Genomic DNA, 115,001 nt, shown 5'->3' with positions numbered 1-115,001 from the left:
CGACCCGGCTGTTCAGCCCGGCCAGTATCGGCGGCGCCTGTACCGTGTTATCAATGAGTATCTCATCGTCGAGGCAGACAAACCGGAACCCGTCGGTATGCAGGAAGGCGTACATTTCTGCCAGCTTTGTCACGCCCCAGTTCTTGCCGAACTGAGTCAGTACCCTGAGCAGGAAAGAGTCCCGCGCATACTGTGCTTTTCTTGCCGGCGTGATCCAGGGGTTATTAAACAGCCAGTCAATGGTGACGGTATCGTTGAGCAGGCCCAGGCGTTCGTCGGCCGGATGTGAGGCATTGTCAGGTTTGACATCGAACGGGATGGCCAGTCCGTCAACACATGTGGTGCACGGTGCTGCTGCCTGTGGTATTTCTGACATAAATCACTTCCTGTGTCCGGTATTGTCCATTAAACGCTGGCGTTGCATGCTCAGAAACGGGATGAGCGCTACGGGTCTTTCAGGGTCGGCACTCTTCAGCACCTGATGTAAGATGCTGTGTAGAGGGTTAGTCTGGTAGAAACGCCCGAATCCCAACGCAAGGTGTAGGTGGAGAAGCAACAGGTAGCGCAACTCAGGCGTCAGATCCGCACTATAAAGTGCAACTTCTTCCACCGGGATTTCACCGTATATCCCGGCATTAACATGCTTCACCTCATTATGTTCCAACGGGAGGCCGGCAAACTGACGAAAATCGCCGGCGTAGCAACGGTAGAGCGGAAGCAGGGATGATGCCGGTATCCCCCGATCCAGAGCCAGTACCTGCCAGCGCTGTAGTACGGACTCAAAGACCAGTCGATCCGGCCAGGACTTTAACAGAGCGATGGTACTGTTATGTAAAGCGGGCAGAATGGCGTCGAGTTTTTGTCTTTCATGTCGACAAAAATGTAGCTGCTGCGTGATATCACTGTCAGCTACACTATCTTCGAGTACCATTTTCAATGTGGCGTATGCCGGATCCTCCAGCCATCTTGTGCCGGATAAAAAGCTACTGATAATAAAGAAACTGAACAGCTCACCAGTGGCGTAACCGCTCTGGTCAGCCTGCAGGCGGGTTGCTGTAATGAATTGTTTCAGGGTTTCTGCGTCGACCATCAACTGGTGTAACATTCTGCTGTAGTGGCGCTGCAGATAATGAAATAACTGCCGGGCAGTTTCTTTCTGCTGGGCGGCTGCGACGGCAGTTAAATCCACGGTTTCCGGTAATCTCATGCTGATTCTCCGAATGCTGTTTCATACATAGCGTCGTACCACCTCAGGCAGCCATCTTCTTCTCCTTTATTCCAGGCATTTTTTTCAAATAGCGGATGGCAATACATGCGCAGTGCTACAGTACGGTGTTGAAACAGTAGCCCATTGATTTTTCCGCCAGCGAACAACTTGCTGATCTGCTGTGGCTGACTGGTAATCGACAGTACATAGAGATACAGCATGGCTGCGTTGCCGATACGTAAAAAATAACGACGATTTTTGTGAGCATCGCTGAATTGGGTGAAATGGCGCAAATGGCGCCACACCAGGTCAAAAGTCAGTCCACTATTAAGGGTGGTAAAAGCGAGATTGTCAGCCTGTTGTATGAACCAGGACTCAAAGGCTGGACTGGCGGCCATATCAATCAAGTACGGGGCATAGCCAGCCAATTCTGGCTGTTTTTCCAGTCGCCACAGTGAGCGGTAAACTGCGCGATGAAATTCAAGCTGTGCCAGCAGCCCATTGTCTGGTGTAGCTTCAGCCAGCATAAACAGATTAACCGGAGGAGGTAAGTTCAGTTCCTGCCATTGTTGATACAGCATCATTCCTGAATGTCCTTTTTCTTCAGTGGGCACTCTTCAATAAAAGGCGAACCCTGTTGAATGGCCGTTTCAATGGCTTCTACCTGATTACCTGCAGGGCTGGTCACGCTGACATTGCCACGTAGATTGATTTGCGGCGCATTGATAGTGATGCCTGACGCATCGAATATGATGCTGCCTGCTGGCCCGCGGATCAGTATTCGGTCAGTACCCTGCAGCAGATAATCTTTGGTGAGCGATTTAAGCTGTGTTTTGGCTTCAATGGACTGAATCCCCTCAATGGTGATGGTCTCATTTTCGCCAATAGCGACAATGTGGCTGGCGGTGATCTCTTCACGTAACTGGCTTAAAACCTTGCGCTCTTCATTACGGCCAATGGTGATAAATACATCCTGTTCAATATGCTCTTTACGATCGCGTCCGATGGTCAGGATTTCGTCCTGAGCGATTTTTTTGTTCCTGTCGCGTCCGACGCTGAACTGCTGATCGTTTCCGATTGCGCGACTCTCATCATGCTCCACCTGTTCAGCTTTATCATTCAACACAATGATGCGTTTATTCCGTTGCGCATGAATATAAATCTCTTCGTGATCTTTTGCGTCTTCAAAGCGAAGTTCATTGAACCCTTCGCCCTTATGGGTTTTTGAGCGCAGGGTCATCTGGGTTTTAGTGCCTGGTAACCTGCCCGGAGGCAGGTTACTGGCGTGATAAGTGCGACCGATAATCACCGGCTGGTCCGGGTCGCCATTGAGAAATTCGACGACCACTTCGTGACCAATACGCGGAATAGCAGACATCCCCCAGCCCTGACCGGCCCACGGATGAGAGACCCGTACCCAGCAGGAACTACTGTCATCCGTTTTACCGGATAAATCCCACAGGAAACGTACCCTGACGCGTCCATATTCATCGCAATAAATCTCCTCGCCGGGAGGACCAGTGACGATGGCAATTTGGGCGCCATCAATCCGTGGTTTTGGCAGTGCCAGTGGTCGCCAGGTCTGGCGGGGAGGAATACAGGTAAACCGACACTCCAGTGTGGTACCTGCTTCAGCATTGTCTTCTTCCAGTACCTGAGGCTGTCTCCCGGAATGTACGGCTCCAGTTACCTGCCAGGCGCCGTTATGAGTTGCCAGCGGGTGGTTATCAAGGATGAAACGTACCCCGGGTTGCAGTGCCGGGCAGTTAGTGGTGCCTTCTCCCAGGTGGGCATCATTGCGCAGCGCCTGAACACGCCATTCGGTAAACTGACTACCCGGCAGATCACTCTTGTAGCGCCCGGGATAATCATAGTGGGAGTAGGCGGCGCTCTGGTGCTCCATGTCACGAGCGTGGTCTTGATATTCAGCAGGCCAGCGGGGATTTTTAAACGTGTAGTCTTTTAGCAGGACATCGGAAGGACGCAGACTCTCCTTTCGACGAAAGGCGGTAACGCACAGAGTATCAGAGGTCGAAATGTCAGGCTGATAGGGTAATGATGGACCTTGATTGAAGATGGCGCAGTCGTCGGCAAAAACCAGAGTGTGTCGACCTTCCTCGTGCTCGACAAACCAGAATATCCCTTCTTCTGCGGTCATGCGCTGGATAAAATCGGCATCGCTTTCCTGGTACTGGACGCAGAACTCGCGGGTTGCTCGGGGATAGCGCAAAGCAAAAACATAATCATTGATGCGATGTTCCTGCAGCAGGGTCTCCAGTATTTCCTGTACATTCTGTTGCTGGAAAATACGCGACTGTCTGCCCAGAGAGGCGCGCCAGAGCGTTGGCCGTATGGTCAGACTATAGCGGGTTCGGCGTTTGCCGGCGTCGCTCAGCTCTACGTCGCTGATAATACCGTTAACGATGCGCTGTATCTGCGTATTGCGCCAGATAGTTAGCGTGGCATTGTTGTCCAGAATGGAAGCAAAGGATACGCCAGGGCTGGCGCAAGTGGCTTGTATATCCAGCCGGAAGGCGGTGGAATAGTGTTCATGCAGAGTGAATCCCGCCACGGCGAATGTGTCTGTGGGAAGCCCGTTAACACTCAGGGTAAACCGTAATCCTGACGCATCCTTGCCTGTATTCAGCATATTCACCAGTCCTTAACGTAGAGTGCGGTTACACAATATTTATTACCGGTATCTGTAATAAATATTGTGTAAAGCAGTATCTGAAAAAACAGTGTAATAGGGGGTGGGGAAATGGTCAATATTGGTAAAATTAGCGCCTTAATTTTTCCAGAGATAAATGTTATAATTTTTGCCGAATTATTATTTTATCCTGTAATAAGGTGCGTTGATTATTTTCTCAGATACTCCCGTTGAGTTTTTTATCTTTTTAGCCAATAACTTTGCCAGGCTCAGTCGCTTATCTGGCATTTCTGAAGACAGGCTTTTCCCGGCAACCGTTCGGGTAAAACGGGGACAGATGACCTATGCACGTGTTGGACTGGTAAGTGCTATGGGGTGATAGCCATGAGGGTGTTCAGGGAGTGAAAATCGGAATAAGTTACCGGAGGATCGTTTCTTGAAGACTCTGTCAGTGTGGTGCCAAAAAGTATGATGACGGGTTGGTATGGCGTATTTTCCAGGATGACAAGACGTGCCTCCGGTAATGGCACGTCTATTTCATACGTTATAGAATGTTTATAATTATGTCATCAAAATCTACAATGGCCCCATATTGTGAAGATAATGAAACCAGAGCATATGCAGTTCCTGGTGGTATTATTGCACAAACAAACGCGCCACCTATTGACCAGTCGCTGATGGTTGAAGCAATATTCTGGCCAATTGAACTAATGTTAACATCAGCTGAATTATAGAAGTGAACCATCATTGCCCCAGAATATGCGGAGCCGGTACTTTCTTTGATAACTCTTCGCCAGCAACTTGCTAAGATATATTTTCCGGGTATTGCTGCTATTTTTTGCGTTAAACTTACTATGCCTTTGTCCTGATACGAAGTCAGTCTAACCCCAAATGAGCCTGTCTTAGCCGCGTTAGCACTAACTATAGCAGTCTGGTCTGGGTTTTCCTGATTATCCAACAGCCAGCCACTGTTGTTACCACTTTCAAAGCCCCCATTATAAAGGCTATTAAATGAATCATGTACGGGTATCTTGTTGCCACCAGAGTTCAACTCAAGGATACAATTATTGCACATAACTGTGCCGCCGCCAGGAGATACATACATTCTCATTGATTCATTATTTTCAATGTTATCAAAGCCGGAACCAAATTTAATGGACTCAAAAACCAGCGTATTGTTTTTGCTCACGGTGAACAGAGATTGCCTGAAAGATGATGGGTTATTTGATGTCAATGTTGTCCCGTTAAGAACCAGCATGCATGTGTGACCCCCAACAACTTCTGCAAATTTATTGCCTGCGGATGAGCCCGGGTTCTCTATGTTTCCACCAAACATCAATAACTTGGCCGATGCGGCGGCATCAATTATAATTTTCGTATTAAGAATACTGCAGCTTATCATATTTATAGTGAAGCTATTACATGAGATGGTTATTGTGGAGCCTCCACCATCGAATAGCTGACAGTGATCAAAAAATATGGATTCGCCTGAGTCAATTAAACCAACGGGAACATGTAAGACATAATCTTTCGCCTGTCTGGAATTAACGTGGTTAAATTTATAACGCCAGGTGCTGTTGCCAAATTTAATGTTTGTTCCGAACCTATCGAATGAACAATGCTGGATTAGACATTGACCATTATATTTATAATTATCATGTCCGGTTAACAGACCAATGTTCTCTGACTCCCGGTTACCGACAAAAGCAAACCCGGAAAGGGAAAATATGGTGTTAAGGTAGGCGCCCTCTGGATACCCCTTCGAAGAAAATACTCTTATCAGAGTTCCAGAGAAAGATGAAGCGTCAACTTTGCACCCTTTGCTCACAAACCCAAATATACCAAGATCCACTTCCATACCGATGGTGCCAGAATATACATAATTTCTGGATGGCACTGTGACTTCACCACCATACTTTTTTGCATAACTTAGTACTGCAAGCCAAACAGGCGCAACATTAAATTTTTCATCATTAGAATTATAACCAAACCAGTCTGAATTTATAAATCCTTGCGTTTCCCTTAGCCATCCTCCGAGAGCATTAACACGAAAAAAAATTCCGCCATCATCCTCTCGGATTGAATCATTTAGCCATGTAAATGTACCTCCGCCACAACCGTATCCCTGCGCATACTCCAGCAATTTCACTAGAGTTAATGACTGTGATGGCTGAGTTTGTTTTAGAGTTTCAATATCCGGACATAATACTATGCACTCAGTATTGGTTGTATTGTTTACTAATGAATGATTAGTCATAAATTTACCTTCTGATATGTTGTGTAACTAAAAATATGTGTTGAAATTTTTATTCAGTAACAATTTATCCGAAAGTTACGGCCTTGTTTTACTGGTGAAAATTCACTCGCTTCCTGAACGCTTTGATGAAGCTTTCCAGTGCTTCGTATAAACCTGCGCCAATAGGTATTTGTATTTCACTTCCAAAACAGCAAGGGGACGCTATGTTCTCCACAGCATCAGGAAAACCGCCGAAAGTGAGTATGTAATATACACTAATACTGTATAAATGTACAGTTATCTGGGTTGTTAAACCCGGTGATTTACAATAAAATGAAATCCAGGTTACTATACCCACCCATAGTATATAGAGGCGCAACCATGCCACATTCACCTGAAGATAAAAAACGCGCATTGACCCGGGTGCGGCGCATCCGCGGTCAGGTAGAAGCTCTGGAAAGGGCGCTGGAAAGTTCGGAGCCTTGTCTGGCTGTCTTGCAGCAGATCGCCGCGATTCGCGGCGCGGCGAACGGCCTGATGGGGGAGATTATCGAAATGCACCTGCAGGATGAACTGGTGGCCGGGGAAACCACTCCCGACCAGCGGGCTGTACGCATGCAGGAAGTCGGCCATCTTATCCGGTCATATCTCAAATAGTCGTTAGTGAAAGAGGAAAGGACAATATGAAATCACGTGCAGCCGTCGCCTTCGGGCCGGGTAAACCACTGGAAATCGTCGAAATCGACGTCGCGCCGCCGCGCAAGGGCGAGGTTCTGGTTAAAATCACCCATACCGGGGTATGTCATACTGATGCTTTTACCCTGTCCGGCGACGATCCGGAAGGGGTTTTCCCCGCCGTTCTCGGCCATGAAGGGGGCGGTATTGTGGTGGAAGTCGGCGAAGGGGTTACCAGCCTGCAGCCCGGCGACCATGTGATTCCGCTGTACACCGCTGAATGCCGCGAGTGTAAATTCTGTAAGTCCGGAAAAACTAACCTGTGTCAGGCGGTGCGCGCCACTCAGGGCAAAGGGCTGATGCCGGACGGCACCACCCGTTTCAGCTATAACGGCGAACCTATTTATCACTATATGGGCACCAGTACCTTCAGTGAATATACCGTAGTGGCGGAGATCTCTCTGGCGAAGGTTAACCCACAGGCGCCGCTCGACAAGGTATGCTTGCTGGGCTGTGGTGTTACTACCGGGATCGGCGCCGTGCATAACACCGCCAAAGTGAAAGCCGGAGATACCGTCGCTGTTTTCGGCCTCGGCGGCATCGGTCTGGCGGTCATTCAGGGGGCAGTTCAGGCGCAGGCCGGGCGTATAATTGCCATCGACACTAATCCGCAGAAATTTGCACTGGCCCGGGAAATGGGCGCCACGGACTGCGTAAACCCGAAAGACTATGATAAGCCGATTCAGGAAGTCATTGTCGAACTGACCGACGGCGGTGTGGATTTCAGTTTTGAGTGCATCGGCAATGTGGATGTGATGCGCGCGGCGCTGGAATGCTGCCACAAAGGCTGGGGCGAGAGCGTAATTATTGGCGTTGCCGGCGCCGGCCAGGAGATTCGCACCCGCCCGTTCCAGTTGGTAACCGGCCGGGTATGGCGCGGTTCAGCGTTTGGCGGCGTAAAAGGGCGCACGCAACTGCCGGGAATGGTGGAAGAGGCGATGGCCGGTAAAATTCAGCTCGATCCGTTTATCACCCATCGCTTACCGCTGGAAAAAATCAACGACGCGTTTGATTTGATGCACGCCGGGAAATCGATTCGTACCGTTATTCACTTCGGCGAACAGTAATTTCTTTTCCCTGTTATAGCAGCGGTATTTACCGCTGCTGAGATTAATGACCCATCTTATTTCGTCGCTGAACTTGCCAATATCACCCGATAATGGATAAGGAAAATCAAGGCATTGATTTTCGGCTGATTATCTGAGAGGAGGAAAAACCACACTTTTCCTGTTTTGTCAGTTGCATTCGCCGCAGTTTTTATACTCTGTCAATTCATTCCACCCGCAACGATCCTGGCTATACTCACAGGCAGTACCGGGCTGTGTCAAATCATCTTGAGATGCGGCTATAATAATGTAACCTATTATTTTAAAAAGGAAATTCCCGTGCTTTTTGTCGGGATTTCCGCCTGGCATGCCTTTTATATATTTCCTGTCTCGCATGATAGAGAGTTCTGCACCATGAGTAATGAGCGACTTACCGACATTGCCTATCGCCACTTTGTTGAAAGCGTTAAAGATTATGCGATTTATATGCTGAATACCGACGGTACGGTAGCCAGCTGGAATGAAGGCGCCAGGCGTGCAAAAGGCTACGCCGGAGAGGAGATAATCGGCCAGTATTTCGGGATATTCTACAGCGACACGGAACAGTATTCCGGCGTCCCGGCCAGAAATCTGGAGATAGCCCTGCGCAATGGCAAATTTGAAGGGGAAGGCTGGCGCTATCGCAAAGATGGCTCCCGCTTCTGGGCCCATGTGATGGTTGATGCCATCAGGGATGAAGACAACAATTTACTGGGATTTGCCAAAATTACCCGCGATATCAGCGAGCAGAAAGAGGCTATCGACCGGATGTCGTGGATGGCGCGCTACGATGCGCTCACCGGATTACCCAATCGGATTGAGTTTTTTACCTTTGTGGAAAAACTCATGACCAGCAGCGACTATCGACGCTTCGCGGTGTGTACCGTCGATCTGGATAAATTTAAAGATATTAACGATCTGGAAGGGCATCTTATTGGCGATCAATTGTTGCAGCGGGTCGCTGGTTCGGTACTGAAAGTGATAAAAAAAGACGAGATTGTCGCCCGATTTGGCGGCGATGAATTTGTGGCGGTAAAACCATTTGACGATGAGAGCGAAGTCGCAGAGTTCAGCGAACGGCTCTGGCAGTGCTTTAACAGTAAACAAACTTTCGCCAGTATTGAAGTGATTGTCACCGCCAGCCTGGGAATCTCTGTTTATCCGCAAGACGGTACCGATATCAATACCCTGTTAGGTAATTCTGATCTGGCGATGTACCGGGCAAAAGCCAATATCGATAATAAGATTTGCTGGTATGAACGTGAAATGGACGACAAAACCCGTCAGCGTAATCTCATGGCGGCCGATATTCGCCGTGGAATCAAAGAAGGGCAATTCTTTATCCACTACCAGGAAAAACGCTCCCTGAAAGATCGCTCCATTACCGGCTATGAAGCGCTGCTGCGCTGGCAGCATCCCCAGCAGGGACTGGTGCCGCCGGACGTCTTCATTCCGATCGCCGAAGAGAGCGGGGCCATCGTACCGCTGGGTTACTGGGTGCTGGAGCAGGTGTGCAGCGAATCGCTGGATAACCACATCAATAAAAAGATCTCGGTTAATATCTCGCCGGTACAGTTGCGCCACCGCAGCTTTATCGAGAAGGTTCGTGAAATTCTTATGCGCACCGCCTATCCGATCAGCATGCTGGAATTTGAGGTGACTGAAACCGCGTTTATTATCAATAAAAAGCTTACTTTCAGTATTCTGCACCATCTCCAGAAGATGGGGATCAGCATCGCGCTGGATGACTTCGGCACCGGTTATTCTTCTCTCAGCACTCTGCGCGATTTTCACTTTGATGTCATCAAACTCGATCGTAGTTTTCTCATCAATGTCGAAAATAACCCGCAGGCGCGATCATTTGTGCGCGCCATTATTTCGCTGGGTAACTCGATTAATACACCGCTGATTGCTGAGGGTGTCGAGACCGACGAACAACTGCGTATTCTGGAGGAAGAGGGCTGTAATGAAATTCAGGGCTTCCTGTTCGGCAAGCCCGTGGATGTTAAACACCTGCAGCGCTAATTTCTTGCATGATCACTCGCTAATTTCGGTAAGCGCAGGGCGAACAATCACCGTTGTCGCCCTGCGCGACGTCAGGCCTTGTTCAGCGCCGGATAATCGGTATAGCCGCTGGCGCCGTCGCTGTAGATGGTGTCGCTGTTGAGTTCGTTATACGGCCCGTTCTGGCGCAGGCGCGCTACCAGATCCGGATTGGCGATATACAGTTTGCCAAAAGCCACCGCATCCGCCTCGCCGGATTCCAGCACCCGGCGGGCGCTTTCCGGCGTCAGCCCCTCATTGGCTATCCATGCGCCGCGGAAATACTGGCGCACCTGCGGCCCGATACGGTTCGGGAAATCAAGCGCCTCACGGGCAAAAATAAACGCCAGCCCGCGCTCATCAAGGGCTTTGACCACGTAGCTGAACATGGCCAGCGGATCGGAATCGTGCATCGAATAGGAGTTGGACATCAGGTTAAGATGCACGCCGATACGGTCGGCGGGCCAGACCTCCAGCAGCGCGTCGACGGTTTCCAGCAGGAAACGGGCGCGATTTTCAATGCTGCCGCCGTAACGATCGCTGCGGATGTTCGAGCCATCGTGGAGAAACTGATCAAACAGATAGCCGTTGGCGGCGTGTACTTCAATGCCGTCGAATCCCGCCTGTTGCGCGTGCTGCGCCGCGCGCCGGAAATCTTCGACAATCGCCGGGATCTCATCGGTTTCCAGAGCGCGCGGTACCTCATACGGGCGTCGCGGGTGGACTGTGGTCACGTGGCCTTCCGGAGCGATGGCGCTGGGGGCTACCGGCTGCTCGCCGTTGAGGAATATCGGGTCTGAGACGCGCCCTACATGCCACAACTGGCTAACAATCTTCCCGCCCGCCTGATGGACAGCGTCCACCACCTCTTTCCAGGCGGCAACCTGCTGCGGGGACCACAGGCCCGGCGTATTCGGATATCCCACCCCCTGAGCCGTCACGGAGGTCGCTTCGGTAAAGATAAGACCGGCGCTGGCGCGCTGCACATAGTACTCCAGGGTCAACGGACCGGGCGCCCGCTGATCGAAGGCGCGCATGCGCGTCAGGGGCGCCATAACAATACGGTTGGCCAGGGAAATTGCGCCTATGGATAACGGATCAAACAATGCTGGCATAGCGGTTCTCCGCAAATATTTTGGACGATGGCGGGCTGAAAACTGCGCAACCCGGGAAATAAGTAAAGACTGATCCTGGTCACAAACGCAAGCTGCCGCTAAGCACTTTTGGTTACAGATTAGCGCGATTAATGCAGACCGGCGTTGTTCAGCCGGGCAGCGCTTTACGTATTGCAGCAATCAGGGTCTGCGCGGCAGGCGATATGGGGGCGTCGACCCGGGTCAGAATGCCGATGGGTTCGCCGACGCCGGGGATTGCTACCGGCAGAGAGACCAGGCTGGCGGAGCGCAAATCTTCTTTTACGGCGCCGGAAGGCACGAACCACACATAGTCATATTCCAGCGTCAGTTGCCGGGACAGCGAAGCGGAAAGCGTCTCCACACAGCAGGGCGGTAGCTGGCAGCCCTGGCTATTGAGCAGCGCTTCGGCATTGTGACGCGGTGTGGTGCCCTTCGGCGATACGACGATCGGCCACTCCATTACCCGGCTTATCGTGACAGCGTCACTTAATAGCGGATGTTCGGGACGAACCACCAGCTTCAGGGATTCGAGAAACAGTAGTTCATAATTAAGTCCGGCCATCAGTTCCGGGTCAGACATACGGCCAATACCCAGATCGAGATCGCCGGATTTTAGCCCGGCCAGCAGCATTGGGTTGCTCATGGCGCCCACCTGGAGCGTCACGTCGGGCTGCTGTTTATGAAACTGACCGATCACCGCCGGAAGTACCCCAAGGGCGGCGGTGGGCAGCGCGCCGATACGCACCACATCGGCGGCTTCGCCATCCTTGCGGATTAGCGACTGCCCGGCGTGATTCAGGGCATCCAGCACTTTAACCGCGTGGGTCAGAAACTGTTCGCCCATCAGCGTGAGCTGCGCGCCCAGCCTTCCGCGTTCAAACAGGCGGGTGCCGGTTAATTGTTCCAGCTCGTTGAGCGTTTTCGATAGCGCTGGCTGGCTGAGGTTGAGGGTTTCCGCCGCTCGTCCCAGCGTCCCTTGTTGAGCGACGGCAACAAACGTATGCAAATGGCGCAAGCGAATGCGCTGACTGAACAGACCATTTTTTTCCATAGCTGATGTTAAAAACAGGTTATGTCCCGATACAAGCTAAGTTATTCAATTTTGATAACTTCATTACAAAATTGACTTAACATTATTATGTGATTTGTAACATCATAATCACATTTCCACCCTGTCTGTCCATACCCTGTTGTCACAGTGAGTACATAGCGCCTGCGGGCACACTATTGCCCGCAGTAGATCACAAAATATAAATTCTTTACCGCAGAGCCCGGCAGCATTACCTACTATTCCAGCAATATTCACTGGAGTTATACAAACATGGCGAACAACATCACCACCGATGAGATCCGCGAGGGGTTTTCGCAGGCTATTTCGACCATGTATCAGGACGAGGAGCCCGTCTTTACCACGCTGCAGGAACTGGTGGACGACGTTAATCTGGCGGTACTGGAAAACGATCAGCATTTGCACCAGCAACTGGTCAATGCCGATGCGCTGGCGCGACTGAAGGTTGAGCGCCACGCCACGGTGTGGGTGAGAAACGGTGATGAACTGGCCACCCTGCGGCGTATTTTCGCTGTGATGGGCATGTCTCCGGTCGGCTACTATGATCTTTGCGCCGGCGGCGAACCGGCCCACGCTACGCTGTTCCGGCCAGTGGAGGCGGCGGCGCTGGCGCACAATCCGCTGCGTGTCTGCGTTTGCCTGGCGTTTCCGGCAGCGATTGGTGATGAAAAGCTGCGCAAAAGAGTCAGCGGACTGTTGCGTCAGCGTGACGCTTTCACCTTACGCTGTCGCCAGTTACTGGATATTTATGATGAGCGCGGCGCGTTCAACGGCGCCCTGGCGGAAGAGTTTATACATGAAGTGCTGACGGTATTTCGCTGGCGGCCACAGGCGACGGCGGATGATACAGCGCTGCGGGCGCTGGCGGACGCCTATCCGCGGCTGGCGGCGGCCGCCTGTTTTCCCGGTTGCTATCTTCAGCGACTGGCGCTGCGTACGCTGGACATCGATCGCCTGCAGGCACAACTGGAGAAGTATGGCCTGTGCCCCCCGACGATCATCGCCGGCGCGCCGCGTCGCGAACAATTGCTGCTATTGCGCCAGGTGAGTTTTGCGGCGCAGTTTGCCGGCAAACTGCGCGATGGCGGCGTGGAGCAGCGCGGCATGGCGCTGACGCCTAAAGGCGCCGCGCTGTATACCACGCTGCTGGCGCAGGTGGCGCACAGTAAAGACAATCTGGCCCACCAGTTGCGCCTGCAGGCAGCGTTCGCGGATTTTCCGGATACCGAGGTATTGCTGCGTCGCCAGGGGCTGGCCTACTTTTGCTATCGCCTGACTCCGCAGGGGGAGAGCCATCGCGCTATGATTCGTCGTGGGGACGATCCGCAGGCGCTGATCGAACGCGGCTGGCTGAGTGCTCAACCGGTCATTTATGAGGATCTGCTGCCGCCTGACGCCAGCGCGGCGACCGATGAGGCACGCGCAGCGTTTGAGCAGGCGCTGGGCTGCCTGGTGCTGGATCCCTATGCGCTCTATCAGCAGGAAGAGGATCGCAGCAAACGGCGTTGCGGTCTGCTGTAAAAACGGTACTCTTCCGGGAAGTCTGTTGTCTGGAGTGTATACATGGAAAACCCCAATACCCCGCTGGTGCATCTGCCCCAGGGGGCACTGCTCGGTCTGGTGGAAGAGGATATGGCGGTCTGGCGCGGCATTCCTTATGCCGAGCCGCCAGTCGGCGAACTACGCTGGCGCGCCCCGCGACCACCGCGCCGCTGGTCCGGGGTAAGAGTCGCCGATCGGTTTTCGCCGGCCAGTTGGCAGAGCCGGGAATATTGCGAAGAGCTGGGGGGCGGCGATCCGGGGGTGTTCTCGGAAGATTGCCTGTATCTGAATATCTGGGCGCCGCGCAACGCGACACAACCGCTGCCGGTGATGGTGTGGATCCACGGCGGCGGCTACACCATTGGCGCTGGCGGTCTGCCGCCCTACGATGGTCGCGCGCTGGCGCAGCGCGGGGTGGTGGTGGTGACGCTGAACTATCGGCTCGGCCATCTGGGTTTTTTTGCCCATCCGGCGCTGGAAGGCGAGGATCCACTTGGCCCGACTCACAATTTTGCTCTGCTGGACCAGATAGCCGCGCTACAGTGGGTGAAAACGCATATCAGCCTGTTTGGCGGCGATCCCCACTGTATCACTGCTTTTGGCGAATCGGCCGGGGCGCGCAGTATTCTGGCGCTGATGGCTTCGCCGCTGGCCGGAAATCTGTTCCATAAAGCGATAGTCCAGAGCGCCTATACGCTGCCGGATGTCAGCCGCCCGTCGGCGCTGGCCAGCGGCGAAGCGCTGGGTCGTCACTTTGGGCTGGAGAATGCCACTGCGCAACAGCTACGCGCCTTGCCCGCTGATAGTTTCTGGTCGCTGGAGCCGCCGCACCGGACCGGGCCGGCGCCAGTCTGCGGTGATCGGGTGCTGCCGCTGCCGATGCTGGATACTTTTCTGGCGGGGCGCCAGCATCCACTGCCGGTGATGATTGGCAGCAACAGCGATGAAGCCAGCGTGATGGAGTATTTTGGCGTCGACCTGGCCCAGCAAATCCAGAAAATGCGCCGCGAACACCGCTTTGGACTGGGGCTGATTAAGCTGCTGTACCCCGGCGCCCGGGACGATATGGCGCTCGGACGCCTGGTGTGTCGCGATATGGCGTTTACCACGATGGGCTTTGTGGTCATGCAGGCGCAGCAGCGAGTGGGGCAGCCCTGCTGGCGCTACTGGTTTGATTATGTGGCGCAGGCGGAATGGCAGACTTACCCACACGGCGCCTGGCATGGCAATGAAGTGCCTTATGTGTTTGACAACCTGACCCGCACTTCGCCGACCTGCAATTATGTAAACGCGCAGGATCTGGCGTTTTCCGCCCAGGTGGCGGATTACTGGGTCTCTTTTGCCCGGCAGGCCGGTGGCGAACAGACGTTACCGGGCGGTCCGCTGGCGTGGCCGGCCTGCGATAAGCGCAGCGACTGGACGCTGCGCCTCGGCGTGGATAAAGCGGCGGGATTTCAACTGGAAAAGCGCTTTATGTGGCTGCGCATGCAACTGTTTAAACGAGTGATGAAGCATCATGTCAGTCTGGATTAACCGGGTTAACCAGCGCGCCGCGCCGCCGCTGGCGCCAGCGGGCGAGGGTGTTATAGCCGCTGACCACCACAATCCCCAGCAGGATCAGGCATGCGCCGCCGGCGAAACCGGGCTGTAGTTGTTCCCCAAGCAGCCAGACGCCGGCCAGTACCCCGAAGACCGGCGTCATAAAGGAGAGCACGCCAAGCTGAGAGGCAAGGTAGCGACGCAGCAGCATAAACCACACCAGATAACTGGCGAAAGCCACCACCAGGCTTTGAAACAGCAGGCTGCTGGTGCCTTTCCAGCCGGGTGCGAAATGGGTCTGTCCGGCCAGTAGCGCATAGAGCATCAACAGGACAAAGCCGGCGGCTAACTGGAAAAATAGCGTATGGGTGGCCGGGGCATTGCCCAGACCGGAACTGCGTACCACCACCGTTGTCGCGCCCCAGGCCATACCGGCCAGTAATCCGAGTAAATCGCCCGCCAGCGTGCTGCCGGTCGCCGCCGCGGCGTCGCTGTCGCCGGAAAGAAACGCCAGCGCGATACCGCCAAACGCCACACCGATGCCCAGCCACTGTATCAGGCTCAGGCGCTCTTCCGGCAGACGCCACTGCAAGCCAATGGCCGCGAACGCCGGCGCGGTATACAGAAAGACCGCCATATGCGAGGCGGAGGTCAGACGTAATCCCTCGGAGACAAACAGAAATTCCAGCGCGAACAGGGTGCCGGCCAGTACCCCGGCCCGCCAGTAATGGCGCGACAGGGCCAGCGGTTGCCGACGCCAGCGCATTACCAGCCAGACGGCGACAGCAGCGATACCGGAGCGCAGCGCGACCTGTAACACCGGGGCGACCTCGCTGGCGGCCCCTTTGATGGCGACCTGTTGAATCCCCCAGATAACGCACAGCAGCGTCATAATGCCGGCCGCTTTACCATCCAGCGCTTTGTGTAATGACATGACCACAACTCATTGAGAAAAAGAATGTTGCTCAGTATGACATTGTCGTAATTGCAGCATATAGTGCAAAACAGACATCCGATCCTCTGTTCCGGAAACCCATGACCACTGCCCATCAGCCGTTGTATCAACTGTTTATTCCGCCTTTTCAGGATGCGCTGCCGGCGCCGTCGTGGTTTCGGGTAGCGCGTATGCCGGCCTGGGCCGCTTACCCGCAGCACGCCCATCCATGGGGCGAATTTGTCTATTCCTGGAGCGGGGCGATGGAGGTGAAGCTACACGGGCGCTTTCTGATGGCGCCGTCCCACCATGGGATCTGGCTGCCGCCCGGTGTTGAGCATCAGGGGATTAATCGCCATGAGTCCTGGCACTGCTCTTTTTACCTGGCGCCGGAGTTATGCGCGGAGATGCCGTCCCATTGTTGTACTCTGGCGCTGAATCCGTTGACCACCGCGCTGCTGGACCATCTGCGCGATCATGTCCACGGCGCCGGCGACACCCCGGAGGCGCAACGGCTGCTGACAGTGCTGTGGGATCAGTTACGGACAGCGCCGCGGACGGATAACTTTCTGCCGTTCAGCGACGATCCGCTGCTGGGGCCGGTTCTGCTGCGCCTGGAAGCGGCTCCCGAGGATGAAAGCACGCTCGGGCAACTGGCGGCGTGGCGCGGCGTTACGGCGCGTACCCTGAACCGCCACTGCCGGCAGCGGCTGGGGATGTCGCTCAGCGTCTGGCGCCAGCGGCTGCGGGTGGTGCGGGCGTTGCAGATGCTGGAAACCGGCCGAACGGTGGAGAGTGTGGCGCTGGAACTGGGTTACAGCAGTTCGTCAGCCTTCATCGCCATGTTCCGGCGTCACACAGGCGTCACCCCGGAGAAAAGCCGCCAGCCGGCGCCATCGCGGCGGCCAGTTTACGCGTTCTCCGCTGGCCGGTGATTAATTGGTGCCGGTGGGTGGAAAGAGATTGGATTCAACGACATTTTTGCATACAGTGAGCGGCTCAACTGACGACATTATTCTGCTACTGCCTGGCCGCTGGCGAGGCGACTGACATCGACACAATAGGACGATTTTTTCGGTATGAACCGCAGACGTTTTATTAAAGCCTCTATGGCTCTTGCCGCAGCCTGCGGCACTCCCACCCTCGCGACATTGTTCTCCCGCACAGCCTGGGCACAGGACGCGGCAATTGCCGATGGTCGTACTACGGCGTTCGATTTTTCCGCCCTGCAGAGTATGGCGCGGGATCTGGCGAAAAAGCCCTGGGGCGGCGCTCCGCGGCCGCTGCCGGACACACTGGCGAAGCTCACCCCGCAGGCGTATAACAGCATTCAATATGATGCCGGTCACTCGCTGTGGAATAATATTGAAAATCGTCAGTTCGATGTACAGTTTTTCCATGTCGGGATGGGATTTCGCCGCCGGGTGCGGATGTTTTCTGTCGATCCGCAAACCCATCAGGCCCGGGAAATTCATTTTCGCCCCGAATTATTCAATTACAACGATGCCGGCGTGGATACCCGGCAACTGGAAGGGCAATCGGACCTCGGTTTCGCCGGATTTAAGGCGTTTAAAGCCCCGGAACTGGCGCGCCGCGATGTGGTCTCGTTCCTCGGCGCCAGCTATTTCCGCGCCGTGGACAATACCTGGCAGTACGGCCTTTCCGCCCGCGGGCTGGCGGTAGATACCTATGCCGACGGTCTGGAAGAGTTCCCGGACTTTACCGCTTTCTGGTTTGAAACCCCGCAGGCCGACGACACCACCTTTGTGGTCTACGCGCTGCTGGACAGCGCCAGCGTGGCGGGAGCCTATAAGTTCGTTATTCATTGCGAAGAGACCCGGGTGGTGATGGATGTCGAGAACCACCTGTTTGCCCGCAAAGATATCCAGCAGCTCGGGGTGGCGCCAATGACCAGTATGTTCAGTTGCGGCACCAACGAGCGGCGGATGTGCGACACCATTCATCCGCAAATCCATGACTCCGACCGGCTGGCGATGTGGCGCGGCAACGGCGAGTGGGTTTGCCGTCCGCTGAATAATCCCCAGCGCTTGCAGTTCAATGCTTTTACCGATAACAACCCGAAAGGTTTTGGTCTGCTGCAGCTCGATCACGATTTCAACAGCTACCAGGATGTGATGGGCTGGTATAACAAACGCCCGAGCCTGTGGGTGGAACCGCGTAACCAGTGGGGCAAAGGGACTATCGGCCTGATGGAGATCCCGACTACCGGCGAGACTCTCGACAATATTGTCTGCTTCTGGCAGCCGGAGAAACCGGTGAAAGCAGGCGATACGCTGAACTTTGCCTACCGCCTGTACTGGAGTTCGCTACCGCCAGTGCAATCGCCGCTGGCCCGGGTATACGCCACCCGCACCGGGATGGGCAGTTTCCCGGAAGGCTGGGCGCCAGGCGAGCACTTCCCGGACAAATGGTCGCGGCGCTTTGCCATTGATTTTGTCGGCGGCGATCTGAAGGCCGCGGCGCCGAAAGGCATTGAGCCGGTGATTACCCTTTCCAGCGGCGAAGCGAAGCAGATTGAAATTCTCTACGTCGAACCTTTCGACGGCTATCGTATTCTGTTTGACTGGTATCCCACCTCGGACGCTACCGAGGCGGTGGAAATGCGTATGTTCCTGCGCTGTCAGGGGGAAGCCATCAGCGAAACCTGGCTATATCAGTATTTCCCGCCGGCGCCGGACCAGCGCCGCTATGTTGACGATCGCCAGATGCGTTAACCACTCAGCGCCTCCCGCGTTTTTGGCGGGAGGCAATGTGCCGTTTCATCCCATCATTCCGCGCCGGATATTATTCAGAATCAAAGCATCGCGCTGTTCTCATCGTTATGGTGAATGTTTGCCTGACCGGGCGGCCGGTACGGCGATGATTTATCCTGCAGACGAAAAGGACGAATATGGCAAACCAACAGGCAACACTTACCCTTGAGGGACAGCATCTGAATCTGGATGTGGTTGACGCGACGCTGGGACGCAAGGGACTGGATCTGCGCCCGCTGGCGCAGGCGGAGCTGACCGGGTTCGATCCCTGTTTCCGCAATACTGCCGGCTGTCAGTCAGCCATCAGCTACATTGATACCCAAAAAAGTATTCTGCTGCATCGTGGATTTCCGGTCGATCAACTGGCCAGCCAGTGTGACTTTCTGGAGGTCAGTTACATCTTACTCAACGGTGACGCGCCTGATGAGCAAGAGTACCAGGAGTACCGCAATGCCATCACCCGGCACACGATGATTCACGAACAGATGGTCAGAATGTGTAGCGGTTTTCGTCGCGATTCCCACCCGATGGCGCTGATGTGCGCGCTGGTGGGGGCGCTGGCCGCGTTCTATCACGATGTGCTGGATGTGGACAACCCGGAACACCGCAAACTGGCGGAGATTCGCCTGCTGTCGAAAATGCCGTCGCTGGCGGCGATGAGTTACAAGTATTCGATTGAGCAGCCGGCTAACTACCCGCGCAATAATCTGTCCTATGCCGGTAATTTCCTGCATATGCTGTTTGCCATCAACGCCGAGCCGTATCAGGTCAATCCGGTACTGGAAAGAGCCATGGACCAGATCCTGATCCTCCATGCCGACCACGGCCAGTGCGCTTCGACCCATACCGTACGGGCCGCTGGTTCTTCCGGCGCCAACCCGTTCGCCTGCATTGCCGCGGGGCTGGCGTCGCTGTGGGGGCCGCAGCACGGCGGCGCTAACGAAACCTGTATGCGTATGCTTGAAGAGATTCAGACGGTGGATCAAATCCCGGCGTTTCTTAACCGTTCACGCGCCAATCCACAGCTGTTCCACCGCCTTGGCTTCGGGAATTCCCGCTACGAACGCTTTGATCCGCGGGCGGCGATTTTGCGCGAAACCTGTCATGCGGTGCTCAATGAACTGGGCTCGAACGATTCGCTCTTCCAGGTGGCGATGGCGCTGGAAGACGCCGCGCTGCACACCCCATACTTTATCGATAATGGCCTGTACCCGAGCGTTGATTTCTATACATCGGTGATCCTCAAGGCGATGGGGCTGCCTTCCACCATGTTTACCGCCGTGACGGCGGTGGGGCGGACGCTCGGCTGGATAGCCCACTGGAATGAGATGCACAGCGAACCGCTGGAGGTTATCCGTCCGCGCCAGATTTATACCGGACGCGGGCCGCGCAACTATGTATCCCGGCGCGACAAAGGCTGAGAGACGTCCGGGCGTGGCATGCGCGGCAGGCGCGTGCTACGCTGAGGCTCTGCTTATCGCTAAGGAACCACCATGCTGGACGTGTCCGACTGGCCGGATGACATCATTACCATCGACAGCACGCTGGCGCTGCATTCGGCCCATGAGCGATTCAGCGCTGAACTGTATGCGCTGGTGCGCAAAAATCAGGCGTGGCTCCAGCAGGCGATGGACTGGCCGCGGTATGTGACCGGCGAGGAGAGCTCCCGCACCACGCTGCGCGCCAATTACCAGTTGCATCACCGGGGTTACACCCGGATGTATTTGATTCTGTTGCAGGGGCGGATTGTCGGCGTTTTCTCCTTTAACCTGATTGAGCCAACCAACAAAGCGGCGTATATCGGCTACTGGCTGGACAGGGATCATCAGGGACAGGGGATCATTTCACGGGCGCTACAGGCCGTTATGGCAACTTTCAGCGCCGCCGGTACGCTGCGGCGCTTTGTGATTCGCTGTATTGTCAGCAACGAAGCCAGTAACCAGGTCGCCCTGCGCAATGGTTTTACCCTTGAGGGGCGCCTGAAAGAGGCGGAATATCTTAACGGACAGTTCCACGATCAAAATATTTACGGGCGGATTGTCGGTTAATAAACGCCGTAGTAGGGGGTGCGGGTGATGTGCTGAACACCGGCGATGGTCTTGTTGCCGAAAATATGTACCCGATCATCCGTAAATCCCTCGATACGCGCGCTGTCGGTTACCTGAACATGATCTTCAATCAGCACATTGCCAGTGATGCGCGCGCTGGCGCCAATCACCACATGATTATCCAGCAGGATCGGCCCTCCGAGCAGGACCGCGTTCTGGCAGACCCGTACCCGGTGTTTCAGCAGGCAATCGCCCTGGATCACCGCGTTATCGCACACTTCGGAACTGTAGCGCAGGGTGGGGATCTGCGCCTCGCCGCGGCCGGCGATGAGCCGGGCATGGCCGTATACCCGGGCGCAGTCGCACACCCAGACATTACTGATGTCATTGCCTTCCAGGATCGCCTGACCATAAATCGCCGCCCGATGCTCAATAAAGGCGTAATTGACAATGGCATTGCCGTAGATCTGGCTCTGATGGGCAACAGTGGACCGGGCTACCGTCGCGTTATCGTAAATCTGCAGTATTTGTCTGTCGTCAGCGGTCATCCCGCGGGCCGCGAGGATCTGGCTGCCGTTAAGAATGCGCGCCGAACCGCCGATACGACACTCGCCGTTGATCAGCGCGTCCCTGACGCTGGCCATGTCGCTGATTTGTGCGCCATGGCTGACGGTGCTGTTTTCCACCCTGGCGTGATGTTCGACTAACGCCCGGTGGCTGATGACGCAGGGACCGGATACCAGCGCGTCCCCCTGAATACGCGCCGCGGCGAAAACCACGCTGTTCTGGTCGCTAATCCAGCAACTGCCCTGCTGGCTGAGGTTATCTTCACTTTCGACCCAACCGCCGGCGCTACCGGCGCGCACCGCGCCAATATTACGCAGTGCGATAATCTGGCGCAGAGTGACATCGTGAGCGACGCCCTGCTCAGTGTAGCGATAGCGACGGGTGGTGTTACTGAGCTGGTATTTCAACATGATCAATCTCCGCTGGCCCTCTGATCAAACGTAGCAGGTTTCCGCTGCGCCGGGAGAGGCTGGTATCCGGGAGATGAATTGTTTAAAATGCATTTAAAATACATTTTATTTTTTCAACAGCGTGGATGGTTGACTGCGCGCCCCTGGACGCTGCGCTACCAACACCGCAATCTGATAAGGAAATGTCATGACGGTCCGTGATGAAAATTATTTTACTGAGAAATATGGCCTGACAAAAACCCATTCAGAAGTGCTGAATGCGGCAACGCTGGTCGCGCCGGGGAAAGCTCTCGATCTTGGCTGCGGCAATGGGCGTAACAGCTTATACCTTGCGGCACGCGGCTTTGAGGTCCAGGCCTGGGATCGTAACCCGATGAGTATTGATAATCTGACCCGTATCGCCCGTGAAGAACAACTGGATAACCTACATACCGCGCAGCTCGATCTGAATACTCTGACCTTTGATGGCGAATATGACTTTATCCTCTCCACGGTGGTGATGATGTTCCTTGAACCCCAGACCATTCCGGGGCTTATCGCCAATATGCAACGCTGCACCCGGCCCGGCGGCTATAACCTGATTGTCGCGGCGATGGATACGGATGATTTCCCCTGTCATGTAGGATTCCCGTTTGCCTTTCAGGCCGGTGAACTGAGCCGTTACTATGCCGGTTGGCAACAGGTCAAATACAATGAAAACCCGGGCGAATTGCATAAAACCGATGAGGCGGGAAACCGCATCCGGCTGCGTTTTGCTACGCTGCTGGCCCGTAAGCCGTAAGCGGCGCAGGTCTGATGGCTGGCGGTGAAGATTTTGTCGGCGTGAAAGCCCGGGCGGATGTCCCGGGCAAAGGCGCCAGCGGCGCGCCAGGGCCGGCAGAAAGAGAGAATTAATAATTTTCCCTGCAAATGTTAAATGATTGAAACATTTTCAAAACAAATCATTGTTTTTGAAATAAGCTTCTGATGCTAACCTGCTGTCATAAAATACCTTTTTGTCCTGCGCGTTGTTAAATTGTTTGCTACAATTTTTCGGATATTTCTATCATTACAGGGATCAACACAATGGGTATTTCCACGGTTATTAAAGTGACTGCGCTGGCGGCGACGCTGGTGCTGGCAGGGTGTTCTTCTTCGGTGACTAAGCCTGAAAAATTTTCCGGCTTCCTGAAAAACTATTCCGGATTACAGGAAACGAAATCCGCGACCGGTAAACCGGTATTGCGCTGGATTGACCCGAATTTTGATATTAAAAATTATGACAGCCTGGTCTATAACCCGGTGGTCTACTATCCGGTTCCCAAACCCAATACTCAGATCGGCCAGGACGCTCTGGATGGTATTCGCAACTACACCAATACTAAGCTGAAGGCCGCTGCCGCGCAGCGTTTGCCGCTGGTCAGCGCCCCGGGGCCGCGCAGTTTGATTTTCCGCGGGGCGATTACCGGCGTGGACAGCAGCAAAGAGGGGTTGCAGTTCTATGAAGTGATCCCGGTCGCCATGGTAGTGGCGGGGACTCAGGCCCTGACCGGGCACCGTTCAATGGATACCAGCCTCTATTTTGAGGGCGAGTTGATTGACGCTACCACCAATAAACCGGTGCTGAAAGTGGTGCGCAAAGGGGAAGGGAAAACCCTGAGCAACGAGAACACGCCGTTGACCCTGAACGATCTTAAACAGGTGGTTGACGATATGGCGACCGACGCCACGATGTTTAACACTGAGCAACGCTGATAAACCCTCATTCCGGCAGTTCAGAGGAGACCAGAAAAGGGCGTTTTTTCTGGTCTCTTTGTTTATACCGCGCGTTTTGCTGCGCTCCCGGTAGTTCGCCGGGGCGGCAGGCGCAGGAACATGATCAGATTCCCCCCCAGAATGAGCGCCAGTCCGGGTATGGCATTCAGATGCCAGATATAACCTTCATACAGGGTGGAGATCGCCAGCGCCACCAGTGGGAACAGCAGCGTACTGTATGCTGCCTGACTGGCGCCGATGCGCCCTACCAGTGAAAAATAGGCTCCGAAGGCAATGACCGAGCCAAATACCGCCAGATAAAATAGCGATCCCAGGTAGCGGACGCTGAATTCCACGATAAAGCTGTCGCCGCGCGCCAGCGCGAATGCGCCCATGATCAGCGCGCCGTAGCCCATCGCCCAGGTATTAGTGGTGAGGGTTTCCAGACCGCGACGCTGATGGTGGGCGCTGATGATATTCCCCAGCGAGAATCCATATGTGCCTAACGCGCTTAATCCGATACCGGCCAATAGCGTCGGGGCCAGTTGCGTGGCCCGCAGATCGTGCCAGAACAGGGTGATCACCCCCGCGATACCCAGCGCCGCCGCCAGCCAGAAACGGGCCAGCGGGCGCTGGCGGAAGAACAGGAAGCTATTGATGGCGTTAAACAGCACCGCCATCGAAAAGATCACCGATTCCAGCCCGCTACTGATCCAGGCCGCCGCAGTGTAAAAACAGTAAAAATTGCCGCTAAAGACGCAGCAGCCCTGTGCCAGGCAGAACAGATGGTCGCGCATGGATAGCGGTCGCAGGCGTTTTAGCGCCGTGGTGATGGCCAGCATCAGCAGGGCGGCGACGGCAAAACGCCAGAAAATAGAAACCGCGATCGCGACGCTACTCTGTTGCTGCAATACAATCGCAATCCAGGTGGTGCCCCAGATAATCACCACCAGGCCATAAAGAAACACGTTCATTGTTCATCCATTCTGTATTGGGTCCAGTGACTGTTGTACGCCTGATGCGGCAATCCGGTTTGCGTGGATTTGTCGGGTACTTGCAAATTCTTGCGCTTTTTTGCCCGGGGTAGTGGTAAGCGGGCGCGGCTCTTTTTAGACTGAGAACCTGAAGCAGGAGATGGGCAGAGCGATGGCGTTTATTTATCGTGCAGTGGAAAATCTGAAAAACCATAATGCGCTGTTGCACGATACTGTGGCGTTGGATAGCGGCGTGCAGCTCGCCGCATGGTCGAATAAGTACGATAAGGTGACTTAGTATTACGACCATCACACCCTCAGTTTGTATGTGGCGGACGGTTATGAGAGCTACCATAAGACCCCCGGCGGTTGGCAAAACGGCGGCGGGCCGGATCGTTTTTGCCTGATGCCGAAAGAGAGCGAGTCGTGCTGGGAGATTCGCGGCGACCTGTCATTTGTCCATTTCTATTGTACCGATGTTCATCTGCGGGAAATCGGCGAGCGCATCTGGGATCGCAGTCCCGCCAGCTTTACCCTGCAGGAGACGACCTTTGGCGATGATGTGCGGATCGCCAGTCTGTATCGCCATTTTTTGCTGGGGTGTGACTGGCAGCAGCAGGCCAACCATCTGGCGCTAAGTAGCGCCTCCACGCTGCTGATGACGCATCTTATTCAGCATTACAGCAATGTTCAGTGGCGCCTCCCGACGGTGAAAGGGGGGCTGGCGCCGGCGGTGACACGCAATATTGTGGCGTGGATCGAAGCCAATCTGGATAAACCGCTGACGCTGGCGGAGATGGCGCGCGAAGCAGCGCTCAGCGAGTTTCACTTCGCGCGTATGTTCCGCCAGTCAATAAATATGGCGCCGCATCAGTACGTGATGCAGCGGCGGATGGCAAAAGCACAGCAGTTGCTGTGCCATAGCGATCTGTCACTCACTGATATTGCGCTGGCCTGCGGCTTTAGTTCGTTAAGCCACTTCAGCAACCGCTTTAAAAGCATCACCGGCATGGCGCCTTCGCGGTTACGCCCGGGGCCGCCGGGAAAGTAGCGCGTAGCATAATCCTCCGGCGATCAGCCCCCAGAAAGCGGCACCGACATTGAGCAGCGTAATACCAGACGCGGTCACCAGGAAGGTGACGATGGCCGCATCGCGCTGATTTTCCTGCGCCAGCGCCTGATGGAGGCTGCCGCTAATGGTGCCCAGCAGAGCGAGACCGGCGAGGGTGTGGATAAACGCCGCTGGCAGCGCCGCCAGCAGGGAAGTCACCGATCCGCCCATCACCCCCGCCAACAGATAAAACACGCCGGCCGCGGCCGCCGCCAGCCAGCGGCGGGTGGGATCCTCATGGGCATCCGGGCTCTGGCAGATAGCCGCGGTAATGGCCGCGATGCAGATGGAGAATACGCCAAACGGCGCCAGCAACAGCGTCAGCAGCCCGGTCGCGATCATTAGCGCCGAAACCGGCGGGTGATAGCCGGCAGCGCTCATGGTCGCCACGCCAGGGGCATTCTGGGAGGCCATAGTGACCAGGAAGAACGGTACACCGATACCCAGCAGTGATGACAGGGCAAACTGTGGCGCGCTGAATTGCGGCCAGACTATGGGTGACTGCCCGACGCCAGGGTGGAAATCGCCAGTGGCCAGACACACCGCCAGCCCGGCGATCAGGGTGGCGACAATCGCATAGCGCGCAAACCACTTTCTGGCGATCAGCCAGGCGCTGAACATGATTATCGTGAGGGTAAAGTGACCCTGTAACCCGTTAAACGCCTCCAGGCCGAAGCGTAACAGAATACCCGCCAGCATCGCCGCCGCCAGTGAATGGGGAATGACGCGCATCAGGCGCGCAAAAATGCCGGTCACGCCGCACAACAATATTAGCGCTGCGGAAAAGATAAAGATGCCGACCGCTTCAGCCAATGAATGGCCCGCCAGACTGGTAGCCAGCAGCGCGGCGCCAGGGGTTGACCAGGCGGTCAGTACCGGCGCTTTATACCACCACGACAGCCCCAGGGAACTGATCCCCATGCCAATTCCCAGCATCGTGAACCAGCCGGCAATTTGCTGGGTAGTTGCGCCTGCCGCCGCCGCGGCCTGCCAGATGATAGCCGCAGAACTGGCATAGCCCACCAGTACGGCAACAAAGCCGGAGGCGATGGTGGGAAAAGGGAGGGAAAAGCGCGACATGAAGACCTCTGTGCGTTATAGCGTACAGGGAATCTAGCATCGTCCGTTATAACGCACAATGTGAATTTATTTTCCGTCGCTCGGGAGGCAATACCCGGGAAGGATATGGGAAGATGAATTCGTTCTCCAGCCGATTGTGTTTCCGGGATGATCCGCAAGCCTGTGTGAGACGTATTAGGGGCGGTAGCGATGGTTTTTTCTTATACCGGAAACACTCTGTTTCTGAAAGATGACAGAATTTCACTGTCTGATACGGGGGCGGCTTATCTGCCGGGATTGGCGAAATAGGAAGATGACCGGTCTTACTGAAGACGAACTGGCGAAAATCCGCCATTAATCACCTTTTTTCTCCACTCCGGGCCTGCCTTAAACCGGCGCTTAGCCATGTAGACTGGCGCAGTACAGGGGGCGATTTCAGAGGGTAGGTGCTAAATTACCCTCTGTGTTTGGCAAAGGGTTTTTTTGGTTAAGGTGCGGAGCTGAAAAACTCGCCGAACTTGACGGCCAGCCAACCAACCGGGGTGGTGGCGCCGCCGACAATATTGGTTATTTCGGACATCCCCTCCGGTACCGGGATGTTGGAATTGACCGCTGCCTGAGTGTATTCCCGTGAAATATCCGTTCCGACGTACAATATACAGGTCACAATCAGGGTGCCGGTAATGAACATCCGGAACATGTTGCGCTTACAGAATGGCGTCACCATTGCCAGCAGAAACATCAGTGAAGCCAGATCGACAAAAGGCAGTACCCGATTGCCGGGTAAGATAATTGACAGCACAATCGCCATCGGAATCAACAGTAGCCCTGTAGCCAGCACTGAAGGTTCACCGATCAGTAGCGCCGTATCCATACCAATATAAAAATCGCGTCCGGGGAATTTAGCCTTTAGCCTGGCTTCTGCAGCATCGCGGACGATTAACAAGCCCTGCACGAGGATCTCAATCATTTTTGGCAGGAGCAGCATAGCGGCTGAGACTTTAATCGCCAGAGAAACGGCGCCTGAAATATCGTAACCGGCGAGGAATGCCAGTAGCAGCCCCAGCACAAAACCCAACGTTAATGGTTCGCCAAAGACGCCGAATTTTTTATTGATGCTTTCCGGGTCGAAATTAATTTTATTGATTAGCGGGATTTTATCAATAATGTAATTACAGACAATGCCGAACGGCACGTAAGTTATACAGGTAAGATGGGGGAAAGAGATCCCCTGCAGATTATAGTTTTTTTGCAGGTAAGGCGCGGTTAAATCCGCGGCCAGTAGAGTCAAAATAAATATCCCGAAGGTGATCCCCACGGACAGCCAGTAATTCCCGGTGCTGGCATACACAACCGATCCCATAATCAGGAATATCCAGTAGTTGAAAATATCGATATTCACGGTTTTGGTTAATTTAAGTAGCAGCATGGCAAGGTTGATGACAATAAATCCGACAACCACCGGCAGCATCAGCGGCGATCCCCAGCCGATGGTTGAGGCGGTAGGCCAGCCGGTATCCACCACAGTCAGGTGCAGGCCGATACGCTCCACCATGGCCTGTGATGCCGGCCCAAGGTTGGTTAAGAGCAAACCAATCACCAGTCCGACCCCTTCAAAACCGATACCGACCAGCATCCCGGCTTTAAATGCTGTGCCAATTTTCACCCTAAAACAAAGTGCGATAATAAAGAATATTACTGGCATCATCACTGATGCCCCCAGACTAATAATGCTGTTGATAATATCCATAATGATTCCTTAAAAGGCGGGCGAATTGGGCACGAGCGACCCCGTACCCAATGGGCCGTATAAAAACCTTTAATAGTGCTTTTTAATATTTAACTGAGTTTCTTCAATAAGATCTCAGAAAATAGTTTTGGTGAATTGCTGAATGCGTCAATAGTACTTCCGGCAATATGCGGCGTAATGGTGACGTTATCCAGCGTATAAAAAGCGCTGTCATCAGGTAACGGTTCGTCATCAAAGGTATCTAATGCCGCCCCCATAATTTCTCCGGTTTTCAGGGCTGCAATCAGATCGCCTTCATTGATCAATCCCGAGCGCGCCGTGTTGACAATAATGGCGCTGTTTTTCATCAGTGCGAAATGGCGCGCATTGATCAGGTTCTCCGTCTCCGGCGTCAGGCGGGCATGCAGCGATACCACATCGGCGCGTTGTACCAGCTCATCCAGTGAATCGACTTTTTCATAGCGATCGTGACCCTCCACGTACTTATCGTAAAAGAGAATTTCGCTGCCAAAGCCGCTGAGAAAACCGGCAACCAGTTGGGCGATGTGTCCCAGACCAATCAGACCCACGACTTTGCCGCCCAGTTCAGGGATCGCCTGATGGTTCGGACTATCCCTGCGCCAGATCTTGTCCCGCAGCGCATCGTGAGAGCGGGCGATATTACGCATTTCCGCCAGGATCATCCCAACGGTAAACTCGGCAACGCTGCGGGCATTGCGCCCTGGCGTATTCATCACCTCAATACCGCGCGCCTTCGCCACCTGCTGATTAACGTTTTCCACACCGCCGCGCAGTACGCCTACATATTTCAATTTCGTCAGTTTATCGAATACCGCGGCGTTAACTGGCGCAAACTGGGTGATGAGGATGTCAACGTCCTCTGCACCAGAGAGGAGGGCGTCGGGTAACGTTACGGCTTCCGCGCCTTCCTGCTCAATCCGCAGATTATCCTCCTGTAATTTTTCAATCGATTCGTGTGACCATTCGCGTACTTCAACCTCGATCCCTTTATCCCTGAGCGCCTTCAGACCTGCATCCATCATTGCGGCATTGATAAAAAGATCGGCAATCGCCAGACATTTCATAGTGATTCTCCATAGATTAACGCATCAACATACCGCCGGTGACATCCAGAGTGGCTCCCGTCATATAGCTGGCTTTGGGAGAAACCATGAAGACTCCGATGTCGGCAATTTCCTGAGGCTGGGCTACCCGGCCCACCGGAATACGGCTGACGTAGTAGTCAGGATTCTGTTCAATGTTTTTACGGATCATCGCGGTATCCATAATCCCGACGGCGATGTTATTCACATTGATGTTCTGCTTTGCCACTTCCCGCGCCAGCGAAATAGAGAAAGCGACCAGGCCCGCTTTGCTGGCGGCATAATGCGCATGTCCGGTGGTGGAACCGTGGAAAGCCGCCTGCGAGGTGATATTTAATATGCTTCCCGCCTGAGCGTGCTGCAGACAATGATTCACAAACAGCTGACTGAGATGAAAGACCGCTTTCAGGTTGACATTCATCACCGTATCCCAGTCCTGCTGGGTGATGTCGGTAACGTAGCCACTCAGCCAGATCCCGGCGTTATTGACCAGAATGTCGGCTTTACCCAATTGCGCGATACAGGTCGCAAACAGATTTTCACGGCTCTGTTCATCGCAAAGATCGGTTTTTACCGCGATGATTTTGACATTCGTGGTGGACTTCACCATATCAACCAGTTGCTGCGGGTTTTCTTCTTCACGCATAAATGTAAAACAGATATTGACCCCTTCCTGCGCCAGCGACAGAACAAACGCTTTGCCCAGTCCGGTGGCGCCGCCGGTTACGATGGCAGTACGGTTTTGCAAATTCAGATCCATTCTTTCCTCACTTAATGTGCGATGTAGTTGCTGCAGCTTTTCCACGGCGACTGCATTTCAGATAACAGGTTTTTATAGAGGCGGTATTTGTCCTGATACACCTTGTGGTTATCCGGATTTGGCGACACCGTGCGTGAGACATGCACCATCTCATTGGAAGCGGCAAAAATGTCGTCAAACCAGCCGATCATGACCGCGGCGGTCATCGCTGTGCCCAGCGTGCCGTGCTCTTTCACGTCAACAATCTCCAGCGTCGACTGGAAGATATCGGCAAATACCTGTAGCCAGACTGGCGAATTAGTCACCCCTCCGGCAATACGGATGGTGCGGCTCAAATTCGGGTTGATGTTGCGCAGGCGCTCAGTGTGATAAAGGTGGCTGAAGGCCACGCCTTCATAAATCGCCCGCAGAAAATGCGCTTTTTTATGGAAACTGTTTACGCCAATAAATCCCGCCGACGCATCGGGGATGGTATTTGAGCCGAAGACGAACGGGAAAAACAGCAGGTGGCTTTCATCAGGCGTGGTAGAGGAGACCAGTATATTGCACAGCTCATACACCGATGAACCTTTTGCGGCGGCGGTGTCCCGATCGCTCTCCATAAAGTTGTTGATGAACCACTCCAGGTTACTGGCAGAGGTCGGACTGGCTTCGGTGATCAGCCACTTACCCTCAATGGGATAGATGGAGGTCATAAACAGATCTTTGTCGATAACCGGATGATCGGTGACGTATTCGTTGATGCTCCAGGTCCCGGTGATGATCGCCAGTTTGTCGAGGCTGTTGATCCCTGAGGCGACGGATGATGCCGAAATATCAAACACCCCGCCAGACACCGGTGTTCCGGCCTGAAGCCCGGTAAGACGCGCCACGTCTTCGCTGATTTTGCCGCAGCAGTCTGTGGAACGCTTAATGGGCGGCAATTTGTCACGCAGATCGGCAAGCCCCCACCAGGCCAGTAGTGGGGCGTCGTAATCGCGATCGCGCACATTGATCAGGTTAGTCCCTGAGATATCAGTCAGCTCAAGGAAGGCCTCTCCGGTCAGGTAAAAGCGGATCAGGTCTTTCACCATAAAAATGTAGCGCGCTTTGGCAAGCGTGGCGGGTTCATTGTCCTTCAGCCAGGCCAGCAGAGCGACAGGCTGTCCGGCCCAGATGGATTGCATAGTTTTCGGCAGAATGTCGGACAGGAACGTCGGCTCGCGATACCACTTCTCGACGTAAGCTTTTGCCCGGCTGTCCGTTGATATAATCCCGTTGCGTACCGGATTGCCTTCTTCATCAACCAGATACAACCCGTTACCATGGCCCGTTACGGCAATCCCTTTAATCTGGCTGGCGTCGATCCCTGACTGATCGATCGCTTTTTTGATCACCTCAATGTTGGCTGCCCACAACTCATTGATGTCGCGCTCGGTGTGGTATTCCCTGGGGGTGAGCATCCGCGTGGATTTAGAGGCGATGGCGATGACTTTACCGTCACGATCGTAGATTGCCGCTTTGGTGACGGTTCCGCCATTGTCGATCCCCATTACGAATTCATCTTTCATTACCGTGGACTCCTTATTTGTCACCATAATCCGGGTTCGCTGGTGGTGATACCTTTGAAACCGGCATGGAATATTTTTTCTACAAGGTATTTCCGCTTAACAAAACCTCCGGCGATGAATATCACATCAAAGCCTTTTAAATTCCGGCTAATCAATTCCAGACACTGGCAGGCATATTCAGCAGGTAAGATTTCTATTGCGTCCGGTGGGTTATGTTTAACAATATCGATTGACTGATCCAGTGAACGGGAATCGATAAGTAATACCCGAAAAATAGTCAACAATCCCTCTTTTTTGGCATAGCGTAGGGCCGAGAGATTGGAAGAAATAACACCATCAACCTTGTAATAGCTTTTCAGTAAATTGATACCGGCCTGATCGGGCTTAAACCCGCCGAGTAATTCCAGATGGACCAGTACTTTCTTGCCGCTTTGGTGGCATTTACCAATCAGCGATTGTAGGTTGCCGATATTAGCTTCGGACAAAAGTACATACTCTGACGGGCAGGATAATGCCTGCTGAAAGTTTTTATATTTTCTGACTGAAGGAATGATGGTGTTATTTAAAAACATAGTAATATCCGATGTTATTTTGCCATGTAGAGGCTGTATGCATCTTCCGCGGTTGCGTTTTCGTGGATGATGGCATTCAGACCAGCGACTACTTTTGCGGGCTGTGAGTCCTGGGTAATGTTGCGACCCACGGCCACCCCTTTTGCTCCTACCTGCATACAGTGGTGAACAAATCTAAAGTATCCGTCAATACCGGTTTTGGGACCGCCAAGTGCCAGCACCGGCACGCCGGCGGCTTCAACGATCAGCCGGTCTTCTGCGCTACCGGTGAAGCGCGTTTTGATAACATCCGCGCCCAGTTCCACGGCGGCGCGGGCCGAGGCAGCAATGATGGCCGGGTTGTTTGAGTCATCGCTGGTGACGGGATAACCGTACGGGAGAGATTCAACAATCAGTGGCACATTCCAGCAATCCGCCGCCTGTGCCAGTTGCATCGCCATCAGGTGCGTTTTTTCTTCGTTGAAGGCGCCAGGAAAGGTCATACAAACCACGCCTTCCGCCGCGACTTTTAATGCATCTTCAACGGAAAAAACCGGAGTTGTGTCGGGAACGGTATTATCAAAAATACTCACCGTACTATCGACACGCAATACGACAGGAACGCTGTTTAACACTTCACGGAAGTTTTTTAACATGCCATATGTCACCAGCGCACAATCCAGGCCGCGTTCAACCAGAGCGGGAAGCTGGTTTAGCGTATTATCAATACCATTTGTTTTTGTCGAAAAATAGTAGCCATCCAGCGCTAACGTAACGGATTTACCATCTTTTGCGAAAATCCTGGAGAGACGACGTTCTTTAGACATATTTTTACTCCTCAGATAGAAAAAACAAAAAAGCCCTCAGAGACATAAATCTCTGAGGGCTTTCTGATCAAGTACCCTTTACGATAATGGTTCGGAAATCCAAAGCACTATCAATTAAATTGTTTAGCAAAGTGAGAGGGGTTTAAATTTTGTTTAATTTAAATCCACCCTCTTGCTGATTTAAATTACTACCATGTTCGCTATCTTTCTGTCCAGCCGGCACTTTAAAAATGAGATATTCATCACATCGATATTTTATTTTTTAACATAAATTTTATGTCGGAATAAAAAATAATCATTTGAAAAATAGTGATTAATGATGTGGTTGGGCGATGATCATTGAAAACACCGTTTCGCTCCCGCACGTGAATAGCAAGTCATCATACAGATATTGCAGAGCACATGTTCCCCGTCGGGTAAGAGGTGATATACCGCCTGTCGCAGACCTGGATATCCGCCGGTTTCGTCATTGATAGATCAGCGCTGACGCCTGGGCTGGCGCCGCGCCATATAAAACGGGCCGCCGCTGCCAGTCAGCTCAGATCGTGCAGGGCTTTATCCACAGGGGGAGAAAGCCTGATATCAAGAAACTCTACGGCTAATCCCTGGCGTTCAGGCGTACAGCACATCACGCCAATTTTCGCCGGCCCGGGTGGAAAATAACATAAGCGGAGCAACGGCCAGTGTTGGCCATCTGACGAGTACTGTAACCTTAAAGCATCACCTTTGCGTGTCAGTCGCAGCCAGAACTTACCAGGGTTGCCCGTAAAGATGCCGGTTGCCCAGTCTGAATTTTGTAGCGTAAGTACGCTGCCAATGGCTGGTGCGCCATCATTGAATTCAATACCCGCCTTGAGCCAGTGCTGCTCATCTGACATAAACATCAGTCCAGCCTGGTCATAGAGCGTATTGAATTGCGCGCATATCTTCACCTGAAAGGTAAAATCGTCGGCCACGTGAGTGGCGTAGATATGCCCGGAGAAACGGTCAAACCCGTACCAGGTATTACGCCAGAAGTCCGTGTTGCTATCTGTTATGACAGACAATTTGCCATCTGCGTTATGCCATTCAGCCGGTTCGTTTATCCAGTGAAATGCCTGATGCATCAACCCTCCTGTTTGCCCTGAATGCCTGGTGTGAATACTGCCGGGGTATTTACTGCATGATATCGGATGTAGCCCTTTTTCTTATCGCACTTTACCCGATGAAGCGCTACCCGTTCAGGGTGATTTCTCTTCGGGCGGGCGACGAGCGTGCCGTCATCTTCATTATCAGCCGCCTGTCAGCCGTTCCCGGGGATCATGGCGTTAAACACTCAAGGCCGGGCAGGGGGAGAGCGGTTTCGGTTAGCCGCCAGACCGTCTGTTCAGGCGGCTAATTGCTGACTATCCGCGACGGGTTGCCGCTTTCATACTCATCACAAATGCCTGCAGTTCAGCCAGCATGGCGTCATCATTACCCGAATGCTTCTCAATGATTTTCACGATGGCCGAACCTGAGATGGCGCCAGCTGCGCCTGCTTTAAGCGCCTCTGTCACCTGGCCGGGTTGCGATATCCCAAATCCCTGCAGCGCTGGTGCTGCCTGGTATTCTGCCAGTTTCTCCACCAGGTGGTGTAACGATTTTGTCCCCTGTTGCTCAGTACCTGTGACTCCGGCACGGGAAAGCAGGTAGGTATAGCCCCGGCCGTGACGGGCTAACTGCCGGAGTAACTCATCTCCGGCGTTCGGGGGACAGATAAAAATTGGCGCAATCTGGTGGCGTATCGCCGCCTGACGGAACAGCGCCGATTCTTCGAAGGGGACATCTGCCACCAGAACCGAATCCACGCCGGCGCGTTGGCACCCGGCATAAAACTCATCAATACCCTTGTTGAATACCAGATTCGCATAGGTAAGCAGGCCGATCGGAATGGCTGGATGTTTGTGGCGAATGGCGGCCAGCATATCAAAGCAAATTGTCGGCGTGACCTCTGCGGCGAAGGCCCGCAGTACCGCGCTCTGGATAGCGGGGCCATCGGCCAGCGGATCAGAAAATGGGATCCCCAACTCCAGGGCGTCGGCACCTGCTTCGATCAGGGTATCGATAATACGCAGTGACTGCGCTGGAGTCGGATCGCCTAACATCACGAAGGGAACGAATGCGCCTTCTTCCCGGGTTTTAAGCGTTGCAAACAGGGTATTATAACGTTCCATCAGATTTCTCCTTGCGCCTTCAGAATATCGTGTACGGTGAAAATATCTTTGTCTCCGCGGCCGGAAAGATTGACCACCAGCAGTTGCTCTTTATCGGGATTTTCCCGCATCATTTTCAGGGCGTAAGCCAGGGCATGGGAGGACTCCAGAGCCGGAATAATGCCTTCTTCCCGACTCAGGGTTTTAAAAGCATGCAGCGCTTCATCATCGGTGACGGAGACATAGTTTGCGCGCCCGGTACTGTTCAGCCAGGCGTGCTGTGGGCCGACAGAGGGAAAATCCAGACCGGCGGAAATTGAGCAGGATTCAATAATTTGTCCTTCATCGGTTTGCATCATCGGCGATTTCATACCGAAATAAATGCCGACACGGCCGTGCTTTAGCGGGGCGCCATGCTTACCGGTTTCAATGCCGTGGCCTGCCGGTTCAACCCCTGTCAGCCCAACGTCTGTCTCAGCGATAAAGTCGGCAAACATGCCTATCGCATTAGATCCCCCACCCACGCAGGCGATAACAGCATCCGGCAGACGACCCTCCTGCTCCAGAATCTGCATACGGGTCTCTTCTCCGATCATGCGCTGGAATTCGCGGACAATGGTCGGAAAAGGATGTGGGCCGGCGGCCGTCCCCAGCATGAAGTGAGCGGTTTCATAACTCCCGGACCAGTCCCGGAGCGCCTCGTTTGACGCGTCCTTGAGGGTAGCGGAGCCGCTGTGTACCGGGATCACTTGCGCGCCCATCAGACGCATGCGAAAGACATTCGGCGACTGACGCTCAATGTCTTTCGCTCCCATATAAATGCGACATTTCAGTCCCAGCAAAGCGCTGGCGAGGGCGGACGCCACGCCATGTTGTCCGGCTCCGGTTTCGGCAATGATCTCGGTTTTACCCATGCGTCTGGCCAGTAATGCCTGGCCCAGCACCTGATTGGTTTTGTGTGCCCCGCCGTGTAGTAAATCTTCCCGTTTGAGATACAGGGTAGTGCGGGTACCTCTGGTGAGGTTACGGCACCGGGTCAGCGCCGTTGGGCGACCCGCGTAGTTTTTCAACAGGTCGCTAAACTCAGCCTGAAACGCCGGGTCTTGCTGTGCTTTGACGAAGGCTTCTTCCAGTTGAAGCAGGGCGGGCATGAGAATTTGCGGGACATACATACCGCCAAATTCGCCAAAGCGGGGGTTGAGTAACGTACTCATTATTGCTCCTTAATGTCTGCACAGTGCCCGATCAACCGGGGCCAGGTTCCCGGTCCGGACTCTGCACGTGAAATGAAATCAGTGACTGCGCAGCGCCTCCAGGCGGCGTTTAACGCGGTGAAACTTTTCGCGCACTGCAAAAATTTGGGCAAAAAAAAGCCCGCTCACTGGCGGGCCGGGTATCGGTATGCAAACTGCAGACGTGACGATACTGCCCGTTAACGGGAAGTACGCCACCAGTCATGCTGAGTCATCATTGAGAATGTCATTGTCCGATACCTGTTTTAATCAAATGCCGTACCAGTAAACTAGTGCGGTGAGTGGGTGTCAACCGTTTTTTATAACGCCAGAGGTGCCTGGCAGCGTTTGAGGATGTTGTTACCATATGATTTTACTCGAGTTTTTATAAATAAAAACAATGAAAAACATAAGGTTATGTCGCGAGTAAGATTTTAAAATTAAAATAAAACGATAACTTATTATTGTATTACTTTAATTGTGTGTATTATATACCGCATACATTGAAGCTGAAACGCAGAGGTTTTATGTCTCCGGATGCACTTGCACAGTTCTACCAGCGGATGGTGACTGCCACCATGTTGCTTATCGTGGCGGTTATCCTGCTGGATTCGCTGGCCCTGTTTTTGCCCTCGCTGTCATTTATCGGGGAAATCTCCGCTGTGCAGCTTTCTCTCTCTGACAGGGTGCTATCGACACTTAATATCAGCCTGGCGGAGTTTCCCTTATGGCAGGTTGCGGGCCAGGGGTTGATTAATTTTCTGGTGCTGGTGCCTCTTTGTTACTGCCTGTACCAGGTCAGGGCATTATTCCGGGTTTATGCCCGCCGGGACTATTTCTCCTCCAGCGCGGCGCAGCATATGAGAAAAGCCGGCGTATCGCTGGCGACATGGACAGTGATGACGATTATCTCTGTCCCACTGCAGAGCTACTGGCTAACCGTGACCAGACCGCCAGCCGGGCGTGAAATTCTGTTCTTTTTTGAACTCCATTCTGTTGCCTGGCTTTTTATCTCTGCCTGTATTATTGCCGTGGCAAAAATACTTGAGAAAGCCTGCATCATAAATGAAGAAAATAAACTTTTCCTGTGATGCGAGGTATTTATGGCAATCGTAGTTAAGCTCGATATATTACTGGCAGCCAGGAAAGTGAAATCCAAAGCGCTGGCAGAGGCTATCGGTATCACCGAGCAAAACCTGTCCTTAATCAAACAGGGTAAAATTAAAGGAATTCGTTTTTCCACGCTCGATGCATTATGCAAATATCTTGATTGCCAACCCGGCGACCTGTTTACTTATTTACCGGTAAAGGATAGTGATGAGAATGACTGAGTGCGCTTTTCCTGAAAATGGCAATTTGCTCTCTTAACCGAACGTGTTTTTTCCGGTGCGCGACTTTTCTCTTTATTTGTCGCTATGTGTTTATTAGCCATGAAAAACGCTATGCGCCGGGCTGGTTATTTATATTACCATCGTTACGGCTGTGTCTTTGGCGGCTTGTGGCGGAGATAAAACCACAAGCCGCCACCGGATAATAAAATACCGCCATCCCACGGCAGCAAAAAAGCGTCAGCGCGGTCCGCATACAGCAACGGCATACCAAAAACGGACCGGCAGCCCTGACCTTAACCGGGAGAATTTGCCCCGGAAGCGAGGCTGATGTTCCGCGGGTTATACCGCCAGCCAGCGGCGGGGCATGGCTGGTATGTGGTTACCAGGATTATAAAGTTATTGTCCGGTAGCAATGCCTGCCAGTTCTATGGGTAGTCCTGAACAGCTATCACCTGGCGATAGCGTTTATTATGGGTGGAATAACCGGGGCGGTGATACGCGGCTTTTCCGTCCTGCTGGAATATGAACACCCCTACATCATTAAATTTTCCGAATGGAATTACTCTCAAATAACAGGAGGTTCCGCTATGTTTCACCGATTAATGATATTGCTGCTGCTCTTTTTCTGTATATGTCTTTTTGCTACGACTCATGAAAATACGGATATAGCACAGTCAGCGTCTGCGGATAGGGTATTCCCAAAGGTGAGAGGGGAGTTGCACCGCGGAGACTATAAGCAGTTTATTGATGAAAAGCGCCAGCGTCTCCAGGAAGAGCCTCAAAATTCCGCCCTGCGCCTGGATCTTGCCAGAGATGAACTCCTGAGCGGAAATATTGAAGAGGCCAGGGCGAATCTGCGTTTATTACTGTCTGACCCACAGACAGAATCGGAAGCCACCTGGCAGACCGGTCTTATCCATTATCTGTATGGGGAATATGCCACTGCTGAGAAATATTTTTCTGCGCTGAAGCAAGCCGCGCCCCACTATCTGAAAAGCAAAATTGGTCTGTTATATGTCTATTATCAGACGGGACAGTATGCCAGAGCTCGTTATCTTTTCACCGATGAGCAAAGAGCTTCTCTGTCACAGAGTAACGATGCGCTGGTATCACTTATGCACGCCTATGGTGAGGATAAGCCTTACCGAACAGAGTGGTATGCCGAAAAGGCGGTACTTCCCTTTATCTCGATGAATCATCTGCCGATCGTTTCTGTCAGGGTCAACGGGTATCCCATCAATGTCTTTATTGATACCGGAGCTGATTTGTTTGTCCTCAAATCTGACATGGCGACGAAACTCGGGCTTAAGCCGCTGGCCAGCTTCACCGGTACTTATGCCGGCGGAAAGACCGCGGAAATCGGTTACTCCCGTCTGCAGGCGCTGAATTTGGGGGATGTGACTTTGCATGACGTGCCGGTTGATATTGCCGAGTTCCCGGATTCATGGGTTTTCACGGACGAAACGACGGGAGAAAAAATTGAGGTGAATGGCATTTTATCCACCGGGGTGTTCCGCCAGTTCCTTACCACTCTGGATTACCCGCAGCGTCAGCTGATCCTCAATAAACGCCAGGGGGAACGTAAAAGCGCCGCCGGGATTACGCATTCCGCAGCGACCAGTATCCCTTTCATTCTCGACGGCACGCATTTTTTAATTGTCAGAGGGGAAATCAACGGCAAAGCAGGGATGACTTTTTTCCTCGATTCCGGGCTGGATGATCCGCAAGCGTCAATACTGCTGCAGCAAGGGGCGCTGGATTATGCCGGGATCCGTCTGGACCGTCAGCAGTCATACATCCCGGATAACAGTAAAGGTGGGTTGGGAGGAGGAGGGTTTGAGATAACCCGGCTGAAAATTGACAGCGTCGCGCTGGGGCCGTTAAAGCAGAGGGATTTGACCGGTCTGTACGGTGTGCTGCCAGAAGTGCTCTATTATACCGATTCCGGGATACTGCTTGATGGTTTTATCAGTCATCAGTTTCTAAAACACTATAAATGGACCTTAGATTTTGACGCGATGATGATGATGTTTGAATAGTATGAACGGTCATCATCGGTTGTCTAATTTTATACTGGCCCGGGGGGTATCCCATTTCATGAACCCCGGGGGAGATAAACGCCCCCGGGCGAAGGTTAAAAGCTGAAGCGATAGCCGGCGTTGATTTGACGCTGATTAAAGCGATGTCCGGTAGAACTTTCCGCGTCCAGATACAGGGAATGTTGCTGCTCAATCTGGATAGTGGCGCCAATAACGTTATTCCACCAGCCGCCGCGGTTGCTGGTATTTTCCTCAGAACCATTGAGACGGTAGTTCACCCTGCCATCCAGCTCGGTCAGATAACCGGTTTTCAGATAGACATTGAGGGGCATCCGATCGGTTAGCTGGTAGCCGATAACGGCGCTGACGCGGCCAAGCGTGGAGTTAAAACTGTCGGTATCGACGCGCAATCCGTTACTGGCATTGACATTCATACCCTCCTGCCAGCTCAGGCTGAGCTGCGTCTGCGGTTCAAGATAAAAACCGCTGGACGCGTCGCTGAGCCAGAAACGCTTACCGGCCTCAAGTGAAAGCGCGATTCCATCGCTGGAATCTTTACCGCCTACGCGCTGGCTACTGCTGTCACTGACGCTGAACGCATTACGCATATGGGAATATTTGACCAGCGCATCAAGATATAAACCGTCAGTATGCAGATAACTGGCGTACAGCCCGGCGCTCTGGCTGCTCAGACTGCCGTCACCGCCGTTTTTCTGGTAATCCTGGCTGGAGTTGGCCGCGCCGAACATAGCGCCGAGATACAGATCGCCTTCCAGAACATCCAGCCGCCAGTCGCCGCCAATCTGAAAACCGTGGTAATTCATATTCAGGCCGGAGAGTTTGCCCTGCGCGAAACTGTCGAAGCGCCCGTCAAAACCGCGCGCCCAGACATCTGCCTGTTTCTTGTCGGCGCGTAATTCCCCCATACGTTGCATCAGCGTCTGGGTTTCTGCGTAGTTCATCAGATAGTTGCTGTTGATGAAGTTCGCCGCCGCGTCAGCCACAGCGGAAAGAGGCGCATTGCCGTTGCCGCCGCTACCTGAATTACCACCGCCGTTGCCGCCAGAGCCGCCGCCCCCTGAATTACCGCCGCCATTGCCGCCGGAGCCTCCGCCGCCTGAATTACCGCCGCCGGAACCGCTGTTATTTGCGGCGGCGGCTAATTGCCAGTTTTTACCATTATCTTCCTGGCGGAGCTCATAGCTATATCCGCCCATATCCACGCTGGTGGATGAAAGCGTATAGCGGCTATTTCCATCGCTGGTCTCCACCATCGTGAGGGTTTCTTTGCCGGTTGTCTGCTGGCTGCCGTCGCTGAATACCGTGAGGATATGATCGCCGCTACTGGTTCCGTTAACGATCAATTTGTCGCCGCTCTGATTTTGCATATTGGCGCGCATCACGAAGTTACCGTTACCACTCAGGCTGTTGTTAATGGTAAGCGTTCTGAAACTACGGGCGGCGACCGGATTGGCCGGATCGGTTTCAAACGATACCTGACCATCATTTTGCAGCATTTGCAGCATGGAGTCGTCGGTCAGATACCACTTACCGCTGCTGTCAGTGATCACCGAACCATTACTGGCGGCGCCAGTCCAGATAGAATGGCTATTCAATGTCAGGCGGGCGCTGCTCAGCATGTCGACATACAGGTCGCCAGTCAGCTCGCTGGCGTTTTGCGCTATGAGGTTGATTTCGCTGCCGATAGTACCATCCAACCCGGAGGCGGTTTTTTTGGGGTACAGCGTCGCATTGATCAGATGACCATTATCTGCGCTAACGTTGACATGATCCAGGGTGGCGTTGATGGTGGCGCCTTGGGCCCGGAACGCGTCGCCGGCGGTGCTTTTAATCGTGCCGCCGGATTGATTAATCGTTACGCTGGCGGCACGGTCAGTGGATTTATGCTGGCCAAGCGCGTATACCGCGCTGGCATTAGCGCCGTGGACAATAATACTGCTCGCGGCCTCACTGGTGTTGTTGATCAGGATTTGTCCGCCGTCATTAACCATCACGCCGTGGGCGGACTGGCCACGGGTTTCTATCTGGTGACCGTTGCCATGCAGGGCGATCCGCGGGCTGGCATTTGCCGAGGTAACTTGCGTTGCGCCATCCGCCACAATACCCGCCGCGTTATCACCGCTGGTGCGTATCGTCTGCCCGTCGCCATAGAGGGTGATTTCGCCGTTGACGCTTGCCCGGATACCGGCAGCGTCACTGCCGGAGGTAGCAATGGTGATTTTTCCCTGGTTGTTGGCATCGCCAACAATAATTCGCGATACGCCGTGTGATGTTGAACCGGTCAGCAGGCCAGCCGAATTATTTCCGCTGGTGGTTATCTGGTTATGGGTGCCGCTCAGCGTCACTATGCCGTTTTTGGTGTCGGAATTGCCGGTGGCCGGTACCAGATTCCACACCTGAATCGCATTCGCCGCATCGCCATGGGTGATAATCTGCACATCCCTGGCGCTGACAGTGGTATCCCTGCTGCCTCTGGCGCCGGTCTGAATCCGGATACCATGGCCTTCCGGTAATTGAGCGCCCGCGGCGCTGGTGATGATGGTCGCTCCACTGCCAAGGTTAACCTGGCCGCCATTTTTGGCTTCAACTCCGATAGCCGCTACGCCGTGGCTGCCTGTCGCCGTGGAGATAATCGACAACATTCCGGTATTACCGACGGTAAAGTCGCCCTGATTTATCTGTAATCCGTATGTATTTCGCTGGCCCTGGAGATCGACATTCAATTTATCATTGACCATGATTGCCGAACCGTTGCCGATAACTTCGACGGCATGATCGGTGGGGTTGGTGGTGGACGCGGTGGTTTCATGGTTCAGAATAAGCTGTCCGCCGTTAGTGACCCGAATCGCCGGAGCGACGGACGTACTGGAATAGTGTGCGGTTCCGCTACTGGTCTGGGAGCCGCCATTAATATTGAGCGCCGCAGCGTGGGCGGCAGTATTACCGATTAGCGTTAGTGAAATCGCGATAGCCAGACGTGTTGGTGAAGGAAGCGCCAGACAGAGATTTTTATTTTCTCTCATACTCGTTAGTCCTTTGAGTAAAAAATGTGACAATACAGAATACTGTTACATGTCCAGTTAATATTATTGAATGCCTGTAAATAATATGTTTTTTATGAGATAAAATAAATAATAATCAATAGGTTGTAATTATTTTGAGAGAGAATTATTTATTATTCATAAAATAAATATAACTTTTTGATTATTATTTTTATCAATGAATTATTTTGTTGTTTTGAATGTCGCTCTGGATGATTTCATTCGCTGGATTTATGTGCGTCATTATTTATTTATTAAGTTTGATCTTAATCGGCGGAAATAACCGTTATGGCGCTGATAGCAGAAATCTCCGGAAAAGAAATATGACCGACAGGAAAAAGAAATATTCTGCCTCAGGAGCGAGTACTGTTATGCTCTGTGTCGTGAACGTGCTGATATGCTAAGGAATACGACGTGGATATTGCCCATTATCTGGCGCAAACCCTCAGGAGCCTGCGGGCGGCCCGGGGCTGGAGCCTGTCGCATACGGCAGAGGTGACCGGCGTGTCGAAGGCGATGCTTGGGCAGATTGAGCGTAATGAGTCCAGCCCCACGGTGGCGACACTATGGAAGATTGCCACCGGGTTTAATGTGCCGTTTTCTCTGTTTATCGAACCGCCGGCGTCCGGCGCCACAAGGCCGGTATTCGATCCTCAACAGCGGCAGATGGTCGTGGTGCCGCTGTTTCCCTATGATGAGCAACTGAAGTTTGATCTGTTCGCGATTACCCTGGCGCCGGGAGGGTGCAGTACATCCACGCCTCATGAGCGTGGAGTGGTGGAACATGTGGTGGTGATTGACGGGCGGCTGGATATGCAGACTGGCGCGCAGTGGCATACGCTGCAGGCCGGGGAAGGGCTGCGTTTTGCCGGCGATGAGCGCCATACCTACCGTAACAGTAGCGATGCCGATGTGCTGTTCCACTCCCTGATCCACTATGCGCTTCAGGGGGTTAGTGAGTGAAGAAAAACGCCGGTTACCCGGCGTAAATAACCACTAATAACAACATAAACAACCACAATCCGGTGAGGTGGTTCGTCTGAGCGGGAACCTCGGTTACCATAACCTGCGCCGCAGTACAGACAAATGCCAATTGCGCACAACCTTAGCCGGCCACTGGTAAAGCGCCGGCGTTCGCTGAGGAAATCCCGACTGCGGGGCTTTCTGAATCCGCGTCTTGTGACTACAATAGCGGCCTTTCGATATCAGTCCGGATAACAACGCTTATGCGCCTGCACGCAAACCACCTTGAGCTACTCAGCCCGGCTCGCGACGCCACCATTGCCCGCGAAGCAATCCTGCACGGCGCGGATGCCGTCTATATCGGCGGACCGGGATTCGGCGCCCGTCATAATGCGGGCAACAGCCTGCGCGATATTGCGGAGCTGGTGCCGTTTGCCCATCGTTACGGCGCTAAAGTTTTTGTCACCCTGAACACGATTCTCCATGACAATGAGTTGGAGCCGGCCCGCCGTCAGATAGACGATTTATACCAGGCGGGGGTGGATGCGCTGATTGTCCAGGATATGGGGATTCTGGAACTGGATATCCCGCCCATTGAGTTGCACGCCAGCACCCAGTGCGATATTCGCAGCGTGGAGAAAGCGCGTTTTCTGGCTGAGGTCGGATTCTCGCAAATCGTTCTTGCCCGGGAGCTGAATCTCCAGCAGATCCGCGCTATTCACGATAATACGGACGCCACGATTGAATTCTTTATCCACGGCGCGCTGTGCGTCGCCTATTCCGGGCAGTGCTATATCTCCCATGCCCAGACCGGGCGCAGCGCTAACCGCGGCGACTGCTCCCAGGCCTGCCGTTTGCCATACACCCTGAAAGACGATCAGGGGCGGGTGGTGGCCTATGAAAAACATCTGCTGTCGATGAAAGACAACGATCAAAGCGCCAATCTGGCGGCGTTGATCGATGCCGGGGTGCGCTCTTTTAAAATTGAAGGGCGCTATAAGGATATGAGCTATGTGAAGAACATCACCGCTTATTACCGCCAGTTACTCGATCAGATTATTGACCAGCGCGGCGACTTGCAGCGCGCTTCGGCCGGGCATACGCAGCATTTCTTTATTCCGTCGCCGGATAAAACCTTCCACCGTGGCAGCACCGACTATTTCGTGAATGAGCGCAAAGGCGATATCGGCGCTTTCGATTCGCCGAAGTTTATCGGCCTGCCGGTGGGCGAAGTCCTGAAAGTAGGGCGCGACTATCTGGATGTAGCAGTCACCGGGCCGCTGGCTAACGGCGATGGTCTGAATGTGCTCATCAAGCGTGAGGTGGTGGGATTCCGGGTCAACACCGTGGAACAAACCGCGCCGGGGCAGTATCGCGTGTGGCCCAACGAGCAGCCGGAGGCATTGAAAAACCTGCGCCCGCACCATCCGCTGAACCGCAATCTGGACCATAACTGGCAGCAGGCGCTGCTAAAAACCTCCAGCGAGCGGCGCATCGCGGTGGATCTGGCGCTGAGCGGTTGGCAGGAGCAGTTAATTCTGACGGCGACCAGCGAAGATGGCGCGTCGGTGACCCATACTCTGGACGGGCAGTTCGACCTGGCGAATAATCCGCAAAAAGCGCTGGACGGCTTGCGCGACGGGCTGGGGAAACTGGGACAGACTATCTATTATGCGCGCAATATTGAGGTGAATTTGCCCGGGGCGCTATTTGTACCCAACAGCCTGCTGAATCAACTGCGCCGCGAGACAATAGAACAACTGGAGCAGGCGCGAATGGCGGGTTACCAGCGGGCGCTGCGCAAACCGGTCAGCGATCCGCCGCCGCTGTACCCGGAAACCCATTTAACTTTCCTCGCCAATGTCTATAACCAGAAAGCGCGCGATTTCTACCAGCGCTACGGCGTTCAGCTTATTGATGCCGCCTATGAGGCGCATGAAGAAAAGGGCGACGTACCGGTAATGATCACCAAACATTGCCTGCGCTTTGCATTTAATCTGTGTCCGAAACAGGCGAAAGGGGTTCAGGGCGTCAAAGGCCGCGCCACGCCCATGCAACTGGTGCATCAGGATGAAGTATTGACCCTGAAATTTGACTGTAAACCCTGCGAAATGCACGTTATTGGCAAGATTAAAAATCATATCCTGAAGATGCCGCTACCGGGCAGCGTGGTGGCCGCCATCAGCCCGGAAGAGCTACTGAAAACGCTTCCGAAACGGGCAAAATAACTTTACCCGGGCGCCAGCGCAGGCTGGCGCCGCCGTTCAGTGCGCCACGCTGCGTGAAAACAGGTTAATGACCAGCACTCCCAGCACAATCAATCCCATACCGAGTATCGCCGGCCAGTCGAGCTTCTGATCGAGAAACAGCCAGCTCACCAGGCCAATCAGGACGATTCCCGCCCCGGACCAGATGGCATAAATCACCCCGGTGGGCATGGTGCGCATCGGAAAGGTCAGGCACCAGAATGCCAGAGCATAGAACACCACGGTCGCGACCCCTGGCGCCAGACGGGTAAAACCGTCCGATAATTTCAGGCAGGTGGTGGCGATCACTTCGCAGATGATAGCCAGACACAGCAGGGCGTAGTTCATGCCATTCTCCCAAAAAACCATCATGTACTCCCGCGGGGCGCGGGAGAAAGCGCATCAACGCGGTGGCAGACACAGCTCTTTACTGCCGCTGCGCCAGGTGCAGAGGATCGCCTCCTCTACGCGCTGGCAGGATCCCCGCACCGCTTCCGACAGCGGTAGCCCACTCAGCAAAGCGGCGGTCAGTTCGGCGCTGAACAGATCGCCGGTCCCTTTGGGCGATACCGGTAGCTTATTATGGGTGACGATGGTGGCGTCGTCGCGGGTCACGCACACCGCCTGGATCCGATCGCCCGCCAGGGCGTCCGGCGCCGCGGAGGTGACCACAACCCACTGCAGATTCCCGTTGAGTAAACCGCGCGCGGCGTCGATGGTGTCGCTCAGGCTGGTCAGCGGCGCGCCGTGCAGGCAGCTCAGTTCAAAACTGTTGGGGGTGATGCCGGTGGCGAAATGCACCAGCGCATGGCGGTAGGCCTCCGCCAGCGCCGGAGGCACGTAAAATCCGCTGTCGGTGTCGCCCAGCACCGGATCGATGACGATCAGCGCCTGCGGATTTATCTGCCGTACCCGGGTCAGCCAGGCGCTGAGGATATCGACGCGATCCAGGGCGCCCAGATAGCCGGTGACGATCGCCCGGGTCTGTTGCACGACGTCACGTTCCACCAGCGCGTGGAGGAACCCCTCAAACCACTCGCCGGGAAGCGGTCCGCCGTAGCAGGTAGCGTAATGCGGCGTGTTACTAAGAATGACCGTGGGAACCGCAGTGACGCGCAAATCGTGGCGCTGTAGCGCCGGTACGGCGATGCTGTTGCCGACACTCCCGAACACCACCTGTGACTGGACCGATATCACGTCGCACAGCGCGGCTCCCTGAGGATGAAAATCGCTTTCCAGAGCATGATTTTCCATAGCTTGCACTCCCTGAAAACGTCAGGTTCCGGGTACCGTTACAGGGAAATTTCCGGGAAACTGGCGGGATGATGGGTGGCGCCGCGCCTCATAGACAGCGATCGGCTGGCGTCGTAATATGGCCTATGCTAATCAGCGTATTGTCATAGGTCAATCATGATTATTGGTCACACCGCCAGTGAAATTTTCGACTCAATCCGCAGTCTGGTCCGGCGCGGCGAGTTGCTGCCGGGCGCCAGCCTGCCGCCAGTGCGCGCGCTGGCTATGACGCTGGGCGTGAACCGCAATACGGTGGCGGCGGCTTACCGGCGCCTGGTCGGCGCCGGCATTGCCCACAGCCAGGGGCGCGCCGGTACCTTTATCCGCCAGCCGGAAAATCTGGCGGAGCGCGAGGGGAGTCTCAGCGGCTCAGTGCTGATCGATGTGTCCGGTGGTAATCCCGATCCGCAACTGTTGCCCGATTTACGCCACGCGCTGGCGCAGTGTTCGCTGACGCCAGGCCTGTATGGCGAGCCGGTGATCCATCCGCGCCTGGAACGCGCCGCCCGTAACTGGATGAGCGAAGATGTCGAACACCCCTTCAGCCTCAGCCTGAGTCACGGTTCGGTGGATGCCGTCGAACGTCTGCTGGCCAGCTATCTGGTGCCTGGCGATCGGGTCGGGGTTGAAGATCCCTGTTTTCTCAGCAGCATCAATACGCTGCGCCACAATGGCTATCAGCCCTGCGCCATCGCGGTGGATGAACACGGCATGGAGCCGCGGGCGCTCAGGGCAGCGCTGGAAAGCGGTATTGAGGCGGTGATTATTACCCCGCGCGCTCACAATCCCTGTGGGGTGAGTCTGACGCCACAGCGGGCGGCGGCGCTGCGCCGCTGTCTGGCCGGATATCCTCAGGTGATGGTTATTGTCGACGATCACTTTTCGCTGTTATCGACCCATCCGTTTTGTCAGGTGATTGCCCCACAGAGCCAGCGCTGGGCGCTGGTGCGTTCGGTGGCGAAAATTTTCGGTCCTGACCTGCGTCTGGCGTGTATTGCCAGCGATGAGGTGACAGCTCAGCGCCTCGGGCTGCGCCTGGCGCCGGGAACTAACTGGGTCAGCCATCTGATTCAGGAGCTCGCCGGGGTGCTGCTGTCGTCTGCGCAACAGCGAACCCGGCTGGCGCAGGTGCGGGAATGCTATCGCCAGCGGCGTTCACTGCTGGCTGATGCGCTGCGGGAGCGCGGGGTAGCGTTGCAGCATGAGCATGACGGGCTGAATATCTGGATCCCGCTGCCCGGCGGCAGCCAGCGCGCGGTGCTGGAAATGGCGCATCTGGGCTGGTCGGTGCGCGGAGGCGAAGGGTTTGCGGTGGGTAACGCCAGCGATGGACTGCGCGTTACCGTCGCGGCGCTGGACGAGCGACAGATTTTACGGCTGGCCGGTGATCTGGCGCAGGTTCTGTCTCACAACCTCTCCGGGTAGCCGAAAGCGTAACGCGCGATTTTGTGCTATACGAAAAGGAACGCTGGCCGCAGGGGGGCGGTGATTTGCTCCGCAATGGGCGGGGAAATCGGCTTCCGGTCAGCATAAGCGAAGGAATTATCCTAATGGTTGTTACAAATATCGATGTATTCTATATTTCCCAATTAAATAACTGTTAATAAACTTGATTTATGGCGTTTTATTCCTTATTTACGCACTTTTATAAGTAAATCGTATTTGGTATCGGGTCCTTTTGTCATATGATACCAGTAACATTTACCGCTCTCTGGCATCTTCTTTACGCTGTCATTAACGCTTCCTGTCTGATGCAGAATCTCTGAGGCGCACCGCACACTATGGTTTGGTTGATTGATTACTTTACGACGTACCTTTATGTCGTGAAGGTCGTGGCGATTACTCTGGCCATCATGATGTTTATCAGTGGGATAGACGATCTTTTCATTGATATTGTTTTCTGGGTGCGGCGTCTGTGGCGCGCGCTGACGGTGTATCGCAAGAATGAGCGGCTCGACTATCGCGCGCTCTACCAACCGGACGAAAAACCGCTGGCGATTATGGTGCCGGCGTGGAATGAAACCGGGGTTATCGGCAATATGGCGGAACTGGCGGCTTCGACGCTCGATTATGAGAATTACCATATTTTTGTCGGTACCTACCCGAACGATCCGGATACCCAGCGCGATGTCGATGAAGTGTGCGCCCGATTTCCCAACGTGCATAAAGTGGTGTGCGCGAGGCCGGGGCCAACCAGCAAAGCCGACTGCCTGAATAACGTGCTGGATGCCATTTTGCAGTTTGAAAATCAGGCGCGGCTGAATTTTGCCGGGTTTATTCTGCACGATGCCGAAGATGTCATCTCTCCCATGGAACTGCGGCTGTTCAACTATCTGGTAGCGCGTAAGGATCTGATCCAGATCCCGGTCTATCCCTTTGAACGTCCGTGGTACCACTTCACCAGCCTGTCGTATCTCGATGAATTTTCTGAACTGCATGGCAAAGATGTCCCGGTGCGCGAAGCCCTGTCAGGTCAGGTTCCCAGCGCCGGGGTCGGCACTTGCTTCAGCCGCCGCGCGGTGATGGCGCTGCTGGCCGACGGCGACGGGATTGCCTTTGACGTCCAGAGTCTGACAGAGGACTACGACATCGGCTTTCGCCTGCGTCAGAAAGGGATGAGCGAAATATTTTGCCGCTTCCCGGTGCTGGCCGATCCCCATAAAAAGCGTCTTTTCGGCCAGCGGCGCCGTACGGCGGATGTTATTTGCGTGCGCGAATATTTTCCCGATACCTACCAGACGGCGGTGCGCCAGAAGTCACGCTGGATTATCGGCATCGTCTTTCAGGGATTCAAAACCCACCGCTGGACCAGTAGCCCGATACTGAACTACTTTTTATGGCGCGACCGTAAAGGCGCCATCGCTAACTTCCTCAGCTTCACCGCGATGTGTGTCGCGCTACAGCTGATCGCACTGTGGATTTACCAGATGCTGGCCAGCGATCCGTGGCAATTTTTATCGGTGTTCCAGGGTGACATGTGGCTGGTTTTGCTGCTGTGGGGCAATTTAATTCTGATGTGTAACCGCATCGTGCAACGCATGATCTTTGTCACCGGTTACTATGGCATCGGCCAGGGGCTGCTGGTTATTCCACGTCTGTTCTGGGGCAACCTGATTAACTTTATGGCCAACTGGCGGGCTATCCGTCAGGTGATTCAACACGGCGATCCGCGCCGGGTGGCGTGGGATAAAACGACCCATGACTTTCCTTCCGTCGCCGGCCGCAGCCCGGCAATGCGCCCTGTCGGGGAGATCCTCGTCGAACAGGGCGCCATCAGCGCGGAACAGCTTGAGCAGGCGCTGGTCAATCGCGTGCCGGGTCTGAAACTGGGGGGCAGTATGCTGCACCAGGGGATGATTTCCGCGCCTCAACTGGCGCGCGCGCTGGCGGAGCAGGCGCACGTGGCGTCAGAGGACCTTAACAGCCTGCAAATTGATCCTGCGCTGATAGCCCGGGTGCCGGCTAAGGTGGCGCTGCATTACGCCATTCTGCCGCTGCGGGTGGAAGATGATACCCTGGTCTGCGCCAGCGAAAGCGCTATCGACCCGGTCTCTCTGGCGGCGCTGGGCCGCAAAGTCAGTATGCCGGTGCGTTATGTGATTGTGCCGCGCGGTCAGGTGGTTGTCGGGCTGCGCTACTGGTATCTGGAGCAGCGCCAGAACAAGCGCCAGCTGGTCGACGGCGCGGTGCGTTCCGGCATGTTGACGGCGGAACAGGGCGAAAGTATCTGGCAAACCTGGGTCTCCGGGCAGTTGCTGTTTGCCGAGGTGTTGACCAGCCAGTTGCATCTTAATGAAGCGGTACTCAAGGCGCTATTACTGCGCTTTGAGCGCAGCGATTTACAGTTTGGCGAGTTTCTGGTGGCGGAAGGCGTCGTCAACGATGAAGACGTCACCCGAGCGCTGGATCGCCAGAAAGCGTTGCAACCGTGCATGGAAACGTTGCTGCATCAGCACGGTATCTCCAGTTTGCAAATTGCCGCCTTGTCCGGAGGGGTATCATGAATTTTCGTTTTACCCCTGTGGCGCTGGTGCTGGGCTGTTTGCTGGGGGCGACGGCGGGGATCGCGTCCGGTGCAGAACAACAGGAGCGTTATGGGCTCAGCGATTATCAGTATTTTCGGGTTTACCCGTTCCTCGATCGCGGGCAAAAGGCGCTGAAAAACCGTGATGAAAAACAGGCGCTGGAGAATTTTCAGCATGCCCTGCAACTGGCGCCGGACAACAGCGGCCTGACCCTGATCCTCGCCGAAGCATACCGGCAGTTCGGCCATGATGATTCCGCCCGGAAGTTACTGTCCCGCCAGTTGAAAAAAGATCCCAATAACCCGGCGCTGCGCCAGGCATTCGACGTCTTGCCGGAAAAGCTACCGCAGATCCGCAACCGCGCCGATCTCCTGGCGTGGAAAGCGACCTGCGACGCCGTGCGCTGCTGGCAGCAGGTGGCGCGCCAGGCGCTGACCATGGGTGAGCTGGAGGTGGCGAGCCAGATTAGCCAGGAGAATGCGCTGCGCGACAGTGAAGAGGGCCGTGAATTAACCAGCGAGCTGGCGCAGCGGGCTATCGGGCTCAGCAACTGGTCGCTGGCGGATGAAAGTTTTGCGCGTATGGATCGCCGTAAGACACTCAGTGAGGAAGAGTATCAGCAGTGGTTTGCCATTCTGCTGCGTCTGCGCCACGACGACCGGATCCTCGACTTACAGCGTCAGGGCGTGATGAACAGCCCGGATATGCAACTGGCCTATGCGCAGTCGCTGGCGCGGCGCGGCGAGACCCAGCGCTTACGCAGCTACCTGAAACAACGTCAGCCGCGCTTTAATCAGCAGGGCGATGAGTATAACTGGCTGTGGCTGCTGGCGACCCGCAGCGAAAATCCGCCGCAGGCGGTGGCGGATTACGCCCCGCAATTTGCCGCCAATAAAGCGTGGATCCTCAATACCCTGGTGCCCCTGCGTCTGCAACAGCAGGATCGGCGGGGGGCGGAGACGCTGCTGGAAACGTTTCCCGGAGACGAGGGACTGAATCAGCGCCTGGCGCTCAGTCTGGCGGAGGGGAACGGTCGCCAGGCGGCGCAGTATATCCGCCAGTTAAACGCCCGTTCAGCGCTGGACTGGTCGGCGCTGGACAGATACAGCTATCAACTGGTGGTGCTGAAACAACCCGCGCAGGCGCTGGCGCTGTTGATCGACCGCTGGCCGTTCAATGGCGCCGGCGCGCGCCAGAACGCATTAATCGGCCGGACCCTGGAACTGGCGCGCCAGCGGCCGCAGGATTTGACTGCCCGGCAGCGCCAGCGGCTGGCTGAGCCGGGGGGCAGTCCGGCGATCCGCATGATGCAGGCGTCATTGTTCAGCGATGCCGGCTCCTGTCCCACACTACGCACGCTGCTGGGGGATTTTTCCGCCGGATATGACGCCGCCACGTGGTCGCGGCTGGTGGAGTGCTATCGCCCCATCGCGCCAGGCCTGTCATTATTTGCGGCGCAGCAGGCGCAGGCGCGCGACAGCGGCGTCTATTACCAGCGCCAGGCGGCTTACCTGGCCTATGAGGTACAGGACTGGTCACTGGCGGATCGCCTGTGGCGCGAAATGCCGCCGGACACCATGGCTGATGAGGATATCCGCGCTGCGGCCCTCAGCGCCCGTGAAGCGCAGGATGTCAAAGCCCAGGCCCACTGGCAGGAGGTGGCCTGGATGCGCAATCTGGCGGATCCGCTGGCGGGTTACAGCGCCGGACCCGGTCTGGCGGTCCAGGGCGGCGCCCTGTATCAGCGGGGGGATATGGCGGGGGCGGCGCAGCGTTTCCGCCAGGCGCTGGAACAAACGCCTGACGATCCGCAACTGCTGCGCCAGATGATTTATGTCAGCCAGCGGCTGGATAATAAGCCGGATATTAAACGCTACAGCGAGCGGGTGGTGGATGATATCGACAATACGCTGGTCCCCGGCGCCACGCTCAGCGATGAGCAGCGCGACGAGCGGTTTAATCTGCGGCGTATTCACGAAGACAGCGCCCGGCGCTGGACATTCACTTTCGACTCGACCCTGGGTCTGACCCGGGATTCGCGTCAGACCGCCAGCGGGGTGAACAGCAATCCGCAGCCGGGCAGCTATCGCAGTTATGCCCAGGCCGAAGCGGAATATCGTCTTGGGCGTAACCAGATTATCGACGGCGATCTGCTGTCGGTATATACCCGTATGACCGCCGGCAGCGCCGGGCGCAACAATATGGCGCCGGTGTTCGATCCATTACTGGCGGCCGGGATTCGCTGGAAACCGCTGCGCGAGCAGGTCTTTTATCTGGCCGCTGAACAGCAGATACCGCTGGACAAGAATGGCGATGCCGACCTGATGCTGCGCGCCAGCGCGTCGTTCTTCAATGGCGGTCGCTTCAGCGATGACTGGCACCCGCGCGGCCAGGGGTGGTTCGCCCAGAACCTGTATCTGGATGCCGCCCATTATGTGAGGGCCGATAATCAGCTGTATACCGCTGACTACCGGCAGAGCTGGCACCAGAAAATCTCGTCGCACCAGACGCTGGAGCCTTACTGGCATTTGCAGTACAGCGCAACCAGCAATGCGCCAGGCTGGCAGGATTACACCCGGGCCGGTATCGGCGTGCGTTTTAATCACTGGTCAGGGGAAACCGACTACGATGCGTTTGCCCATAAAACCAGTGTCGGCCTGGAGTACCAGCGCACGCTGGATCGTCCGGGAAGTGAAGCCGGAAATCGCAACGGTCTGTTTTTGACTCTGGGGGTACGCTGGTAATGCGCAGGTTATGGGCACTATTACTGTGGGGGCTGGCGCTGTTGTCGCCGCTGGCCCAGGGGATGAACGGCGTTATCTACCAACCCCAGTTGCGCGATATGTCGGTCAGCGACGACCGCTGGCAGAAGATGATGGGCGATCTGCGCCGCGCGGGGATTGATACGCTGGTGATTCAGTGGACACGCTATGGCGATGGTTTTTGGGATGACCCGGCGCGCCAGTGGCTGGCGGATAAAGCGCGTATCGCCCGCGCCGCCGGCCTGCAACTGGTTGTCGGCCTGCACGCCGATCCTGATTTTTTCAACCGCCAGAATCAGCCGCTGCCGGCGCTGGAAAACTACCTGAACCATTTGCGGGCGGTGGATGTGGCGACGGCCAGGCAGTGGCTGCAACTGCTGGGGGCGGCGCAGATCGGCGGCTGGTATATCAGCAGTGAAATCGACGATTTACGCTGGCGCGATGAGCAGGCGCAGCGCCTGGCGCAGCAGTGGCTGTCTGATACCCGGCTGTCGCTGGATGCGCTGGCGGTGAAACCGGTAGCGGTGAGCAGTTTCTTTGCCGGTAATATGTCCCCGCAGGGATACCAGCGACTGGTGAACACCCTGCGCGCCAGCGGCGTCAGCGTCTGGGTTCAGGACGGCGCCGGCAGCGGCAAGCTGACTCCTCAGGAGCGCAATCTGTATCTGGCCGGCCAGGCCGACGGCACCGTCGTGGAGTTGTTCCGCGAAGACCGTTCCCGCTCCGGATTCCACGCCACACCGCTCGATGCGTTGGCCCAGCAGCGGTTGCTCAGTGAGCCGCCCCGGGCCGGGCGCCAGCGACTGTTCTTCTCCCTGCGCTATATGCCGCTGGCGCGCGGAGTGCTGGAATACTGATATTACGGGGAACGGAACCCCGCGGCGGTCATCAGCAGGCGAAACAGCAGGCTGATGACGCCAAGCGTCAACACGCTGCCTCCCCACAGGGCCGCCAGCCACAGCAAGCGTTTCCAGAACGGCGCCATCAGTGGTATCCCTCCCCGGACGGTACTTTGCCGCGAAACACCCAGTAGCTCCACGCCGTATAGCCGAGGATCACCGGGATAATGATCAGCGCGCCGACCAGCATAAAACGCTGGCTGGCCGCTGGCGCCGCCGCCTGCCACAGAGTGACATGCGGAGGTATCAGATGCGGCCAGATACTGATGCCCAGCCCGGCGAAACCGAGGAATATCAGCCCCAGCGCCAGCAGGAACGGCTGTATATTGACCTGACTGTCCGTCGCCCGACGCCACAGCAGGAGGCTGAAGGCGGCCACCATCAGCGGTACCGGCAGTAAAAACCAGAAACCCGGCAGACTAAACCAGCGCCGGGCGACGGCTGGCTGAGCCAGCGGCGTCCACAGGCTGATAACCAGAAAAGTCAGCAGCAGTACCGGCAATAACCCACGGGTCAGGCGCCGCATCTGCCGCGCCAGCGGATCCTCCGCTTTGGCGATAAGCCAGGTGGCGCCCAGTAGCCCATACGCCACCACCAGGCCGAAACCGCAGAACAGGGTAAAGGCGTTCAGCCAGTCAAAAGGTCCGCCGGCGTAATGGCGATCGCTGACGGCTATCCCGTTGACTACCGCGCCCGCCACCACCCCCTGGCAGAAGGTGGCCATCAGCGACCCGCCGAGGAAGGCGCCATCCCAGAAGCGACGATGGGCGGCCGGAGCTTTAAAACGAAATTCAAACGCCACGCCGCGAAAGATCAGCCCGATCAGCATCAGGGTCAGCGGGATCGCCAGGGCGTCGATAATCACCGCATAGGCGAGAGGGAAGGCGCCAAACAGCGCGGCGCCGCCCAGCACCAGCCAGGTTTCATTACCGTCCCAGACCGGGGCTACGCTGTTGACCATCACGTCGCGCCCGGCGGCGTCCGGCACCAGCGGAAACAGAATGCCCACCCCGAGGTCGAAACCGTCCATCACGATGTACATCAGAATGGCGAAAATAATGATCGCGAACCAGATCAGCGATAAATCAATAGCCATTAGCGTAGCTCTCCATCTGGAATGGCCGACAGCGGGCGCGCCGGCGTGCCGGACGCGGGAACGGGCAGTGTGTGCAGCGGCGGCGGACCCTTGCGAATCAGGCGCATCATGTACAGATAGCCGACGCCGAACACGGAACAGTAAACCACCAGGAAGGCCAGCAGGCTGACGCTCATATGCAGCTCACCGTGGGCGGAAACCGCATCGCGGGTGCGCTGCAGTCCATAGACCACCCACGGCTGGCGGCCAACCTCGGTCGTTACCCATCCGGCCAGGATCGCCAGCAGGCCGCTCGGCCCCATCCACAGCGCAAAGCACAGGAAAGGGCGGCTGTGATACAGGCGCTGCCGGTAGCGCAGCCACAGGGCGATCGCGCCGAGCAGGATCATCAGGACGCCAAGCCCGGCCATGATGCGAAATGACCAGAACACCACCAGTGAATTCGGGCGATCGGCGGCGGGAAACTCTTTCAGCGCCGGCACCTGGCGCCCGAGACTGTGGGTGAGGATCAGGCTACCCAGTGCGGGGATTTTCACAGCATAGCGGGTCTCTTCGCGCTGCATGTCCGGCCAGCCCACCAGAATCAGCGGTGTCGCTTCGCCGGGCGGATTTTCCCAGTGCCCTTCGATAGCGGCGATTTTCGCCGGCTGATACGCCAGGGTGTTCAGCCCGTGGAGATCGCCAATCACCGCCTGCAATGGGGCGACAATCAACGTCATCCCCAGCGCCATGGTAAACATGCGGCGGATTGCCGGGGTATCGTTGCCGCGCAGCAGGTGCCAGGCCGCCGAGGCGCTGACGAACAGTGCGCTGCTGAGAAACGCCGCGGTACTCATATGCAACAGCCGGTAAGGGAAGGAAGGATTAAATACCACCGCCAGCCAGTCGACCGGCACTACCTGGCCATCAATGATTTCGTGGCCCTGCGGGGTCTGCATCCAGCTATTGGATGAGAGGATCCAGAAGGTGGAGATAATGGTCCCCAGCGCCACCATGCAGGTAGCGAAGAAATGCAGCCCCGGCCCGACCCGGTTCCAGCCAAACAGCATCACGCCAAGAAAGCCTGCTTCCAGGAAGAAAGCGGTCAGCACTTCATAAGTAAGCAGCGGACCGGTAATACTGCCGGCGAACTGCGAAAAGCCGCTCCAGTTAGTGCCGAACTGAAAGGCCATTACCAGCCCGGAGACCACCCCCATCCCGAAGTTAACGGCAAAGATTTTTGCCCAGAAGTGCCACAGCGAGAGCCAGACCGGATTGCGACGCCGCAGCCATAGCCATTCCAGCACCGCCAGATAGCTGGCGAGACCAATGGTGATCGCCGGGAAAATAATATGAAAAGAGACCGTAAAGGCGAACTGAATCCTCGCCAGATTAAATGCATCGAGTGCTAACATCACTACCTCGTGACAGCCAATGACCTGGCGCTATGCTAACCAGCGGCGTTTGCCGGGGGCAGAAACAGAAATGTGATATTTACCTATAACAGTTTATTAAAAATGGATATTAATAATTAACTGATATAATTTGTGGTGATAAAAGCGCTTCTGGAGGCCTCTTTTGGTTAAATTATTGTTATGATGATGTCCCATTGATGTCATCAACAGTAAGAGCTATGCAGTATGAGCAGTCAGAATAGCGAGCAGATGGAACAAAAAATCGCCCAGTCAGAAACTCGCGTCGCGAAAGTCGTTTTCCCCACTACCACCAACCACCACTCCACACTGTTTGGCGGCACCGCCCTGGCATGGATGGATGAGGTATCGTTTATTACCGCTACGCGCTTTTGCCGCAAGCGGCTGGTGACGGTATCGACTGAAAAAATCAACTTTCGCCATCCGATCCCCTCCGGCACCATTGTGGAACTGGCGGGAAAAGTGACCCGGGTAGGCAATACCAGCCTGACCGTAACGGTGACCATTTTCCTTGAGGATATGTACCGGGAAGGGCGGGAAGAGGTGATCCACGGTCAGTTTAACTTTGTGGCGGTGGACGATAACGGTAAGCCGACGCCGCTGTTTCAGTAACTGACGCCGTCAGGAGCCGAACATGAAGAAATATCAGCGGCTGGCCAGGCAAATCGCCGACCAGATTGAGATGGGGGTCTGGCTACCCGGGGATCGTTTACCTTCACTGCGCGAGCAGGTCGCCCATAGCGGGATGAGTTTTATGACCGTCAGCCACGCCTATCAAACCCTGGAAAGCCAGGGAACTATCGTGGCTCGCCCCCAGTCCGGTTACTATGTCGCGCCGCGACCGGGAGCGCTGAAACGCCAGCCGGTCAGCGTAATGCGCGATGAAGCCGTTGATATCAATACCTATATTTTTGAGGTGCTGCAGGCCAGTTGCCGCGCCAACGTGGTGCCGTTCGGCTCGGCGTTTCCCGATCCGCGTTTGTTCCCTCTCAGCCAGTTAAATCGCTCGCTGGCCCGGGTGAGCAAGACCGCAACCGCGGTAAGCGTGATCGACAGCCTTCCGCCGGGTAACGAGGCGTTGCGTCACGCTATCGCCCGGCGCTATGCGGCCCAGGGAATCAATGTGTCGCCCGATGAAATTGTGGTGACCGCCGGCGCCCTTGAGGCGCTCAACCTTAGCCTGCAGGCGGTTACTGCTCCCGGCGACTGGGTGGTGGTGGAAAGCCCGTGTTTTTATGGCGCGCTACAGGCGCTGGAACGGCTACGTCTCAAAGCGCTGGCGGTGCCGGCGGATATTCATGAAGGGATCGATCTGGCGGCGCTGGAAGAGGCGCTGGCCAATAACCCGGTCAAAGCCTGTTGGTTGATGACCAACGGTCAGAATCCGCTGGGATTTACTCTCAGCGCCGAGAAAAAACAGCAGTTGATCGCGCTACTGAACCGCTATGGGGTGGCGCTGATTGAAGACGATGTTTATAGCGAACTGTACGCCGGACGCGATAAACCGCTGCCAGCCAGGGCATGGGACAGCAGTGGTAATACGCTGCACTGCTCGTCGTTTTCTAAATCGCTGGTGGCCGGATTTCGTATCGGCTGGGTGGCGGCGGGTAAACACGCCCGGCGCGTTCAGCAACTGCAACTGATGAGTACCCTGTCCACCAGTTCCCCGATGCAACTGGCGGTGGTGGACTATCTGGCGACCCGCCGCTATGACAGCCACCTGCGCCGCCTGAGGCGTACGCTGGCGGAGCGCAAGCAGCAGGCATACCAGGCGCTGTGCCGCCATTTGCCACCGGAAGTGGTGGTCCACAACAGTAGCGGCGGTTACTTTCTGTGGGTAGAACTGCCGGAAACCATGGATGCCAGCGCGCTGAGCGAAGCGGCGCTACAGCACCAGATCAGCATCGCCCCGGGAAAAATGTTTACCACCAGTCTCGCCTGGCATCACTGTTTTCGCCTTAATGCGTCATGGGCGTGGGGCGAGCGGGAAGAGCAGGCGGTAATAACGCTGGCGCGGTTGATGCGTGAGGGGAGATAAATCCCCCGGCACTGACGCCGGGGCATGGGCGATCAGGTTTTAACGGCGATCGGCACTGACGAGACTTTAATAAGCGCTACCACGCGGCCGGTTTCTTTCCGGCTCATCTTTCCTTCATCTCTGAGCGACAGTTTAATTTCATCATTGACTACGCCGTCGGCAATATGGCTGATTTTACCCGTTAATTGATTGCTGGCTGGAATGGTCATCAGAATCTCCTTATGGGTCAAAAACCGGTTGCAGGTCACGCCATTGGAAATATCAATAGTTCCGTCGCACGCCGCGCCCCTGTCTACACTGTTAAAAACAATGGTCACCAGAGTGCTGAATCACTCCCGGGGGAACATACCCCGGATGGGCAGCAGAACGCGCTGCCCGTCACAGAATAGTGAAAAGGTATCTTTTTTGCAGGATAGATAATCAATCGGCAACCAAAGTTTTAACGGTGGGGCGAAAAAGCCTTGTGCTGACAGGCAGACAACCAACGGGTGATACCATGCATAGCCAGCTGTTAATTGATGGTCAGTTAGTGAACGGTGCCGGCGAGACGCTGGCGATTTATAACCCGGCCAGCGGAGAGGTGGTACTGGAGGCGGCGCAGGCCAGCCTGCAACAGGTGGATGACGCCGTGCAGGCGGCGGATCGCGCGTTTGACGCATGGCGCCAGACCACGCCAAAAACCCGCTCAGAGTGTCTGTTGGCGCTGGCGGCGGCCATTGAGCAACAGGCTGAGGAGTTTGCCCGGCTGGAGTCTCTGAACTGCGGCAAACCGCTGCACTGCGTATTAAATGATGAGATACCGGCCGTGGTGGACGTGCTGCGCTTCTTTGCCGGCGCCAGCCGCTGTCTGAGCGGACTGGCGGCCGGAGAGTATCTGGAGGGACATACCTCCATGATCCGCCGCGATCCGATCGGTGTGGTGGCCTCGATAGCTCCGTGGAATTACCCGCTGATGATGGTGGCGTGGAAACTGGCGCCAGCGCTGGCGGCGGGTAATTGTGTGGTCTTAAAACCATCGGAAATCACGCCATTAACCGCCTTTAAGCTGGCGCAACTGGCCAAAGAGATCTTTCCGGCCGGGGTTATCAATATCCTGTTCGGGCTGGGGGCGACGGTGGGCGACAGACTTACCGGTCACGATAAAGTGCGCATGGTGTCATTAACCGGCTCCATCGCTACCGGGGAACACATTCTGCGCCATACGGCGCCAGCGATTAAACGGACTCACATGGAGCTTGGCGGTAAAGCGCCGGTACTGGTATTCGATGATGCGGATTTGCAGGCGGTAGTGGAGGGGATCCGCACGTTTGGTTTTTATAATGCCGGTCAGGACTGCACTGCCGCCTGCCGTATTTACGCCCAGCAGGGGATTTACCCGCAGCTTGTCGAACAGCTGGCACAAGCGGTTGCCAGCCTGAAAGCCGGCGATCCGCAGGATGAAAGCACTGAGCTGGGGCCGTTGTGTTCCCGGGCCCATCTTGAGCGGGTGACCCGCGCGGTCAATGAGGCGAAGGCGCTGGGGCATATCCAGGTACTGACCGGCGGCGAACCGCTGCCGGGGCCGGGTTATTATTTTGCTCCCACGGTACTGGCGGGGGCCAGACAGCAAGACAATATCGTGCGGCGTGAGGTATTTGGCCCGGTGGTGAGTATCACCCCGTTCAGCGATGAAGAGCAGGCCGTCGCCTGGGCGAATGATTCCAGTTATGGGTTAGCCTCCTCGGTGTGGACCCGGGATACCGGGCGCGCGCACCGGGTCAGCGCCCGGCTACAGTATGGCTGCACATGGGTAAATACCCACTTTATGTTGGTCAGTGAAATGCCGCACGGCGGTCAGAAACAGTCCGGCTACGGCAAAGATCTTTCGCTTTACGGGCTGGAAGATTACACGGTGGTACGCCATGTGATGATCAAGCATTAAGCCTTCCGACAGGGTACTCAGCCATGGTCGTGGCGATGCTGAAAAGGAACAAAATATCGCTGAATCAGCGCGGCGATGATTGTTCTTAAAATAGCGGCGGCAACTGGATCTTGCTGCCGCAGTTTATTAATCTGTTCATTACAGCATCACCTGATTTATCGCCAGTACGCTGGCCGATATTCGATGCGGGTTTGCTGATTTTCATAATCGTAAAGTGCTTGAGGATGTATCAGGTATTTCGGTACCAGGCAGATTCCCCCCGGCTCTTTAAATATTCCTCGAGCACTTTACGATTGGGGTAACCAGGAAGTGACTCAATCGCAAAATTCTTTCTGCAAAAGGTAAATCAGGCGCTGTATAGTCTGAAGCGGTTTTACCCTGTGGTCACCGTACCGCAGTGCGCGAAAGTTTAGCCCAGTGTCCGTATTACAGATTTTACGGCTCTTCCTATAGTGACTTTATTAGCCCGGGTAATCACGGGCTTTTTTTATGCCGTCAGGTGGGCGGGGCACTGGCATCGCAGTCAGTACGGATAGTCCAGCTCTACCAGCGTATAACTGCACCGTACTTTGAAAATTCATCATCAGGGCGGTCATTGACGTCAGCAGTAAGGTGAATAGCCCGAAAAACAAACCAGCTCCTTTTAATGCTTATTTTGGTGGTTAAATATAACCGCTGCGGGAGATTGTGCCAGGTGTAGTTCTTTTTCTGCTACCAAAACGTCTGGTTAGCGATAAGCGATCTGATGCTGCGCGGTAGGGGACAATAAATAGCGGGACCGTTTGGCCCCGCCAGGGAGATAGGGTTACACCGTTTCGTCTTTGATGGTGTCGCTGGGGCCGTTTTTCTGTACCGAAGCAATCCCTTTTTTCGCCGCCTCTTTTGAGGAGTACATTTCGCTGGTGGCGATGGTTTCGTGGTTATCCGCCTTCAGTAAAAAATACCATGGCTGTGTTGAGCTCTTTTCTGACTTCTTGATCACATAATAACCCATGATGTTTCCTTAGTTGCTGTAGAGGGTGCTCTATTTATTTAGGCTACGGCAGCCGTTTCCGCCAGGGGGCCTGACGCAGAAGAAAAAAAGCCCGCATCAGCGACGACGCGGGCAAGTAATACTGGAAGCAATGTGAGCAATGTCGTTATCAAACACCTGTTGTGGCGCTAAGGCATTTGATGTTGTTAATGATATTCATTCTCATTTAAAAATAAAGCGATTTTGTTGATTTTAGTAAACATCAGGTAATAACAGGATTTATCTGATGCGCCTGCGGTACCGGAGCCTGGAGGGGTGTGCTAGTCTGCGCGCGGGTTTATTAAGTAAAGGATGAAGAATGAAAATTACCTCAACACTGATTCTGGGGCTCTGTGCCGCGGCCATATCCACAGGTGCTCTGGCCAGCGAGAAACCGGAAAGTCAGCCGCTTGAAAAAGTGGCGCCTTATCCGCAGGCAGAGCAGGGAATGAAAAGACAGGTAATTTATCTGCCAGAGCAGCAGGATGAAGATCTGTTTAAAGTGGAACTGCTGATTGGTCAGGTGCTGGAGGTGGACTGCAATCGCCATATGATTGGCGGCGAGTTTGGCCGGAAAACCCTGGAGGGCTGGGGCTATGACTACTATGTTTTTGACAAGCTGGCGGCGCCGGCCTCCACCATGATGGCCTGTCCGGATAATCAGAAACATAGCGCCTTTGTCAGTGCGCCGCTGGGCGAGAAAGGGTTTATTCGCTACAACAGCAAATTACCGATTGTGGTCTACACACCGGAAAAAGTAGAAGTTCGCTATCGTATCTGGCAGGCCGGGCAGGATATTTTGCCGGCGCTGAATAAGTAACCAGACAGTACGATGATAAAGGGCCGGGTTTTCCGGCCCTTTATACGACTGCCAAAGGAAAATGCGTGGTTTTTCCTTTGTGGTTATCAGCCGGATTTTGCTTGTTTGTTAGCTGCCGGTGCGGCAATGATAAAGGGCCGGATGACCGGCCCTGACTGGTTTCAACGACCCATATTACCCGTCAGCGTGCCACCAGTACCGAGGTTTTCGCATAGCGCACCACCGAAGAGGCCGTAGAGCCTAACAGGTAGGTGGACACGTTAGGGCGGCGCGACGCCACAATAATCAAGTCGGCCTTAATTTCTTCCGCCAGCCACAGAATGCGATCCCGCGGCGCGCCGATTTCCACGCTGCACTGGACGCGATCCTCAGGGATCCCGAAGACTTTCACCGCTTCTTTCAGCTTCTCCAGCGCCGATTTCGCCCGGTCGCTGTCGCCGGGCAGCAGATTCTCCGGCGGTAGATAGCTGTATTCATAGAATGTCGCCATCGGGGTAATCACGGCCACAAAATGCACCTGCGCGTCGCCATCCAGCGCGTGGGTTTGTACGTGAGGGACAACTTTCTGTGTAAGCTCTTCTTCCGTGATATCCACGGGCACCAGAATCGTCTTGTACATAAAACCTCCTGTGTCATTTTTATTCCTTAATAAGTGTAGGCGAATATGCTGCGGGATGTGGTGCGATGGCGCGCAAAAAACGTTAATTCTCTGCGACATGCGATCCACAAGCTATTTTGAATGATTAACGGGCGGGGAGCCGGTAACTCACCTATAGTTTTTCTGGAAATAGCAAAGCAAACTGAGTGAGCGAGGCGGATATGGAAAAATCATTGGCTGATGCCGGGTATCGCCGGTATCAGGGGGAAAAGATCGATGTCTGGTTTAATACGGCTATCTGCCAGCATTCCGGTAACTGCGTACGCGGCGACAGCCGGCTGTTTAAACTCAGCCGTAAGCCGTGGATCATGCCGGATAACGTCGACCCGCAAACCGTGATGCGGGTAATCGACACCTGCCCGAGCGGCGCGCTGAAATATTGTCTGAAAGACGCTGAATAACGGAGAGGTAAGATGGAGATTCTGGAAGGCAACAACAGTTTTTATGTGAATGATGAGCACGGCAACCGGGTTGCGGAAGTGGTTTTTGTTCCCACCGGCGAACATCTGACCATTATTGAACATACCGAAGTGGACCCCAGCCTGAAAGGGCAAGGGGTTGGCAAACAGTTGGTGGCGCGGGTCGTGGAACGTATGCGCCAGGAAAACCGCAAGATCATTCCCCTGTGTCCGTTTGCCCGGCACGAATTCGACACCACCCGCGCGTATGACGATATTCGCGCCGGCGGCTGACATATAACGCTGTTCTGCCGGGGTGAGAAGCATCTCATTGCCGGACGGTAAAGGAGGACACACCACGTTTTTCCTCCTCTGTCGCCGGCGTGAATCAGTTAACGCAGCGACCCCAGCCCATCGCGCAGATCGTTGCCGGTGGGCGCCTGATGAATGCGCAAGCCAAATTCGCCAATCACCGCAAAGATATGATCGAAAATATCCGCCTGAATCGCCTCATACTCCAGCCAGACCACGGTACTGGTAAAGGCATATATTTCCAGCGGCAGACCGGCGCTGTCTGGCGCCAGTTGGCGCACCATTAGCGTCATATCCTGGCGAATCCGCGGGTGATGGCGCAAATATTCATTCAGATAAGCACGGAAGGTGCCAATATTGGTCATCCGCCGTCCATTGAGCAGGGAATCCTCTGCGATATCATGCTGGCGATTATAATGGCTGATCTGTTGTTTGCGGTCATCAATATAAGGTTTGAGCAGCCGCGACTGAATAAGACGCTGCTCTTCCTGTTCCGATAAAAAATGGATACTGGTGGCATCGATATTAATACTGCGCTTTATTCGCCGCCCGCCGGATTGCGACATTCCGCTCCAGTTTTTAAATGCATCCGAGACCAGCGACCAGGTGGGAATTGTGGTAATGGTATTATCCCAGTTGCGTACCTTGACCGTTGTCAGACCAATATCAATAACCGCGCCGTCCGCGCCATATTTCGGCATTTCCAGCCAGTCGCCGAGCTTCAGCATATTATTAGCGGAAAGCTGAATACCGGCGACCAGCCCGAGTATCGGGTCTTTAAAGACCAGCATCAGGACCGCCGCCATCGCGCCCAGACCGCTAATTAAGATGGCCGGCGACTTACCGATCAACAAAGAGATCATCATAATGCCGATCAGCAGCGTGGCGAGTAGCTTCACCCCCTGGACAATGCCTTTCAGGGGAAACTGCGACGCCAGCGGCAACTTGCGCGACAGATCGTAAATGACGTCCAGCAGGGAGAAAAAGGATAGCAGCGCATACAGCATCACCCACAGCTGGGTGCCAGTAATGACAAAGGCCGCGGTATCGCTGCCTTTCGTCAGCCAGAGCACGGCCTGGAACTGAACAATTATCCCCTGGAGCATAAACGCCAGGCGATGAAATAATTTATTTCCGGTAATGATTTGTAGCCAGAGCCGTGAGCTGGCGGCGGCGCGTTTTTCGAAAGCGCGCAGAACAATTTTATGCAATATCAGATGTACAATAATCGCCGTCAGTAAAATAATGGCCAGAATAACAATCAGCGCTGTACTGTGATTAATTTGGATGCCGTACTGTTGTAGTAAATTTATCAGTTCCTGCATAGCCTCTCCTTAGTAGCGAGTGGGGTATAGTGCCCGCTTTCAGGCGCTAATGCAACGGCTGCCGGGCATCGGCGAATAGGGTTGATGTAAGGCAATGCTGATGCATTATTTTCACTGTGGGTACCGGGTAATAACTCTCAAACATCAATAAAATATCCCGACATGAATATTGATACTTATTCCCCGGCGGTGATGGATGGTTTACGGTTAAGCATAATCGTAGCGTTAATTCCCTGCCATTATGGCGGTGAATGGCGGGCTGTTGCGCATCATTCTCCGGAAGCAGAGATAAAGATATAAATATAAGTTATGAGAAATAGCCCCGGTTGCGCTGCTATGATGATAACAAAGGCGTAACATTGCACCGGGGAACCGGCGCCGATGTCGCAGTGGCGTGTCGGGGTTAATACGATAAGGGGAGAGAAAATGCGAGGTGATTTACCGCTGGTTATCGTTCAAATGGGACATCCGCCGCATGATGTCAGTCGCCTGGTCGGGGAACAGCCGCAGTGGTTTCAGGCGGCGCTCGACACTCCGGCCCGATTGCAGATTGTTTGCCCTTTCGAAGGCGACGCACTGCCGGCGCCGGGTAGCTTTCAGGCGGCGGTGATCTCCGGGTCGTGGTCGATGGTGACGGCGCGCGAAGCCTGGAGTGAACGTACCGCTGGCTGGATCCGCGATGTGATGGATGCCGGGCAGCCGCTACTGGGGATCTGCTATGGCCATCAACTGATGTCCGATGCGCTGGGCGGCGAGGTGGATTACCATCCCCGGGGCAGCGAAGTGGGGCAAAAGGCGGTGACGCTCAACGATGAGGGCCAGGCCGATGCGCTGCTGGCGGGATTACCCGGCCAGTTTGACGCTTTTCTCAGCCATGAGCAGAGTGTTCTTACTCCCCCCGACGGCGCCGTGGTGCTCGGTGCTTCGCAACACGACCGCCACCAGATCATTCGCTACTCCGCGCATGCCCTGTCGGTACAATTCCACCCGGAATTCAGCGCTGATATTATGCGCGCCATTATTACCAGCCGCGCCGAACATCATCATCAGCGCGGCAGGGATGTCGGGGCCATGCTCGCCGGTCTGAACCAGACTCCTGACGCCCACGCGATTTTGCAGCGCTTTGTGCGCCGCTACTGCCTGGCCGACGCCGCATAATCTGAACGGCGCGCTTTTGTACTGCCGCCAGGTGCCATCAGGCCTATAATGACCCGATGATTCTGTGCCGCAGTACTGCGGCGCGTGGTTATCAGGAGGGGTTATGGCACATCTGGAAGAGGTTAAATCCCGGGTTGATGCGGCGATCGCCGAAAGCGTGATCGCCCATATGAATGAATTGTTGATTGCCCTTAGCGAGGATGGCGATCTTAGCCGGGAGGCGCGCTATGAGCAGCAGCAGCGACTGCGCAACGCCATTGCCCGCCACGGTAGGCAATATAAAGAAGATGTTGAGCGCCAGAATGAAGAGCGCCGCGAGCAGTTGACGCGCGGCGGGATAATTAGCTAAGCCGGCGTTAAAACTGGCGGCGAGCCACCAGCCAGGCGCCGGCCACCAGCAGTATAGCGCCGCAAACCGGGCCAGCCAGTTCGCGCAGTGTGATCCCCTGGCTGCGCGCCACATCCATCACCAGCCCGCCGATTAACTGGCTGGCCACCAGCACCGCAATAGTGGTGGCGGCGCCGGCATGCTGGTAGCCGTTTATGCTGGCGAAGACAAAAAACGATCCCAACAGGCCGGGGATCAGGGTCCACCATTTAACCGCGCCGAACAGTTCGCTGACGCCGGCGCTGCCGTGCTGGATCAACAAAATCGCGCTGAACAGCACAATCCCCACCAGCGAGTTAAGCAGCATCGCGATAAGAATCGTCGAAGCGGATTCGGTGATGCGCACCATAATCGTGTTCTGAATCACCAGCCCGATACCGGCGGCAATCAAAAACAGCAGGGTCAGAGAGTGGCTCATTCGCGACTGTCCGGTTCGCTGCGGCTATCAAGCTGCAACTGCATGAAGGTCAGATCCAGCCAACGACCAAACTTGGCGCCAACCTGCGGCATCTGCCCGGTAATGCGAAAACCCAATTGTTCATGCAGTTTAATCGACGCCGCGTTTTGCGATTCGATGGCGGCGATCATCACATGTTTCCCCAACTTTTGCGCTTCGCCGATAAGGTGCTGCATCAGGGTGCGTCCGAGTCCTTTGCCCTGGCTTTGCGGATGAACATACACCGAATGTTCCACCGTATGGCGGTAGCCGTCGAAGGCGCGCCAGTCGCCGAACGAGGCGTAGCCGACGATGCGTTCACCGTCCTGCGCGACCAGCACCGGGTAACCGGCCAGTTGTCGCTGGCCGAGCCAGACCGCGCGGTTCTCGGCATCCACGGTTTTTTCATTCCAGACCGCGGTGGTGTTCTTCACCGCATGGTTATAAATTTCCGCAATGGCCGCGCAATCGCGGGCCTCTCCGTGACGAATCTTCATCTTGATTCCCTGGTCATGTTTACTATAGTGACACTATGAATAATATAGTAGACAGCTTAAATCAACGAATTGGTACGCGTATTCGCATTGAACGTGAATCCCGCGGCTGGTCGGTGAGCGATCTGGCGGAGCGGGCCGGGGTATCCCGGGCGATGGTTCATAAAATTGAGCGTGGCGAAAGTAGCCCGACGGCGGTACTGCTCGGCCGGTTATCCGGCGCTTTCGCTATCAGTATGTCGACGCTGATCGCCCGGGCGGAAATGCAGGAGGGGAGACTACTGCGCCGCGATGAGCAGCCGGTCTGGCGCGATCCGCAAAGCGGCTACCTGCGGCGCCATGTCTCCCCACGCACCGATTTCCCGCTCGACCTGGTACAGATCGACCTTCCTCCAGGCAGCAACATCCCAATGCCCGCCTCGGCCTACACTGATGCCCGCCAGCTGATCTGGGTGCTGAGCGGGGAACTGGTGTTTCTGGAGGGGCGTTCCCGCCACCAGATGCGCGCCGGAGATTGCCTGGCCCTCGGCCCGCCCGGAGATTGTGAATTTATCAACCAGAGCGCCGCCAACTGTAGTTATTTGATTGTGCGCTTTAATGAAGGCCATGCGGGCGTCGTCCAGCGGCCGGGTGTTCAGCCGTCGGATTAGCAGCCGGCGGCGATATAGTCCCCATTGGCGCTCACCGGTACGACAGTGAGAAACAGCACCAGAGCGAAAAGCATCAGCAGTAGCGCGCCGCAGGCGCGAACGGCGAACAGTGTGATGCGCAGCGCCCGCGGAGAAGGCGTAAGCCAGATGCGGCTGACCGTATTGCGCATATGCCCGACCGCCAGCGATAGCCCGGCGATGGACAGCGCGGTGCCGAACGCCATCAGCAGCACGGCAGCCATGCCCCAGGTGACGATCCCCAGGGCGTTGGAAAACAGCAGAATCATGATGGCGCCGCTACAGGGGCGGGCGCCGACAGCGAGAATAACGCCAACATGGGTTTTCCAGTTGCCGCCGTTATAGCCCACGCCGTGCTGGTGACCGCAGCCGCAGTCGGGGCCATGTTGATGCAGCGGGCGCAGAGCGCGGAAGAGCCGGGGTCGGGGTAAAAACTCGCGGCAGGCGCGCCACAGCAGAAAGGCGCCGAACAGGCCGATCAGCACGGCGCTGGCTTTTTCGACATACCAGCGGCTCTGGCTGAGATCGCCGGCGGCAAGATTAAACCCGACAGCGAGTACCCAGACGAAGGCAATAGCGCTGACGCCCTGCATCAGGCTACCGAGGAACGGAACCACCCGGGCGACGGTGGCGCTCTCCTGGTGCGTGGAAAGCCAACTGGTCACGATAAACTTTCCGTGTCCGGGGCCAATAGCGTGTAATACGCCGTAGAAAAACGCGCCGGTCAGCAGCCAGGCGCCGCCGCTGTACTGGTGATCGTTGAGTTGCAGCAGGTACAGCACCAGGTAGCGATGCAGTACGATTTGCTGCTCCAGACACCATTGAATAAAGTCGCTCCAGTAACGGGAAGCGACAATGACGACCAGGATGGCGCTAGCCAACAGACCAAGGCCGATGGAAAACGCTTTGTAGCGGTGCATTACATTAGCCGTCATTTGGGTTTCCGGAATGGCGAGATGGCGCTTGTCTTTCATGTTAATCCACTCTGAGGCGATCGCGACAGGAATTTTCCCGGGCGCTATGAAGGTGGGGGGAAATTTGTTGAACAGGAGGGAGTGATCATATTCGAGAAATAAATGTATCGAAATATTGGATTTTGTGTTGATCAGATGTTAAAAGTTAAGGGTGCTCAGACATAACCTCGGGTTATCTGGCGCACATTTCGTAAAATGGCGCACCCTCCATAAACTGGAGACTGATGAGTAAAAAATATGTTGGAACTGGAAAAAGCACAGCGTATGAGTTTAACCATGCAGGTTGAACTACGGCTGAAGAATGCGTTGATTACCGGCGCGCTTAAACCCGGAGATCGCTTGATTACTAAAGAGATCGCCGGGCAATTGGGTACCAGTATTACCCCGGTTCGTGAGGCACTATTACGGCTGGTCTCTTCCGGCTGTTTACAAGTGACGCCTGCTCAGGCGTTTCAGGTGCCGGATTTACGTCAGGAACGCTATCGGGAAATAAACGGTATCCGTAAAAATCTGGAAACTATGGCTGTCACGGAAGCGATAAAACATATCACTAAGGAACAATTAACGCATCTTCAGCAGCTGTATCAGGAATTCAAAGACGCCAGGGAAAATCTGCAGTACGAAGAGGCGCTGCATAAAAACTTAAAATTTCGCTTTACTCTTTATAGCCATGCCCGTATGCCAACATTACTGGAATTAATCGAACAGCTCTGGATGAGAATTGGCCCTGGCTTTAGTTTTCTTCTTCCAACACCAGATTCCACCGCTCCGGCTCCTCATGATTATGATGCGTTACTCGAGGCCATTGCCGCTAAGGACAGCAATGCGGCGATACGCGCGCTGAGTAAAACCATCGACGAGAGCCTGGAGATTTTTCTGCATCAAAATGCCGTAGCCTGATTTTTGTTGTACATGAATTATTTGTAATACCGCTTGCATTATTGTCCATTATTGTTTACGCCCACTTATTTTTGACCGGATCGTCCATATTTTCGGTTAAAATAAGCTGGGCGTTTTTTATATAAAAAGATATGCGTGTCTCATTTCCTGCGCACATCAGGGCAATGAAAGAGAGTAATTTTTTATCGTTGAGCGCCATGAGAGTCTATTCCGAGATATTTAGTTCAGCATTCATTCATGGTTTATTGATTGGAGAAATATAAATTGCAGTGAGGGGCGCAAAAATAATCGCTGCAGGTCTTTAAGCGTCAGAAAGATTTTTTACTCTGGTGTAAACTTTTGCTGGTAATCTTATACGCGCGTAGACGAAGAAAAATACCCAGCGTAATTTCATCACTATTGAGCCGGCATTGGGCAAAAAATGACAAGCGGCAAACTAAAATCAGCAACCATCGTTTTACGACACAATTAGTTAAAGAGATAATAACCATTCTCTAACCTACAAAAACCACAATAATCTTAGCGGAGAAGCGATATGGATTTTAACCCTGCAGCGTATTTTGCCCGTCTCAACATCGAACCGGTTAGCGGCGCCACGCTGGACAATCTGCGCAGGCTCCACCTGGCCCATACCGGCGCTTTCTGTTTTGAAAATATCGATGTGCTGCTGGAGCGACCGATTGCGACTGACGACGACGCCGTTTTCAACAAGCTGGTACGCGGCGGGCGGGGCGGTTATTGCTATGAGTTGAACGGCCTGTTTGAGCAGGTACTGCGTGGGTGCGGGTTTCAGGTACGCGGGCTGGCGGCGCGGGTGCTGGTGATGAAACCGGCGACAATGCCGCCGCGCACCCACCGTCTGATGCTGGTGACGCTGGAAGGGGAAGCGTGGATCGCTGATGTCGGATTTGGCGGTGTAACGCTAACCGCGCCGTTGCGTCTGGCGTGCCGCGAAGCGCAGCCAACGCCGCACGGGACTTATCGTCTGGTTGAGGAGGGCGGCGATTATCTGTTACTGCGCCAGCATCGTGACGAATGGCAGACCTTGTACCGCTTCGATCTGGAAATACAGTATCCCGCCGATTATCAGGCGGCGAATCACTATACGGCCACCTGGCCGGCGTCGCATTTCCGCCATCAGCTCAAGGTGGCGCGCCAGTTGCCGGATGGTTCAACGCTGGCTTTGTTAAACCGCCGCCTGACTTTCTATCCGCGCGGTGCCGAACCCCGCTCGCGCACCCTTGCCAGCGGCGCCGGGGTGTACCGCACTCTGGAGCAGGAGTTTGGTTTGTGTCTGGCTGATCCGCAGTGGGGGATCAGTGAGCAGGCGTTTTGCGCCATGCTGGAGAGAATCGACCCATCGCCTGCGGATTAAGCGCTGCGCTCGCCGGACGGAATCGTTATCCGCCCGGCGTTGACCGGTCGATTACAACGACTTCAGCGCCACGCTTTCATCAACCAGCCAGGCCGGATCAGGGCGGCAGCCAGACAGGATCAGTTTGCGTAATATCCGTACTTCGCGTCCCTGATTGAGGGCGACGGCGCCGCACAGCGCGCCATCCCGTAGCCGAAACCAGAGCGCTTTGCCCTGTTGCGGGCAGCCGCGCTGCAACCAGCCATCGCCAGACACATCGCCAACAAACTGGAGATTGTCATCATACTGATCGGTCCAGAACCACGGCGGCGAGTGGACCGGTATTGACAGTCCACACATCGCCGCCGCCGCGGTTGCCGCCTGCTGGCTGGCGTTTTCCCAGGTCTCGCGCCGCAGCAGGGTACCGTCCGACTGGCGCACCAGGGTGACATCGCCGGCGGCGTAAATGGCCGGATGCGTTGTCCGGCCAGTGCTGTCCACCACAATGCCATTCGCGGTTTCCAGCCCCGCGCGCTGCGCCAGCGCATCGTTAGCAATAATGCCAATACCGTAGACCACCAGATCGGCATTGAGCGTAACGCCATTTTGCAGGGTCAGGGTGATGCCATTATCGTTGCGCTGCGCCGCTTCGACAGTGGTGCCGAGCTGGAAACGCACTCCCCGGGCGCGATGGCGCGCCAGCAGGTAGTCGCGCACTGGCTCAGGGGCGTTGCGTCCCATGACGACCGGCGCCATTTCCACCACTGTGACGGCGCATCCGCGCTGTACCGCGCTGGAGGCCAGTTCCAGACCAATGGTGCCGGCGCCGACGATGACCACGCGCTGGCCGGAAAACAGCGCCTGACGCAGGCGCATGGCATCCGCGGCGTGGCGCAGAGTGAAACTGGCATCGCCCAGGGCATCAAGCAGCGGATAAGGACGCGCCGCGGCGCCGGTGGCCAGCAGCAGGCGATCCCAGTTCAGAGTACGCCCGTCGTGCAGCGTTAACTGCCGGTTCGCGCTGTCAATGGCCGTGACGGCGGTATTAAGGCGCACATCGACATGATGTTGTCGCCACCACGCTTGCGGTAATACCTCCTGTAGCGCCGGTTGTTCGTCCAGCAGCATGGCCTTGGAGAGCGGCGGACGTTCATAGGGCAGATGCGCTTCGTCGCTCAGTAGCGACAGCGCGCCATCAAAACCCAACTGGCGCAATGTCGCCGCGGCCATCGCCGCAGCCTGTCCGCCGCCGACGATAATAATCGTTTTTACAGTCATGGTCGCTTCCTTACAGATCCAGCCCGGCCGCCACATGGCGGATGCCACGGATGCCCAGTCCGGCGTCGGCGTTGATCATTACCCCACTCAGGGTGCGATTGTTGCGCCGTGAGGCCAGCATCAGGTAGGGACCGGTGAAGTCCGCCGGCTGCGGGAAGAACTGCAGAGGCAATATGGCGGCGATCTTCTCCGGGGTCAGGGACTGCATGATAGAGGTTTCGCTCTGTCCCAGCGCCTGTGGGCCGCGCAGGTCGGTCGCCATACCGCAGGGACCGACGCCGTTGACCCGCACTTTTGGCGCCAGCTCGTAAGCTAACTGGCGAATCAGCCCGCTGGCGGCATGTTTACTGGCGGTATACAACGGCCCTCCGCCGCCGGGATACCACGCGGCATTGGACAGGGTGAAAATGATGCTCCCTTCGCTGGCGATTAACGCCGGGGCGCAGGCTTTAGCGCCCAGCAGATAACCCAGGACATTGACGTTAAACAATTCGTGGAAGCCGCTCTCCAGGCGTTCTGCCGGCGTTCCGACGAGCGAGGCGTTATGGTCCCAGATCCCGGCGTTGCCGATGAAACAGTCGAGACGGCCAAACTGTGACAATGTCACGTCCACCGCGCGCTGATAATCGGTATAGCAGGTGACATTACCCTCGACGGCGACAATATGTTCGCCAAAGCGCTGGCGCAGGCTGGCGACTTTCGCTGGCGAAAGTTCCAGGGTGGCGACCCGGGCGCCTTCTTCAATAAAACGCTCCACCAGCGCCAGCCCCAGTCCGGAGCCGCCGCCGGTCACCAGTATCACTTCATCTTTCAGGTCGCTCATTGGTCACTCCGGTAATTCGATCCACACTTCGCCATCTTCCACATGGACCGGGTAAGTGGTGAGCGGATCGGTGGCGGGCAGGCACAGCGCTTTGCCGGTTTTCAGGCAAAAGCTGGCGGCGTGGAGCGGGCACTCCACGGTAGCGTCGTCTTCAGGGTAACCCTGCGACATGGAGGCGTTACCGTGGCTGCAGCGGTCATTGATGGCATAGAACTCACCGCCCACGTGGAACAGGGCGATGACCGGCGTCGTGTCAAGCCGGAGCGCTTCGCCCTCCGGCAGTGCCCCGGCGGGGCAGGCATGAATACGGCTCATCAGAAAAGGACACTCAAATTGTGGGAAGTAATCACTACCTGATCGAGCACAATATTGCGCTCCAGCAGGCGCCACTGGTCATTATCGGCGCGCCGCACTTTGTCGAAGCGGGTACCGACATAAAACGTCTCATCGCGCTCTTTCTGGGAGCGGTACAGCAGGTAGTTAACCCGTATCGCAAACACATTCGGCACCGACGTTTCATCGACCTGGCAGTTGCTGATCATATGGCGAGTACGGGACGGCGGTTCTTCCGCCCATGCCATACCGGTTTCCAGCCGTGCGATGCGGCGCTCCAGTTGCCCTTTGCTATCGTTAAAGATCCAGGTGGTGGGCGGCTGTACCCCTTTGCGGCGATCCCGGGTCTGAGCATTGACGGTGGTGCGCATGGTGTAGCGCAGGTCGTCATCAAGCAGCGCCAGCCAGTCGCGAAATTGCCAGTCATCGAGCAACACCGCCTCGTGGTAGAGGAACTGGCTGATGCGGTGGTGTAATTCCAGGGAAACCTGCGCGCTCATTTCATCACCTCCTGTTGATATGCTGCGGTCTTGTCCAGCACTTCCTGCCAGCTCTCGCTGCTCAGCAGGTCGGCCCAGCGCTGGTACATACCGCGCGCCGCCGTTTCCGAGAAGATATAGTTAGTAATCCCGGGGATACCGTCATCACGGCGCTTTTCCTGGCCCAGCCCCATTTCCAGACACAACTGGCTGTTACGCGCCTGATAGCCTTTCAGCAGCTTCTGGATTTCGCACCAGTTTTCCGAATCATCCTGCTCAAGGAAACCGGCGGGACCGAAGGCGCGGGTAGCGCTGTTTTCAAAGGCGGCTTTGACTTCATCGGGGGCGGCTTTATCGGCGATACAGAATGCCCAGACCTCCACCTGATCCGGCCCACGCGGATGCCAGACCCGCAGGGTGGCGGTACCGTTCAGCCACGAGAGATTGGGGAACAGGTTGTTATGGCCCGCCAGGCGCAGCGCGCGGGTTTTACCCAGCCGCTGCTCCGCTTCGGCATACGTTTCCCGGTAGTAGCTGGACACCTCACCATCGACCCAGACATTGGCATCGGGCTGTTCGGTGAAGAAGAAGCCGCAGCCGTGACCGTCCTGGCCATACTGCACGGCATCTTTGGCGGTCTCCCAGACCGGGCGCGCGGTCTGGCCATCGCCAAGGCGCTTGTCGCTGCCGTCTTCTTTGGCGCCCAGGACCTGGACGGCGGAGGCGTGACTGAACAGGGCGTGATACTGGTCGCTGGCGAACTGTTCGGTCGGGAATTTCCAGTTACAGTTAATCACCCATTTCTGGATACCGCCGACGATCTCGGTTCCGCCTTCGCGACGATCGAGCACACCGTCCAGATACCAGGCCATATCGCCCAGATAGTCGACCAGCGGCGGGGCGCTGGTGTCCCAGTTGCCAAAGATCAGCCCCTTATAGCTCGCCACGCCGGGAACTTCATTCAGGCCCCAGCGCGATTTGCACAGTCCCTGCGGGTAGGCGCGCGGTTCCAGCGGTACGTCGATCAGTTCGCCGTCGATACCGTAGGACCAGCCGTGATACGGGCAGGTGAACGCGCGGGTGTTGCCGCAGTCGGCATAGCTGACGCGCATCGCCCGGTGGCGGCACTGATTGAGAAACGCCTTGATGCTGCCGTCTTTCTGGCGTACCACCACCACGGCATCTTCACCCATGTAGGTGTTGAAGAAATCGCCGGGGTTGGGGATCTGGCTTTCATGGGCCAGGAATAGCCAGCAGCGGCCAAAGATGCGCTCCAGTTCCAGTTGATAAATGTGCGGATCGGTGTAAATGCGCGGCGTTACCCGGCCTTTTTGGGTATCGATCAGTCGGTAGATGTCTAAATTTGCGTTGGTGGTCATATTTTTTGATCCCGAAACTTAAGATGTATTGACCTTCTTTTTGTGGTGCCTTAAGGATGTTGCGGCCTGGTTATTATTTTGTGAAATAGTTAATAACTACCAGCTAAGACATTTTTTCAATGAGGGGGTAATTCAATGGAATTGAGGCACTTACGCTATTTTGTCGCGGTGGCGCAGGAGCTGAATTTCACCCGTGCCGCTGAAAAACTGCATACGTCGCAGCCCTCATTGAGCAGCCAGATACGGGACCTGGAACAGAGTGTCGGGGTGGCGCTGCTGGAGCGGGATAAGCGTAAAGTGGCGCTGACCGCGGCAGGGGAATGTTTCCTGAATGATGCCCGGTCGATCCTCGCCCAGTCGGAGCAGGCAAAGATGCGCGCCCGGCGGGCGATGATTGCCGACGACCACCTCGGCATCGGTTTTGTGCCCTCCGCCGAAGTCAATCTGCTGCCGAAAGTGCTGCCGCTGCTGCGCCTGGCGCGCCCGGATACCACCATCGAGCTGGTCAGCGTCGTCACCACCGAACAGGAGGAGAAATTGCGCAACGGCGAACTGGATGTCGGGTTGATGCGCCAGCCAGTCCACAGCCCGGATATTGAGTATGTCGAGGTTTTTCATGAACCGCTGGTGGTGGTGATGCCGGCCGGGCATCCGCTGGCCAGCGAGACGCGTATTTCGCCGCAGCAACTGGACGGAGTGGATTTTATCAGCACTGACCCGGCTTATTCCGGCGCGCTGTCGGAGATTGTCGAGCGCTGGTTTATCGGACAGGCGCTAAAGCCGCGGGTGGTGCAGGCGGCGACCAATATTCTGGTGACCATGAATCTGGTGGGTATGGGGCTGGGTGTATCGATTATCCCCGGTTATATGGAAAGTTTTAACACCGGCCAGGTGGTGTTCCGCCCGCTGGAGGGCAAGGCGCCGACCATTGCGTTGCTGATGGCCTGGAAGCGCGACAACCCTAACCCGGTGCTTGAAGAGTTTATCGCGATTGTTAAAGCGCGCACCGGGTGCGGGTAACTGCCTGCCCGGCGCAGGTTACCCGCACCCCCGGGCGGCAGAATCTGCGCCAGTTCAGTCAGCGTTGAATTATTTTTTGTTCGCCAGCGCGGTTTTTGCCAGCCCGTCCAGCCAGGCCTGATGGGCGTTGAGCATCGGGTTCGGGACGGTGATCGCCATTTGCTGCGCCGGTACGCCTGTCTGGCTCTCCTGGGTGAGGATACGCACCCGGTTACCGGGTAAATCTTCCAGCAGCCAGGCGTGCAGAACGTCCAGCGCCTGCTGTTCATTGCCGTCCATCCAGCCGTGCCAGCTCAGACGCGCCGCCCGTCCGGACTGCGGGGCAACCAGCTCGCTGACTTCCGCTTCGATGGGGAAGCTGAAAGTGGTGAAGCGAAAGCGGCTGTCGGGGGCAAGCAGCGGACCGCCGGCATCGTGGAAGCGCACATCGGCGACATTTTCATAATAGCCCGGCCACCAGCGCGTGTCGGTCAGGTAGGGCCAGACGTCGTTGACGCTGAGCCCGGCAATGATCACTTCGTTAGAGACAAAATTATCTGTGGTGCCCGGGGTATATTTTTCCGGCCAGTGAATACTGTTCAGCATGGTATCGTTCCTGTGTGTGAGGGCGCGTTTGCCTGATGCCTGCAGTATAGTCAGCGGCTAAATATAAAAATAATTAACATTCTGGATGATAGATATAAAATGAATTTATATCTTAATCGTTCCCGGAGGCGGCGTGCGCGAACTTCGTCAGCTCGATCTTAATCTGCTCAAAGCCCTTGATGCGCTGCTCGATGAGCGTAGCGTCACTCGCGCCGCCAGCCGTCTGGCGCTCACCCAGCCCGCGGTGAGCGCCATGCTGACCCGCCTGCGCGATAGCTTTGACGATCCGCTGTTTGTTCGCGCCCGCCACGGCATGGTGCCGACAGTAAGAGCGCTGGCGCTGGCTGGCCCGTTGAAGCAGATACTCAGCGATATCGACGCTCTGATGAAACCCGCCCGTTTCGATCCCGCCAGCTCGACGCTGAACATCACCCTGGCGGCGACTGATTACGCTCAGCGGGCCATTGTCCAGCCGCTGTTGCTGGATTTGCTGCGCGATGCGCCGGGGATGCGTGTTGCCGTACAGCCGGTAAACAATGCCCGGGTCCATGAACAACTGGAGAAGGGGGAGATCGATCTGGCGGTCCTCACCGCTGAAACGCTGGCGCCGGATTTGCACGCCCGACGACTGTATGACGAGCGCTACCTGTGCGTGATGCGCGCCGGACATCCGGCTGCGCATGAGCCGATGACGCTGGAGCGCTTTTGTTCGCTGCCGCAGGCGTTGGTCTCTTTTTCCGGGGATCCGTTCAGCGGCGTTACCGATCGCGCGCTGGCGGCGCTGGGAAAAACCCGCCATATCGCTTTATCGGTACAAAGCTTTCTGTTTTTGCTCTCGGTACTGCGGGAAAGCGACCTGATCGGTCTGGTACCGGCGCGCCTGCTGCGCGGCGAAGCGGGGCTGGCGAGCAGTGAAGCGCCGCTGGCGGTACCGGGGTTTACCAAAGTCGCCGCCTGGCATGAGCGTACCCACCACGATGCCGCCCACCGCTGGCTGCGGGAACGGCTGGCGGCGGCGGTGAGTTAATTCTCGATCAGCACTTCCTGCGCATCGACATCCTCTTCAATCTGGCGCGCCACTCGCTGCAGGGCGGTAAGGTATTTTTCCGCCGCCAGCTCAATGGTCATCGCTTTCGCGATATACACCAGATTCAGGCAGCCAATCACCCGACGCTGGCTGCGGATCGGTACGGCAATGGAGGCGATCTTCTCTTCCTGCTGCCAGCCGCCGTAGTTTTCACCGTAGCCGTTGCGCCGCGCGCGCTGGAGAATTTCCTCCAGCCGTACCGGCTCTCTGGCCAACTGGTATTCGTCGCCGGGCCGGGAGGCCAGTAGTTCGATCATCTGCTGGCGCTCGCTGTCCGGGCTGAACGCCAGCCAGGTCAGGCCGGAGGCGGTTTGCAGTAGCGGCAGGCGGCGGCCCACCATGGCGCGGTGAAATGACAGGCGGCTGAAGCGGTGAGTGGTTTCCCGTACTACCATGGCGTCCATATCCGGGGTGGAAACGTCGGTGGGCCAGGCCACTTCGCGCAATAAATCGCCAAGTAGCGGGGCGGCGAGGGCAGAAATCCAATGTTCGTCACGAAATCCTTCACTGAGCTGCCGGACTTTGATGGTTAGCCGGAAACTGTTATCGGAAAAACTTCGTCGCACATAGCCCTCCTGCTGAAGCGTCTCCAGCAGACGATGAACCGTGGTGCGATGCAGGCCGCTAAGCTCCGCCAGCAGGGCGACGCTGGCGCCGCCGTCGAGACGATTTAACAAATTTAATAACATTAACCCGCGGGTTAAACCACGGACGTTTTTGTATTCAGCTTGCGGTTCACGGTTCATGATTACTCATCAAAATTATTTAAAAACAAGCATGTGCACCTGGTGCACATTTGGCCATTTTTTGATTGTAGCGCAAAACCCGCGGCATATACTGGCCTCACTACAAAAAATTCGTTACATACGGATAACATAAAATGAACAACTACCTGTATCTGCATCGCAACTCAACTCTCCGCTCGCGTTTGCGGCGTAGTGGAACCGTCCCCTTGCTCGCCAGGGCTATTTCGCCGTTCGGTGTGTTGTAACGCCAGGTAGCCCCGTCTGCCTGCGCAGACCTGACGCTAAAAACCGTTAATTTCTCTTGCCAGCAAGAGCGGGCCGCCCTTTGTCTGTCGTCCGGCAGCGGAGCCCGCGCCAGTAGTGAGGTAACAATATGACAACTACCACTCCGGATATTCAGCCAGCCGTACAATACACCGCTCAGGTGACGATTCTGGGCGCCGGCCCGGTCGGCCTGATGATGGCTAACTACCTTGGTCAGATGGGCGTAGAGGTTTTGTTGATCGAAAAACTCGACCAGCTTATCGACTACCCGCGGGCCATCGGTATTGACGATGAGGCGCTGCGCGCCATGCAGTCGGTCGGCCTGGTTGACAAAGTACTGCCCCATACCACGCCGTGGCACGCGATGCGTTTTCTGACCCCGAAAGGGCGCTGTTTCGCCGATATTCAGCCGATGACCGATGAGTTCGGCTGGTCGCGGCGCAACGCGTTCATCCAGCCACAGGTTGACGGCGTGCTGTTTGACGGCCTGAAGCGTTTTCCAAACGTGCGCTGGCTGTTCTCGCGCGAAGTGGAAGCCTTCAGCCAGCAGGAGAATCAGCTGACCCTGAATATCCGCGGGCCGCAGGGCGAACACGAAACGGTACAGTGCGACTGGCTGGTCGCCTGCGACGGCGGCGCCAGCTTTGTGCGCCGTACCCTGAATATCCCTTTTGAAGGTAAAACCGCCCCCAACCAGTGGATCGTCATCGATATCGCCAACGATCCGATCAGCACCCCGCATATCTATATGTGCTGCGACCCGGTTCGACCCTATGTTTCCGCGGCGCTGCCTCACGGCGTGCGGCGCTTTGAATTTATGGTTATGCCTGGGGAAACCGAAGCCCAGCTCAGCGAGCCGGACAACATGCGCAGACTGTTAAGCAAAGTGCTGCCGGACCCCGATCGGGTCGAGCTGATTCGCCAGCGGGTTTACACCCACAACGCGCGCCTGGCGGAGCGCTTCCGCGTCGATCGGATTTTACTGGCCGGCGATGCCGCGCACATCATGCCGGTCTGGCAGGGACAGGGTTACAACAGCGGTATGCGTGATGCTTTCAACCTGGCGTGGAAACTGGCGCTGGTGGTTAACGGCAAAGCCGGCGATAAGTTGCTGGATACCTACCAGCAGGAGCGGCGCGATCACGCCCGGGCGATGATTGATCTGTCAGTGACCGCCGGCCATGTGCTGGCGCCGCCAAAGCGCTGGCAGGGCGCGCTGCGCGACGGGCTCTCCTGGCTGCTCAACTACATTCCGCCAGTGAAGCGCTACTTCCTCGAAATGCGTTTTAAGCCGATGCCTCGCTACAGTGCCGGCGCGCTGGTGACGGAAAACGAAACCAAAAACAGTGCGGTGGGCAGGATGTTTATTCAGCCGAAAGTCACCCTCGAAAGCGGCGACGTGGTGCTGCTCGACGATGCCATTGGCGCTGGCTTCGCGGTCATCGCCTGGGGTTGTAACCCGCTGTGGGGGCTGAGCGCCGATCAAATCGCCCGCTGGCGCACCGCCGGCACCCGCTTTATCCAGGTAGTGCCGGAGGTGCAGATTCACGTCAGCCAGGACAATCATGACGGCGTTATCCGCGTCGGCGATACCCAGGGGCGTCTGAAAGCCTGGTTCGCTGAACGCCCGACATCCATTGCCGTACTGCGTCCCGATCGTTTCGTGGCGGCAACGGCTATTCCCCAGACCCTCGGTAATGCGATGGATTCGCTCTCTTTGGCCATGACGCTGACAGCAACCGGGGCAGATACTCCCGTAGAGAAGGTGGCCTGATATGAATGCTTATTTGCATTGTCTTTCCCATACCCCGCTGGTGGGGTATGTCGACCCGGCGCAGGAGGTGCTGGATGAAGTGAATGGCGTCATCGCCGCCGCCCGGGATCGGATTGCCGCGTTCGATCCGGAACTGGTGGTGCTGTTCGCGCCGGACCACTACAACGGCTTTTTCTATGACGTGATGCCGCCATTCTGTTTAGGGATCGGCGCCACCGCCATCGGTGACTTTTCCAGCGCCGCCGGCGAACTGCCGGTACCGGTGGCGCTGGCGGAAGCCTGCGCCCATTCGCTAATGAAAAGCGGCATTGATATGGCGGTGTCTTACTGCATGCAGGTGGATCACGGCTTTGCCCAACCGCTGGAGTTTTTACTCGGCGGGCTGGATAAGGTGCCGGTATTGCCGGTGTTTATCAACGGCGTCGCCACGCCGCTGCCGGGGTTCCAGCGTACCCGCATGATGGGGGAAGCCATTGGCCGCTTTATCAACACCCTGAATAAGCGGGTACTGATTCTCGGATCTGGCGGGCTGTCGCACCAGCCGCCGGTACCGCAACTGGCCCATGCCGATGCGCATATGCGCGATCGCCTGCTGGGTAGCGGTAAACAGCTTCCCCCTGACGAGCGCGAACTGCGCCAGCAGCGGGTGATTAACGCGGCGGTGAAATTTGTTGAAGACCAGAACAGTCTGCATCCCCTGAATCCTGTCTGGGATAACCAATTTATGACGCTGCTGGAGCAGGGGCGGATAGCGGAGCTGGATGCGGTCAGCAACGAGGAGCTTTCCGCTATCGCCGGCCGTTCCACGCACGAAATCAAGACCTGGGTGGCCGCCTTTGCCGCGCTGTCCGCCTGCGGTCCCTGGCACTGTGAAGGGCGATACTACCGGCCGATCCCCGAATGGATCGCCGGTTTCGGCTCCCTGAGCGCCACCACACAGAACTGACTGAGCAGGAGAGATGTAGATGACACAACAGAAACAAACCGAAGCCGCCACCAGCCGTTTCATTGATATCCGCGAAGGGGATAACACCCTGCATATCCACTACAACGACTGCGGCAGCGGCGCTGAAACGGTCGTGATGCTGCACGGTTCCGGGCCGGGCGCTACCGGCTGGGCCAACTTCAGCCGCAATATTGATCCGCTGGTGGATGCCGGTTATCGGGTGATTTTGCTGGACTGTCCGGGCTGGGGCAAAAGCGATTCTATCGTCAATACCGGGTCACGCTCCGATCTGAATGCGCGCATCCTGAAAGAGGTGGTCGATGCGCTGGATCTGCAGAAAGTACACCTGCTGGGGAACTCGATGGGCGGCCACAGCGCGGTGGCGTTTACCCTCAACTGGCCGGAACGCGTCGGCAAGCTGGTGCTGATGGGCGGCGGAACCGGCGGCATGAGTATGTTCACGCCGATGCCCACCGAGGGTATCAAGCTGTTACAGGGGCTGTACCGCGAACCGACCATCGAAAATCTCAAAAAGATGATGAATATCTTCGTCTATGACCCCAGCGATTTGACCGACGCGCTGTTTGAGGCGCGGCTCAACAATATGCTGTCGCGGCGCGAGCATCTGGAAAACTTCGTGAAGAGTATTGAGGCGAACCCGAAACAGTTCCCGGATTTCAGTCCGCGGCTTGGTGAAATCAAAGCGCAAACCCTGATTGTCTGGGGGCGTAACGACCGCTTTGTACCGATGGATACCGGTCTGCGCCTGCTGGCGGGCATCGCCGGCTCCGAACTGCATGTTTACCGCGACTGCGGACACTGGGCCCAGTGGGAACATGCCGACGCCTTTAACCGCCTGGTGCTGGATTTCCTGCGCCGCTGATAACAGGAACAGTGTATGTCTGCATTTTCTAATGATATGGGGACGTTTTCCCCTCACGACCTGGCGTTAGCCCTGCGCGACGCAGAGCGCCACGGGCAGGCCATCGCGCCGCTGCGCGATATTATCGGCGTTGAAAACAGCGATTGCGCCTATGAGATTCAGTTGATCAATGTGCAGCACGCCGTGGCACAGGGCCGGCGCATCGTCGGCCGCAAGGTGGGGCTGACCCATCCGAAGGTACAGCGCCAGCTCGGGGTCGATCAGCCGGATTTCGGTACGCTGTTCGCCGATATGTGCTACGGCGACAACGAAGTCATTCCCTGCGACCGGGTGCTACAACCGCGCATTGAGGCGGAAATTGCCCTGGTGCTGAAAGACGATTTGCCCCATGGCGATACCACTTTCGCTGAACTGTGCAGTGCGGTGGCGTGGGTGCTACCGGCGCTGGAAGTGGTGGGCAGCCGCATTCGCGACTGGTCGATAGGCTTCGTGGATACCGTGGCGGATAACGCTTCCTGCGGCGTCTATGTCCTCGGCGGCCCGGCGCGCCGTCTCGATGGTCTGGATTTGCAGGGTTGCACGATGCAGATGACCCGCAACGGCGAGGAAGTGTCTGCCGGGCGCGGCAGCGAGTGTCTCGGGCATCCGCTTAACGCCGCCGTATGGCTGGCGTGCAAAATGGCCAGCCTTGGCGAGCCGCTGCGCGCCGGGGATGTGATCCTCACCGGGGCGCTGGGTCCGATGGTGGCGGTGAATCCCGGGGATCGTTTTGAAGCGCGGATTGATGGTGTCGGTACGGTCGCGGCGACCTTTTCCGCCGCCGCAGAATAAAGGATCTCAATCATGAGTAAGATAAAAGTCGCCATTATTGGCTCCGGCAATATCGGTACCGATCTGATGATTAAAATTTTGCGCCACGGTCAGCATCTGGAAATGGGCGCCATGGTGGGCATCGACCCGGAATCCGACGGTCTGGCGCGGGCGCGGCGCATGGGCGTGGCAACCACCCATGAAGGGGTCGACGGGCTGATCGGCATGGCGGAGTTCGCCGATATCGATATTGTGTTCGATGCGACCAGCGCCGGCGCCCACGTCAAAAATGACGCGGCGTTGCGGGCGGTAAAACCGGGCATTCGTCTCGTGGATCTGACCCCGGCGGCCATCGGGCCTTACTGCGTGCCGGTGGTTAACCTGGCAGAGAACCTCGATCGCGGCAACGTGAACATGGTGACCTGCGGCGGTCAGGCGACGATTCCCATGGTGGCGGCGGTCTCACGCGTCACTAAAGTTCACTACGCCGAGATCATCGCCTCCATCGCCAGTAAATCCGCCGGCCCGGGCACCCGCGCCAATATCGACGAATTTACCGAGACCACCTCGAAAGCTATCGAAGTGGTAGGGGGGGCGGAAAAGGGCAAAGCGATTATTGTCCTCAACCCGGCGGAACCGCCGCTGATGATGCGTGACACCGTCTATGTGCTCAGCGACCTGGCCTGCCAGACGGAGATTGAAGCCTCTATCAATGAGATGGCGGCGGCGGTCCAGGCCTATGTGCCTGGCTATCGGCTGAAGCAACAGGTGCAGTTCGATGTGATCCCGAAAGACCGGCCGGTTAATCTGCCGGGCGTGGGCCGTTTCTCCGGCCTGAAAACCGCAGTGTATCTGGAAGTCGAAGGGGCGGCCCACTATCTGCCGGCTTACGCCGGCAATCTGGACATTATGACCTCCGCGGCGCTGGCTACCGCGGAGAAGATGGCGCAGTCACTGGCTAACGTTTCAGGAGCGGCAGCATGAACGGTAAAAAACTTTATATTTCCGATGTCACGCTGCGCGACGGTATGCACGCCATTCGCCACCAGTACAGTCTGGAGAATGTACGTCAAATCGCCAAAGCCCTTGACGATGCCCGGGTGGACTCCATCGAAGTGGCCCACGGCGACGGCCTGCAGGGCTCAAGTTTTAACTATGGATTTGGCGCTCACAGCGATCTGGAATGGATTGAGGCGGCGGCTGACGTGGTGAAGCACGCGCGTATCGCCACGCTGCTGCTGCCGGGGATCGGCACTATTCACGATCTGAAAAATGCCTGGCAGGCCGGCGCGCGGGTAGTACGTGTGGCGACCCACTGCACCGAGGCCGATGTGTCAAAACAGCATATCGCTTCGGCCCGGGAATTGGGCATGGATACCGTCGGATTCCTGATGATGAGCCATATGACGTCGCCGGAAAATCTGGCCCGGCAGGCGAAATTAATGGAAGAGTACGGCGCTACCTGTATCTATGTGGTGGACTCCGGCGGCGCGATGAATATGAACGATATCCGCGCCCGGTTCCGCGCGCTGAAGGCAGTACTGAAACCGGAAACCCAGACCGGGATGCATGCCCATCATAACCTCAGCCTTGGGGTTGCCAACTCCATTGCCGCGGTGGAAGAGGGCTGTGACCGTATCGACGCCAGCCTGGCGGGAATGGGCGCCGGCGCCGGCAACGCGCCGCTGGAAGTGTTTATCGCCGCGGCGGACAAGCTGGGCTGGAACCACGGCACCGATCTGTATGCCCTGATGGACGCCGCTGACGATCTGGTGCGTCCGTTACAGGATCGTCCGGTGCGGGTGGATCGCGAAACCCTGGCGCTGGGCTATGCCGGCGTCTATTCCAGCTTCCTGCGTCACTGTGAAGTCGCCGCCGCTAAATATGGACTCAGCGCGGTAGATATTCTGGTTGAACTCGGCAAACGGCGCATGGTGGGCGGCCAGGAAGACATGATTGTCGACGTGGCGCTCGATCTGCGTAACCGCTGATTTTTGTTGTACCGGGCCGCCAGTGGCTGGCCCGTTATTAACTGTGCGGCTGGCAATGTACCCGCCGCCTTTTCACCTGCATCGTTTACCTCAAAGGTATCGCTATGAATGGCCTTATCCCCAAACACAACTCGCGTCTGGTGATGACCATCGGACTCTGTTTTCTCGTCGCCCTGATGGAGGGGCTGGATCTTCAGGCGGCTGGCATCGCGGCGGTCGGTATCGCCAGCCACTTCGCGCTGGATAAAATGCAAATGGGCTGGATTTTCAGCGCCGGGATACTCGGTCTGCTGCCGGGGGCGCTGGTGGGCGGTATGCTCGCTGACCGCTTCGGCCGCAAACGGGTGTTAATCGGCTCGGTGGCGCTGTTTGGTCTGTTTTCCATTGCCAGCGCGCTGGCGTGGGATTTTTATTCGCTGGTGCTGGCCCGCCTGCTGACCGGCGTCGGGCTGGGGGCGGCGCTGCCCAATCTGATTGCGCTGACCTCGGAAGCCGCCGGTCCGCGGCGACGCGGAACGGCTGTCAGCCTGATGTACTGCGGCGTTCCCATCGGCGCGGCGCTGGCCGCCACGCTGGGCTTTGCCGGAGCGGCGATGGCGTGGCAAACCGTCTTTTGGGTGGGCGGCGTGATTCCTCTGTTGCTGGTGCCGCTGCTGGCGCGCTGGCTACCGGAATCCAGCGCTTTCAGTCAGCGTCAGATCCGCCAGGCGGTTCCGCTACGGGCGCTGTTTGCTCCTGATACTGTCCGCGCCACATTGCTGTTATGGCTGTGTTATTTCTTCACCCTGCTGGTGGTGTATATACTAATCAACTGGCTGCCAATGTTGCTGGTGGAGCAGGGATTCAGCGCCGCGCAGGCGGCATGGGTGATGTTCGCGTTACAGATCGGCGCCGCGGTGGGCACGCTGCTGCTGGGCGCATTGATGGATAAGCTCCGTCCGCTGAGCCTGGCGCTGCTGATCTACAGCGGCATGCTGGCTTCTCTGCTGGCGCTGGGTAGCGCGGCGACCTTTGGCCTGATGCTGGCGTCCGGGTTTGTCGCCGGTCTGTTCGCCACCGGTGGGCAGAGTGTACTGTACGCGCTGGCGCCGCTGTTCTACCGTACTGAAATCCGCGCCAGCGGCGTCGGGACGGCGGTCGCGGTGGGGCGGCTGGGGGCGATGAGCGGCCCTTTACTGGCCGGAAAGATGCTGGCGCTGGGCACCGGCACCGTAGGGGTGATGGCGGCATCGGCGCCGGGCATTGTGCTGGCCGGGATAGCCGTTTTCTGGCTGATGAATCGCCAGAAGCAGCTCGCCGCGGCGTGAATATCAGGGCGGGGAACCGTGATTCCCCGCCGCATCAGCCATGTTCCAGTCCGAAGTGTCGTTTCAGCATTTTCTCCCCGGGGGATGTCAGGGTTAGCTGGCGGCTATCGGGGATGCGAGTCAGCCAGCGTTTATCGATAAACAGCGCCAGTAGCCGGGCGCCGCACTGGCCGCCAATGTGCATTCGCCTCTCGCTCCAGTCGAGGCAATGGCAGGCAAAGGGGCGCGAGCCAGCGGCCTGGCAGTCAATACCCAACCGGATAAACTGGCGCTCACCTTCATGGGTCAACTGATAGGTATCTTCCGCCAGCCATCCTCTGGCGAGGATCGCATTGTGCAGCGCGACGCCCAGGCTGCCGGCCAGATGGTCATAGCAGGTGCGGGCGAAACGCAGGCTGTCCGGAGTGCGGGTTTTCAGCGCTGGCGAAGGCCTGTCGGCAACATGCATCAGCATCTCCAGCAGATGAGCGACATCATGACGGGCGATGCGGTAGTAACGATGTTTGCCCTGGCGCACACAATGGGTCAGATCTTGCTCTGTTAAGCGCGCCAGGTGGCTGCTGGCGGTCGAAGGGGAAACGCCGGCCGCCAGACTCAGTTCGGTCGCGGTCCACGCCCTTCCGTCCATCATGGCGTTGAGCATCCGCGCCCGGCTGGCGTCGGCAATCGCCGCCGCGACGCGGGCCAGTCGCTCGGGCAAACATTCCTCTTCAGTCATGGCGCCTCCGGCGGTGTCCAGGCTTCGGTGAGTATCCGCGCTTTATCATTATCATCGGTCACCAGGATCAGTCGATTATCGTGATCGCTGTACTGAGTCACTATATTGATATTCGCGGCGCCGAGTATGGCGCAAATCTCGCCGAGTTGCCCGGGCAATTGCTGATTCAACTGGCGGATAAGCACTTCGCGCACCGCGACGACCGCCACGCCGGCCTGCTGGGCGGCTTCGGCGGCGGCGCGCCCGTCGGCGACTAAAAAGTGCCCATGGCAAACCCCCGCGGCGCTGAAAACGCCGCCCCCTTCCAGACTGACGCCGGCGGCGCCCATGATGCGCCCGAAACGCCCCAGCGCGCCAGGGGTGTCTGCTAACTGTACATGGATATCGTACATGGCTGCCTCCGTATTATTAGTGTGAAGATCCTGATAATACGGAATAAAACCGCGCCTCACTTCGCTGTGCGGCGAAGTGAGCGGTTTTTATGGCCGGGGTGTGACGACGGTCAGGGGAAAAGGGTTACTGCGCCGCCCACAATTCACAATGTTTGCGCACCAGCGCAGAAAGCGAGCCCCCATCGGCCACGGCGGCGCGCAGGGTATCCGACACGTTTTCCGGCTGGCGAACAAAACGCGCCAGCTCGTCCAGCGCACTGTCTGCGCCAAGTTTTGCGGCGGCGGGGGCGATTTTATCCAGCAGACGCAGGATATCTTCGCCAATGGTGGTCTGGCTGCCGTCGCGCGGGTCGGTCAGGGTTCCGTTAAGCCCGTAGCGGCAGGCCTGGAAGCGGTTAAAGGGGTACAGTAAATAATCGTCCCGACAGGGTTTAGACGGCTTTTCCGTTAGCAGCCAGCAGGAGAGCGCCTGGATAAACCCGGCAATGTTAATGGCGTGACTGAGGGTTAACGGCGTATCCATTACCCGGACTTCTACGGTGCCGAATTTCGGACTGGGACGAATATCCCAGTGTAAATCCTTAACGCTTTCTACCATCCCGGTACTTTCCAGATGGCGGAAAACCCGCGAAAAATCATTCCAGTTATTCATCCATGGCGCCGGACCGTGATCGGGAAATGCGGAAAAGATATTCAGCCGCGATGAGGCAAAACCGGTGTCATGACCCTGTATCCACGGCGAACAGGCAGCCAGCGCAATACAGTGTGGGACGTAGCGCGCCAGCCCGTGCATCAGGTAAATCGCGTCATCGCCGTCCGGACAGCCGATATGGACATGCTGACCGAATACCGTGGCCTGGCGAATCAGATAGCCGAACATCTCCAGCGAACGGTGGTAGCGGGCGTCATCACTGATTTCCTGGCGCTGCCAGGTCTGAAACGGATGAGTACCGCCGCCGCTAATCAGCAAATTTAAGCGGCCGGTATGGTGCAGAATGCGTTGCTGAATCGCGCTGAACTGGCTCGCCGCCTGGTGAATATCGTTACAGACGCCGGTGGCTATCTCCAGCATGCTTTCGGTGATGTCGTGTTTGACCTCGCCGGCGGTAATCTCCGGGGTAATTGCATCAATCAGCGCGCTGGAATCTTGGCTCAGGTTGTAGCCGGGGGGATCAATCACCTGCAGTTCCAGTTCGATGCCCATGGTAAAGGGGGTTGAGCGGTGAAATTCAGCTAATGGCATAGGCTTCCCGGGCTAAGACAAGATAATAAAAAGTATAGAAGACGCAGGGGAAATCACCGGGCGTTACAGTACCCGCCCGCCTGGGGAGAGACGACGATACCCCGGAGAGGCCTGTCACTTTGCAGTCAGGGGATGAAACTTTACCTCCCTTTGTTCAGCGCCGTTCTGACACCGCCCGTATTTGAGCGCGGTCTGCGCCATGCCGGCAAGGGCGCTACAGGATGTCGGGTATCAGCGCCAGCGCCATCTCGTCCGCCAGCCTTTCCAGCGCAAGATACAATGCGGGAGATGAGGCCGCGGGCGTCGAGAAATTGAGCTGCAGGCTGCCTGGCGTAATACGGTCGCCAAACAGCATCAGCGCTTTGTCGCCATGCTGTTTCGATGCCCAGCGCAGCCCCTGAGCCGTGGGATTATCGCGGTAAAACTGCGCCGCCCAGCGCCGGGTGTCGGGCCAGTCCTCAGGCCGGAGCCGAGTAGCTGATACTGAGTGATACCCAGTTTTTTGAGGGTGCGCGGATTGACATCGAGCAGCGCCAGATCCTCGCGGGCGATTAACTGGCTATGGGTCAACGCCTGGAGTTTACTTAATTCAACCCCCAGACCGGCACAGCGCAGCGGTAAATCGTGAAGCAGGGTTTCCATCAGCGCCACGTCAATACTTTCCGCCCCGTACAGTGTGGGAATGGTGACGCCAGGGGCCGGAGTGAGTGGGCTGAAGCGTGCGCTGCCGTAGCCGGGGTTAAACAGCGCCCCCGCCAGACGGGTGGAGTGGATGCGCTCAATGGGTTTCCCGGCCGGCCAGAGCGCGGTTTTTATCAGCGCGCTGGCCGGCGGTTCAGGGAAGGGAAGCTGGCAGGCCGTTTCATGCTCAGCCATGCAGCGGACCTTCCCGCTCTTGCTGCGCCGCGTGATATACCGCTTCCGGCTGCGCGACCAGACAATCTTTCGGCTTCTGATTGCTCAACCAGCTATTCGGAGAGCCAAACCAGAACGCCAGAGACCAGGGGGTCTTTGACTCGCCAAACAGTTCAAGCAACTTTTTAACGACCGGCAGGGGCTGCCCGCCTTCATCCAGCGCATAGGCCGGGTAGAGATCTTTGCCCTCCAGCGGAATGGCGAAGATTTTTTTGGCCCGCTTCCAGCGATTGGGGACCGCGCTGGGGTTTTTAACCGCGATGCCAGAGCCGGTGAGTTCGCTGACCTCCCGGGCCAGCAGCCAGCGGCTGTCCGCCAGAACGCTTTCTTTCAGCCCATTCAGTCTGTCGCTGTTGCGCTGGCTGAACGCCGGGGTCGCCGCCGCCTCCGGCGCCTGAAGTGGTTGATCTGCCGCCGCGCGGCGCGTTTTCACATTTACCAGCGTGGTCATGGCGCTTTCCAGCGCCAGATAAAAATCGCGGGTATCCATTGTGTCGGGGATTTGCACCATAATATACCGATCCGCCTGATCCTGAGGCACCTCTGCGTACATGACCGTTTGTTGCGGTGGTCGCCCGCCCGGTTGCGGACTAACACAAAGTACGGTCACGGGGACGTCAGTTGCCTTTTGTTTGCCAGCCATTGTTCACTCCTTACTATCGCAATAGCTAATATATACCATATCTACAATATAGCACATATCGCCAATTACCGATATCACGGAGCACCGCCGCTATTTTGTGCAATAGCGGAGGAAGTGCCAATAAAAATAGTGATTCATCAACCCATTTTGCGAGGTGTCTTCCCGATCGTCGGACAACAGTTATATCGCCAGCCAGAAGACGGACAGATACAGACAGCAGGGCGGGACCGACGTTTCCGGCAGGCCGAAAACGCTGACGACAGGCGCGCTTCAGCGCCGGGCTCTGAGCGGATGTAGTGGCTTTTCGTTACTGAATGTAGCGTTCAGGGCAGGCCGAAAGATCAGGAAAATTAAAGGCATATCCGGGCGTGATAGATTTTTGCAAAGCTATTAGCCAGTGACCCGATCTGCCGGGGCGGCGGTGAAAAAGGGCGATAATGCGTCGGAGCAAATATTAACGAGCGGGATTAATCTCCCGCCCGCTGACGTTAATTAAACTGATAGCTGATGGTGGCGCCAATACTGTAATTGCGGCCGGGGGCCGGTTCAAAATAACGACCATTACTCTCATTAACGATGACCGATCCGACATACTGGCGGTCGAACAGATTATCCGCCCGGCCGAAGAGATCGAGCAGCCAGTCGCCGGCTCGCAGTTTATACCCGGTATTCAGTCCCACCGTGGTCCAGGAGGGCGCCCGGGCGGTGTTTTGGTCATTGGCCTCAATGTCGCTCAGATAGTGGATATCCGCACCGGCGTACCAGCCGCTCTCCGGTTGATAACCAAAACTGGCGTAGCCCATGTTGCGGGCGATACCTGGCATCCGGTTACCGCGACAGTCCTGTTCCGCGCCGCACACATTGGTGCGATAGGTGGCGTCCAGCCAGGTCCAGGCCATCTGTAACCGCCAGTCATAGCCGAACTGCTGATCGAAGGACAGCTCGGCGCCGCGGCGGCGGGTTTTCCCGGCATTTTTGTAGCTGGTACGACCGCCGCTGCTCTGGTCCACCACCAGTTCATTATCGGTGTCGGACTGGAACAGCGTGGCGGTAAGCAGCCCATTGCCGAGGCGGGTTTTACTGCCGATTTCCACATTGTTGCTGGTTGACGGTTGCAGGCCGAAGTTCAGGCCGCTCTGGCCGTCAGCGCGGTAGGAAAGCTCATTAATGGTCGGCGTTTCAAATCCGCGCCCCGCGGAAAGGTAAACATTCCAGCTTTCGGTCAGGGCATATTTCAGGGAGCCGACCGGCAGCCATTTATGGTAGCGGGTATCGCCGCTGTCATCGCCGTTGGCGGCGGTAATGTAGTGGTCGTTGGAATCAAACCAGATAGAGCTATAGCGCACGCCGGCGTCAAAGCTCAGTTTGTCCGTCAATTGCCAGGAGGTTTGCAGGTAGGGATCGAGATTCCACATCAGGTTGCGCTCATCGCGGCGCAGATTACCTTTTTCCCCTGGTACCGTGACGCCATTTTGTTCGCGAAAGTTTTCGTACCCCTTGCGCTTTTCGGTCATGGTTTCATAGTCCACGCCGGCGGTGAAGCTGACCGGCAGACTGAACAGCGTGTCCCGGTGTGTCCAGCGGGTATCGATGCCCTGATAGTGGCGGGTCAGGGAGATAACCCCGCCGGGGTGGGTCGGGTTGAGCTGTGGGGCGACGGGAATCGACTGATACTGCACCGTTTCCCGCTCGCCGGCCCAGGCCATTGCGCTGAGATCGTCATTTGCCCCTGGCTGGAGGTCATAACGTACGCCAATCTGGTTTTGTTTTACGGTTTTGCGGGTATTGTACTGGTCGGCGCGCGGCGCCTGGCGTGGATTATCGCGCCACTCCTGCCCGGTCAGACCGCCGGGATCGTTAGCTTTAATATCCACGCTGTTGAAACTGAGCGTCAATTTACTGACGTCGTTAAGACGCACGCCGATCTTTCCGTTACCGGTATTTTTACGCGCGCCGCTGTGATCGCGAAAGCCCTGGGTGGTAAAGCGGCTGGCGGACAGCATGTAATCCACATCGCCGGCCCGGGTACCGTCCCCGGTAGCGCCGGAAATTTTCAGGTTATTGCGCCATGAGCCATAGCTACCGTACCAGGTACCCGCTTCGAGGGTGGTGGGCTGCCGGCCGGTCTGGCTGGCAATATTGATAACCCCCCCGGAGGCATTGCCGTACAGGGCGGAGTAGGGACCACGCAGCACTTCCAGATGGTCAATGCTGTTGATGTCAATATTTGATGTCTGCCCCTGGCCGTCAGGCATGGTTGCCGGAATGCCGTCGACATACATGCGGATACCGCGCACGCCGTAGGTAGAGCGGGAGCCGAAGCCGCGCATCGAAATCTGCAGATCCTGGGCAAAATTTTGCCGGTTCTGGATTTGCAGCCCCGGTACCGCGCCCAACCCCTCAGACAGATTGACCCGCGGCGTCGCCCGGCGCATATCGTCGCCATTAACCACGCTCACCGCGGCGGGAGTATCCAGTTCGGAAACCGCCCCCGGGGTTGCCGTAACGATCATCGTCGATTGTTGATTTTGAGCGGCATAGAGCGGGGCGCTGTATCCGGGAGCGAAGATCGCCGGCAGCAGAAACAGAGGAAGGGGGAAACGTATAAGGTGATTAATTTTCATAACATCGGGACCAGCGGCAGCGCATCATGCACTTTTTGTAACATAGTGCTTACATGGTAATGCTTTTTACAAAACATTTAAATTGTTAACTTGATCACACTTATCATATCTTGGGTGAATATTTATTGCCTGAGCTTTGATGTCAAACGCTTCCGATCTTTAAAAGAAATGATTATGATTCTCATAATCATTTTAAAGATAACCGGTGACGAGGTAGCGCCGGATTTAAAATGGATTCAATGTGATGCATTTAATATATGGACTGAAAGGAATACATTATGCCGTCTGTTAATCTGTTTGTTGCACGCCACTGCCGTACGCTGCTTGCCAGCGCGCTGGTCTTCAGCGCCACCGTGACCACGTTCAGCGCCAGCGCCGCAGAAGCGATGCTGCGTGAACCTGTTGGAAAGGGGGCTTATGAGATGGCGTTCAGCCCGCAGGAGAATGCGCTGTATCTGGCGACATCCCAGAGTCGTTCACTGGATAAAGGCGGCGTCGTTTATCGTCTGGATCCGCAAACCCTGGCCATCACCCAGATTATCCATAACGATCTGAAGCCGTTTGGCGCTGCTATCAACACCAAAACCAATACCCTCTATTTCGGCAATACCACCAATAGCGCGGTGACCGCCATCGATGCAAAAAGCGCGCAGGTAAAAGGACGGCTGGTGCTGGACGAGCGTAAACGTACCGAGAAAGAGCGTCCGCTGGCGCCCCGCGAACTGGCGGTAGATGAAACCACCAATACGGTGTATGTCTCCGGTCTCGGCAAAGATAGCGTGCTGTGGGTGGTGGATGGCGAATCCCTGACCCTGCGTAATACCATTACCGGTCTTGGCAGAGCCAATACCGGGCTGGCGCTCGATAGCGCGGCGAAGCGTATTTATACCAGCAATGGCGATGGAGAGTTTGTGACCATCGATACCGCAACGGACAAAGTGCTGTCCCGTAACAAGCTGCAGGACGATGGCCAGGAACATATGTACCTGAATATCAGCCTCGACAGCGCCAACCACCGGGCGTTTGTCACTGACTCGAAAGCGGAAAATCTGCTGGTTGTCGATACCCGCAGCGGTAAAGTAACCGATAAAGTCGCGGTCCCGAAATCACTGGCGGTGCTGTTTAACCCGGCTCGCAATGAAGTGTACGTGACACATCGCGAAGCAGGCAGCGTCAGTATTATTGACGCGAAAACCCTGAAAGCGATCAAAACCATAACGGCGCCGACGCACCCTAACAGCCTGGCGCTGTCTCCGGACGGCCAGACCCTGTACGTCAGCGTTAAGCAGGCCTCCAGCCGCCAGCAGGAAGCCACCAGTCCTGATGAGGTTATCCGCATCGCGCTGGGCGATAAAGCCTAAGCGGCGTTTTGCGCGCCACGCCGCCCGGCGTGGCGCTTCCTGTACACCGCTCATCCCTGCGATCTCTGGCCCGTAAAGCCAGCATAACAATATAATTTTGCAGAATTTTTCCGTAAAAGATCACATTTAGCGCCGTTATCTGATTTCGTCATTGACCTGAGCGCGTAGTTGCGTTTTTGTAAGGGAGTTGTAAATGATGACAACAACAGAGAAGGACACAAAATGTATAACCTCGGGATGATTACCTGCGTGGCGGATATGCGCAAAGTGTATTACCGCAGAGTACCCCGTATGTTTGTGGATTACTGCGACTCCGGCTCATGGTCGGAAGCGACTTACAACCGCAATACATCTGACTTTGACAATTACCTGTTGCGCCAGAAAGTGCTGGTGAATATGACCAATCGCTCCCTGGCCACCACGATGGTGGGTGACAGTGTCACGATGCCGGTAGCGCTGGCGCCGACAGGGCTGATTGGTATGCAGCATGCCGATGGCGAAATTCTGGCGGCGAAGGCGGCGGAAGCGTTTGGCATTCCCTACATTATGTCCACCATGAGTATCTGCTCCATTGAGGAGGTAGCCGCCGCCACATCGCGCCCGTTCTGGTTCCAGCTGTATATGATGCGCGATCGTGAATTTATGGGCCGGCTGATTGAGCGCGCCCGCAACGCCGGTTGTAGCGCGCTGGTGCTGACGGCGGATTTACAGGTTATGGGGCAGCGGCATAAAGATATTAAGAACGGACTTTCCGCGCCGCCGCGACTGACGCTGGTCAATATGCTCAATATGATGACCAAACCGACGTGGTGCCTGAACATGTTGCGCACCCGGCGGCGCAGTTTTGGCAACATTGTCGGGCATGTCAAAAATATTAGCGACACTTCGTCGCTCAGCGCCTGGACCGCTGAGCAGTTTGATCCGCGCCTCAGTTGGGATGATGTTGAATGGGTCAAAGCCCGCTGGGGCGGCAAACTGATCATTAAAGGTATTATGGAGGTCGATGATGCGCTACGGGCGGCGCAGGCCGGGGCGGATGCGATCGTGGTTTCCAACCACGGCGGTCGTCAGCTTGACGGCGCGCCATCGACCATTTCAGTGCTTGAAGAGATTGTCCAGGCGGTGGGCGATAAGCTGGAGGTGTATCTCGATAGCGGTATTCGCAGCGGGCAGGATGTACTGCGGGCGATGGCGCTGGGGGCCAAAGGTACGCTGATTGGCCGGGCGTTTATCTACGGACTGGGGGCGTATGGCGAGCAGGGGGTGAGCCGCATTCTCGATATCATCTATAAGGAACTGGATATCAGTATGGCATTTTGCGGCCACACCCGAATTGAGGATGTCGATCGTTCGATTCTGCGCCCGCGCGGCGGGCAGTGAAACGCGGCAGGGTTGGCCCTGCCGCAGGCGGTTAGCGCGGGGTGTCCGGGTTCGTTTGTTCCGGCGCCTGTTGATACACCGTGTCGGCAATGTCGGCGACTCGCCCGCGCACCCGATACCAGCCGATGATCAGAATCGTGGCGATCAGCGGTATCGACGCAATGGTATAAGTGCCGTTGGGGTAGTCAAAGGCCATCAGCACCAGTACCGCCGCCAGAAACAGCAGCGTCAGCCAGGAGGTGAACGGCGCGCCGGGGAGTTTAAAACTGACCTCCTGCGCGCTGCCCGCTTTGATAGCCTGGCGCAGCTTTAACTGGCAAATGACGATAAACGCCCATGAAGTAATGATCCCCAGCGACGCGAAATTAAGCACGATTTCAAACACCTGTGACGGCACCAGGTAGTTGAGAAACACCCCTACCGCATAAATCGCAATCGTCACCAGAATTCCGGCGTAAGGCACCTGATAGCGGCTCATTTTCTGCATAAACGGCGGCGCGGAACCGCCCATCGACATGGATCGCAGGATACGCCCGGTGCAGTACAGGCCGGAGTTGAGGCTGGACAGCGCCGCGGTCAGTACCACAATATTCATAATACTGCCGATATACGGCACGCCGAGCTTCGAAAAGAAGGTGACAAACGGACTTTGACCGGCCTGATAAGCGTTCCACGGCAGCAGCATCACCAGCAGCAGCACAGAGCCGACGTAGAACAAGCCAATGCGCCAGATAACACTGTTGATGGCTTTCGGCACCATGGTTTGCGGATCTTTGCATTCTCCCGCCGCGGTACCCACCAGTTCAATGGAGGCAAAAGCGAACACCACGCCCTGGACCAGAACCAGAGCCGGCAGGATACCGTGGGGGAAGATCCCGCCGTTGTCGGTGATCAGGTGAAAACCGGTGCTATTGCCGTCCAGGGGTTTGCCGGTGCCGAGGAACACCACGCCGACCACCAGAAAAATCACGATAGCCAGCACTTTGATCAGCGCAAACCAGAACTCCATTTCGGCGAACCAGCGTACGCCTATCATATTCATCGTCCCGACGATGGCCAGCGCGCCAAGGGCGAATACCCACTGCGGAACATCGCCAAACGCGCCCCAGTAGTGCATGTAGAGCGCCACGGCGGTGATATCCACGATACCGGTCATCGCCCAGTTAACGAAGTACATCCAGCCGCAGACATAAGAGGCTTTTTCGCCGAGAAATTCCCGGGCATAGGAGACGAAACTGCCGCTGGACGGGCGGTGCAGTACCAGTTCGCCCAGCGCGCGCAGAATAAAGAACGAAAAGATGCCGCATACCAGGTAAACCAGCGCCAGCGCGGGTCCGGCGGCCTGCAGACGTCCGCCGGCGCCGAGAAACAGCCCGGTGCCGATGGCGCCGCCAATGGCAATCATCTGTACCTGGCGGTTACCCATCGCTTTGTGATAACCGGCATCCTGGGCGTTCAGCCAGCGGCGCTTCGCCGCTTCGTGTTTGGTTGTTTGCATTTACGTTAATGTCACCCTGTCATCAATCAATCTGTATTATCCGGCTTTCCACCGTCATCGCCGCTTATGGCGGCGCGTCCGTTCCCTCATCCGGCCATTATTCGCGGGCGGTATGAAAAATCCGGCGAGGGATCCTACCGATAAATGATAAGTGACGCAAAACATCCTGTAAGTGGATGAAAAATGGTCGTTCAGAATTTAGGCTTATTTATCAGTACATAACGGAAACACTGTCGGGTTCGGCCGGGGAGCGATAGATAAAAAACGCCAGTCCGGTTAATGATTAACCACTGGCGCAGAGAGGAATGGCTGCCGGGCGGCAGCCATAAGATTGATGATAAACCATGCGTTATCGTCGAACCGGCAGAGATCGCCGGAAAAAACCAGGCAAATGAACTTTTGGATTTTCGGCGGTTAAGCACAAAGGGGAAAAACCGCGTTTTTCCCCTTTGTCAGCAGTCAGATGGCGGCCTGCGCTGCCATCTGAAGGGTTACAGCAGGGTAATCACTTCGCTCTGCGGGAGACGAGATTTTGGCAGTCCGGTGTTGAAATCCCCCTCGCCGCGGAACCCGACCGTTGCAACCACCACGCTGGTTAAGCCTTTTTCCTCCAGACCCAGCGCTTTATCCATCGCCGGCGGCGTGAAACCTTCGATCGGCGTGGCGTCCATCCCGAGGGCGGCGGCGCCCAGCAGCAGGAAACCCAGCGAAATATAGGCCTGGCGCGCCATCCAGTTACGCTGCTTTTCGACTGAGTCGGAGTTGAGGTTGACAAAATAGCGGCGCCCGGTATCCTGGGCAGACTTTGCGTCGTCATTGATAAAGCGCCCGTCCTGTTGTTCCTGCGCCAGCAGGTGGTTAAGGTGCGCTTCATCAATTTCCGTACGGGTGGTGAACACCACGGTCAGGGCGGATTTGTCGATTTTCGCGGCATTGGCCTCGCTGAAGGCCGGGAGTATTTGCGCTTTCCCTTCCGGCGTATCGATAACAAAGAAGTGCCAGGGCTGGGAATTAACCGAAGACGGGCTCAGACGCAGCAGCTCCATCAGTTGCCGCTTCTGGTCAGGCGTGACTTTGCGGGACTCATCATAGGCTTTGCAGGTGTAGCGGTTGCGAATAATCTCTTCAAGATTCATATCAGTTCCTTGTCGTTGCCAGGGGCACAGCGCCATCACTTTAAAGGACATTTACCCCGGGCGGCTAATGAATTTATCCGTCACCGGATTAATGTGACGATGTCACTTAATTTGCGCAGGCCGGATCGCCAGTTGCTCTAACCCCGGCAGGCCGACGGCGGCGATTAATTGCGCCAGCGGATGAAAAAGCGGCTCGGGCAGCGCCTGTAGCGCAAACCACTGCCAGCCGTCGCATTTTTCCGGCTCCCGACGCTGAGGCGCGCCCTCATCGCTCCATGACCGGGTGATAAGGGTGACGTAATGTTTTTTGTCTTCGGGAAAAAGACTGGTGGTCCACGGGCCGGGAAGCACGGTATCCAGGCGCAGGCCGGTTTCTTCGTAAACTTCGCGGCGCGCGCAGTGTTCCACGCTCTCCCCAAACTCCAGATGCCCGCCGGGAGCCGACCAGCTACCCGCGCCGTGACTACCCCGACGTCGGCCAAGCAGCAACTGACCATCGCGAAATATGAGTACGCCGACGCCAACCAGCGGAACCTGCGGCGGCGTCGCGGCAGGGGGAAACTGTTCCATTGTCTTCTCCATATGATTGATTTCCGCCAGCATACTCTTTTTATTTGCCCAATACCTGCCACGCCACAGGACGGTCGCTTTGATCGCGGCCTCATTTCGGCGTTTTCGTCATGACTTTCCGGCGCGAAGATGTTAACCATAACAGGGCGTGGACATCATGCTGAGAAGGAGTGTTTTTATATGTTCCCAGAATTTCGCCATCTCATCACTGAACTGAAAGACGCCAATCCCCGATTCAGATCGTTGTTTGATAAACACCAACACCTTGATTCCGAAATTTCCCGCCTGGAGCATGCCGATGGTAGCGGCTATTGCGACAAGGTGGCGGCCATGAAGCGCGACAAGCTCAGAATCAAAGACGAGCTTTACCGGCTGTTAAAGCATGCTGCGCAGGAGGAGCCGCAGACCTGATTTAACCGCGCCACAGCGAACCGGGCAGAGTGTTATCTGCCATGATTGATTTTTTTGTGTCCACGCAGCCGTTTTCTCTCCGCTTTACCCGCTGTCCAGCGGGTCAGAAACGATTCAGCGCACGCAGTAAAATTTTATTCTGTAGTAAAGACCTGCCTGGCGAGCCCGCCGTTTATGTATTACGTTTTTAATGGTGATTTCCTTATTTAAGAGCAGGTTGTAATATGAACAGTTTACGCTATTTCGATTTTGGCGGCGCGAAGCCGCTGGTGCTGTTAATTGCCCGGCTGGCGCTTATTGCCTTGTTTATCATTTTTGGCATTCCAAAAATGACCGGGTTCAGCGGTACGGTTCAGTATATGACGACGCTGGGTACGCCGGCCCCGGAAGTGGCCGCGGTTATTGCGGTGCTCATGGAGGTAGTGGCGGCGATTCTGATCGTCATTGGCTTCTTTACTCGTCCTCTGGCGGTTATTTTTGTCTTCTATACATTAGCGACCGCCTTTATTGGCCATAGCTACTGGAATATGACCGGTGACGCGGTTACCGGCAATATGATTAATTTTTATAAGAATGTGAGTATTGCCGGTGGTTTCTTATTGCTGGCGGTCACTGGCCCGGGGGCGCTTTCGCTCGACCGACGCTGAAAATCATTAACATGTTGATATTTATTGATTTTAAATGTTTTCTTTCACACTTGCTGCGGTTATTCATTCAGTAAATGAATAATTCGGGCAACTTTAAAAAACCTGTTCTATACTCTCTGAGCAAAACAAACAATGAAAGGATAACATGATGAAAAAGCTATTGGTGACTTCTGCATTACTGGCGTCTTTTGCTGCGTTTAGTGCCTCTGCAGCGGATCTGATCTCTAAGGATGAAGCGCATCATTTTAAACTGACTTATATTGGTAATGTTTCTGTGGGGGCCTCTGGTGGTCAAATTGGTTCGCCGACTGATTTACATGAAAAGTTATCAAAACTGGCGGATGAAAAAGGCGGAAAATATTATGTGATTATTGCCGCCCGTGAGCATGGTCCGAACTTTGAGGCTGTTGCTGAAGTATTTAAATAATAGATTTCTTTCTGGTTGAGCGAAAGAGGGCGCCGTTCTGGCGCCCTCTTTATCTTATTTGCGGCCTCAACGGCGGTAGCGTAGCGCATCCACTACAAGCGTAAAGGCTCTGGAAAGTTCGCGGCGGCTCGGATAGTAAAGATGGTAGCCGTCCCAGAGCGGGCACCAGGGTTCCAGTACGCGAATCAATTTCCCCTCGCGCAGGTAAGGCGCCGCCATTTCCTCCGGCACCCAGGCAAGTCCGATACCGCTCAGGGCCGCGGCCAGCATCTGGTTACTGCTGTTAAACACCGCTTGCCCGGTGACGCGCACTTTTATTTCCCGGCCATCCCGGGCGAATTCCCAGGCGTGTATGCCGCCGTGGGTTGGCAGGCGCAGATTGATGCAGTTGTGTTCCAGCAATTCCTGAGGCGTTTGCGGCGCCGGACGGGTAGCGAAATAGGCTGGCGCGCCGACGACGGCGAAGCGTATATCCGCGCCAATTCGCAGCGAAATCATCCCGTCGGCAACCTGTTCTCCCATACGCACGCCCGCGTCATAGCGTTCCGCGACAATATCCGTCAGGCCGTAGTCAATAATGAGCTCGACATTGATATCCGGGTATTCCGGCAGCACCGCCGCCAGCCTGGGCCAGATGACATGGGTGATGGCGTAATCCGTCGCGGTAATACGTACGGTACCGGCCGGCTTGTCGCGCATGTCGAGCAGGGCATTCAGCTCCTGTTTAATCTCATCAATCCGCGGCCCCAGGCTGTTGAGCAGTTGCTCCCCGGCATCGGTTACTGAAACGCTGCGCGTAGTGCGGCGCAACAGGCGAACCCCGAGGCGCGCCTCCAGGGCTTTCATGGTATGGCTTAAGGCCGACTGAGAGACGCCCAGCAGCGCGGCGGCCCGGGTAAAACTCTGTTCTCTGGCGACGGTAACAAAGGCTTCCAGATCGTTCAGGTTATCGCGCGGCATGCAGTTTCTTCACTCGTCAGGATGGTATCGCGGGTAACGCAGGAACAGTAGAGTAGCATAAAAGGGGGTTATCTGGCCCGGGCCAGCCATGCACTTTTGCCGATCGCGGGCCGCGGTAAGCTCCCGGGGGACTTTGCGTCGCGGTCCTGAATTATTCAGGGTATATACCGCAGCGACAGGAATTCGGCACGATTTTCATTCCACGCTATGCTAGTTTCTGTGATACCACGTTGAATTGTAAACCGGAGCCAGCTTCATGCCGCATATCGAAATTAAGTATTTTCCCCGTGAATTGAGCGATCAAGAGAAACAGACTATCGCCGCGCAGATGTGTCAAATCCTGAAAGATCATTTTGGTTCGAAAGAGGAAGCCTTGTCTGTGGCAATGATTGATGTGGCGGCGGATCGCTGGAAAGAAGAGGTTTATGACCCGCAGATTATGGGACAGGCTGATTATCTGGTGAAAAAACCGGGTTACAGCTACTGATTTAAATTCCCGGACGGCGATCCTGGCTTCCGCCCGGCTATCAGCGCATTCAGCAGCAGAGAAAACGCCTGAGTGTGCTGTTTACGGCCCGGATAGTAGAGATAGAAACCCGGAAAGGGTTCACACCCATCTTCCGCACTTCAGCAGATCCACACTGTATCTTTCGCCACGTATGTCAGACCAACGCCGCGCAGGGCGGCGTTGATGCGCATCTCCAGGCTGGCCGCCAACGCGCGCCCGGATCTCTTTCCCGGCGGAGCGGAATTTCCAACTGCAGAGCCCCCTGTGTCGGCAAGTGCTTATTCGTGATATTAGCCACAAATTCGCTGAAATGGTGGTGATGTTTACTGAAAATATTGTCGAATACTCCCTGAGGAGTAGTGGAGGAAATTAATCGTGATATAATTTTATATATAACGAATTGCTAAAAAAATACTCACTTTGCGACCCGGGGAAGTTTGCTTTTTATGCGTCAGTATAACCTTTGATATTGTGCTGATATTTGTGATCCACATCGGCCTGTGGAATGAAAGGGAATTTTATCCTGGTTTTAGATGATAATTATTTTCATTTGAAAGTTGTGGTTTTGTATCCCTGGCGGGGTAAACGCCATCTGCTGATAGTTAAATTTTTTCTTTATGTGTTTTATTTATAACTTATTGATTTTAAAGGTTATAAATTTAGATGATGGTGTTGATTATTAGCTTTTTCAATCGCTGTCAAGATCTCAAAAACAGCGCCTGAAGGCGTTTTTATAGACACGAAAAAATAACATTTGCAATTATCCTTAATATTATGCCATGTGAAAATGGCTAAGAATTTTTCCTGGCTGATGTCATGTTTTTCACTTGATATTTAAAATTAAGAATCGCTGATGTTATTTTTTTTGCTTAATTTGATTTCAAACAATATCGCCTTTTAGCTTCTATAGGATGTTATGCACAGGGAATTCTACTATAAATAACTAACAATTCTGCTAACGCTGTAATTAAGGATATCCACCAGGGGAAAATGCCCCGCACGGTCAGGAGCAATTCATGAGCATGTCTGATGATAAGATGTCAAAAAAAATACTCCACTCCACGGTGAGCCGCCGAAAATTGATGCAGGCCACCACGCTGGGTGGTCTGGCGACGGTGGGCGGCGCCTTCAGCCTACCGTTTTCCAGAATAGCCTGCGCGCAACCCGGCGCGGCGCTCTCGCCCGCGGAAGAAAAAATTGTCTGGAGCGCCTGTACCGTAAACTGCGGTAGTCGCTGCCCGCTGCGTATGCACGTCGTGGACGGGGAAATTAAGTATGTTGAAACCGATAACACCGGTGATGACATCTACGGCGGTACTCACCAGGTGAAAGCCTGCCTGCGCGGTCGCTCAATGCGCCGCCGGGTCTACAACCCGGATCGCCTGAAGTATCCGATGCTGAGAACCGGCAAACGTGGTGAAGGGAAATTCAAAAAAATCAGTTGGGAAGAGGCCTTTGATTTAATCAGCGACAATCTGAAAAGAATCATCAAAGAGTATGGCAATGAGGCCATTTACCTCAATTACGGTACCGGGGCGCTGGGCGGTACGGTGGCGCGTTCGTGGCCGCCGGCAAACTCTCCGGTGGCGCGGCTGATGAACTGCGTCGGCGGTTATCTGAACCACTATGGTACTTACAGTACCGCACAGATCAGCTGTGCGATGCCGTACACTTACGGCACCGGCGACGGCAACAGTATGTCCGATATCGAGAATACCCGTCTGGTGGTGCTGTTCGGCAATAACCCGGCGGAAACCCGCATGAGCGGCGGCGGGATTACTTATCAGCTCCAGCAGGCCCGGGAACGCTCCAACGCGCGGATGATCGTTATCGATCCCCGCTATACCGACACCGCGGCAGGGCGCGAAGACGAGTGGATCGCTATCCGTCCGGGCACCGACGCGGCGCTGGTCGCCGGTATCGCTCATGTGTTGATTACCGAGAACATGGTTGACCAGCCGTTCCTCGATAAATACTGCGTCGGCTATGACGAGAAAACCCTGCCGGCCGGCGCGCCGGCGAACGGGCACTATAAGGCTTATATCCTCGGTCAGGGCGATGACGGCATCGCTAAAACTCCGCAGTGGGCTTCTGATATTACCGGCATCCCGGTCGACAGAATTATCAAGCTGGCCCGGGAAATCGGCAGTACTAAACCGGCCTATATCTGCCAGGGCTGGGGACCGCAGCGCCATTCCAACGGCGAGTTAACCGCCCGGGCTATCGCTATGCTGCCGATTCTCACCGGCAACGTGGGCATTTCCGGCGGTAATACCGGGGCGCGCGAGGGGAGCTTCGCGATTCCTTTTGAACGGATGCCGGTGCTGGAAAATCCGGTGAAAGCCAGTATTTCCGTGTTCCTGTGGACCGATGCGATTGAGCGCGGCCCGGAGATGACAGCGACGGCAGACGGCGTCAGAGGGAAAGATAAACTGGATGTGCCGATTAAATTTATCTGGAATTACGCGGGCAACGCGCTGGTTAACCAGCACTCCGATATCAATAAAACCCACGATATCCTGCAGGACGATAAGAAGTGCGAAATGATTGTGGTGATCGATAACCACATGACCTCATCGGCGAAATACGCCGATCTGTTGCTGCCGGACTGCACCGCCTCCGAGCAAATGGATTTCTGTATGGACGGTTATACCAGCAACCTCGGCTACGCCATTTTCGCCAGCCAGGCGATCAAGCCGCGCTTCGAATGTAAAAACATTTATGAAATGTGTACCGAAGTGGCCCGGCGTATGGGCGTTGAGGAGAAATTCACCGAAGGAAGAACCCAGGAAGAGTGGTTAGTCCATCTTTACGAGAAGACCAAAGCTAACAATATTCCCGATCTGCCTTCTTTTGAACAATTCCAGAAGCAGGGGATTTTCAAAATGATGGATCCCCGCGGGCACTTTGTGGCGCATAAAGCGTTCCGCGAAGACCCCGAGCAAAATCCGCTGAAAACTCCGTCAGGGAAGATTGAAATTTACTCTGAACGGCTGGCGGAGATGGCGAGAACCTGGACGCTTCCGGAAGGGGATGTGATCCACGCGCTGCCGGTGTATTCGCCCGGTTTTGAAAGCCATCTCGATCCGCTGACGCAAAAATTCCCGCTGCAGCTTTGCGGCTTCCACTACAAATCCCGGGTGCATTCCACCTACGGCAACGTTGATGTGATTAAGGCCGCCTGTCTGCAGGAGATGTGGATCAACCCTATCGATGCTGAACCGCGCGGCATAAAAAATGGCGATCTGGTCAGCGTGTTCAACGATCGCGGCGAGATCCATATCAGCGCGAAGGTGACGCCAAGAATTATCCCCGGCGTGGTGGCGATGGGTGAAGGGGCGTGGTATGAGCCAGACGGTAAAAAAATCGACCATGGCGGCAGTATGAACGTTGTCACGACCCAGCGACCTTCGCCCCTGGCGAAAGGTAACCCGCAGCACACCAACCTTGTTGAAGTTAAAAAGGCATAAGGGATTAGCTAATGACAACTCAGTATGGTTTCTACATTGATTCAGCGCGCTGCACGGGGTGTAAAACGTGCGAGCTGGCCTGTAAAGATTATAAAGACCTGACGCCTGAAGTGAATTTCAGGAGAATTTATGAATACGCCGGCGGCGCATGGCAGAAAGACGGTAATACCTGGCATCACGATGTGTTTGCCTATTATCTTTCGATCTCCTGCAACCACTGTGAAGATCCCGCCTGTACCAAAGTGTGTCCGACCGGGGCGATGCATAAGCGCGAAGATGGCTTTGTGGTCGTCAATGAAGAGGTGTGTATCGGCTGCCGCTACTGCCATATGGCCTGTCCTTACGGCGCGCCGCAGTATGATGCCAGCAAAGGTCACATGACGAAGTGCGACGGCTGCTATTCCCGCGTCGCCGAGGGGCAAAAGCCAATGTGCGTGGAATCCTGCCCGCTGCGGGCGATGGATTTCGGTCCCATCGATGAGCTGCGCGAGAAGTATGGAACGCTCGATCAGGTTGCGCCATTACCGGCATCCCGTTTCACCAGACCCTGTCTGGTCATCAAGCCCAATGCCAACAGCCGCCCGACGGGCGACAAGACGGGCTATCTGGCGAATCCTAAGGAGGTATAACATGGGCAACGGATGGTTAGAGTGGCCGCTGGTGATTTTTACGGTTTTTGGCCAGTGCGTGGTCGGCGCATTTATAGTTATGTCCTGCGCGCTGCTGACTCAGAGCGGCAATCAGCAGCAGCGTCAGCGGGTGTTATGGGCCATGCTCGGGCTATGGATCTTGATGGGGCTGGGGTTTATCGCCTCCGTGATTCACCTCGGCTCGCCGCTGCGGGCTTTTAATTCGCTTAATCGCGTTGGGTCATCGGCGTTAAGTAATGAAATCGCCAGCGGTTCGCTGTTCTTTGCGGCGGGCGGTTTCTGGTGGCTGCTCAGCGTACTCAATAAGCTACCGGCGGCGGCGAGCCGGCTGTGGATGAGCGTCACGATGGTGCTGGGCGTGGTGTTTGTCTGGATGATGGCGCGGGTTTATAACTCCATCGATACCGTGCCGACCTGGCACAGCGGCTGGACGACGGCGCACTTTTTCCTCACGGCGCTGATTGGCGGCCCGTTACTGGGGGGCTTCCTGCTGCGCTTCGCCGGATTCCGTTTCCGTTCACCGCTTACGCTGCCCGCGATTTCTTGCGCAGCGGTAGTGCTGAGCGTTATCGCGGTACTGCTGCAAAGCAGTGAGCTGGCGACGATTCAGACCTCGCTGCATCAGGCATCCGCGCTGGTTCCGGACTATGGCGCTATCATGTCGTGGCGCGTGGTGTTACTGATCGCCGCGCTGGCTATCTGGTTTATTCCGCTGTTAAAAGGGAAGGAACCGGGTGTGGCGATGCTTTGCGTGGCGCTGTTGTTTGTCGTGGTCGGGGAACTGCTGGGCCGGGGATTATTCTACGGTCTGCATATGACCGTGGGCCTGTTATAGTTTCAGTTATCGTTCTCTTCAGGGCCCGTTTCCGGGCCCTTTCAACATCAGGATTTGCCATGAGTCAGGACAATCTAATCGATAAGATTGCAGCGCAGGCCAGGATATTAGGCATTTTGTTTTATCGCTCTGCGGAACATGACGATGTCAGCGCCCTTATCCGCTATATGCAGACGCGTGACTGGCTGGCGGAGTGGGGAGGCGATCCGCAGACCCTGGATGCCATTCACCACCAGTTAATTCAGGTCAGCGAAGAAAGTTATGACGAGGCTTATCAGCGTCTTTTTATCGGCCCGGACGCGCTGCCCGCGCCGCCATGGGGATCGGTGTATACCGATGAAGAAAGCGTGCTTTTCGGGGAGTCGACTCTCCGTTTGCGCCAGTGGATGCGCCAGAATGACATTGCCGGTATGACAGAGGGTAAAGAGCCGGAAGATCACTTCGGTCTGCTGATGCTGCTGGTCGCCTGGGCGGCGGAGGAAAAACCGCAATTGCTGGCTGAGTTACTGGGTGAGCATCTTCTGCCGTGGGGATACCGCTTTCTGACGCTGATGATTGATTCGGCACAACACCCGTTTTATGCGGGAATCTCCCGACTGGCATTGGTAACTCTGCAATCCTGGCAGGCAGCGCTGGGAATAGCCGACGCGCAAATAAGACTATATCGCTAAGCGGGCGCGGCCCACAATTATCTCACCACTATCCGTATTTCCTTAACGGCGATTGTTCAGGCAATCGCCTTTTTTGTGCCTGAAAAACGCCGCTTATCGCTCACGGATGATGATTTCTCTGCCCGCCGGTAACGCCTTAAGAAAACGTTAAGATCGATGGTTCATGATGGCCGCCAGGGGTTTCTGTTGCTGTGTCGGGCTATCTGACGCGGATATTCCTCGTAGAGATGCGCAGGACGGACATGGAACTCTCGTGCTGTACGGCAGGCCAGGAGATGAAAGATATCGCCTCGCCAGGGACAGCCCGTTTTCTGACCAAAGCATGATGGATGATGGACAATAATGCTGAAAAAATTTTGCGGTCTCGAAGAAATCACGCCTGCTATCTATCAGACCTGTTGGGAGCGCTATGGCGGTAACCTGTCCACACACCCGGGGGTTTTAGCCTGGCAGGAGCAGGAGCTCAGGATCCACACCCGCTACTTTGGCCGTACTGATGCGCAGGGGAATGTGACCGCCGCCATCAGCGTATGGGACAACCGGCATATTGCCGGCGACAGTAAAACCGCACACCTGACGCGGGACTGTAAATTCCCCATCTCCCGGGATGAGCTGATTTTGCCGGTGCGCAACGGCACCCGACTGGTATTGCCCTGGAAATGCCGGATCCTCTCTGATCTTCACCGGGAGCATCTGTTGAACGGCACATGGCGCATTAACGCCGGCAGGGCGATTTGCTTGGCCCGGGATATCAACGCTTTTAACCGTAAGTTCAGGAAAAACCGTGAACGCGAGTTACGTACTTTCCTGGAACAGGGCGGAGAAATTCGCGATGTCGGGACATTCTCGCCCTCTGAATTAACGGATATTTATGCCGAGCTGTTTTATCGCCGCTGGGGCGTTCCTTTAGCGGGTCTGGAAGAGCATAAAGCCTATCTGTCGACGTTTTCCCGCCACCTGTGGGGGCAGGTACTGTTTATGAAGGGGGAGCCGTGCGCTTATCATCTGGTGATGCGCGCCGAAAGCCCGCAGTGGATAAATTATGACTATATCTGTACCGGACTGGATCTCACGCTGAAGCATTTGTCGCCGGGAACGGTGCTGACATGGGTCAACATCAACCGGGCTACGCAGGAGTGCCAGCAGAGCGGCAAAGCGATGCGTTATTCCTTTGGTAAACCGACGGCAGACTATAAAAAAATGTGGTGCCAGCAGTACGCGCTGGGGCGGGTACTGATGTACTGAAAGTGTAATGCCCCGGGCCCGTCGGCGTTTTCGGCTGGCCGCGGAACTAAATTTCCCGCTATGTCAGAGGGTTCCTGGAAACGTCTGAAAAGCGTCTTGATCATTCCTGCCAGATGATAATACTGTATTTATATACAGTCATTGGCAAGATAGTCTATTATGCAAGTGGTACTTCCCTCTGAACTTAATCAAATCATCTGCTTACCGCTATTTCTTGAGCGGGTGCCGTGCGGTTTTCCCAGCCCGGCGCAGGACTACATCGAAGAGCGGCTCGATTTGAACAAACTGGTGATCAGGCACCCCAGCGCGACCTATTTCATTAAAGTCAGCGGCGATTCGATGATCGACGCCGGTATTGGCGATGGCGATCTGCTGGTGGTGGATCGTTCTTTGCGGGCGGAGCATGGCGATATTGTGATTGCCGCCGTGGAGGGGGAGTTTACTGTGAAGGAGCTGCGTACCCGTCCGACGCTGTGCCTGCTGCCGCGCAATACGAGTTATGCGCCGATCCCCGTGACGCCGGAAACCCTGGAGGTCTTTGGCGTCGTGACCCACACTCTGAAAATACATAAATAACCATGTTCGCGCTGGTGGATGTCAATAGTTTTTACGCCTCCTGCGAGGGGATTTTTCGCCCGGACCTGCGGGGGCGGCCGGTGGTGGTGGTGTCAAATAACGATGGATGCATTATTTCGCGCTCCGGGGAGGCAAAAGCGCTGGGAATAAACATGGGCGAACCGTTTTATAAAATTCGCGATGACCTGTATCGCCGCGGGGTGCAGGTTTTTAGCTCCAATTACGCCTTATATGCCGATATGAGCCATCGGGTCATGCAAATCCTCGAAGAGATGGCGCCGGCGCTGGAAATTTACTCCATCGATGAAGCGTTTATGAATCTGACCGGCGTCAGCCGCTGTGTTGCTCTGCGTGATTTTGGCCATCAGGTGCGCGAGCGGGTGGCGCAGTACACCGGATTGACGGTTGGCGTCGGGATCGCGCCTACGAAAACGCTGGCGAAACTGGCTAACTACGCGGCTAAAAAGTGGCCCCAAACCGGTGGCGTGGTCGATTTATCCGACAGCGGGCGACAGCGTAAATTGCTGGCGCAGGTGCCGGCGGCAGAGGTCTGGGGTGTTGGACGGCGCATCAGCAAGAAACTCAATTTGATGGGCATTGAAACGGCGCTCCAGTTGGCGGAAAGCTCAACATGGGTGATTCGCAAACATTTCAACGTGGTGCTGGAAAGAACAGTGCGCGAGTTGCGCGGCGAACCGTGTCTCGGGCTGGAGGAGTTCGCGCCGACCAAACAGCAGATTATCAGCAGCCGTTCATTCAGCCACCGGATAACCCGCTTTGAAGAAATGCGCCAGGCGGTGTGTTGCTATGCGGAACGCGCCGCGGTGAAATTAAGGCAGGAGCACCAGTTCTGCCGGCAGGTCAGCGTCTTTTTACGTACCAGTCCTCACGCGGAGGGAGAGGTGTTCTACAGCAATCAGCAATCGGGGCAATTCATCACCCCCTCTGATGATACCCGGGATATTATCCGGCTGGCGCAGGAAGCCCTGCTGCGCATCTGGGTTGATGGCCACCGTTATATGAAGGCGGGCGTCATGCTCAGCGATTTCTACAGCCAGGGCGTGGCGCAGCTTAGCCTGTTCGACAGTGCGCCGCCGCGGGCTAACAGCGCGGCGCTAATGGCGGTGATTGACCAGTTGAATCAGTCCGGGCGGGGAACCATATGGTTTGCCGGACAGGGGATTCAACAGCCGTGGTCAATGAAGCGTGAGATGCTTTCCCCGGCCTGGACGACGCGCTATGCCGATCTGCCGGTCGCAAAATGAAATTCATTATGTGCGGGTTTGTTAACTGATTGAATCAAAACGCCGTATACTATTCGGGGTTGTGATTTACCCGTAGATGTCCGGACACCGTGGGTCGTTATGAAGAAATCGGCAAAGACAAATGATATCAAACGCGCTTCCTGGTCTGGCGGCTGGGCCACACTGCGCGATCTGGAAATCATCCAGACCGTCATTGATACCGGCAGCGTCACCGCGGCCGCCGAACGGCTTGGGGTTTCCCAGCCAGCGGTGAGCAGGGCGCTGAATCAGATTGAGGAGCGCTGTGGGCGGACGCTGTTTCACCGGGAGAATAACCGCTTAACGCCCGGCGCTGATGCGCTACTGCTGTACGAGGAGATTGGGCTTATCGCCGAATCTTTTTCCCGGCTCAGCCAGTTTCGGCAGCGGGAGCGTAAACGGCAGTTTCGGGTACTGGTGCCGCCGACTATCGCCTACGGTTTTTTGAATCAGATGACCGCGCAGTTTATGCGCGAACACCCCAGCCTGCATATCTATCTGGAAATTGTGCGCAGCGAACAGATTTTGCAGTCTATCGCCCGGGATGAGGCGGATGTCGCTATCGCCGATGCGATCGCAGAAAACTACAACTATAACTTCAACCAGATACCGATTCGCAAAACCCAGATCATCTGCGCGCTGCCGCTCGGCCACCCGCTGTGCGCCAGAGAGGAGATCCGCGCGGAAGATCTGCACCAGCAAAAATTTATCGCGCTGGTAAAACACAATATTGGCCGCAATCTGCTCGACCGGGCGCTGAATAAAGCCTCAGCCCGCCCCGAGCAAATCGCTGAAGTCTCCGACCTGGAGACCGCCTGTATCTTTGTTAAAGAGGGGCTGGGCGTCAGCCTGGTCAGCGCCTTTCCGCTGCTACACAGCGAAGGCATTGAGTACCGCGAATTTTTACCGCGTATTCAGAGTACCGTAGCCTGCTTTACCAAAAAGAATGTCGACAGCGACGTCCAGGCCTATATCGAGTTTATTCGCGCTCATCAACCGCCGGCCGATCGGTTTTCTCAACCGGTCTGAGATTGCGCCTGAGGTTTTCAGGCGCAGCCGTGGTTAGTGGTCAAAATAACCGCGTATCTTATCCATATCCCGGGTTTCGGCCAGCGCCAGCATCAGCAGGATGCGGGCTTTCTGCGGGTTATAAATACCTGAACCAATGCCGTGCCGGGAACCGTCGGTGCGCATTGAGGTATAGCCATTACCGGTACGGGTGGAAAGCACTACCGGCACGCCTTTAGCCATGATTTTTTCGATGGCGGCGTTCGCCCTGACAGGTACCGCGGCGTTACCGGCGGCGGCAATGACGATCCCCTGAGCGCCAGCGTTCACCGCCGCTTCCAGCAGCGCTGGATCCTGTTCCTGGTGGGCGTACAAAATCGTCACTTTTGGCAGGCTGGTTTTCTGGCTGACGTCAAAGAATGGCTTATCAGACGGTTGGGCGGGGGAGTAATAAAACCACGGCTGGCCTTTGACAAAGCTGCCGAGATACCCGGGTTCTGTGGCTTTGAAGGTATCGGTGACGTTGGCGTTGGTTTTCGATACATAAAAACCGGAGGCGATACGATCGTTAAAAGCCACCAGTACGCCGCGATCCCGGGCGCTGTCGCTACTGGCCAGCGTTACCGCCTGCAATAAATTCATCGGGCCATCGGCGCTGATCGCCGTTGCCGGGCGCATGGCGCCCACGACAACCACCGGTTTCGGGCTTTTGACGGTTAAATCAAGGAAAAACGCGGTCTCTTCCAGGGTGTCCGTGCCGTGGGTGACCACCACGCCGGACTGATCTGCCCGTTGCAGGGTGTCAGTGATTTTTTTCGTCAGCGCCAGCAGAATTTGCTGGTCGATATCCCCGCTGGGAACGTTGGCTATCTGGACGCCGGAAATTGTCGCCACCTCGTTTAAGGCCGGCACGGCGGCAACCAGTTGCCCGACGCTTAATTCTCCCGCCTTATATTCCGTCGCCTCTTTGGCCGAACTCGCTTTACCCGCGATAGTCCCCCCGGTAGCAAACAGGGTGACGCCGGGTTTGGCGAGCAGCGAAAGCGGGCTGGTCAGCAGGGCGGTGCCGATAAGACAACTAAGCAGGATTTTTTTCATTATTTTTCCTTCAGGTACAGAGGTTAAAAGCGGCAGCGCAGCGGCTGCCGTTCCCTGGGTTAATGCTGGTCCGGCGCTGCCAGAATGGTCTGCAGCCCTTCGCTGAACAGCGTCAGGCCAATGGATAGCGCCTCTTCGGCGATGTCGAATTTCGCTTTATGGTGGCCCGCCGGCTGATCGGCGCCGACAATGAAGTAGATGGCTTTACCACCGTGTTCCTGAACCCGACGCACCATTAATGAG

At 55.8% G+C, this 115,001-nt stretch carries 107 protein-coding genes, 1 pseudogene and 1 other annotated feature (2 of these 109 running past the window's edge); of the genes and pseudogenes, 55 read left to right on the top strand and 53 right to left on the bottom strand.

Going from position 1 to position 115,001, the window contains the following annotated elements:
* The 5 genes from AQ981_RS26775 to AQ981_RS02620 all read right to left on the bottom strand — a co-directional run.
* Positions 1–376, bottom strand: the 5' end (the start) of a protein-coding gene (locus AQ981_RS26775) for a hypothetical protein (RefSeq protein ID WP_058910186.1). It extends 1,475 nt beyond the left edge of the window; the window shows 376 of its 1,851 coding nt (coding positions 1–376); it begins with the start codon at positions 374–376; its stop codon lies beyond the left edge, outside the window.
* 3 nt (positions 377–379) lie between these two features.
* Positions 380–1,189 carry a hypothetical protein gene (locus tag AQ981_RS02635; protein WP_154675893.1) on the bottom strand — a complete coding sequence of 270 codons (810 nt, stop codon included), beginning with the start codon at positions 1,187–1,189 and terminating at the stop codon, positions 380–382.
* Positions 1,190–1,203: 14 nt separating this feature from the next.
* Positions 1,204–1,791, bottom strand: coding sequence for a DUF4123 domain-containing protein (locus AQ981_RS02630; RefSeq protein WP_082683127.1), 588 nt, complete (start codon positions 1,789–1,791; stop codon positions 1,204–1,206).
* Complete coding sequence (locus tag AQ981_RS02625) at positions 1,788–3,857, bottom strand: type VI secretion system Vgr family protein (protein WP_058910183.1); 2,070 nt, start codon at positions 3,855–3,857, stop codon at positions 1,788–1,790. The genes AQ981_RS02630 and AQ981_RS02625 overlap by 4 nt, the downstream gene beginning before the upstream one ends.
* 544 nt (positions 3,858–4,401) lie before the next feature.
* Positions 4,402–6,114, bottom strand: coding sequence for a hypothetical protein (locus AQ981_RS02620; RefSeq protein WP_154675892.1), 1,713 nt, complete (start codon positions 6,112–6,114; stop codon positions 4,402–4,404).
* Between the two features lie 360 nt (positions 6,115–6,474).
* Here AQ981_RS02620 and AQ981_RS02615 point away from each other — a divergent pair, with 360 nt between their 5' ends.
* The 3 genes from AQ981_RS02615 to AQ981_RS02605 all read left to right on the top strand — a co-directional run bounded on the left by AQ981_RS02615 (position 6,475) and on the right by AQ981_RS02605 (position 9,938).
* Positions 6,475–6,750, top strand: a complete 276-nt coding sequence (locus AQ981_RS02615; RefSeq protein ID WP_058910181.1) for a metal/formaldehyde-sensitive transcriptional repressor — start codon at positions 6,475–6,477, stop codon at positions 6,748–6,750.
* Between the two features lie 26 nt (positions 6,751–6,776).
* Positions 6,777–7,895, top strand: a complete 1,119-nt coding sequence (locus AQ981_RS02610; protein ID WP_058910180.1) for an S-(hydroxymethyl)glutathione dehydrogenase/class III alcohol dehydrogenase — start codon at positions 6,777–6,779, stop codon at positions 7,893–7,895.
* A 393-nt stretch (positions 7,896–8,288) separates the two neighbouring features.
* Entirely contained in the window at positions 8,289–9,938 is a 1,650-nt protein-coding gene (locus AQ981_RS02605) for a putative bifunctional diguanylate cyclase/phosphodiesterase (protein WP_058910330.1), read from the top strand.
* Positions 9,939–10,009: 71 nt separating this feature from the next.
* Here the strand turns inward: AQ981_RS02605 and AQ981_RS02600 are convergent, their stop codons facing one another.
* Both AQ981_RS02600 and AQ981_RS02595 read right to left on the bottom strand, forming a co-directional pair.
* Positions 10,010–11,071 carry an alkene reductase gene (locus AQ981_RS02600; RefSeq protein ID WP_058910179.1) on the bottom strand — a complete coding sequence of 354 codons (1,062 nt, stop codon included), beginning with the start codon at positions 11,069–11,071 and terminating at the stop codon, positions 10,010–10,012.
* A 148-nt stretch (positions 11,072–11,219) separates the two neighbouring features.
* A complete protein-coding gene (locus AQ981_RS02595; protein ID WP_058910178.1) occupies positions 11,220–12,143 on the bottom strand; it encodes a LysR substrate-binding domain-containing protein in 924 nt (307 codons plus the stop codon).
* A gap of 270 nt (positions 12,144–12,413) precedes the next feature.
* On the opposite strand from AQ981_RS02595, the gene AQ981_RS02590 reads away from it, so the two are divergent.
* Positions 12,414–13,682, top strand: a complete 1,269-nt coding sequence (locus tag AQ981_RS02590; RefSeq protein WP_058910177.1) for a 2-oxoadipate dioxygenase/decarboxylase family protein — start codon at positions 12,414–12,416, stop codon at positions 13,680–13,682.
* A gap of 42 nt (positions 13,683–13,724) precedes the next feature.
* Complete coding sequence (locus AQ981_RS02585; protein ID WP_058910176.1) at positions 13,725–15,236, top strand: carboxylesterase/lipase family protein; 1,512 nt, start codon at positions 13,725–13,727, stop codon at positions 15,234–15,236.
* Here the strand turns inward: AQ981_RS02585 and AQ981_RS02580 are convergent.
* Positions 15,223–16,176, bottom strand: coding sequence for a DMT family transporter (locus tag AQ981_RS02580; RefSeq protein WP_058910175.1), 954 nt, complete (start codon positions 16,174–16,176; stop codon positions 15,223–15,225). The genes AQ981_RS02585 and AQ981_RS02580 overlap by 14 nt on opposite strands.
* A 101-nt stretch (positions 16,177–16,277) precedes the next feature.
* On the opposite strand from AQ981_RS02580, the gene AQ981_RS02575 reads away from it, so the two are divergent.
* From AQ981_RS02575 to rimL, 4 genes are all read left to right on the top strand, one after another.
* Positions 16,278–17,111, top strand: a complete 834-nt coding sequence (locus AQ981_RS02575; RefSeq protein ID WP_058910174.1) for an AraC family transcriptional regulator — start codon at positions 16,278–16,280, stop codon at positions 17,109–17,111.
* 144 nt (positions 17,112–17,255) lie between these two features.
* Positions 17,256–18,911, top strand: a complete 1,656-nt coding sequence (locus AQ981_RS02570) for a glucan biosynthesis protein D (protein WP_058910173.1) — start codon at positions 17,256–17,258, stop codon at positions 18,909–18,911.
* 176 nt (positions 18,912–19,087) lie between these two features.
* Positions 19,088–20,371, top strand: a complete 1,284-nt coding sequence (locus tag AQ981_RS02565) for a citrate synthase (RefSeq protein ID WP_058910172.1) — start codon at positions 19,088–19,090, stop codon at positions 20,369–20,371.
* Between the two features lie 72 nt (positions 20,372–20,443).
* The gene (gene rimL / locus AQ981_RS02560) at positions 20,444–20,998 is read left to right on the top strand and encodes a 50S ribosomal protein L7/L12-serine acetyltransferase (protein ID WP_058910171.1); all 555 of its coding nucleotides are present in this window, start codon (positions 20,444–20,446) and stop codon (positions 20,996–20,998) included.
* Here rimL and ydcK read toward each other — a convergent pair.
* Positions 20,995–21,975 carry a YdcK family protein gene (gene ydcK / locus AQ981_RS02555; protein WP_058910170.1) on the bottom strand — a complete coding sequence of 327 codons (981 nt, stop codon included), beginning with the start codon at positions 21,973–21,975 and terminating at the stop codon, positions 20,995–20,997. The two genes, rimL and ydcK, sit on opposite strands and share 4 nt — an antisense overlap.
* Positions 21,976–22,162: 187 nt before the next feature.
* Between ydcK and tehB the strand changes: the two genes are divergently transcribed.
* Together tehB and AQ981_RS02545 are read left to right on the top strand one after the other, a co-directional pair.
* Positions 22,163–22,756, top strand: coding sequence for a tellurite resistance methyltransferase TehB (gene tehB, locus AQ981_RS02550; protein WP_058910169.1), 594 nt, complete (start codon positions 22,163–22,165; stop codon positions 22,754–22,756).
* A 284-nt stretch (positions 22,757–23,040) separates the two neighbouring features.
* Positions 23,041–23,709, top strand: a complete 669-nt coding sequence (locus AQ981_RS02545; protein ID WP_058910168.1) for a DUF3313 domain-containing protein — start codon at positions 23,041–23,043, stop codon at positions 23,707–23,709.
* Positions 23,710–23,771: 62 nt separating this feature from the next.
* Here the strand turns inward: AQ981_RS02545 and AQ981_RS02540 are convergent, their stop codons facing one another.
* Positions 23,772–24,683, bottom strand: a complete 912-nt coding sequence (locus tag AQ981_RS02540; RefSeq protein ID WP_058910167.1) for a DMT family transporter — start codon at positions 24,681–24,683, stop codon at positions 23,772–23,774.
* A gap of 172 nt (positions 24,684–24,855) precedes the next feature.
* On the opposite strand from AQ981_RS02540, the pseudogene AQ981_RS02535 reads away from it, so the two are divergent.
* Positions 24,856–25,734: pseudogene (locus tag AQ981_RS02535) on the top strand (helix-turn-helix domain-containing protein).
* On the opposite strand, the gene AQ981_RS02530 reads toward AQ981_RS02535, so the two are convergent.
* The 10 genes from AQ981_RS02530 to trpB all read right to left on the bottom strand — a co-directional run bounded on the left by AQ981_RS02530 (position 25,708) and on the right by trpB (position 36,782).
* A complete protein-coding gene (locus AQ981_RS02530; RefSeq protein ID WP_058910166.1) occupies positions 25,708–26,874 on the bottom strand; it encodes a benzoate/H(+) symporter BenE family transporter in 1,167 nt (388 codons plus the stop codon). The pseudogene AQ981_RS02535 and the gene AQ981_RS02530 sit on opposite strands and share 27 nt — an antisense overlap.
* Positions 26,875–27,340: 466 nt before the next feature.
* Complete coding sequence (locus AQ981_RS02525) at positions 27,341–28,603, bottom strand: PTS galactitol transporter subunit IIC (RefSeq protein WP_058910165.1); 1,263 nt, start codon at positions 28,601–28,603, stop codon at positions 27,341–27,343.
* A gap of 89 nt (positions 28,604–28,692) precedes the next feature.
* A complete protein-coding gene (locus AQ981_RS02520) occupies positions 28,693–29,688 on the bottom strand; it encodes a 2-hydroxyacid dehydrogenase (protein ID WP_058910164.1) in 996 nt (331 codons plus the stop codon).
* Between the two features lie 16 nt (positions 29,689–29,704).
* A complete protein-coding gene (locus AQ981_RS02515) occupies positions 29,705–30,466 on the bottom strand; it encodes an SDR family NAD(P)-dependent oxidoreductase (RefSeq protein ID WP_058910163.1) in 762 nt (253 codons plus the stop codon).
* An 11-nt stretch (positions 30,467–30,477) separates the two neighbouring features.
* Complete coding sequence (locus AQ981_RS02510; RefSeq protein WP_058910162.1) at positions 30,478–32,016, bottom strand: FGGY-family carbohydrate kinase; 1,539 nt, start codon at positions 32,014–32,016, stop codon at positions 30,478–30,480.
* Between the two features lie 20 nt (positions 32,017–32,036).
* Positions 32,037–32,588 (bottom strand): glycerol-3-phosphate responsive antiterminator, encoded by a 552-nt coding sequence (locus tag AQ981_RS02505; RefSeq protein ID WP_058910161.1) that lies wholly within the window; start codon positions 32,586–32,588, stop codon positions 32,037–32,039.
* Positions 32,589–32,602: 14 nt separating this feature from the next.
* The gene (locus AQ981_RS02500) at positions 32,603–33,394 is read right to left on the bottom strand and encodes a class I fructose-bisphosphate aldolase (RefSeq protein WP_058910160.1); all 792 of its coding nucleotides are present in this window, start codon (positions 33,392–33,394) and stop codon (positions 32,603–32,605) included.
* 533 nt (positions 33,395–33,927) lie between these two features.
* Positions 33,928–34,500 (bottom strand): DUF1349 domain-containing protein, encoded by a 573-nt coding sequence (locus tag AQ981_RS02495; protein ID WP_058910159.1) that lies wholly within the window; start codon positions 34,498–34,500, stop codon positions 33,928–33,930.
* 279 nt (positions 34,501–34,779) lie between these two features.
* On the bottom strand, positions 34,780–35,589 hold the full coding sequence (trpA, locus tag AQ981_RS02490) for a tryptophan synthase subunit alpha (protein ID WP_058910158.1): 810 nt from the start codon (positions 35,587–35,589) through the stop codon (positions 34,780–34,782).
* Entirely contained in the window at positions 35,589–36,782 is a 1,194-nt protein-coding gene (trpB, locus tag AQ981_RS02485) for a tryptophan synthase subunit beta (protein WP_058910157.1), read from the bottom strand. Before trpB ends, trpA begins: the two co-directional genes overlap by 1 nt.
* Before the next feature lie 150 nt (positions 36,783–36,932).
* Positions 36,933–37,027 (bottom strand) — a sequence feature (Trp leader region).
* A 300-nt stretch (positions 37,028–37,327) separates the two neighbouring features.
* On the opposite strand from trpB, the gene AQ981_RS02480 reads away from it, so the two are divergent.
* The 3 genes from AQ981_RS02480 (at position 37,328) to AQ981_RS02470 (ending at position 40,170) form a co-directional block, all read left to right on the top strand.
* Positions 37,328–37,891: a DUF2975 domain-containing protein gene (locus tag AQ981_RS02480; protein ID WP_058910156.1), complete on the top strand. Its 564-nt coding sequence runs from the start codon at positions 37,328–37,330 to the stop codon at positions 37,889–37,891.
* A 12-nt stretch (positions 37,892–37,903) separates the two neighbouring features.
* On the top strand, positions 37,904–38,131 hold the full coding sequence (locus AQ981_RS02475; RefSeq protein WP_058910155.1) for a helix-turn-helix domain-containing protein: 228 nt from the start codon (positions 37,904–37,906) through the stop codon (positions 38,129–38,131).
* 716 nt (positions 38,132–38,847) lie between these two features.
* Complete coding sequence (locus tag AQ981_RS02470; RefSeq protein WP_058910154.1) at positions 38,848–40,170, top strand: retropepsin-like aspartic protease; 1,323 nt, start codon at positions 38,848–38,850, stop codon at positions 40,168–40,170.
* 95 nt (positions 40,171–40,265) lie between these two features.
* On the opposite strand, the gene AQ981_RS02465 is transcribed toward AQ981_RS02470, so the two are convergent.
* Positions 40,266–43,214: an autotransporter outer membrane beta-barrel domain-containing protein gene (locus AQ981_RS02465; protein WP_058910153.1), complete on the bottom strand. Its 2,949-nt coding sequence runs from the start codon at positions 43,212–43,214 to the stop codon at positions 40,266–40,268.
* 432 nt (positions 43,215–43,646) lie between these two features.
* On the opposite strand from AQ981_RS02465, the gene AQ981_RS02460 reads away from it, so the two are divergent.
* Positions 43,647–44,195, top strand: a complete 549-nt coding sequence (locus AQ981_RS02460; RefSeq protein ID WP_058910152.1) for a helix-turn-helix domain-containing protein — start codon at positions 43,647–43,649, stop codon at positions 44,193–44,195.
* A gap of 263 nt (positions 44,196–44,458) precedes the next feature.
* A complete protein-coding gene (locus AQ981_RS02455) occupies positions 44,459–46,423 on the top strand; it encodes a peptidase U32 family protein (RefSeq protein ID WP_058910151.1) in 1,965 nt (654 codons plus the stop codon).
* Positions 46,424–46,459: 36 nt separating this feature from the next.
* On the opposite strand, the gene AQ981_RS02450 is transcribed toward AQ981_RS02455, so the two are convergent.
* Positions 46,460–46,789 carry an SMR family transporter gene (locus AQ981_RS02450; protein WP_058910329.1) on the bottom strand — a complete coding sequence of 110 codons (330 nt, stop codon included), beginning with the start codon at positions 46,787–46,789 and terminating at the stop codon, positions 46,460–46,462.
* Positions 46,790–46,843: 54 nt separating this feature from the next.
* The gene (gene pdxK, locus AQ981_RS02445) at positions 46,844–47,695 is read right to left on the bottom strand and encodes a pyridoxine/pyridoxal/pyridoxamine kinase (protein WP_058910150.1); all 852 of its coding nucleotides are present in this window, start codon (positions 47,693–47,695) and stop codon (positions 46,844–46,846) included.
* A gap of 156 nt (positions 47,696–47,851) precedes the next feature.
* On the opposite strand from pdxK, the gene ptsJ reads away from it, so the two are divergent.
* The 4 genes from ptsJ to AQ981_RS02425 all read left to right on the top strand — a co-directional run bounded on the left by ptsJ (position 47,852) and on the right by AQ981_RS02425 (position 55,378).
* On the top strand, positions 47,852–49,159 hold the full coding sequence (ptsJ, locus tag AQ981_RS02440; RefSeq protein ID WP_058910149.1) for a MocR-like B6 salvage transcription factor PtsJ: 1,308 nt from the start codon (positions 47,852–47,854) through the stop codon (positions 49,157–49,159).
* Positions 49,160–49,515: 356 nt separating this feature from the next.
* Positions 49,516–51,738, top strand: a complete 2,223-nt coding sequence (gene nfrB / locus AQ981_RS02435) for a cyclic di-3',5'-guanylate-activated glycosyltransferase NfrB (RefSeq protein WP_058910148.1) — start codon at positions 49,516–49,518, stop codon at positions 51,736–51,738.
* Positions 51,735–54,503, top strand: coding sequence for an NfrA family protein (locus AQ981_RS02430; protein ID WP_058910147.1), 2,769 nt, complete (start codon positions 51,735–51,737; stop codon positions 54,501–54,503). Before nfrB ends, AQ981_RS02430 begins: the two co-directional genes overlap by 4 nt.
* Positions 54,503–55,378, top strand: a complete 876-nt coding sequence (locus AQ981_RS02425) for a DUF4434 domain-containing protein (RefSeq protein WP_058910146.1) — start codon at positions 54,503–54,505, stop codon at positions 55,376–55,378. The genes AQ981_RS02430 and AQ981_RS02425 overlap by 1 nt, the downstream gene beginning before the upstream one ends.
* A gap of 2 nt (positions 55,379–55,380) precedes the next feature.
* Here the strand turns inward: AQ981_RS02425 and AQ981_RS25635 are convergent, their stop codons facing one another.
* Genes AQ981_RS25635 through AQ981_RS02415 form a run of 3 tightly spaced genes read right to left on the bottom strand, consistent with a single transcriptional unit; the run spans position 55,381 to position 57,910 of the window.
* Positions 55,381–55,506, bottom strand: coding sequence for a DUF2474 domain-containing protein (locus tag AQ981_RS25635; RefSeq protein ID WP_071608781.1), 126 nt, complete (start codon positions 55,504–55,506; stop codon positions 55,381–55,383).
* Complete coding sequence (gene cydB / locus AQ981_RS02420) at positions 55,506–56,516, bottom strand: cytochrome d ubiquinol oxidase subunit II (protein WP_058910145.1); 1,011 nt, start codon at positions 56,514–56,516, stop codon at positions 55,506–55,508. Before cydB ends, AQ981_RS25635 begins: the two co-directional genes overlap by 1 nt.
* On the bottom strand, positions 56,516–57,910 hold the full coding sequence (locus AQ981_RS02415; RefSeq protein WP_058910144.1) for a cytochrome ubiquinol oxidase subunit I: 1,395 nt from the start codon (positions 57,908–57,910) through the stop codon (positions 56,516–56,518). The genes cydB and AQ981_RS02415 overlap by 1 nt, the downstream gene beginning before the upstream one ends.
* A gap of 225 nt (positions 57,911–58,135) precedes the next feature.
* Here AQ981_RS02415 and AQ981_RS02410 point away from each other — a divergent pair, with 225 nt between their 5' ends.
* Together AQ981_RS02410 and AQ981_RS02405 are read left to right on the top strand one after the other, a co-directional pair.
* Positions 58,136–58,540, top strand: a complete 405-nt coding sequence (locus AQ981_RS02410; protein ID WP_058910143.1) for an acyl-CoA thioesterase — start codon at positions 58,136–58,138, stop codon at positions 58,538–58,540.
* A gap of 22 nt (positions 58,541–58,562) precedes the next feature.
* Positions 58,563–59,966 (top strand): aminotransferase-like domain-containing protein, encoded by a 1,404-nt coding sequence (locus AQ981_RS02405; RefSeq protein WP_058910142.1) that lies wholly within the window; start codon positions 58,563–58,565, stop codon positions 59,964–59,966.
* A gap of 32 nt (positions 59,967–59,998) precedes the next feature.
* Here the strand turns inward: AQ981_RS02405 and AQ981_RS27550 are convergent, their stop codons facing one another.
* Positions 59,999–60,175 (bottom strand): TOBE domain-containing protein, encoded by a 177-nt coding sequence (locus tag AQ981_RS27550; protein WP_154675891.1) that lies wholly within the window; start codon positions 60,173–60,175, stop codon positions 59,999–60,001.
* A gap of 287 nt (positions 60,176–60,462) precedes the next feature.
* On the opposite strand from AQ981_RS27550, the gene patD reads away from it, so the two are divergent.
* Entirely contained in the window at positions 60,463–61,887 is a 1,425-nt protein-coding gene (gene patD, locus AQ981_RS02395; protein WP_058910140.1) for an aminobutyraldehyde dehydrogenase, read from the top strand.
* 805 nt (positions 61,888–62,692) lie between these two features.
* Here the strand turns inward: patD and AQ981_RS02390 are convergent.
* Positions 62,693–62,881, bottom strand: a complete 189-nt coding sequence (locus tag AQ981_RS02390) for a YegP family protein (protein WP_058910139.1) — start codon at positions 62,879–62,881, stop codon at positions 62,693–62,695.
* 337 nt (positions 62,882–63,218) lie between these two features.
* Here AQ981_RS02390 and eco point away from each other — a divergent pair, with 337 nt between their 5' ends.
* The gene (gene eco, locus AQ981_RS02385) at positions 63,219–63,719 is read left to right on the top strand and encodes a serine protease inhibitor ecotin (RefSeq protein ID WP_058910138.1); all 501 of its coding nucleotides are present in this window, start codon (positions 63,219–63,221) and stop codon (positions 63,717–63,719) included.
* 181 nt (positions 63,720–63,900) lie between these two features.
* On the opposite strand, the gene AQ981_RS02380 is transcribed toward eco, so the two are convergent.
* Positions 63,901–64,338: a universal stress protein gene (locus AQ981_RS02380; protein WP_058910137.1), complete on the bottom strand. Its 438-nt coding sequence runs from the start codon at positions 64,336–64,338 to the stop codon at positions 63,901–63,903.
* A gap of 200 nt (positions 64,339–64,538) precedes the next feature.
* On the opposite strand from AQ981_RS02380, the gene AQ981_RS02375 reads away from it, so the two are divergent.
* Complete coding sequence (locus AQ981_RS02375; RefSeq protein WP_058910328.1) at positions 64,539–64,778, top strand: (4Fe-4S)-binding protein; 240 nt, start codon at positions 64,539–64,541, stop codon at positions 64,776–64,778.
* A 12-nt stretch (positions 64,779–64,790) separates the two neighbouring features.
* Positions 64,791–65,069 (top strand): GNAT family N-acetyltransferase, encoded by a 279-nt coding sequence (locus AQ981_RS02370; RefSeq protein ID WP_058910136.1) that lies wholly within the window; start codon positions 64,791–64,793, stop codon positions 65,067–65,069.
* Positions 65,070–65,167: 98 nt separating this feature from the next.
* Here AQ981_RS02370 and AQ981_RS02365 read toward each other — a convergent pair whose 3' ends face one another.
* Positions 65,168–66,412: a mechanosensitive ion channel family protein gene (locus AQ981_RS02365; RefSeq protein WP_058910135.1), complete on the bottom strand. Its 1,245-nt coding sequence runs from the start codon at positions 66,410–66,412 to the stop codon at positions 65,168–65,170.
* A gap of 426 nt (positions 66,413–66,838) precedes the next feature.
* On the opposite strand from AQ981_RS02365, the gene AQ981_RS02360 reads away from it, so the two are divergent.
* Positions 66,839–67,570, top strand: a complete 732-nt coding sequence (locus AQ981_RS02360) for a glutamine amidotransferase (RefSeq protein ID WP_058910134.1) — start codon at positions 66,839–66,841, stop codon at positions 67,568–67,570.
* A 103-nt stretch (positions 67,571–67,673) separates the two neighbouring features.
* Positions 67,674–67,919: a DUF2526 family protein gene (locus AQ981_RS02355; RefSeq protein ID WP_058910133.1), complete on the top strand. Its 246-nt coding sequence runs from the start codon at positions 67,674–67,676 to the stop codon at positions 67,917–67,919.
* A 7-nt stretch (positions 67,920–67,926) separates the two neighbouring features.
* Here AQ981_RS02355 and AQ981_RS02350 read toward each other — a convergent pair whose 3' ends face one another.
* A complete protein-coding gene (locus tag AQ981_RS02350) occupies positions 67,927–68,376 on the bottom strand; it encodes a DMT family transporter (RefSeq protein WP_058910132.1) in 450 nt (149 codons plus the stop codon).
* Positions 68,373–68,891, bottom strand: a complete 519-nt coding sequence (locus tag AQ981_RS02345; protein ID WP_058910131.1) for a GNAT family N-acetyltransferase — start codon at positions 68,889–68,891, stop codon at positions 68,373–68,375. The genes AQ981_RS02350 and AQ981_RS02345 overlap by 4 nt, the downstream gene beginning before the upstream one ends.
* Before the next feature lie 35 nt (positions 68,892–68,926).
* On the opposite strand from AQ981_RS02345, the gene AQ981_RS02340 reads away from it, so the two are divergent.
* Positions 68,927–69,538 (top strand): helix-turn-helix domain-containing protein, encoded by a 612-nt coding sequence (locus AQ981_RS02340; protein WP_058910130.1) that lies wholly within the window; start codon positions 68,927–68,929, stop codon positions 69,536–69,538.
* Here AQ981_RS02340 and AQ981_RS02335 read toward each other — a convergent pair.
* The gene (locus AQ981_RS02335; protein ID WP_058910327.1) at positions 69,535–70,491 is read right to left on the bottom strand and encodes a nickel/cobalt transporter; all 957 of its coding nucleotides are present in this window, start codon (positions 70,489–70,491) and stop codon (positions 69,535–69,537) included. The two genes, AQ981_RS02340 and AQ981_RS02335, sit on opposite strands and share 4 nt — an antisense overlap.
* Positions 70,492–70,767: 276 nt before the next feature.
* Here AQ981_RS02335 and AQ981_RS02330 point away from each other — a divergent pair, with 276 nt between their 5' ends.
* Together AQ981_RS02330 and AQ981_RS02325 are read left to right on the top strand one after the other, a co-directional pair.
* Entirely contained in the window at positions 70,768–71,430 is a 663-nt protein-coding gene (locus tag AQ981_RS02330; RefSeq protein WP_058910129.1) for an FCD domain-containing protein, read from the top strand.
* Between the two features lie 535 nt (positions 71,431–71,965).
* A complete protein-coding gene (locus tag AQ981_RS02325) occupies positions 71,966–72,805 on the top strand; it encodes an arylamine N-acetyltransferase family protein (protein ID WP_058910128.1) in 840 nt (279 codons plus the stop codon).
* 51 nt (positions 72,806–72,856) lie between these two features.
* On the opposite strand, the gene hcaD is transcribed toward AQ981_RS02325, so the two are convergent.
* Genes hcaD through hcaE form a run of 5 tightly spaced genes read right to left on the bottom strand, consistent with a single transcriptional unit; the run spans position 72,857 to position 77,076 of the window.
* Positions 72,857–74,062: a 3-phenylpropionate/cinnamic acid dioxygenase ferredoxin--NAD(+) reductase subunit gene (hcaD, locus tag AQ981_RS02320; protein ID WP_058910127.1), complete on the bottom strand. Its 1,206-nt coding sequence runs from the start codon at positions 74,060–74,062 to the stop codon at positions 72,857–72,859.
* A 10-nt stretch (positions 74,063–74,072) separates the two neighbouring features.
* A complete protein-coding gene (gene hcaB / locus AQ981_RS02315) occupies positions 74,073–74,885 on the bottom strand; it encodes a 3-phenylpropionate-dihydrodiol/cinnamic acid-dihydrodiol dehydrogenase (RefSeq protein ID WP_058910126.1) in 813 nt (270 codons plus the stop codon).
* A gap of 3 nt (positions 74,886–74,888) precedes the next feature.
* Positions 74,889–75,200, bottom strand: a complete 312-nt coding sequence (gene hcaC, locus AQ981_RS02310) for a 3-phenylpropionate/cinnamic acid dioxygenase ferredoxin subunit (RefSeq protein ID WP_058910125.1) — start codon at positions 75,198–75,200, stop codon at positions 74,889–74,891.
* Positions 75,200–75,718: a 3-phenylpropionate/cinnamic acid dioxygenase subunit beta gene (gene hcaF, locus AQ981_RS02305; protein ID WP_058910124.1), complete on the bottom strand. Its 519-nt coding sequence runs from the start codon at positions 75,716–75,718 to the stop codon at positions 75,200–75,202. The genes hcaC and hcaF overlap by 1 nt, the downstream gene beginning before the upstream one ends.
* Positions 75,715–77,076: a 3-phenylpropionate/cinnamic acid dioxygenase subunit alpha gene (gene hcaE, locus AQ981_RS02300; protein WP_058910123.1), complete on the bottom strand. Its 1,362-nt coding sequence runs from the start codon at positions 77,074–77,076 to the stop codon at positions 75,715–75,717. Before hcaE ends, hcaF begins: the two co-directional genes overlap by 4 nt.
* A gap of 135 nt (positions 77,077–77,211) precedes the next feature.
* Here hcaE and hcaR point away from each other — a divergent pair, with 135 nt between their 5' ends.
* Positions 77,212–78,096 (top strand): DNA-binding transcriptional regulator HcaR, encoded by an 885-nt coding sequence (hcaR, locus tag AQ981_RS02295; RefSeq protein WP_058910122.1) that lies wholly within the window; start codon positions 77,212–77,214, stop codon positions 78,094–78,096.
* Positions 78,097–78,165: 69 nt separating this feature from the next.
* Here the strand turns inward: hcaR and AQ981_RS02290 are convergent, their stop codons facing one another.
* Positions 78,166–78,681, bottom strand: coding sequence for an SRPBCC family protein (locus AQ981_RS02290; protein WP_058910121.1), 516 nt, complete (start codon positions 78,679–78,681; stop codon positions 78,166–78,168).
* 133 nt (positions 78,682–78,814) lie between these two features.
* On the opposite strand from AQ981_RS02290, the gene AQ981_RS02285 reads away from it, so the two are divergent.
* Positions 78,815–79,708 carry a LysR family transcriptional regulator gene (locus AQ981_RS02285; protein WP_058910120.1) on the top strand — a complete coding sequence of 298 codons (894 nt, stop codon included), beginning with the start codon at positions 78,815–78,817 and terminating at the stop codon, positions 79,706–79,708.
* On the opposite strand, the gene AQ981_RS02280 is transcribed toward AQ981_RS02285, so the two are convergent.
* Positions 79,705–80,514, bottom strand: a complete 810-nt coding sequence (locus tag AQ981_RS02280) for a DNA-binding transcriptional regulator (RefSeq protein ID WP_058910119.1) — start codon at positions 80,512–80,514, stop codon at positions 79,705–79,707. The two genes, AQ981_RS02285 and AQ981_RS02280, sit on opposite strands and share 4 nt — an antisense overlap.
* 373 nt (positions 80,515–80,887) lie before the next feature.
* On the opposite strand from AQ981_RS02280, the gene AQ981_RS02275 reads away from it, so the two are divergent.
* The 7 genes from AQ981_RS02275 to mhpT all read left to right on the top strand — a co-directional run bounded on the left by AQ981_RS02275 (position 80,888) and on the right by mhpT (position 88,489).
* Positions 80,888–82,552, top strand: coding sequence for a bifunctional 3-(3-hydroxy-phenyl)propionate/3-hydroxycinnamic acid hydroxylase (locus AQ981_RS02275; RefSeq protein ID WP_058910118.1), 1,665 nt, complete (start codon positions 80,888–80,890; stop codon positions 82,550–82,552).
* A 1-nt stretch (position 82,553) separates the two neighbouring features.
* Positions 82,554–83,498, top strand: coding sequence for a 2,3-dihydroxyphenylpropionate/2,3-dihydroxicinnamic acid 1,2-dioxygenase (gene mhpB, locus AQ981_RS02270; RefSeq protein ID WP_058910117.1), 945 nt, complete (start codon positions 82,554–82,556; stop codon positions 83,496–83,498).
* A gap of 19 nt (positions 83,499–83,517) precedes the next feature.
* Positions 83,518–84,381: a 2-hydroxy-6-oxonona-2,4-dienedioate hydrolase gene (mhpC, locus tag AQ981_RS02265; protein ID WP_058910116.1), complete on the top strand. Its 864-nt coding sequence runs from the start codon at positions 83,518–83,520 to the stop codon at positions 84,379–84,381.
* Positions 84,382–84,417: 36 nt separating this feature from the next.
* Entirely contained in the window at positions 84,418–85,212 is a 795-nt protein-coding gene (gene mhpD, locus AQ981_RS02260; RefSeq protein WP_058910326.1) for a 2-keto-4-pentenoate hydratase, read from the top strand.
* A gap of 12 nt (positions 85,213–85,224) precedes the next feature.
* On the top strand, positions 85,225–86,175 hold the full coding sequence (gene mhpF, locus AQ981_RS02255; protein WP_058910115.1) for an acetaldehyde dehydrogenase: 951 nt from the start codon (positions 85,225–85,227) through the stop codon (positions 86,173–86,175).
* Positions 86,172–87,182 carry a 4-hydroxy-2-oxovalerate aldolase gene (gene mhpE / locus AQ981_RS02250; RefSeq protein WP_058910114.1) on the top strand — a complete coding sequence of 337 codons (1,011 nt, stop codon included), beginning with the start codon at positions 86,172–86,174 and terminating at the stop codon, positions 87,180–87,182. Before mhpF ends, mhpE begins: the two co-directional genes overlap by 4 nt.
* Before the next feature lie 104 nt (positions 87,183–87,286).
* Positions 87,287–88,489 carry a 3-(3-hydroxy-phenyl)propionate transporter MhpT gene (gene mhpT / locus AQ981_RS02245; protein WP_058910113.1) on the top strand — a complete coding sequence of 401 codons (1,203 nt, stop codon included), beginning with the start codon at positions 87,287–87,289 and terminating at the stop codon, positions 88,487–88,489.
* A gap of 34 nt (positions 88,490–88,523) precedes the next feature.
* On the opposite strand, the gene AQ981_RS02240 is transcribed toward mhpT, so the two are convergent.
* The 7 genes from AQ981_RS02240 to pqqU all read right to left on the bottom strand — a co-directional run bounded on the left by AQ981_RS02240 (position 88,524) and on the right by pqqU (position 95,024).
* Positions 88,524–89,207: an ArsR/SmtB family transcription factor gene (locus tag AQ981_RS02240; RefSeq protein WP_058910112.1), complete on the bottom strand. Its 684-nt coding sequence runs from the start codon at positions 89,205–89,207 to the stop codon at positions 88,524–88,526.
* Positions 89,204–89,599 (bottom strand): hypothetical protein, encoded by a 396-nt coding sequence (locus tag AQ981_RS02235; protein ID WP_058910111.1) that lies wholly within the window; start codon positions 89,597–89,599, stop codon positions 89,204–89,206. Before AQ981_RS02235 ends, AQ981_RS02240 begins: the two co-directional genes overlap by 4 nt.
* Positions 89,600–89,723: 124 nt before the next feature.
* Positions 89,724–90,842, bottom strand: coding sequence for a YbdK family carboxylate-amine ligase (locus tag AQ981_RS02230; protein WP_058910110.1), 1,119 nt, complete (start codon positions 90,840–90,842; stop codon positions 89,724–89,726).
* 214 nt (positions 90,843–91,056) lie between these two features.
* A complete protein-coding gene (locus AQ981_RS27975; protein WP_121500602.1) occupies positions 91,057–91,197 on the bottom strand; it encodes a hypothetical protein in 141 nt (46 codons plus the stop codon).
* Positions 91,197–91,718, bottom strand: a complete 522-nt coding sequence (locus tag AQ981_RS02225) for an RES family NAD+ phosphorylase (protein ID WP_058910109.1) — start codon at positions 91,716–91,718, stop codon at positions 91,197–91,199. Before AQ981_RS02225 ends, AQ981_RS27975 begins: the two co-directional genes overlap by 1 nt.
* Positions 91,711–92,400: a hypothetical protein gene (locus AQ981_RS27970; RefSeq protein ID WP_071608780.1), complete on the bottom strand. Its 690-nt coding sequence runs from the start codon at positions 92,398–92,400 to the stop codon at positions 91,711–91,713. Before AQ981_RS27970 ends, AQ981_RS02225 begins: the two co-directional genes overlap by 8 nt.
* A gap of 488 nt (positions 92,401–92,888) precedes the next feature.
* Positions 92,889–95,024: a TonB-dependent receptor PqqU gene (pqqU, locus tag AQ981_RS02215; RefSeq protein ID WP_058910107.1), complete on the bottom strand. Its 2,136-nt coding sequence runs from the start codon at positions 95,022–95,024 to the stop codon at positions 92,889–92,891.
* A 278-nt stretch (positions 95,025–95,302) separates the two neighbouring features.
* Here pqqU and yncE point away from each other — a divergent pair, with 278 nt between their 5' ends.
* Positions 95,303–96,385: a 7-bladed beta-propeller protein YncE gene (yncE, locus tag AQ981_RS02210; RefSeq protein WP_058910106.1), complete on the top strand. Its 1,083-nt coding sequence runs from the start codon at positions 95,303–95,305 to the stop codon at positions 96,383–96,385.
* A gap of 222 nt (positions 96,386–96,607) precedes the next feature.
* The gene (locus AQ981_RS02205) at positions 96,608–97,765 is read left to right on the top strand and encodes an alpha-hydroxy acid oxidase (protein WP_058910105.1); all 1,158 of its coding nucleotides are present in this window, start codon (positions 96,608–96,610) and stop codon (positions 97,763–97,765) included.
* 31 nt (positions 97,766–97,796) lie between these two features.
* On the opposite strand, the gene ansP is transcribed toward AQ981_RS02205, so the two are convergent.
* From ansP to AQ981_RS02190, 3 genes are all read right to left on the bottom strand, one after another.
* Complete coding sequence (gene ansP / locus AQ981_RS02200) at positions 97,797–99,263, bottom strand: L-asparagine permease (protein ID WP_058910104.1); 1,467 nt, start codon at positions 99,261–99,263, stop codon at positions 97,797–97,799.
* A gap of 491 nt (positions 99,264–99,754) precedes the next feature.
* Positions 99,755–100,399, bottom strand: a complete 645-nt coding sequence (gene nfsB, locus AQ981_RS02195; protein WP_058910103.1) for an oxygen-insensitive NAD(P)H nitroreductase — start codon at positions 100,397–100,399, stop codon at positions 99,755–99,757.
* Between the two features lie 102 nt (positions 100,400–100,501).
* Positions 100,502–100,969, bottom strand: a complete 468-nt coding sequence (locus tag AQ981_RS02190; protein WP_058910325.1) for a nucleotide triphosphate diphosphatase NUDT15 — start codon at positions 100,967–100,969, stop codon at positions 100,502–100,504.
* Positions 100,970–101,149: 180 nt separating this feature from the next.
* On the opposite strand from AQ981_RS02190, the gene AQ981_RS02185 reads away from it, so the two are divergent.
* The 3 genes from AQ981_RS02185 (at position 101,150) to AQ981_RS02175 (ending at position 102,454) form a co-directional block, all read left to right on the top strand.
* Positions 101,150–101,380, top strand: coding sequence for a DUF465 domain-containing protein (locus AQ981_RS02185; RefSeq protein ID WP_058910102.1), 231 nt, complete (start codon positions 101,150–101,152; stop codon positions 101,378–101,380).
* Positions 101,381–101,604: 224 nt separating this feature from the next.
* Positions 101,605–102,027 (top strand): DoxX family protein, encoded by a 423-nt coding sequence (locus tag AQ981_RS02180; protein WP_058910101.1) that lies wholly within the window; start codon positions 101,605–101,607, stop codon positions 102,025–102,027.
* A gap of 148 nt (positions 102,028–102,175) precedes the next feature.
* Positions 102,176–102,454 carry a YdgH/BhsA/McbA family protein gene (locus AQ981_RS02175; RefSeq protein WP_058910100.1) on the top strand — a complete coding sequence of 93 codons (279 nt, stop codon included), beginning with the start codon at positions 102,176–102,178 and terminating at the stop codon, positions 102,452–102,454.
* 66 nt (positions 102,455–102,520) lie between these two features.
* On the opposite strand, the gene AQ981_RS02170 is transcribed toward AQ981_RS02175, so the two are convergent.
* The gene (locus AQ981_RS02170) at positions 102,521–103,414 is read right to left on the bottom strand and encodes a LysR family transcriptional regulator (protein WP_058910099.1); all 894 of its coding nucleotides are present in this window, start codon (positions 103,412–103,414) and stop codon (positions 102,521–102,523) included.
* A 256-nt stretch (positions 103,415–103,670) separates the two neighbouring features.
* Between AQ981_RS02170 and pptA the strand changes: the two genes are divergently transcribed.
* The 9 genes from pptA to AQ981_RS02125 all read left to right on the top strand — a co-directional run bounded on the left by pptA (position 103,671) and on the right by AQ981_RS02125 (position 113,681).
* Entirely contained in the window at positions 103,671–103,901 is a 231-nt protein-coding gene (gene pptA, locus AQ981_RS02165; RefSeq protein WP_058910098.1) for a tautomerase PptA, read from the top strand.
* Between the two features lie 1,058 nt (positions 103,902–104,959).
* Positions 104,960–107,392 (top strand): DMSO/selenate family reductase complex A subunit, encoded by a 2,433-nt coding sequence (locus AQ981_RS02160; RefSeq protein WP_121500607.1) that lies wholly within the window; start codon positions 104,960–104,962, stop codon positions 107,390–107,392.
* 11 nt (positions 107,393–107,403) lie between these two features.
* Positions 107,404–108,021, top strand: coding sequence for a DMSO/selenate family reductase complex B subunit (locus tag AQ981_RS02155; protein WP_058910097.1), 618 nt, complete (start codon positions 107,404–107,406; stop codon positions 108,019–108,021).
* Between the two features lies 1 nt (position 108,022).
* Positions 108,023–108,877, top strand: a complete 855-nt coding sequence (locus tag AQ981_RS02150) for a DmsC/YnfH family molybdoenzyme membrane anchor subunit (protein WP_058910096.1) — start codon at positions 108,023–108,025, stop codon at positions 108,875–108,877.
* Positions 108,878–108,936: 59 nt separating this feature from the next.
* Positions 108,937–109,548: a Tat proofreading chaperone DmsD gene (gene dmsD, locus AQ981_RS02145; protein ID WP_058910095.1), complete on the top strand. Its 612-nt coding sequence runs from the start codon at positions 108,937–108,939 to the stop codon at positions 109,546–109,548.
* 342 nt (positions 109,549–109,890) lie between these two features.
* A complete protein-coding gene (locus AQ981_RS02140; RefSeq protein WP_058910094.1) occupies positions 109,891–110,793 on the top strand; it encodes a GNAT family N-acetyltransferase in 903 nt (300 codons plus the stop codon).
* Between the two features lie 159 nt (positions 110,794–110,952).
* A complete protein-coding gene (umuD, locus tag AQ981_RS02135; RefSeq protein ID WP_058910093.1) occupies positions 110,953–111,369 on the top strand; it encodes a translesion error-prone DNA polymerase V autoproteolytic subunit in 417 nt (138 codons plus the stop codon).
* Between the two features lie 2 nt (positions 111,370–111,371).
* Complete coding sequence (umuC, locus tag AQ981_RS02130) at positions 111,372–112,634, top strand: translesion error-prone DNA polymerase V subunit UmuC (protein WP_058910092.1); 1,263 nt, start codon at positions 111,372–111,374, stop codon at positions 112,632–112,634.
* Positions 112,635–112,733: 99 nt separating this feature from the next.
* Positions 112,734–113,681, top strand: coding sequence for a LysR family transcriptional regulator (locus AQ981_RS02125; RefSeq protein ID WP_058910091.1), 948 nt, complete (start codon positions 112,734–112,736; stop codon positions 113,679–113,681).
* 33 nt (positions 113,682–113,714) lie between these two features.
* Here the strand turns inward: AQ981_RS02125 and AQ981_RS02120 are convergent, their stop codons facing one another.
* Positions 113,715–114,758 (bottom strand): type II asparaginase, encoded by a 1,044-nt coding sequence (locus tag AQ981_RS02120; protein WP_058910090.1) that lies wholly within the window; start codon positions 114,756–114,758, stop codon positions 113,715–113,717.
* Positions 114,759–114,817: 59 nt separating this feature from the next.
* Positions 114,818–115,001, bottom strand: partial view of an amidohydrolase gene (locus AQ981_RS02115; protein ID WP_058910089.1) — the end only. The gene runs 1,097 nt beyond the window's last position; only the last 184 of its 1,281 coding nucleotides appear in the window; the start codon falls outside the window, past its right edge; the stop codon is at positions 114,818–114,820.

Source organism: Entomohabitans teleogrylli (genome assembly GCF_001484765.1).
GTDB lineage: Bacteria > Pseudomonadota > Gammaproteobacteria > Enterobacterales > Enterobacteriaceae > Entomohabitans > Entomohabitans teleogrylli.
Note: the sequence above shows the minus strand (reverse complement) of the source record. Positions and strands in the feature narration are given on the sequence as shown.

Bases quoted from the DNA above. Each gene is read 5' to 3' on its own strand.
- AQ981_RS02615 (WP_058910181.1), top strand. From the start codon at position 6,475: ATGCCACATTCACCTGAAGATAAAAAACGCGCATTGACCCGGGTGCGG.
- AQ981_RS25635 (WP_071608781.1), bottom strand. From the start codon at position 55,506: ATGGCGCCGTTCTGGAAACGCTTGCTGTGGCTGGCGGCCCTGTGGGGA.
- AQ981_RS02335 (WP_058910327.1), bottom strand. From the start codon at position 70,491: ATGACGGCTAATGTAATGCACCGCTACAAAGCGTTTTCCATCGGCCTT.
- AQ981_RS02465 (WP_058910153.1), bottom strand. From the start codon at position 43,214: ATGAGAGAAAATAAAAATCTCTGTCTGGCGCTTCCTTCACCAACACGT.
- AQ981_RS02510 (WP_058910162.1), bottom strand. From the start codon at position 32,016: ATGAAAGATGAATTCGTAATGGGGATCGACAATGGCGGAACCGTCACC.
- hcaC (WP_058910125.1), bottom strand. From the start codon at position 75,200: ATGAGCCGTATTCATGCCTGCCCCGCCGGGGCACTGCCGGAGGGCGAA.
- AQ981_RS02580 (WP_058910175.1), bottom strand. From the start codon at position 16,176: ATGTCATTACACAAAGCGCTGGATGGTAAAGCGGCCGGCATTATGACG.
- AQ981_RS02140 (WP_058910094.1), top strand. From the start codon at position 109,891: ATGCTGAAAAAATTTTGCGGTCTCGAAGAAATCACGCCTGCTATCTAT.
- AQ981_RS02170 (WP_058910099.1), bottom strand. From the start codon at position 103,414: ATGCCGCGCGATAACCTGAACGATCTGGAAGCCTTTGTTACCGTCGCC.
- AQ981_RS02590 (WP_058910177.1), top strand. From the start codon at position 12,414: ATGGCGAACAACATCACCACCGATGAGATCCGCGAGGGGTTTTCGCAG.
- ansP (WP_058910104.1), bottom strand. From the start codon at position 99,263: ATGCAAACAACCAAACACGAAGCGGCGAAGCGCCGCTGGCTGAACGCC.
- AQ981_RS27550 (WP_154675891.1), bottom strand. From the start codon at position 60,175: ATGACCATTCCAGCCAGCAATCAATTAACGGGTAAAATCAGCCATATT.
- AQ981_RS02530 (WP_058910166.1), bottom strand. From the start codon at position 26,874: ATGTCGCGCTTTTCCCTCCCTTTTCCCACCATCGCCTCCGGCTTTGTT.
- tehB (WP_058910169.1), top strand. From the start codon at position 22,163: ATGACGGTCCGTGATGAAAATTATTTTACTGAGAAATATGGCCTGACA.
- AQ981_RS27975 (WP_121500602.1), bottom strand. From the start codon at position 91,197: ATGCTGTTTGGCGACCGTATTACGCCAGGCAGCCTGCAGCTCAATTTC.
- AQ981_RS02605 (WP_058910330.1), top strand. From the start codon at position 8,289: ATGAGTAATGAGCGACTTACCGACATTGCCTATCGCCACTTTGTTGAA.
- AQ981_RS02495 (WP_058910159.1), bottom strand. From the start codon at position 34,500: ATGCATCAGGCATTTCACTGGATAAACGAACCGGCTGAATGGCATAAC.
- AQ981_RS02230 (WP_058910110.1), bottom strand. From the start codon at position 90,842: ATGCCATTAGCTGAATTTCACCGCTCAACCCCCTTTACCATGGGCATC.
- AQ981_RS02340 (WP_058910130.1), top strand. From the start codon at position 68,927: ATGAATAATATAGTAGACAGCTTAAATCAACGAATTGGTACGCGTATT.
- AQ981_RS27970 (WP_071608780.1), bottom strand. From the start codon at position 92,400: ATGGCTGGCAAACAAAAGGCAACTGACGTCCCCGTGACCGTACTTTGT.
- hcaB (WP_058910126.1), bottom strand. From the start codon at position 74,885: ATGAGCGACCTGAAAGATGAAGTGATACTGGTGACCGGCGGCGGCTCC.
- AQ981_RS02425 (WP_058910146.1), top strand. From the start codon at position 54,503: ATGCGCAGGTTATGGGCACTATTACTGTGGGGGCTGGCGCTGTTGTCG.
- yncE (WP_058910106.1), top strand. From the start codon at position 95,303: ATGCCGTCTGTTAATCTGTTTGTTGCACGCCACTGCCGTACGCTGCTT.
- rimL (WP_058910171.1), top strand. From the start codon at position 20,444: ATGCTGGACGTGTCCGACTGGCCGGATGACATCATTACCATCGACAGC.
- AQ981_RS02405 (WP_058910142.1), top strand. From the start codon at position 58,563: ATGAAGAAATATCAGCGGCTGGCCAGGCAAATCGCCGACCAGATTGAG.
- AQ981_RS02570 (WP_058910173.1), top strand. From the start codon at position 17,256: ATGAACCGCAGACGTTTTATTAAAGCCTCTATGGCTCTTGCCGCAGCC.
- AQ981_RS02515 (WP_058910163.1), bottom strand. From the start codon at position 30,466: ATGGATCTGAATTTGCAAAACCGTACTGCCATCGTAACCGGCGGCGCC.
- AQ981_RS02365 (WP_058910135.1), bottom strand. From the start codon at position 66,412: ATGCAGGAACTGATAAATTTACTACAACAGTACGGCATCCAAATTAAT.
- AQ981_RS02625 (WP_058910183.1), bottom strand. From the start codon at position 3,857: ATGCTGAATACAGGCAAGGATGCGTCAGGATTACGGTTTACCCTGAGT.
- AQ981_RS02630 (WP_082683127.1), bottom strand. From the start codon at position 1,791: ATGATGCTGTATCAACAATGGCAGGAACTGAACTTACCTCCTCCGGTT.
- AQ981_RS02585 (WP_058910176.1), top strand. From the start codon at position 13,725: ATGGAAAACCCCAATACCCCGCTGGTGCATCTGCCCCAGGGGGCACTG.
- AQ981_RS02325 (WP_058910128.1), top strand. From the start codon at position 71,966: ATGGATTTTAACCCTGCAGCGTATTTTGCCCGTCTCAACATCGAACCG.
- AQ981_RS02380 (WP_058910137.1), bottom strand. From the start codon at position 64,338: ATGTACAAGACGATTCTGGTGCCCGTGGATATCACGGAAGAAGAGCTT.
- AQ981_RS02205 (WP_058910105.1), top strand. From the start codon at position 96,608: ATGTATAACCTCGGGATGATTACCTGCGTGGCGGATATGCGCAAAGTG.
- mhpC (WP_058910116.1), top strand. From the start codon at position 83,518: ATGACACAACAGAAACAAACCGAAGCCGCCACCAGCCGTTTCATTGAT.
- AQ981_RS02155 (WP_058910097.1), top strand. From the start codon at position 107,404: ATGACAACTCAGTATGGTTTCTACATTGATTCAGCGCGCTGCACGGGG.
- AQ981_RS02520 (WP_058910164.1), bottom strand. From the start codon at position 29,688: ATGAAATGTCTGGCGATTGCCGATCTTTTTATCAATGCCGCAATGATG.
- AQ981_RS02575 (WP_058910174.1), top strand. From the start codon at position 16,278: ATGACCACTGCCCATCAGCCGTTGTATCAACTGTTTATTCCGCCTTTT.
- AQ981_RS02390 (WP_058910139.1), bottom strand. From the start codon at position 62,881: ATGGGTTATTATGTGATCAAGAAGTCAGAAAAGAGCTCAACACAGCCA.
- AQ981_RS02500 (WP_058910160.1), bottom strand. From the start codon at position 33,394: ATGTCTAAAGAACGTCGTCTCTCCAGGATTTTCGCAAAAGATGGTAAA.
- AQ981_RS02620 (WP_154675892.1), bottom strand. From the start codon at position 6,114: ATGACTAATCATTCATTAGTAAACAATACAACCAATACTGAGTGCATA.
- AQ981_RS02610 (WP_058910180.1), top strand. From the start codon at position 6,777: ATGAAATCACGTGCAGCCGTCGCCTTCGGGCCGGGTAAACCACTGGAA.
- mhpT (WP_058910113.1), top strand. From the start codon at position 87,287: ATGAATGGCCTTATCCCCAAACACAACTCGCGTCTGGTGATGACCATC.
- nfrB (WP_058910148.1), top strand. From the start codon at position 49,516: ATGGTTTGGTTGATTGATTACTTTACGACGTACCTTTATGTCGTGAAG.
- AQ981_RS02350 (WP_058910132.1), bottom strand. From the start codon at position 68,376: ATGAGCCACTCTCTGACCCTGCTGTTTTTGATTGCCGCCGGTATCGGG.
- hcaR (WP_058910122.1), top strand. From the start codon at position 77,212: ATGGAATTGAGGCACTTACGCTATTTTGTCGCGGTGGCGCAGGAGCTG.
- AQ981_RS02410 (WP_058910143.1), top strand. From the start codon at position 58,136: ATGAGCAGTCAGAATAGCGAGCAGATGGAACAAAAAATCGCCCAGTCA.
- AQ981_RS02225 (WP_058910109.1), bottom strand. From the start codon at position 91,718: ATGGCTGAGCATGAAACGGCCTGCCAGCTTCCCTTCCCTGAACCGCCG.
- AQ981_RS02480 (WP_058910156.1), top strand. From the start codon at position 37,328: ATGTCTCCGGATGCACTTGCACAGTTCTACCAGCGGATGGTGACTGCC.
- AQ981_RS02235 (WP_058910111.1), bottom strand. From the start codon at position 89,599: ATGTACGATATCCATGTACAGTTAGCAGACACCCCTGGCGCGCTGGGG.
- AQ981_RS02565 (WP_058910172.1), top strand. From the start codon at position 19,088: ATGGCAAACCAACAGGCAACACTTACCCTTGAGGGACAGCATCTGAAT.
- AQ981_RS02475 (WP_058910155.1), top strand. From the start codon at position 37,904: ATGGCAATCGTAGTTAAGCTCGATATATTACTGGCAGCCAGGAAAGTG.
- AQ981_RS02595 (WP_058910178.1), bottom strand. From the start codon at position 12,143: ATGGAAAAAAATGGTCTGTTCAGTCAGCGCATTCGCTTGCGCCATTTG.
- AQ981_RS02415 (WP_058910144.1), bottom strand. From the start codon at position 57,910: ATGTTAGCACTCGATGCATTTAATCTGGCGAGGATTCAGTTCGCCTTT.
- AQ981_RS02355 (WP_058910133.1), top strand. From the start codon at position 67,674: ATGGCACATCTGGAAGAGGTTAAATCCCGGGTTGATGCGGCGATCGCC.
- hcaE (WP_058910123.1), bottom strand. From the start codon at position 77,076: ATGACCACCAACGCAAATTTAGACATCTACCGACTGATCGATACCCAA.
- AQ981_RS02120 (WP_058910090.1), bottom strand. From the start codon at position 114,758: ATGAAAAAAATCCTGCTTAGTTGTCTTATCGGCACCGCCCTGCTGACC.
- AQ981_RS02125 (WP_058910091.1), top strand. From the start codon at position 112,734: ATGAAGAAATCGGCAAAGACAAATGATATCAAACGCGCTTCCTGGTCT.
- umuC (WP_058910092.1), top strand. From the start codon at position 111,372: ATGTTCGCGCTGGTGGATGTCAATAGTTTTTACGCCTCCTGCGAGGGG.
- pptA (WP_058910098.1), top strand. From the start codon at position 103,671: ATGCCGCATATCGAAATTAAGTATTTTCCCCGTGAATTGAGCGATCAA.
- pdxK (WP_058910150.1), bottom strand. From the start codon at position 47,695: ATGGAAAATCATGCTCTGGAAAGCGATTTTCATCCTCAGGGAGCCGCG.
- AQ981_RS02190 (WP_058910325.1), bottom strand. From the start codon at position 100,969: ATGGAACAGTTTCCCCCTGCCGCGACGCCGCCGCAGGTTCCGCTGGTT.
- AQ981_RS02370 (WP_058910136.1), top strand. From the start codon at position 64,791: ATGGAGATTCTGGAAGGCAACAACAGTTTTTATGTGAATGATGAGCAC.
- patD (WP_058910140.1), top strand. From the start codon at position 60,463: ATGCATAGCCAGCTGTTAATTGATGGTCAGTTAGTGAACGGTGCCGGC.
- AQ981_RS02540 (WP_058910167.1), bottom strand. From the start codon at position 24,683: ATGAACGTGTTTCTTTATGGCCTGGTGGTGATTATCTGGGGCACCACC.
- AQ981_RS02450 (WP_058910329.1), bottom strand. From the start codon at position 46,789: ATGAACTACGCCCTGCTGTGTCTGGCTATCATCTGCGAAGTGATCGCC.
- mhpE (WP_058910114.1), top strand. From the start codon at position 86,172: ATGAACGGTAAAAAACTTTATATTTCCGATGTCACGCTGCGCGACGGT.
- umuD (WP_058910093.1), top strand. From the start codon at position 110,953: ATGCAAGTGGTACTTCCCTCTGAACTTAATCAAATCATCTGCTTACCG.
- AQ981_RS02455 (WP_058910151.1), top strand. From the start codon at position 44,459: ATGCGCCTGCACGCAAACCACCTTGAGCTACTCAGCCCGGCTCGCGAC.
- hcaF (WP_058910124.1), bottom strand. From the start codon at position 75,718: ATGAGCGCGCAGGTTTCCCTGGAATTACACCACCGCATCAGCCAGTTC.
- cydB (WP_058910145.1), bottom strand. From the start codon at position 56,516: ATGGCTATTGATTTATCGCTGATCTGGTTCGCGATCATTATTTTCGCC.
- AQ981_RS02275 (WP_058910118.1), top strand. From the start codon at position 80,888: ATGACAACTACCACTCCGGATATTCAGCCAGCCGTACAATACACCGCT.
- AQ981_RS02185 (WP_058910102.1), top strand. From the start codon at position 101,150: ATGTTCCCAGAATTTCGCCATCTCATCACTGAACTGAAAGACGCCAAT.
- AQ981_RS02360 (WP_058910134.1), top strand. From the start codon at position 66,839: ATGCGAGGTGATTTACCGCTGGTTATCGTTCAAATGGGACATCCGCCG.
- dmsD (WP_058910095.1), top strand. From the start codon at position 108,937: ATGAGTCAGGACAATCTAATCGATAAGATTGCAGCGCAGGCCAGGATA.
- AQ981_RS02545 (WP_058910168.1), top strand. From the start codon at position 23,041: ATGGGTATTTCCACGGTTATTAAAGTGACTGCGCTGGCGGCGACGCTG.
- ptsJ (WP_058910149.1), top strand. From the start codon at position 47,852: ATGATTATTGGTCACACCGCCAGTGAAATTTTCGACTCAATCCGCAGT.
- AQ981_RS02150 (WP_058910096.1), top strand. From the start codon at position 108,023: ATGGGCAACGGATGGTTAGAGTGGCCGCTGGTGATTTTTACGGTTTTT.
- AQ981_RS02330 (WP_058910129.1), top strand. From the start codon at position 70,768: ATGTTGGAACTGGAAAAAGCACAGCGTATGAGTTTAACCATGCAGGTT.
- trpB (WP_058910157.1), bottom strand. From the start codon at position 36,782: ATGAGTACGTTACTCAACCCCCGCTTTGGCGAATTTGGCGGTATGTAT.
- AQ981_RS02430 (WP_058910147.1), top strand. From the start codon at position 51,735: ATGAATTTTCGTTTTACCCCTGTGGCGCTGGTGCTGGGCTGTTTGCTG.
- AQ981_RS02280 (WP_058910119.1), bottom strand. From the start codon at position 80,514: ATGAACCGTGAACCGCAAGCTGAATACAAAAACGTCCGTGGTTTAACC.
- hcaD (WP_058910127.1), bottom strand. From the start codon at position 74,062: ATGACTGTAAAAACGATTATTATCGTCGGCGGCGGACAGGCTGCGGCG.
- eco (WP_058910138.1), top strand. From the start codon at position 63,219: ATGAAAATTACCTCAACACTGATTCTGGGGCTCTGTGCCGCGGCCATA.
- mhpB (WP_058910117.1), top strand. From the start codon at position 82,554: ATGAATGCTTATTTGCATTGTCTTTCCCATACCCCGCTGGTGGGGTAT.
- pqqU (WP_058910107.1), bottom strand. From the start codon at position 95,024: ATGAAAATTAATCACCTTATACGTTTCCCCCTTCCTCTGTTTCTGCTG.
- AQ981_RS02525 (WP_058910165.1), bottom strand. From the start codon at position 28,603: ATGGATATTATCAACAGCATTATTAGTCTGGGGGCATCAGTGATGATG.
- ydcK (WP_058910170.1), bottom strand. From the start codon at position 21,975: ATGTTGAAATACCAGCTCAGTAACACCACCCGTCGCTATCGCTACACT.
- nfsB (WP_058910103.1), bottom strand. From the start codon at position 100,399: ATGAATCTTGAAGAGATTATTCGCAACCGCTACACCTGCAAAGCCTAT.
- AQ981_RS02175 (WP_058910100.1), top strand. From the start codon at position 102,176: ATGAAAAAGCTATTGGTGACTTCTGCATTACTGGCGTCTTTTGCTGCG.
- AQ981_RS02505 (WP_058910161.1), bottom strand. From the start codon at position 32,588: ATGTTTTTAAATAACACCATCATTCCTTCAGTCAGAAAATATAAAAAC.
- mhpF (WP_058910115.1), top strand. From the start codon at position 85,225: ATGAGTAAGATAAAAGTCGCCATTATTGGCTCCGGCAATATCGGTACC.
- AQ981_RS02240 (WP_058910112.1), bottom strand. From the start codon at position 89,207: ATGACTGAAGAGGAATGTTTGCCCGAGCGACTGGCCCGCGTCGCGGCG.
- AQ981_RS02600 (WP_058910179.1), bottom strand. From the start codon at position 11,071: ATGCCAGCATTGTTTGATCCGTTATCCATAGGCGCAATTTCCCTGGCC.
- trpA (WP_058910158.1), bottom strand. From the start codon at position 35,589: ATGGAACGTTATAATACCCTGTTTGCAACGCTTAAAACCCGGGAAGAA.
- AQ981_RS02375 (WP_058910328.1), top strand. From the start codon at position 64,539: ATGGAAAAATCATTGGCTGATGCCGGGTATCGCCGGTATCAGGGGGAA.
- AQ981_RS02160 (WP_121500607.1), top strand. From the start codon at position 104,960: ATGTCAAAAAAAATACTCCACTCCACGGTGAGCCGCCGAAAATTGATG.
- AQ981_RS02290 (WP_058910121.1), bottom strand. From the start codon at position 78,681: ATGCTGAACAGTATTCACTGGCCGGAAAAATATACCCCGGGCACCACA.
- AQ981_RS02345 (WP_058910131.1), bottom strand. From the start codon at position 68,891: ATGAAGATTCGTCACGGAGAGGCCCGCGATTGCGCGGCCATTGCGGAA.
- mhpD (WP_058910326.1), top strand. From the start codon at position 84,418: ATGGGGACGTTTTCCCCTCACGACCTGGCGTTAGCCCTGCGCGACGCA.
- AQ981_RS02180 (WP_058910101.1), top strand. From the start codon at position 101,605: ATGAACAGTTTACGCTATTTCGATTTTGGCGGCGCGAAGCCGCTGGTG.